A 114080-nucleotide genomic window follows, 5' to 3' on the forward strand; every position below is an offset into this window, starting at 1 on the left:
CAATCTCCTCGACCTGGTCGAAGCCGGCGTCACCCAGCCGATCGATTCCAAGGTCCTGAACGAGACGATACCGGCCAACCTGCGCGGCGCCGACAATCAATGGTATTCCTTGTCGCTGCGCGACCGCGTGGCCTATGTGGCGAAGGATCTCGACGTGAACGCCATTACGTACGAAGCCCTGGCCGACCCCAAATGGAAAGGCAAGGTCTGCATACGCTCGGGCCAGCATCCCTACAACACCGCGCTCATTGCTGCCATGATCGCCCATGACGGCGCCGAAGCCACCGAAGCGTGGCTGCGCAATGTCAAGAGCAATCTGGGCCGCAAGGCGGCCGGCGGCGACCGCGACGTGGCGCGCGACATTCTGGGCGGCATCTGCGATATCGGCATTGCCAACGCCTACTACGTGGGCCGCATGAAGAATGCCGAACCCGGCACCGACGCGCGCAAATGGGGCGATGCCATCAAAGTGGTCCGCCCGACCTTCGCCAACGAAAAAAGCCGCGGCACGCATGTTAATATTTCCGGCGCTTCCGTGGCCAAGCATGCCCCCAACAAGGAAAATGCCGTCAAGCTGCTTGAATACCTGGTATCGGACAAAGCGCAAAGCCTGTACGCCAATGCCAACTACGAATACCCGATCAAGAAAGGCATCAAGCTCGATCCCGTCGTAGCCAGCTTTGGCGAACTGGTGGTCGATCCCCTGCCGTTGACGGAGATCGCCAAGCATCGCAAGCAAGCCAGCGAGCTGGTGGACAAAGTTGGATTCAACAACTGACCCTCTCGCTCCAACCACTGAAACGCGGGCCCGCCGGCCCGCGTTTTCTCGACTTTTGCAGGAAAAGCCGCTGTTGCCTTCGCGTCGTCTCTTTTCATTTGAATCCGGTCTGGGTTGGCGTGTAGCGGCATTCCTGATCGCGCTGTGCGTGATTGCCCCCGTGGCCACGCTATGCTGGTACGCTTTGCAAGGCTCTCTGGACCACTGGGCGCATCTGCTGGATTTCGTTCTTCCCGTTGCCTTCCGCAACACCGCCCTGCTGCTCGTCGGGGTCGGCGTGCTGGTCGCCTGCCTGGGCGTGGGCAGCGCATGGCTGATCACCGCCTACGACTTTCCCACCCGCCGCACGCTTTCGTGGGCCCTGTTGCTGCCTCTGGCCGTACCCACATACATCGTGGCCTTCGCCTACCTGGATATCCTGCACCCCATCGGGCCGGTGCAGACCCTGCTGCGCGAACTGCTGGGCTACGACAGCCCCCGGCAGTTCCGCCTGCCCGACCTGCGCTCCTTGCCCGGCGCCATATTCCTGCTGGGTTTCGTGCTGTATCCCTACGTCTACCTCAGCACCCGCGTCATGTTCGCCACGCAGGCGGCCAGCCTGATCGAAGCCGCCCGGGTGCTCGGCTCCTCGAGCCGCAGCGCCTTTTTCCGCGTCGCCCTGCCATTGGCGCGCCCCGCCATCGCCGTGGGCGTCAGCCTGGCCTTGCTTGAAACGCTGAACGATATCGGCGCCTCCGAATTCCTGGGTGTGCAGACCCTGACCGTGTCGGTCTACACCACCTGGGTCACGCGCTCCGACCTGGCCGGCGCGGCCCAGATCGCCCTGGCCATGCTGGCCATCGTCGCGGCGCTCATACTCCTGGAGCGGCACGGCCGCCGCCGGCAGCGCTACGCCAGCACTCAGCGCGCGCGGGCCATACAGCCCCACAGGCTGCACGGGCCCAGCGCGGCCATGGCCTTCGTGCTGGGCTGGCTGCCCATCGTCATCGGCTTCGTCGCGCCCGCGCTGTACCTGCTGAACGAAACCGTCAAGCATTTCCATACTGTGGGAGCCGTCTCCGACCAGTTGCTGCTCAGCGGCTACAACACCGTGCGGATCGCGCTGATCGCCACCCTGGCCACGCTGGCTTGCGGGCTGGCCGTCGCCTGGGCCGCCCGGGCCATACGCCACGGCGCGCCATCCGGCCTGCCGAAACTATGCGCCCGCGTGGCGACATCGGGCTATGCCATCCCGGGCACCGTCCTGGCCATCGGCCTGCTCATGCCCATCATTCTCATCGACGGCGCGGCCTCGTGGGTATGGCAGGCGCTGGGCAACGCCGATCCCGGCCTGCTGCTGATGGGCACCAGCACCGCCCTGGTCTGCGCCTACGTCATCCGTTTCCTGGCCATTTCCATCGGCGGCATCGAGGCCGGACTGGCACGCATTCCCCCCTCCATGGAGCAGGCCGCCCGCCTGCTGGGCGAAACCGCCACAGGCACGCTGCGGCGCATACACCTGCCTTTGCTGCGGCCCGCGCTGGGAGCCGCGGCCTTGCTGGTCTTCGTCGACACCATGAAGGAACTGCCCGCGACCCTGCTGCTGCGGCCTGTCAATTTCGACACCCTGGCCACCTGGCTCTATGCCGAAGCGGCCCGGGGAACCTATGAAGAAGGCGCCGTGGCGGCCCTGGCCATCGTGCTGGCCGGCCTGCTGCCGGTAATCCTGCTGGCGCGCACCCAATTCAAATCAACTCACTGACCGCATGTCCGAACTGCTGAAACTGGATCGAATCTCCCTGGCCTACGATACGCCCGAAGGCTTGAACCCCGTCGTGCAGCATCTGTCCCTGGAACTCGAAGAAGGCTGCATAGGCTGCCTGTTGGGCGCCTCGGGTTGCGGCAAGACGACGGTGCTGCGAGCCATCGCCGGATTCGAGCCGCTCAGGGCGGGGTCGATCTCGCTGGGCCGGACCATGCTGTCCGGGTCCGGATGCCAGGTCGAGCCCGAGAACCGGCATGTGGGCATGATGTTCCAGGACTACGCCCTGTTTCCCCACCTCAGCGTCGAGAAGAACATCGGGTTCGGCCTGCGAAAGTGGGACAAGCAGCGCCGCCGGGATCGCGTGCGGGAACTGCTGTCATTGACGGGGCTCGAGGAATCCGGCCATCGCTATCCGCACGAACTGTCGGGCGGACAGCAGCAGCGCGTGGCCCTGGCCCGCGCGCTGGCGCCCGAGCCGGAACTTCTGCTGCTGGACGAGCCCTTCTCCAACCTGGATGTGGACACGCGCGAACGGCTGGCATTCGAGGTGCGCGACATTCTCAAGAAAACCGGCCATACGGCGCTGCTGGTCACCCACAACCAGGCCGAAGCCTTCGCCATCGCCGACCGGATAGGGATCATGCGGAACGGCGACATCGCCCAGTGGGACACGCCCTACAACCTTCATCACAAGCCGGCCAGCGCCTTCGTGTCCGACTTCATCAAGCGCGAGGCGCTGATGGCGCAGCGCGCGCAGGCCTATCTGCGCGGCGAGGCCGGCTGAGCTCCGCATGGCCGGAGGCCGGCTTCTTTGGTCGTCCTAGAATCGATACGTGTAGGTCAGTTGCAGCAGATCCAGCCCCTGGTTCGGCTCTTTCAATCCCGCATTTGAAAAGTGCGAGTAGCGCACGCCTATCCGGTGCGCGTCGTTGATCAGAACCCCCGCGCCGACATGATTTCCAAACTGGAAGGCGGAACCCAGGTCCCGGTCGGCGAAGTGCGTGCGGGTCAGGGCCGTCACGCCCACGCCGATCTCGGCATAGAAGACTTCCGTCGGCCACCAGCGCAGCATCGGCGTGGCGCTGAATTGCCACATTGAATCGGGCTGCCCGTTCTCGGCGTTCCAGTATGATACGCCCAGCTCGGCGCCGAGATCCAGGCGGCCCAGGGCGCCGGGTGAACTGCTCCACCACGTCGGTGTTTCGTACATGAGGCCTATCTTCCGATAATCGCTGTTGTATCCCAGCCGCAAGCTCCAGGCGCCAGCCGGTGCCTGCATGGGCGCGGGAGCGGCCGCAGTGGCCGCGCCGGACGGTTGCGCGCGCGCCGGCCCTCCGGCCAGGACACAGGCGGCGAAGGCGGCAATGCCCAGCATGCGGGAACAGCGGGAGAATACGATAGTGCCGGCGGGACGGATCATGGCGCTTCCTTTTCTTGTTTTGACTGCCCTGGGAAGCAAAATGTATGCCCAATGCGGGGCGCTATCTATCCTCCGTCTCGTTTAGGCCAAGTTCCGCGCATTTGCGCGTCAGCGTATTGCGGCCTATGCCCAGCCTCTGCGCGGCCTCCATGCGCCGGCCCCGACTGTAGTCCAGCGCGGTTTCCAGCAGTACGCGCTCGAAGTCGCGGGCCAGGGTCGCCATCACGGCCGGCTCATTGCGCAGCAATCGCGCCTGTGCCTCCTGCGCGAGCATGCCCAGCCACGCAGCGGGCCGCGCGACGGCGCCATCCGGCATGCGGGGGCCGTCGGAATTGCCCTGGAGGCCGTCCGATCCGGGATCGGCCGAATCCGAATCCGGCTGGCTCCCTTCCATCAACACCTCGGGCGGCAGGTCCTTGGCCTCGACCACCTGGCTGGACGACATCACCGTCAGCCATTGGCAGAAGTTTTCCAGTTGACGGATGTTGCCCGGATATCCGAAGGCGCTCAGCAAGCGCATGGCGTCCGGTCCTACGCGGCGCACCGGCACGCCCAGGTCCTTGGCGCTGTTCTGCATGAACAGCTGCACCAGGGCCGGTATGTCTTCCTTGCGCTCGCGCAGGGGCGGCAAACGCAGGCGTATCACGTTCAAGCGGTGAAAAAGGTCTTCGCGGAACCGGCCTTCGGCCACCCGCTGCTCCAGGGGCTGATGCGTTGCGGCTACGATGCGCACATCGGCATGGATGGCCTGCGAACCGCCCACCCGATAGAAGCTGCCCTCGGCCAGCACGCGCAGGAGACGGGTCTGGAGCTCGAAGGGCATATCGCCGATTTCGTCCAGGAACAGCGTGCCGTTGCGCGCCTCTTCGAAGCGCCCCCGGCGCTGCTGCGTGGCGCCCGTGAACGCACCGCGCTCGTGGCCGAACAATTCGGCCTCCAGCAAATCCTTGGGAATGGCCGCGGCGTTCAGGGCGACAAAGGGGCCGTCCGCGCGGGTGCTGTGCTCGTGCAGGGCGCGCGCGATGAGTTCCTTGCCGGTGCCCGATTCCCCGGTGATCAGCACCGTTACGCTGGAGGCGGCCAGGCGCCCTATGGCGCGAAAGACTTCCTGCATGGCCGGCGAGGACGACTGCAGCATGATCCGACCCGCGCCGGCCGGTTCGGCGCCCGCCTCTTCGCCGGCGGGTTCGCGGGGCCCCGCCTGCCCCGCGCGCTGCACCAGCGCCACGGCGGCATTGACATCGAAAGGCTTGGGCAGATAGTCGAACGCGCCCTTCTGGAAAGCGGCGACCGTGCTGTTCAGGTCGGTAAACGCCGTCATGATGATGACGGGCAGGCCGGGATGATCCTGCTTGATGCGATGCAGAAGGCTCAGGCCGTCCTGCCCGGGCATGCGCACGTCGGTCAACAGCACCGAAGGCAGTCCATGCTCCAGGGCTTCCAGGGCCTCGGCGGCCGAGGAAAAGCTCTGGGCCGGAATCGAAACCCGCGCCAGCGCTTTTTCAAGCACCCATCGTATGCTTTGGTCATCGTCGACTATCCATACCGGTTTCATCATTGCTCCAAAGGCAGGATCATGCGGAATTCGGTGCGGCCCGCCTGTGAATCGAACTCCACGATGCCGCCGTGCTGCTCGACGAAATCCTGCGCCAGGCTGAGGCCAAGGCCGGTTCCGCTGGCGCGGCCGGTGACCAGCGGGTGAAATATCTTGTCGTGCAAATGGAGGGGCACGCCCGGTCCGTTGTCGATGACGGATACGACGACGCCCAGCTTGGCCTGGTGCGCGGCCAGCAGCAATTGCCGCCCTATCCGCGTGCGCAAGACCAGGCGGGAAGACCGTACCGGAGGCGATTCAGTCAAGGCCTGCGCGGCATTGCGCACCATGTTGAGCAGCGCCTGCAGCAGGCGCTCGAAATCGCCGCTCAGGTCCGGTACGGACGCATCGTAGTCCCGGATGAACTCGATGGCGGGAAACTCCATTCCCACCAGGCGATACACCCGTTCGCAGATTTCGTGGATGTTGAACCTCGTCTTGCGCAGGGTTTCGCCTTGCGGCGCGATCAGGCGGTCGACCAGGCCGGCCAGGCGATCGGCCTCGGCAATGATGACCTGCGTATATTCATGCAGGGCGCCCGGACCCAGTTCGACGTCGAGCAGCTGCGCCGCGCCGCGTATGCCGCCCAGCGGGTTCTTGACTTCGTGGGCCAGGTTGCGCAGGGATTCCCGCTGCGCGGTCAGCTCCTTGCTGAGCTGCTGGTGGCGATCCAGCAGGATGTGGTGCTCGATGACGCGGACTTCCAGCAAGGCGGCCCAGGGCTGCCTGTGCAAGGGGACGATGGCCAGGCTGACCGCGACCTGGTCGCCCCGGCGGTCGATCACCAGGTCCTGGCGCAGTATTCCGAACTTGCCGCCGATGGCGTCGGGCAGCCGCTCGGCCAGGGCCGCATCCTCGCCGAACAGGGTATGCACCCGCTGCCCGGCCAGTTGCCTGCGCGAGATGCTGAACAGCTCTTCGGCCGCCGTATTGGCGTGCTCCACCCTGGCCTGCCCGTCCAGCAGCAGGACGGCGGTCGAGAGCAGATCGTAACTGGCTACGTCCATGATTCTTCCGGATTTTGCCAAGGGCGGCCACACGGCCGCCCTTCGCCCATTACAGGCTGTAATACATATCGAACTCGACCGGATGAGTCGTCATGCGCAGGCGCGTGATTTCGGCCATCTTCAGTTCAATATAGGCATCGAGCATGTCGTTGCTGAACACGCCGCCGCGGGTCAGGAATTCGCGATCGGCGTCCAGCGCGGCAACGGCTTCTTCCAGCGACGCGCACACCGTCGGGATCTTCGCGTCTTCCTCGGGAGGCAGATCGTACAGGTTCTTGTCGGCGGGATCGCCGGGGTGGATCTTGTTCTGCACGCCGTCCAGGCCGGCCATCATCAGGGCCGAGAAGGCCAGGTAGGGGTTGGCCAGGGGGTCCGGGAAGCGGGCCTCGACCCGGCGCGCCTTGGGGCTGCCGACATAAGGAATGCGTATGGACGCGGAACGGTTGCGGGCCGAATAAGCCAGCTTCACCGGCGCTTCGAAGTGAGGCACCAGGCGCTTGTACGAGTTGGTGCCCGGGTTGGTGATGGCGTTGAGCGCCTTGGCGTGCTTGATGATGCCGCCGATGTAGTACAGGGCGAATTCGGACAGGCCCGCATAGCCGTTGCCGGCGAACAGGTTCTGGCCGTCTTTCCAGATGGACTGGTGCACATGCATGCCCGAGCCATTGTCGCCGACGATGGGCTTGGGCATGAAGGTGGCCGTCTTGCCGTACACATGGGCCACGTTGCGTATGGTGTATTTCAGGATCTGGTTCCAGTCGGCGCGCTCGACGAGCGTGCTGAACTTGGTGCCGATCTCAAGCTGGCCCTGCCCGGCCACCTCGTGGTGGTGGACTTCGACCGGAACGCCCTGCTGCTCCAGCAGCAGGCACATTTCCGAACGCATGTCCTGAAAGCCGTCGATGGGCGAAACCGGCACATAGCCGCCCTTGACGCCCGGACGATGGCCCAGGTTGCCGCCTTCCAGGTCCAGGCCGCGCGACCAGGGAGCCTCTTCGGACTTGATCTTCACGAAGCAGCCCGACATGTCATCGTTCCAGGTGATTCCGTCGAAGACGAAGAATTCGGGTTCGGGACCGAAATAGGCCGTATCGCCCAGTCCGCTGGACTTCAGATAGGCCTCGGCGCGCTTGGCCAGCGAACGGGGGTCGCGGTCATAGCCTTTGAGATCCGAGGGTTCGACCACGTCGCAGGTCAGGTTGAGCGTGGCTTCCTCGCGGAAGGGATCCATGCGCGCCGAACCCGCATCGGGGATCAGGACCATGTCCGAGGCTTCGATGCCTTTCCATCCCGCTATCGAGGAGCCGTCGAAGGCGACGCCCGTTTCCAGCCTTTCTTCGTCGACCGAATGGGCGGGAACGGTCAGATGGTGCTCTTTGCCCAGCGTATCGGTAAAGCGGAAATCCACAAAGGCGACTTCGCGTTCTGCAATGAGCTTGACAACTTCTTCGGGGGTGGGCATAGGGATGGCTCCTGGACCAATGAAATCAGAAATAGGATAAAACAACCCACAATTAAGCAATTGGCATGCCAGTTTTCATCCGGATGGGAACAAGGCTGGCTGCCTGCCGGTCGGGGCATGGGGCGATTAATATTCCCCATTATGGGGCAATACGCACCTTTATGGTGCGAATTTTAGTGCAACAGGGCGAGGCGGCGATCAATCCAGAAACTCGGCCAGCAAGTCGTTGAGAAACTCCCAGCCGTGTGCGGTCGCCTTCAATCGGGAACGATCGGCCTCCAGCAAGCCTTTTGCAACCGCCCTCTCGATGGCGGGCTCGATCACCAGAATGGACTGTCCGGTGCGCTCGATGAAGCTCCCACGCTCCACGCCTTCTTTCAGGCGCAGGGCATTGAGCATGAACTCGAAGCCCAGGTCCTTCCATGGAAGCTCGCGGTCTTCGGCCAGATGGCTGCCGTCACGCCGGACAGCTTTCTCCATCCAGGACACTGGATTCTTCAAGCGGGCCTGGCGGACGATGCGGTCGTGAAAGGACAGTTTTCCATGAGCGCCCGGCCCGATGCCCAGGTAGTCGCCGAACTCCCAGTAGTTGAGGTTATGGCGGCAGTGCTGGCCCGGCCGCGCATAGGCCGACACCTCATAGCGTTCCCAGCCCCCCGTCCCGGTTTCGCGGGTGATCAGGTCCTGCATGGCGGCACCCAGGTCGTCATCGGGAAGAGCCGGCGGGTACTTTGCGAAAACCGTGTTCGGCTCCAGCGTCAGATGGTACAGAGACAGGTGTCCCGTCCCGAAAGACATGGCCTGGCGCAAATCGTCGGCACAGGCCTCCAGCGACTGGCCCGGCAACGCATACATGAGGTCCAGGTTCACGCGTGGCACCGCGTTCTGCGCAAACTCGATGGCGGCGCGCGCCTGGCGTGCGTCGTGAATGCGGCCCAGGGCCTTCAAGGCGCGGTCATCGAAGCTCTGTATTCCCAGGGAGATGCGGTTCACGCCGCTGGCCGCATAGTCGGCGAAACGGTCCGCTTCCGCCGTTCCGGGATTGGCTTCCAGGGTGACCTCGGCGTCGGGCAACAGGTTCAGGCAGGCACGGAACATGGCCAGCATCCGGTCCAGCGCGGCGGCCGACAGCAGGCTGGGCGTGCCGCCGCCGATGAATACCGAGATCACCTGCCGGCCCCAGATCAGCGGCAGCGCCTGCTCCAGGTCCGCCTGCAAGGCGTCAAGGTAGTCCTGCTCGGGCAGCTCCTTTTTCAACTCATGGGAATTGAAATCGCAATACGGGCACTTGCGCACGCACCAGGGCACGTGCACATACAGGGACAGCGGCGGCAGGCTGGAAAGTATGGTCCGTCCGCCGGGGCCTGCCGGAACCACGCCGGGTTTGCGGACCGCGGCGGACGGCGCGGAAGATGGAGCAGATTGCACGGAATGGATCCTGAAAAATCAGGCGGCCGCTTGCAGGCGGGCAAGCGGGCCGCGTATGGCCGGCCTCAAGGCCGGCGGCTGCGCAGGGCCAGAAGCAAGGCTTTGAGGGCTTGCGCGCGATGGCTAAGGGCGTTCTTCTGGTCGGGCGGCAACTCGGCGGCCGTCTTTCCCAGATCGGGCAGGTAAAAGTGCGGGTCGTAGCCGAAACCGTTGCCGCCGCGCGCCTGGTCGATGATGGCGCCGTTCCAGCTTCCCTCGGCAATGATGGGCCTGGGGTCGTCCGCGGAGTCGACGTAGACCAGCACAGCCACATAACAGGCCGAGCGGTCCTGGACCGGGGCGAGCTGGGCCAGCAGATGGCGATTGTTGGCGGCATCGGATTTCTCGCCTCCGGCCAGCGCCGCATAGCGCGCCGAGAAAACGCCGGGCGCGCCGCCCAGCGCATGCACGCACAAACCGGAATCGTCGGCCAGCGCCGGCAGGCCGGTCTGCCGGCTGGCGTGCCTGGCCTTGGCCAGCGCATTCTCGACAAAGGTGGCGTAAGGCTCTTCCGCTTCGGCCACGCCCAGGTCTCCCTGGGCCACCATGCTGATGTCGGCTTGCGCCAGAATGGCGGAGAACTCCTTGAGCTTGCCCGGATTATTGGAAGCCAGCACTACTTTATTCATGTTTCTGTCCTTCGGCGGCGTCCTGGACCAGCAGGGAAACCAGTTCCTTGGCGAACACCGGCAGTTTGTCGAACTGCCGCACACAGATGTGCAGCCGTCTCAAGGCCCACGAATCGTTCAGGGAAACGATCTTCAGGGGCATTTCCTTTACATAGCGGCGGGCGGCCGACTCGGGTATGACCCCTATGCCGACATGGGCGGCAATCATGCGGCAGGCGGCCTCGAAATTGCTGACCTCGACCCGGAAGCGCAGCACCCTGCCCAGGTCGTCGGCCGCCTGCAGCAAAAAGGCATGGATGGCGCTGGTCTCGTGCAGGCCGACGTAATCGTAGGTCAGCGTATCGTCGAAGTCGACGGCTTCACTGCCGGCCAGGGGATGGTCCCTGTGCGTCACCAGCACCAGGCGGTCGCTGCGGTAGGGAAGGAATTCGATGTTCTCGCCGCCGCCGGCCTGCGCGGTGATGCCGATGTCGGCCGACCCGTCCGCCACCGCCTTGACCACCAGGTAACTGAGCCTTTCGCGCAGCTCGACGTTCACGTCGCGGTGCGCGCCCAGGTAGGCGGCCAGGATGTTGGGCATGAATTCGTTCATGGCGGTGGTGTTGGCGCACACCCGGACCCGGCCCTTGACCCCGCTGGCGTATTCCTGGATGTCGCCGCGCAGGTGTTCCAGCTGGCGCAGCACGACGCGCGCATGCCGCACGAAGGCCTCGCCCGACGGGGTCAGGGTGACCCCCTGGCTGTTGCGGTAGAAAAGCGCGGTGCCCAGGTGGGCCTCAAGGTTCTTGACCCGGTTGCTGGCGGCCGGCAAGGACAGGAAGGAGCGCTCGGCGCCGCGGGTCATGCTTTGCGCGGTGGCGACGTTCACCATCAACTGCATATCCGTTAAATCAAAATGCATCGCCATGCGGACATTCTCTTCAAAATTGGCAAACCCCCGCTTAAGCAAGCAATAATTGGCAAGCCTGCGGCGTTCAGGCAAAGTAAGGGCTATCTATTGTAATAAACCCGGACATCCCCATCATGACGCAGGACACACCCGCCTTTCAGGACATACGCGACGCGATCCGCGACCTTTGCGCCCAGTTTCCGCCGGAATACTTCCGCAAGATAGACGACGAGCGCGGTTATCCCGAAGAATTCGTCAACACCCTGACCGAAGCGGGATGGCTGGCGGCGCTGATCCCCGAGGAATACGGCGGTTCAGGCCTGAGCCTGACCGAAGCTTCGGTCATCATGGAGGAAATCAACCGCAATGGCGGCAACTCCGGAGTATGCCACGGCCAGATGTACAACATGGGCACCTTGCTGCGTCATGGTTCGGCCGAACAGAAAAAAGCCTATCTGCCCCGCATCGCCAGCGGCGAACTGCGCCTGCAGTCCATGGGCGTGACCGAGCCCACGACCGGCACGGACACGACCAGAATCAAGACCATCGCCGTCAAGCAGGGCGACCGCTACGTCATCAACGGTCAGAAAGTCTGGATTTCCCGCATACAGCATTCCGACCTGATGATATTGCTGGCACGCACCACGCCGCTGGATCAGGTCAAGAAGAAATCCGAAGGCATGTCCATCTTCCTGGTCGACCTGCACCAGGCCATCGGGCACGGCATGGAGGTGCGCCCCATTCCCAATATGGTCAACCACGAAACCAACGAGCTCTTCTTCGACAATCTGGAAATCCCCGCCGAGAACCTGATCGGCGAGGAAGGCAAGGGCTTCAAATACATACTGGACGGGCTGAACGCGGAACGCACGCTGATTGCGGCGGAATGCATAGGCGACGGACACTGGTTCATCGACAAGGTCACGGCCTACGCAAAGGAACGCATCGTATTCAACCGCCCCATCGGGCAGAACCAGGGCGTGCAGTTTCCCATCGCCAGGGCGCACATCAATATCGAGGCCGCCAGCCTGATGCGCTTCGAAGCCTGCCGCCTGTACGACGCGCACAAGCCCTGCGGCGCACAGGCCAATATGGCCAAGCTGCTGGCCGCCGACGCATCGTGGGAGGCCGCCAACGCCTGCCTGCAATTCCATGGCGGCTTCGGCTTCGCCAACGAATACGACATCGAGCGCAAGTTCCGCGAGACAAGGCTCTACCAGGTCGCGCCCATTTCCACCAACCTGATTCTTTCCTATGTGGCCGAGCACGTCCTGGGCCTGCCACGATCCTTCTGACAGCCTCTTTTTGCACATAACACAGCGCATGTCCGACATGCCGGAGACGACCATGAATCATCCCAGCGCAGAGCTTGCCGAATTCGCCGTTCAACTGACGTACGACGACATCCCCGCCGATGTGCTGCGCCGCACCGAGGACCTGATGCTCGACTGCCTGGCATCGGTGCTTGCCGGCTCCAGCGCCCGTCCCGTACAAGCCATGGCCAAGCTGGCGGACACCATGGGGCCTGCCAGCGGCCCGTCTGAAAACATGGTGACGCGGAAAACGACCAGCCCCCTGTTCGCGGCCATGGTCAATGCGGCGGCGGCGCACATGGTGGAACAGGACGACGTCCACAATGGATCCGTGTTCCATCCGGCCACGGTCATCTTCCCGCCCGCCATCGCCGTGGCGCAGGCGCTGGGACGATCGGGCAGGGACCTGCTGGTCGCCTCGGTGGCCGGCTACGAAATCGGCATCCGCGTCGGTGAATTCCTGGGCCGCTCGCACTACAAGATTTTCCATACCACCGGCACCGCGGGCCCCTTGGCCGCGGCCGTGGCGGTGGGCAAGCTGCTCAACCTGGACAAGCAGCAGATGCTGCACGCCCTGGGGTCGGCCGGCACGCAATCCGCGGGCTTGTGGGAATTCCTGCGCGACGCCGCCGACTCCAAGCAGCTTCATACGTCCAAGGCCGCCGTCAATGGCCTGATCGCGGCCTATCTGGCGCACGATGGCTTCACGGGCGCACAGCGCATACTGGAAGGCCCGCAAGGCCTGGCAGCCGGCATGTCCACCGATGCGGATCCAGCCAGGCTGACCGACAGGCTGGGATCGCGCTGGACAGTGCTGGAGACCTCGTTCAAGTACCACGCCTCATGCCGCCATACCCACCCGGCCGCGGACGCGCTGCAACAGGTGCTCCGGTCGCGGCACATCAAGGCCAGCGACATTGCGTCGGTCGTCGCGCATGTGCATCAGGGCGCCATCGATGTCCTGGGGCCGGTCGTGGATCCCGCGACCGTGCATCAATCCAAGTTTTCCATGGGAACGGTACTGGGCCTGATCGCGCTTCACGATCGCGCGGGCCTGCCGGAATTCGACGCGGCGCTGGACGATCCCGCCGTCGCGGAATTCCGCGGGCGGGTCAGCATGGAGCTGGACAGCGAGGTCGACGCGGCCTATCCGGCGCAATGGATAGGCAAGGTGACGGTGCAAACCCGCGACGGGCGAAGTTTCTCCGCCCGTGTCGACGAACCCAAGGGCGATCCCGGCAATACGCTGTCGCGCGAAGAACTGGAAGACAAGGCGCTGCGCCTGGGCACCTACCGCAATGCCGCCAGCCCCGGCGAAGTGCAGGCGCTGATCCAGCGCATCTGGACCTTGGCCGATACCGAAATGGTGGGCCGCCTGGTCTGAACCCGCAACAAGCGGCGCTGGGCGGCTCCTAGCCGCCCAGCGCCTGCTTCTGCAAGCCGATCAATTCGGCAATGCCGTCTTGCGCCAGGTCCAGCAAAGTGTCCAGTTCGCTGCGCCGGAATGTCTGCCCTTCGGCGGTGCCCTGCACCTCAACGAAGTCTCCGGCGCCCGTCATGACGATATTCATGTCGGCGCCGCAGCCCGAATCCTCGATGTAATCCAGGTCCAGCACCGCCTGCCCGTTCACCAGCCCCACCGATACGGCGGCGACATGATCCCGCAAAGGGTTGACGGCGACCAGGCCCTGCCCCGCCAGCTTGCGGCTGGCGATCGCGGCGGCAACCCAGGCGCCCGTAATGCTGGCGCAACGGGTTCCGCCATCGGCCTGCAGCACGTCGCAATCCAGATGCAGGGTTCGTTCTCCCAGGGCGGTCAGGTCGAACACCGCGCGCAGGCTGCGTCCGATGAGGCGCTGGATTTCCTGGGTCCGGCCGCTTTGCTTGCCACGGGCCGCCTCGCGATCGGAGCGCGTATGCGTGGAGCGCGGCAGCATGCCGTACTCCGCGGTTACCCAGCCCTGCCCCCTGCCTTTCAGGAAGGGAGGCACCTTTTCCAGGACACTGGCGTTGCAAAGCACATGGGTATCCCCGGCCTTGACGAGGACGGAGCCTTCGGCATGCCGGGTATAGCCCACCTCCAGCGAGAACGGACGCAATTGGGCCGGCCGGCGCCCCGACGGACGGGAGGCGGAAGAGGAAGGCGGGCGGGATTCGGACAAGGAAGACTCCTACGGTTCAAGGGACAATACGGTGGATTCTCTCATGAAGCGCGGCCGGTGCGCGAAGGCGAGCCCGGAGCCGGCATACAATGGGGCCTTTCCAATCGCACACAGGACTTCGTTCATGATCCGTAGCATGACCGCCTTCGGCAGCGCACGCGCCGAATCCGAGCAAGGCAGCGTCACCGTCGAGTTTCGCAGCGTCAACAGCCGGTTTCTGGACGTCAACTTTCGCCTGCCGGAAGACCTGCGCATGGCCGAGGGACTGATCCGGGAACAACTGGGCCAGGCCGTCAAGCGCGGCAAAGTGGAAATCCGCGTCAACTACAACCGCGCTCCCGCGTCGGCTTCGGCCACGCTGGATGAACACTATCTCTCCATCGTCGCCGGCCAGTTGCAGGCCGCAAGGCGCATCGTTCCCGACGTCCCCGCCCCGCGGCTGTCCGAGCTGCTGTCCGGAGCCGGAAGCAGGGACGACAACGCCTTCGACCCGGAAATCTGGTTGGGAATGTGCTCGGAGGCCACCACCCACGCGCTCGACGAGCTGCAGGCCGCCCGCGAGCGCGAAGGCCGGCGGCTGGCCGACATGATGCTGGACTGCGCCCGCGACGTGGGCCTTATCGTTGAGCAGGTGGCGCAAGAGCTGCCCGGGCTGCTGGCCGAGCACCAGGAAAAAATCGCCACCAAGCTGCGCGACGCATTGATGGCGGCCAGCCCGGACGGCTTTGCGCAGATCAGCGGCACTGAACTGTCGGCGCGCATCGCGCAAGAGGCATCCCTGTTCTCCCTGCGCATCGACGTTGCCGAAGAGCTCTCTCGCCTGCGATCACATATCGCGGAACTTGAGCATTTGCTGCGCACCGGCCAGGCCGGCGGCAAGGACAAGAAGAACAGCGGCAGCGCCGGCAAGCGCCTGGACTTCCTGTTCCAGGAAATGAACCGCGAGGCCAATACCCTGGGATCCAAGGCCAGCGCGCTGAGCGTCACCCGCGCAGCCATCGACCTGAAGCTGCTGATCGAGCAGATGCGCGAACAGGCGCAGAACATCGAATAGCCCTCCCGGCCGTTGCTACTTCATCAAACGGCTTGAGGCCGGGGGTTCAGGGTTGAAAAGCCGCAAGCAGTGACTGGACCATTGCTTGCAACTGCGCCGCCGGATCCTGTTGTTCGGTATCGAGCACGACCAGCCGTCCACCCGCATCGGCGATGGCCTTCCGGATGGCGGCCGGGGGCTCGCGGTGATGCAGCACCACTTTCACGCCCAGCGCCTTGATTCGATCGCCGAAGCCGTCCAGCTCCGCGGCGCTCCATTCCTCATCGGGACGCGCATCGCGCAAGGCCATGTCCAGGTTCAGGCCGGCCACAAAATAATCCAGGCGGTCGGACAAGGACGCCACGGAGACGTCGTCCAGCAAGGCAAGCTTTGCCTCCGCTTCGGCCGACACCCTGACCAGCTCGCGCTTGAAAGCCGCCAGCTTGTCCTGCATCGCCGGCCTGGCGGCGGGAGCCAGCCGTTCCAGATCGGCCGCGATGATATCGGCCATGCGCCCCAGGTTGACGGGATTGAGCCATGGGTAGTCCCGCTCGTCCGAGTCCTCGCGCAGCGCGATGCCCGGCAAGGCGCCATCGACCGGCCGGGCCGCGTCGATTTCGACGATGCGGATGTTGTTGCGCCGAGCCAGGGGATACAGCGGATCGTCCGGCCAGATGGAGCGCAGGCCGATCACGGCATCGGCTCCCGAAGCCATGCGCGCCAGTTGCTTGGCGCCTCGCCCGGCGAAATAAGATGCCATGCGCGTAGGCGGCAGATTGGCGGGCGCGGCGCGCTCCAGGACAATGCCGCTGTCTTCGGTCAGTCTCTGCGTCAGGGCATGAACGACGGGATGCGCGGCCAGTACTTTGACGGAGGCTGCCGATGCGACGGCGTCGGGCATATTGGCGGACGCGGCCCGGGCGGATTGCGCCGGCGCCCCGCCGCACAGCAGGGCCATGCCCAAGGCCAGTGCAAGCGTGCGCGCCACAGCGCCCCGACGGAGTATGCCGTGAGACTTCAAGATGGATTCCCCCTCAATGATGGAACAAGGCCGCGCGCGATGGCAGCCAGCATGAACACGACGCCCGAGACCAGTATGATGGCCGCCCCGGAAGGCACGGGCAGGTCGAGCAGAATGGGCAGCAGTATGCCGGCCAGGGTGCTGAAGCTTGCTATCAGCACGGAAAGCCAGAAGAATCCACGCAGCGAGGAACTGAGCAAACGGGCGCAGGCGGCCGGTATCACCAGCAGCGCCCCGACCAGGATGGCCCCGATCACTTTGACGGATGCCACCGTCACGATGGTCACCAGCGCCACGAAGAGATAGTCCAGCGCCTTCACCCTCAGCTTGCGCACCGTGGCGAGCTGCGGATTGAAGCTGGCCAGCATCATGCGGTTGTAGTAAAGCAGGGCCACGGCCGCGGTCGCCAGCCCCACCACCGCCAGCACCGCCAGATCGGAGCTGTTGACCGTCAGCACAGAGCCGAACAGGACATTCTCAAGGATGTGGATATTGATGCGGCCGGCCAGCACCAGCAGCACGCTGGCCCCCAACGCAAGCGAGACCGACAGGAACACGCCGATGAGGGTATCGGGGGCCAGCCCCGTGCGATTACGCAGATAATTGAGCAGGATGCCGAAGAGCAGGCAATAGCCGAAGAGGCTGCCGTATGGGCCGGTATAGGGCTCGCCCAGCAGGATGCCGATCGCGACCCCGGTAAGCGCCGAATGGCCCACGGCCTCGGAGAAAAACGCAAAGCGCTTGACCACCACCAGCGTGCCCAGGCCGCCCAGGACCGGGCCGATGATCAAGCCGGCAAGCAAGGCATTGATAACGAAGCCGTAGGACAAGGCGGCGGGCAGATGGCCGGCCACGGCCCAGTCCTGTATGGCCTGGCGCAGCGAATCGATCAGCATCATGCGGCCGCCGCCTGTCCCTGCACCGCGGCCAGCCGCGGACGGGTGGAGAAAAGGTCCAGCAGACCCTGAGGCGTCAAAACCTCATCCGGTTCGCCGTCGAACAGCACCTGGCCATTCAGGCCGGTGACGCGATCGGCCAGTTCCCGCACGGCCTGAAGATCATGCTCCACCCAGAAGACGGTGACGCCTTGCGCGCGCCAATCGGCCAGCAGATTCTCGAAAACCCGCGCGCCGGCCTCATCGAGCGCGGCCATGGGCTCATCCAGCACCAACAGGGATGGCGCCGGCATCAATCCTTGCGCCAGGAGCACGCGCTGGCGCTCGCCGCCCGACAGCGCTCCCATGCGCCGGGCGCGCTTTTCGGCCATGCTAACCCGGTCGAGCGCCGCGTGGATATCCTTGATGCGGCGCGGCGATATGCCAAGAAATGCCGGACGGCGCTGGGTCATGGTGACCATGAAATCCGTCACCGTCATCGGCAGGCCCCGGTCGAACTCCAGGGCCTGGGGCACGTAGCCGATGGTTTGCGCGGCTTGAGGCCAATCCAGCGTCAAGCGTCCCTGATGCGGCATCTGCCCAAGCAGGGTCTTGATCAGCGAACTCTTGCCCGCGCCGTTAGGCCCCACCAGCGCATGCACGCTGCCCGCCGACACGGTGAAGGACACATCGCGCAGGATGTGCGTGCGCCCCAAGGCCAGGCCCACCTTGTCGAAAACGATGGAGGGGCCGCCCATGGTGAGCGGGCTGTCCGCGGCGGAGGATCCAGGCAAGAGCGTGTGCTCCGCCCTCATTGCACGCTCTCCTGGATGGCGCGCACGACGGTATCCAGGTTGCGGGCGGTTTCCGTCTCGAACTTCTCGGCCGAATACTCGCCATAGGAAATATGAGTCAAGGCATACAGCTTGACCCCGGTCTCGCGCTGTATGGTATCGACGTAGGCGGACGGAAAATCCATTTCCGAGAAAATCACTTTCACGTCCAGATCGCGCATCTGATCGATGGTGGTTTTCAACTGCGCGGGACTGGGCTCGATACCGTGGGCGGGCTCGACCACGGCGGTCACCTCCAGGCCGAACTCACGCAGCAGGTAATCATAAGCGCCGTGTATGGTCGCCACCCGAAAGTCGGCTGCCTTGGTTTGCGACAGCTTGGCCAACGCGGCGGCGCGCAATTTACGCAGCTTCTGCCCATAGGCCCGGGCGTTCTTCCGGTAAAGGTCGGCATTATCGGGATCGAGCCTGCCCAATTCGCGGGCGATGGTGTTGACCTGCGCTATGGAGGCCGTGACCGACAGGAAGGTATGAGGATTGACCACCTTGCCATCGTCGCCGGATCCTCCGCGCGCGGCCATGCCGGTGGCCGCCAGCAGCGGCACCTGCGCATTGGCCTCGATCAGCGGGATTTCCGGTTTGTCGCTGGCGGCAATCATGCGGTCCGCGAAATCGTCATGGCCGATGCCGTTGAGCACGATCACATCCAATTCGCCGATGCGCCTGATGTCTTCGGCTCGCGGCTCATATGCATGAGGATTGAAGCCCGCGGGAATCAGCGGCACGACCTGCGCCGCGTCGCCGACGATGTTGACGACATAGCTGTAATAGGGATGCAGCGTGACGCCGATCTTCAATGGAGCCGCTTGCGCCGCCACGGGCGCAAGGCCCATGGCCAGCAGGCCGGCCAGCGCCGCCCGGCGCAGCAGGCGCGGCAAAAGGATGCGGACAACGGAAAACAACTTGAACACGGACATGGGGTGATTCTCGATTGAACGGAGAGGCAAAGGGATTAGCGCTGCTGGCGCGTTACGCCCGCATCGAACTGCGCGGCGATTTTCCGCCAGCCGGCGGCCAGCAATTGGGCGTCATCCAGGCTGTCGGGGGCCTGCGCGCCAGCCTGGCGGTTCAGCCAGATATCGGATGCGGCCTCTTCGGCGCGCTGGGCGGCGTGCGCCTGCGAGCCTGCAAGCGCGTGGCGATGGCCCGCTTCCACGGATGAGGCATCGTCCCGGCGCGCAGGCGCCAGGCGCAGCAGCAGCGAACCGGCCACCTGCACATCGGCGCTCATGCCGAGATAGGCCTCGCCGCTTGGCCGCTCAATCCGTTGCCACCGATGCTCGCCGCGCCTGGCCGCCGTGGCGTCCTGTATGAACGGCGGCAAGCCGAACCCGGCCAACTCCGCGATCGACGGCTTGCCGCCCTGCTCGGCCGCCAGGTAGCCGATTTCATCGGCGGCCACTCGCAGATCGGCATAAAGGCCCTGCTCGGCGGCGCTCAGGTCGCGCCGCGCATCGAGCTGATCGGTCCGCGGCCCCGCTGCGACATCCGGCGCGGCATTGACCAAGATAAAGGCGCCCGCCAGAGACAGGATTGCGGCGCACACGACAAGCACGAGCAAGGTTTCATAGCCGGCTCCGGCCGGCTTGACCACCTGTACCGTCACGACTCGATCTCGGTGTAGTCGATTTCGACCACATGGCCCGGACCGGCATCGAACAGGATGTAGAACTCGCCCTGGGGCTTTTTGAAGGTCAATGTCGAATCCTCGCCCAGCTTGCCGGGCACGAGGATTTTCTCGTCGTAGGAAATCACGTCCAGGGTGACTCCCGGCGCATCGCTTCCATCGGAAAATCCGCCTTTGCACTGGACCGTGGTGTCGTCGGTGGCCTTGCACTCGGCGACGGGATTATGGGCCCAGGCCGTCGAGGCCAGCAGGCAGAGTCCCGCGGCCGTGGCGGCTCGCCGCCACGGAGCGGAAAAAAATGAACTGAACTGAAGCATCACTGCCCCCCTTTGCGTTGCGTCAACCATTGAATCGTTGTGGGCGAGGCCTTGGACAAGGGCATGCGCGCCTGATGCATCGAACCGTCCCAGCCTTCCAGGGTCAGCCATAAATCGGCATCCGGCGCGGTTTGCTCCGGAATCAGAACGCTGGCCATCTGCCGATAGGGGCTGCCGGAAAACAAGGCGCCCGCCGTGCGCAGGCTGCGCGGCTTGCCCACCCGCAGGTAGGCGGCCTTGATGCTTCCGATGCATTCCTTGCATTGCGCCAGCGTGAAGGCCTTTATGTGGCCTGCGGACCCATCGCGCCGCGGAGGCTCGATGCGCCACTCGGCCAGGCGCACGGACCACGGCCCCACCGCCAGCTCGCCCAGCTCGCGCTGGCCCAGGCCCCTCTCGCCGCCCGACAGCGCCAGATCATCGAAATACCTTGGCAGGTAGGCCAGCGGAAGAATCAACAGCAGCACGCTCAGGTAAAACCGCCAGCGCTTCCATTTCAAGGCCAGTACCGATACCGGACCGTTCTGTGTCATTGCTTTACTCATGCGTGCCTCCCGCCGTCAATCGCGTCATTGCCGCGGGCACAGGTTTGCCCGCGTTCGGCGCGGGATCGGCCTGAGTGCGCACCGATGCGCCGCGCTTGAGCAGGGCCGCCGTTTCCTTGACGGTGCGCTTGGTCCAGATCATCATGCCGCTGAACACCATCATGCTGAGCAACAATCCGAAAAAGCAATACACGAGCTTGAGCCAGGTGCCGGCGAAGTCCCCCGTATGCAGCGGACGCATGGATTCGGTGACCAGCTCCAGGCCGGACCGGTCGGAAACCCGCCTTGTGTTCTCCACAGCGCCCGTGTAGGGATTGATGCTCATGGATTCGAACAGCAAGGGGTAGCTGCCTCGCCCGCCCACGCCGATATGGCTGTAGGCGTTCGATGGCAGGCGGACAAACGAGGCTTCCAGATCGGGGAAGGTCTGCTGCGCGATCTGCGCCGCCCGGTCCATGCTGATCATGGGCGGCGGCGCGCCGGCGGCCACGGGCGGAATATCCTCGCGCGCGACCACCGGCGGCACGCCGGCGGTGGAGAAGGAAATTTGATTGTCGAACAATACCGCCTGAACCAGGAACCAGATGCTGGTCGCCGAAATGATGGCAATGAACGGAATCGACCATATACCCGCCAGCCGGTGGAAGTCTCCCCAGAAGATGCGGGCTCCCTGGTTCGTGCGCAGTCTTGGCTTCAGGAAGCCGCGCCAGAACCGCTTGTACACGACCAGGCCCGTCACCAGCGACGCGAGCATCGGAATGCCCAGGAATGCCACGATATACCAGCCCAGGCTGAAACCACTCGTAAAGGGGATCAGCAGCCAGCCGTGCAGCGCCCGCATGAACTGCTGGAAGCTGAATCCGGAACTGCTGCCTTGAATATGGCCCGTGTAGGGGTTGACGTACAAAGAGGCCGTCGTGGCGTCGGGGTAGCTGACACGCACCGCCAAGGCGAATTGAGACTTGACCGGCCGCGAAATCGATTGCACCACGGCATCGGGATGCTCGCGTTCGACCGCCTCCAATATGGCGTCATAGCCCAGCATCCGCGCCTGGGAAGAAGGTGCATTGGCACGCACGGCCGGATTGGCCAGCCAGACGATTTCCTGGCTGACCGTGGCTATCGTGCCGGTTAGGCATACGAAAAACACGAATATCCACAGCGGCAAGGCCAGCCAGCTATGGACCAGAAACCAGATTTTTGATTTCGAGGATTTCTTTACTTTGGACACGCTATTGCTACCCATTTTATGTGTTTCATGCGCTATCCCTGCTTGTGTCCGGGCAAACGCAGCACAAAAACGCGCCCCTTTACAAGTAAGACGTTTGAGTGCGCGAAATCCGTAATGGAATCTCGACTTAATTGAAACCAATTGTTTTTTTTGTTGGGTCCGCTTCAGCGCGAGCCAGTATTTACGGACCATACGAACGAGTTGGACGATGCCCCGCGAGTGGCAAAGCGCGCTCATTATTGCAAATGATTCGCTTTACGGCAAGGATGTCCAGCGGGTGAATCCGATGGAAACAGCGCGATGCCGCGGGATCAATCCACGCCCAATGCCATCTTCATGCTCAAGCGTCCGAAACGGGCAATGTCGCGTTGAATGAGCGACTGGAACTCCTGTGCCGTGCTGGTGGTGGTGTCATACCCCAGCGCCCGCAGGTCGGTCACCAATTTGGGTTTGCCCATGATGGCGGCGATCGCCGAATTGAGCCGTTCGATGACGGCCTCGGGCGTGCCCGCCGGTGCCAGTATCCCGTGCCACTGGTCCAGTTCGTAGCCGGGCAGGCCCTGTTCCGCCACGGTGGGCACATCAGGCAGCAGCGGCGAACGCCGGGGCGATGTCACAGCCAGCGCCCGCAAGGCCCCCGCATGGATCAGCGGCAAGGCGCCCGAGGCCGTCACGAAGCCGACATCCACGGTATGCGCCAGCAGGCCGGCCAGTGCGGGGCCGCAGCCCCGATACGGCACATGCAGCCAGGCGCCGCCCGTCCTGCCCATCAGCTGCTCGCCCGCCAAATGCTGCGGGGTGCCGTTGCCGCAACTGGCGTAGGAAAGCGGAATTTCCTGCTGGCCGCTGCGCCCTTCCAGGGCTTGCGGCAAGCTCTTCCAGGGAGAGTCGGCCGGCGTCACCAGCACCGAAGGCACGAAGGCGATGTTGATCACGCCCACCAGATCTTTATCGGGAGAAAACCCCAGGTTGCGATACACGCCGGGATTGATGGCATAACTGCTGTTGACCATCAATAAGGTATAGCCGTCGGGCCGGGATCGCGCCACCATCTGGGCGCCGATGTTGCCGCTGGCGCCGGCCCGGTTCTCCACCACCACGGGCTGGCCCAGGGCGGATTCCATATGCACCGCCAGGCGACGGGCCAGCATGTCGGTTCCGCCGCCCGGAGGAAAGGTCACGACCAGCACGATGGGGCGCGTGGGATAAGCGCCGTCCGCGGACGGAGCCGCCTCTTCGGCCCGCGCCGCGCCGGCAAGGAGCACGGCAGCCCACACGATGGCCGCCATGCGGGCCGGCAAGGATGCGCGGGGCCTAGACATGATCGACATCCAGGCCGATATCCAGGACGGGAGCGCTGTGGGTCAGCCAGCCCACGGCGATCAGGTCCACGCCCGTCGCCGCCACCGCGGGAGCGGTTTCAGGCGTAATGCGTCCAGACGCTTCGGTGACGGCGCGGCCCTGCGCCATCCGCACGGCGCGCTTCAGGGTTTCCAGCGGCATATTGTCCAGCAGCACCGCGTCCACGCCGACGTCCAGCCCCTGCTCCAGCTGATCCAGCGTATCGACCTCCAGCTCGATGCGCACCATATGCCCTATTCCCGCCCTGGCCCGCGCAACGGCCTCGCGCACGCCGCCGGCGACGGCAATGTGGTTGTCCTTGATGAGCACGGCATCGTCCAGGCCGAAACGATGGTTGCTGCCTCCTCCGACGCGGACGGCGTATTTCTGGACTGCCCGCAGGCCCGGCATGGTCTTGCGGGTGCAGGTGACGCGCGTGCCATAGGCGCTTATGGCATCGGCGATGGAGGCGGTGGCGCTGGCCACGCCGCTCAAATGGCACAGAAAATTCAAGGCGCTGCGTTCCGCGCCCAGGATGGCGCGCGCACTGCCTTGCACCGTGGCGATCAGGTCGCCCGGTTGCAGGCGCGCGCCGTCTTGGCGCCGCAGGCCCAGCTCCACGTCCGGATCCATAAGCTGGAAAGCCAGCTGCGCCAGGTCCATGCCCGCCAGCACGCCGGCCTGCCGGGCCACCAGGCGCATGCGGGCCCGGGCGTCCAGGGGAATGATGGCATCGGACGTCAGGTCGCCGGCGCGCCCCATATCTTCAAGCAGCGCACGCTTCACCAGGGGCTCCAGCATGATCTTCGGCAAGGGTGGAACCGCAAGCGGCGCGGCGCCGGGCGATTGCACATGGACAGCGGGTTCAGCGGCCGGGGCCAGTTCAATTATGCTCATATTGAGTATTAATAAGGTAAAAAAATCGGAGAAACCGTTGCCGCCCGGCGCAAGGAATCAAAACGCCTCCCTTCCCGGCAGCCATCCGGTTTCAGCTAATTATGCTCAAACCTAGCACAATTAAACGCGAAGCCGGCCCTGATTGCAATACTTTATTTCGACAAGGGCAGCTTGCTGCCCGCGATGGCCCGTTCCCGCATGACGTCGCCACGGAAACGGAAGAGCTTGGCCGGCCGGCCGGCCGCGCCGCATATCATCTCGCCCGTATCTTCGATAAGGGCCTGCTGTTCGATGAAGCGCCGGAAATTCTGCTTGTGCAGGCGCCGCCCGGCCAGGGCCTCGAATGCCAGCTGCAGTTGCAGGAGCGTGAACGCGGGCGGCATCAATTCGAACACGACGGGCCGATAGCGAATCTTGGCGCGCAGGCGTGCCATTGCCGTCGCCAGGATGCGGCGATGATCGTGCTGCATGGGTTCGCCGGGCAAAGGCGCCGCCGGCGCGGCCCCAAGGCGCCGCTCGGCCTCGGGCACCAGGCCCGCCTCGAAAAGCAGTTCATAGCGCTGCAAAACGAATTCTTCGTTCCATGAGGAGGCATCCCGCCCGAAAGTGTGATCCACGCGCTGGCGCCGCTGGCGCCTGGCCGATGTTCCCAACCCTTGGGCGCACCATTTGCGCAAGGCGGGCAAGACCTGCCGGTCTATTATTTCCGGACAGCCTTCGCGCCAGTCCTCCCAGGGGAAATAACGGTACCAGTCCTGCCATCCCACGGAATCGATGTCCAGGCTCTCCGATTCGCGCGTCAAGCCCAGGTAGCTGACCGAGATGATGCGCTGGCCCTGCCAATTGGCCCGGTCGCCGTCGGCGAAGGTGTAAAGCTGCTCGACATAGCCGATGGGGTGATGCGTCTGCGCCTCAACCCAGGCCCGCAGGCCTGCCTGCAAGGACCGGTGCGACGATTCGAAGGGCCCGGCCGGCAGCGCATGCGAACAGTCGCGCGTCAGCACGCGGGGCTCCCCGCCGCTTACCGCGACCAGCACCGCCACCAATTCGGCCGTTACGGCGTCATTGTTCTTCTTCATGTATCCACTCGCGCCATATGGCCACCAGCAAGGCCATCAGGACGGGACCGATGAACAGGCCCACGATGCCCATGGTCTTGACGCCGCCGACCAGGCCAAAGAAAGTCGGCAGGAAAGGCAGCTTGACGGGCCCGCCCACCAGGCGCGGGCGCAATGTCTTGTCGACGATGAACAATTCTATGGTGCCCCACAGGAACAGGCCCAGCCCGGCCATGGGGTGGCCCGATCCCACCAGGTAAAGCGAGACCAATGAAAACGAAAGCGGCGCGCCGCCGGGCACCAGGGCCATGAAGCCCGTGATCACCCCCAGCAATACGGGCGAGGATACGCCCGCCACCCAGTAGGCGATGCCCAGCACCACGCCCTCGCCTATCGCGATCAGGCCCATGCCGGTCACCGTGGAATTGATCGTGGCCGGGACCACGCGGGAAAAGCGGCGCCAGCGGCCCGGCAATATGCGCTCTCCCACGATATCCAGCTGGCCCAGGATGCGTGCGCCGTCCTTGTAGATGAAAAACAGGGTGATCAGCATGAAAACGACCGTCAGCAGCAATTGAAATACATTGCCCGTGGCCGAGAGCATCATGCGATAGATGTTGCCCAGGTGCTCGCCGCTGATCAGTTCGACGAAGGTTCCCAGCGCATGCGGTTCGCCCAGATAGGTCGTCCAGTATTCGGCGAGCCGCCCGCCCACCAGCGGCAGCGCAAGCATCCAGTCGGGCGTGGGCACGCCGTTGCGGTTGGCGGCCAGGGCCCAGGCGATGAAGCTGCTGGCCTCTTGAATGGCATAGCTCAATGCCAGCGACAGCGGCACGATGAGCACCAGTATGACGATAAGCAGGGCCAGCGTGGCCGCCAGCGCATTGCGGCCGCCGCAGCGGCGCAGCAGGCGCTGGTAGGGCCGCCAGCTTGCCAGGCAGATGATGAGCGCCGCCAGCACCGGCACCAGGAAGCCGCTGAGGAAATAGAGTCCGACCAGAATCAGCAGGACCAGCAACCACCGGGCGATCAGGAAGGCAGGCAATACAGGATGCATAGGGCGATGGGTCTTTTCAGGCTTGGATGGGAAGGGGTCCGGAAGACACGCGAGGTTTCGACGATATCACGGAACGCCGCCCGGACCTCAATTCGTGTCGGGCTTGCCATGCATGCACATCAGGGTTTGCTGCGCTATGGCCACCAGCTCCCGTCCCTTCGATGTGACGCCGAATACCTCTATCTGGCAGATCGTGAGGGTTCGGCCCGAGCGCAGCACCTTGCCCACCCCAAGCAGGTAGTCGCCTCGCGCTGGGGCGACGAGATTGACCTTGAATTCCACCGTCAGCACCGAACTGCCTTCCGGAAACAAAGTGAACCCGGCGTAGCCGCCCGCCGTGTCGGCCAGCGCGCTGCTGGCGCCGGCATGGAAAAAACCGTGCTGCTGCGTCAGCTCCTCGCGATAAGGCAGCGTCAGCCTGACCTCGCCTGGCTCTATGCTTTCGATGGAAACGCCCAGATGCCGCATCAGCCCCTGGCGCGCGAAGCTGTCGCGCACCCGCTTGCGCATCGCCATGAGGGCGCTGGACTCTTGCGTCTGTGGTTCGGTCATCTGCATGGCTCCCCGGTTCTGCCTGGCGACGAGGGTAGCAGAAATCGGGCTCGCGATGAAAGGCCTACTTCTTACTTCCAGGCGTCCAGGAAGGCCAGCAGGACCTTGGCCGAGTTGGCGGCGGCGATGTTCATGAAGGTATGCATCTCATTCGCGCCCTCGCCGCCGCCGGCCAGGTCGCTCAGCGAGCGAAAAGCGATGAACGGCACGTCATTGCTATAGGCCACCATCGCACAGGCGGCGCTTTCCATGTCCACCACGTTGGCATGAAAAGCGGCGAATACGTGTTCGCGCAGGGCGGCATTGTCAAGGAAGGCCGGCCCCGACACGCCATTGCCGCCGATAACGATACGGGGCTGGCGATTAAGGCATTCATGGGCGGCATCGCAGGCGCTCAGTTCGACATTGCGCAGGCCTTTGGCCATGTCGAGCAGCTCCGGATCGACATCGAACCAGAATTTCTTGTGTATTTTCGGCTCCGCGGCCGATTTCACCTTTACCGGACGCGTATACATCATGCCGAAATGCGGAAACCCGGTATCGCCCCGCTCTCCCAGGCTGAATACCCCCGGTGCCGTCTCGCGCGCCATCAGCACCTCCAGGTACTGCCCCCAGCGCTCCACCACGGTGACGTCGCCGATATGCAGCGACGGGTTGACGCCGCCGGCGATGCCGCTGAACACGATGTGGCTGACATTGAAGCGGTCCAGGGCCAGCTGCGTATTCATGGCGGCATTGACCATGCTGATGCCGCTCAGGAACAGCACGGCGGGCTTGCCTTGCAGCGTGCCCGTCGTGAACTCCACGCCATTGGCGGAATACTTCCGGGCGTGCTCCAGCTTGTCCAGCAACAGGACCAGTTCGGGCTCGAAGGCCGAGATCACCGCAATGCGGGGCGTGTCATCGAAACGCTCGGCGGCATGCGCTTGCGGCGCCCATAGAAGCACGGTCAGGAAAAGGACGGACAGCAAGCGTTGGCATAAGGAGTTCATGAAACGGCACCATGGCGAATAAACACGGAAGCCGGATCATGACATATTCAGGATCAGGATGCCCGGGATCCGGGCGTTCCCTCCTCCAGGCCGTCCCATCCGCCGCCTATCGCCCGGATCAGGTCCACCGCGGCATGGGCGCGCTGGCCGTCGAGCTGGACGGCGGTCCGCCGCTGCTGCAACACCATGCGATCGGCATCGATGACGTCCAGATAGCTGACCGACCCTTCGCGATACTGTATCTGCGCAAGCTCCGCCGCCCTGGCCGCCGACATCACCGCGTCATCCTGGACCTGCGATTGCTCGCCCAATATGCGCAGGCTGGACAGGCCGTCCTCCACTTCCCGGAAGGCGCTCAACACCGTCTGCCGATACCTGGCGACATCCTCCTCGTAGCGCGCGCGCGCCCTGTCCAGCCCGGCCTGGCGCTGGCCGCCGTCGAAAATCGGCAGGGACAGCATGGTTCCGACCAGCGGCCCCAACAGGAAGCTGCGGCTGGACCACTGGAACAGGTCTCCCAACTGGGACGATTCGTAGCCGAATGCGCCGGTTATGTTCAGGCGGGGAAAGAACGCCGCCTGAGCCGCGCCGATGCGCGCATTGGCGGCCGCCATGGCGCGTTCGGCGGCAGCGATATCGGGTCGGCGCTCGAGCAGGGACGATGGCAGGCCGGCGGGGATGCCCACCGCCACGCGTTGCAGCGGACGCGGCGCGATCGAAAACTCGGCCGGCGTCTTGCCCAGGAGAATCGCCAGCGCATGCTCCGCCGCGGCGCGCAGGCGCGCAACGCCCAGCGACTCGGACTGGGCCGAGGCCAGTTCGGACTTGGCCCGCGCCACATCCAGCTCGCTGATGTCGCCCTCGGCATAACGGCGCTGGACCAGGTCCAGGGTCTTGCCGCGCAATTGCACGGTGCCGCGGTACAGCTCCTGCTCGGCATCCAGCCGCCGGATCAGGAAATAGCCTTGCGCGACGTCGGCCTGCAAAGCCAGCTGCACGGAATGAAACAAGGCGGCGCTTTGCTGGGCATCCGCCGTGGCGGCATCGACGTCCGAGGCGATCCGGCCGAACAGATCGACCTCGTACGACAAGCCCGCTTGAGCGCGCCACAAGGTCGCGGGCGAGTTCGGCGCATCGGCCGGCAGGCCTTGAGCGGCGTTCGACGCCCGCTGCCGGGTGGGGCCGAAGCCGGCATCCAGCGTGGGGAAGAACTCCGACCGCGCGCCGCTTTGCAAGGCGCGCGCCTGAGTGACCCGGGCGGCGGCGGCCTTCAGGTCCTGGTTGGCCGCCAGAGCCTGCTCTTGCAAGGCATCGAGTTCGGGGTCGTTGAACACGGCCCACCACTTGCCTCGGGCGATATCATCGGAAGGCTGGGCCGCCTTCCAGCGCTGGGCGGCTTCGGGCGACAAGGCCGCCTCTTTGAAAGCCTTGGGCACGTCGGCCGCGGGACGCTGATATTTGGGCCCCACGGCGCAACCCGCCAGCAACAGCACCAGCGCGCCCATTGAAAGAGTAGAACGTATCGAAGTGATCATAACCATAATCCTTGGAACTTATTGTCCGGCGTGCCCGGCCAGCGTCGGCGCTTCATGCGCGGCGGCGGAGCGCAGGGGTCGGCCGCCCATCGAGCGCAACAGCACATAGAAGACCGGCGTCAGGAACAGGCCGAACAAGGTGACGCCCAGCATGCCGAAGAACACCGCGACCCCCATGGCGTGCCGCATCTCGGAGCCGGCTCCCGTCGACGTCACCAGGGGGACGACGCCCATGATGAATGCGATGGAGGTCATCAGTATGGGCCGCAGGCGCAGGCGGCTGGCCTCGATGGCCGCCTTGATGGGCGCGGCGCCCTGCAGTTCCAGCTCGCGGGCGAACTCCACGATCAGGATGGCGTTCTTGCAGGCCAGCCCCACCAGCACCATCAGGCCTATCTGCGTGAAGATATTGTTGTCGCCGCCCGTCAGCCAGACGCCCGCCAGCGCGGCCAGTATGCTCATGGGCACGATGAGAATCACGGCCAGCGGCAGGGTCAGGCTTTCGTACAGTGCGGCCAGCACCAGGAACACCAGCAGGACGCTGATGGGAAACACCCAGATGCCGGCGTTGCCCGCCAATATCTGCTGATAGGTCAGGTCGGTCCATTCGAACTTGATTCCGCGCGGCAAGGTGTCGGCGGCGATGCGCTCGGCGGCCGCCTGCGCCTGGTCCGACGAATAGCCCGGCGCCGGCCCGCTGTTGATGTCGGCGGCCGTATAGCCGTTGTAGCGTACGACCATCTCGGGCCCGTAGGTGGGCGTGACCTTTACCAGTGACGACAGCGGCACCATGTCGCCCCAGCGATTGCGGGTTTTCAATTGCAGGATGTCCTCGGGCTGTGAACGGAACGGGGCGTCGGCCTGCGCCCTTACCTGGTATACCCGTCCGAAACGATTGAAATCGTTGACGTACAGGGAGCCAAGATAGATCTGCATGGTGTCGAACACATCGGTGACCGGCACGCCCAGTTGCTTGGCCTTGACCCGGTCCAGGTCCACGTCCAGTTGCGGGACGTTGATCTGGAAGCTGGAGAATGCGGGCCCCAGCTCGGGCGCCTTGCGCGCCTCGGCCATGAAGGCCTGGGCGGCCGCATCCAGCGCGGCATAGCCGAGCGCGCCGCGATCCTCGATCTGCAGCTTGAAGCCCCCCACGGTGCCCAGGCCCATGACCGGCGGCGGCGGAAACACGGCGATGAAGGAATCCTTGATCGCGGCGTATTGCTGGTTGAGCGCGCCCGCTATGCCATTGGCCGACATCGCCTCACCCTTGCGCTCCTTGAACGGGTCCAGGGTGACGAACACGATGCCCGCGCTGGAACTGTTGGTGAAGCCGTTGATGGAGAGGCCCGGAAAGGCGATGGCGCTTTCCACCCCGGGCTGCTTCAGGGCGATGTCCGTCATGCGGCGTATCACCTCTTCCGTGCGATCCAGCGATGCCCCGTTGGGAAGCTGCGCAAAGCTGATCAGGTACTGCTTGTCCTGCGCGGGCACGAAGCCGCCGGGCACGATGTAGGAAATGGCCACGGTCAAGGCCAGCAGGACCGCGTACACGCCCATGGACGAGGCCTTGCGGCCGATGACACCCGACACGCCTGTTGCGTAGCGTTCGGAAGACCGGTTGAAGAAGCGGTTGAAGCGCTGGAAGAAGCCGCCCAGGTAGCGGTTCATGACCCGCGTCAGCCAGTCGGGCTTCTCGTGATGCCCCTTCAGGAGCAAGGCGGCCAGCGCCGGCGACAGCGTCAGGGAATTGAAGGCCGAGATGACGGTGGAGATGGCGATCGTCATCGCGAACTGCTTGAAGAACTGCCCGCTCAAGCCTGTCATGAAGGCCAGGGGAACGAAGACCGCCACCAGCGTCAGCGCAATGGCGACGATGGGTCCGCTGACCTCGCGCATGGCGCGATAGGTGGCCTCGCGCGGGGACAGGCCCTCGGCGATGTTGCGTTCCACATTCTCCACCACCACGATGGCGTCATCCACCACGATCCCTATAGCCAGGACCAGGCCGAAAAGGGACAAGGCATTGATCGTATAGCCGAAGGCCAGCATCAGCGCAAAGGTGCCCACGATGGACACGGGCACGGCCAGCAAGGGAATGATGGAGGCCCGCCAGGTCTGCAGGAACAGGATCACCACCAGCACGACCAGGGCAATCGCCTCCAGCAGGGTCACGACCACCGCCTTGATGCTGGAACGCACGAACTGGGTCGGATCGTAGGCAATGCGGCTTTCGACCGAAGAGGGAAAGTCGGCCGAGAGCTCCTTCATCACGGCGCGCACCTGGTCGGATACGGCCAGGGCATTGGCGCCCGGCGATTGCATGATGCCCATGCCGATGGCGGGCTTGTTGTCCAGCAGGGAGCGCAGGCCGTATTCCGACGCATCCAGTTCGATGCGCGCCACATCGCCCAGGCGCGTCACGCCGCCATCGGCCGAGGTCTTCAGCACGATATCGGCGAATTCTTCCTCGGTGCTCAGCCGGCCTTGCGCATTGACCGAAAGCTGCAGGGCGACATCGGACGAGGTAGGCGAGGCGCCGATCACGCCGGCCGCCACCTGCACGTTCTGCTCGCGTATGGCCGCCACCACATCGTTGGCCGTCAGGCCGCGCTCGGCGATTTTCTGGGGATTCAGCCACACTCTCATGGCGTAGTTGCCCGAGCCCCATATCTGGACCTCGCCCACGCCGGGTATCCGGGCCAGCCTGTCCTTGATGTTCAGGACCGCATAGTTGCGCAGATAGGTCATGTCGTAGCGGTCGTCCGGCGAGAGCAGGTGCACGACCATGGTCAGGGTGGGCGAGGTCTTCACCGTGGTCACGCCCAGCCTTTGCACATCTTCCGGCAAGCGCGGCAGGGCCTGCGATACCCGGTTCTGCACCAGTTGCTGAGCCTTGTCCGGGTCCATGCCCAGGTGGAAATTGATCGTCACCGCCAGATTGCCGTCGCTGTTCGCCTGCGACTGCATGTACAGCATGTTCTCCACGCCGTTGATCGACTCCTCCAGCGGCGCGGCCACCGTCTCGGCGATGACCTTGGGATTGGCGCCCGGGTACTGGGCGCGCACGACGACGGAGGGCGGAACCACCTCCGGATACTCCGAAATGGGCAGTTGGAAGACGGCCAGCCCTCCGGCCAGCAGTATTAGCACCGACAAGACGCCGGCGAAGATCGGGCGATCGATAAAAAATTTGGAAATATTCATGGAAATCCAGCGTTGTTCTCAGATCAGTTGACCGATGCGATGCGGCGGGCGGTGGATGCCGCGGCATCGGGCCCGGCCGCGACGCCGGTCGCCCGGGCCGGGTTTGGAGCAACAGGGTCTCCGGGCCGGATGCGCTGCAAGCCATTGACGACGATGCGCTCGCCCGCCTTCAATCCGGCTTCCACCACCCTGCCGCCCTGCCGGCTGGCGCCCAGCCGGACTTCGCGGTAGGCGGTTTTATTGCTGTCGTCGACCACGATCACGAAACGCTTGTTCTGGTCCGTTCCGATCGCCTTTTCGTCGATCAGCACGGCATCGCGCGGCTCTCCGCCGCCCAGGCGTATCCGCGCGTACAAGCCCGGCACCAGGGCGCCATCGGCATTGTCGAAGACGGCCCGCACGCGTATCGTCCCAGACGAGGTGTCCATGCGATTGTCGACCGACGCCAGCCGGCCCTCGCGCGGGTAGCCGTCCTCGTTGGCCAGGCCCAGGAACACCGGCGTATGCGCGGCCGTGTCCGCGGACCGGGCGGGGTTCACGAATTTCAGGAAGCTTTGCTCATCCACGTCGAAGGACGCATACAGGCGCGACACCGAGACCAGCGAAGTCAGGGCGGGAGAATTCGCGCCTGCGGTGACGACATTGCCCGCCGTGACTTCCGCGCGCGATACGCGGCCTGGAAACGGCGCCACGATGCGGGTATGCTCCAGGTCCAGCTCGGCCGACGCCAGCATGGCCTTCGCCGCCTGAAGATTCGCCGACGCCTCCCGCGAAGCATTGCGCTTTTCCTCGTAGTCGCGCTTGGCGATGGCATTGTCGGCCAGCAGGCGGCCGCCCCGCGACAGCTCGGACGCCGTGTAGGCGGCGCGGGCCTGAGCGGCCGCCAGGCGCGCCCTGGCCTGGTCGACCGCGGCCTGATAGGGCCGCGGATCGATGGTGAACAGCAGATCGCCACGCCGCATCAGGCTGCCGTCCTTGAAATGCACGGCCGTCAACGTGCCTGACACCAGCGGCCGGATTTCAACGCGGTCGATCGCTTCCAGACGGCCCGAGAATTCATGCCAGTCGGTGATGCTGCGGCTGGCGACGGTGGCCACGTCGACCGCGGCCGCCGGAGGTTCTCCGGCACTCGGGACGGCCCCGGCGTCCACCCTCAGGGCAATGATGCCCGCGGCCAGCAAAACGGCGGCAACAGCCGACATGGCGTAGCGCTTACGCAGTAAAAACATGGTCTTCCTTGGATAGATGAGTGGTTCTTCACATCAACGGCGGTACGGACACAGGAACAAGCTGTGTCCGTTTGAAAAACGCCGTATGAAAAACGGAAAGGTAGGAGTATTATTTATTCTTTGCGAAAACAGATAAATAATCATTTTTCGCGAACACTATTCGTTTTTTACAAACAATCGTTTTTTATCGACGGTCGCCCGCCCGTTTCCAGGGCGGCGCTCGCCGACTTTCCGGAATACGTCATGGATCGCTTTCAAGCCATGCAGGTCTTTACCCGCGTCGTCGATGCCAACAGCTTCACCCTGGCGGCGGACACGCTGGGGCTGCCCCGCGCCACCGTCACCACCACCATCCAGAATCTGGAGCGCATGCTGCAGGTCCGGCTGCTGAACCGGACCACCCGCCGCCTGAGCCTGACGCCCGACGGAGCGGCCTACTATGAACGCTGCGTGCGCATACTGGCCGACGTCGAAGACGCCGAATCGTCCTTCCACGACGTCACGCGGGGGCCGCGCGGCCGCCTGCGCATCGACGTCCCGCCCTCCATGGGCCGGCTGATCCTGATTCCCGCGCTCTGCGAATTCCATAAGCGCTATCCCGACATCGAGCTGGCCATAGGCATGAGCGACAGGCCGGTCGACATGGTGCAGGAAGCGGTCGATTGCGTGATACGGGTGGGCGAATTGCAGGATTCCTCCATGGTGGCCAAGCGCATCGGCACCTTCGAAAGCCTGACCTGCGCCGCGCCGTCCTACATCGAGCGCCACGGCATACCTAAGTCCATCGACCAGCTCGGGGACCACCAGGCCGTCCATTATTTTTCCAGCCGCAGCGGACGCGTCATAGACTGGAGCTTCATGGTCGATGGAAAACCGACCGACGTACAGGTGAAAGGCGTCGTTTCCGTCAACGACGCCGAAGCCTATGTCACCTGCGGCCTGAACGGATTCGGCCTTATCCAGCCCTCTCGCTACATGGTTGCGCCCCACCTGCAGTCGGGCGCCCTGGTCGAAGTGCTGTCCGACTTGAAGTCGCCGTCCATGCCCATTTCCGTGGCCTATCTGCAAAACCGCCACCTTTCCCCCAAGGTGCGCGTGTTCGTGGACTGGATCAGCGAGCTCTTCCAGCAATGCCCCTTGATGAGTGGCTGCGCGCCTCAGCATTTCAGCAAGGAATGCGCCTTTGCCGGCGAACGCAAGCCGGTGCGGAGCAATTCGCTGCATGAGCTGATCGCTCACCACAACGTGGCCGAAAGCGTGTTCTGACGACAAGGGAAGCGGCTGCCCGGCGGGCATGACGTTTGCTTCCTCGGGACCGGTGGAACGGGCAAGCGGGTGGACCGGCGCCCTCTCCGCCATCCTGAGGAGAACATATGAATGTCGCCATCGTCGGTACCGGTTATGTCGGCCTCGTTACGGGTGCATGCCTGGCCGAGGCAGGCCACTTCGTCACCTGCATCGATAACAATGCGGTAAAAATCGGGCAAATGCGGGAGGGAAATCTGCCCTTCCACGAACCGGGCCTGCAAGCCATCGTATTGGCGCAACTGCATGGCGGAAGACTGCGCTTTTCAACGGACCTGACCGGCGGAACGCAACAGGCGCAAGTCGTCATGCTGGCCATCGGCACGCCGTCCGCGGCCGACGGCTGCGCCAATGTCGACAGCCTTCTGCAATGCGCAAAGGCATTGGCGGACACGCTGGATCATTCCTGCGTGCTCGCAGTCAAATCGACCGCGCCCGTGGGCACCTGCGATCATGTGCAATCCTTCTTCGATGCGCGGCAGGCCTCCGTGCCGGACGCTCCACGCGTCGACGTGGCCTCGAATCCCGAGTTCCTCGCCGAGGGCCGTGCCGTCGACGATTTCAGAAATCCCGACCGCATAGTCATCGGCGCCGGGACGGCGCAGGCCGCGGCCACGCTGTCCAGCCTGTATGCTCCATTCGACCCGGACGGCCGGCGGCGGCTGTGCATGGATGTGCGTAGCGCGGAGTTCGCAAAATACGCCTGCAATGCCATGCTGGCTTCCAGGATATCGCTGGTGAACGAACTGGCCAATATCGCCGAGAAAATGCAGACGGACATGCGGTCCATCTGCAAGGTCCTTGCCACGGACCACCGCATCGGTCCCGACTTCCTGCGCCCGGGCGCCGGCTACGGGGGATCATGCCTGCCCAAGGACTTGCGCGCGCTCATCCGAACGGCGGAACAATGCCAGGAGCCGGCCCCCCTGCTCCGGGCTGTCGAAGAGGTCAACCAGCGCCAGGTCAGGCTGCTGTTCGACTCCATACAGCGGTATTTTGGCGGCAACCTTTGGGGGCGCCGCATTGCGGTATGGGGACTGGCGTTCAAGCCGGGGACGGACGATGTCCGCGAATCGCCCAGCCTGGCGCTGATACGCCTGTTGATCGACGCGGGGGCGGCCGTGCAGGCCTACGACCCGGTGGTCTGCGCTTCGATCCCCAAGCTGGCAAGCCGCCCGGGGCTGGAATTGAGCAGTTCCGCGGCGCAGGCCTGCCGGCACAGCGAAGTCCTGGTGGTGATGACGGAATGGCAGGAATTCGCCGAACCGGATTTTTCGGCACTGGCGGGCAGCCTGGAATCCGGAGCCGTTTTCGACGGACGCAACCTGTATCGTCCCGAGCAGTTGGCTCCCTTCCATCTGCAGCATTTCCGGGTTGGCCAGAAGGTCCGGGGCAATCCGCTTGCGCCGGGCCGCCGCGCGGCCACGCCCGTACATTCCTGCCCCTGACAAGCCGGCAAACCCGCCGCCCGCTTTCACAACCGGATCGGCTCATGGAGAACGACAATGCAGACAGACTGGGGATCTCTTTTCGAACTGACCTTGTCCCCTTGGGAACTCATCGTGCGGGGCACGATAACGTACTGGTTCATCTTCCTGCTGCTGCGGCTGGCCGGCCGCCGTGACTTCGGATCGGTGGGAATGGCCAATATCCTGCTCCTGGTGATGATCGCGGATGCGGCGCAGAACGGCATGGCGGGCGATTACGAGACCATCACGGAAGGCATGATCCTCATTGCCACCCTGGTGTTCTGGAGCGTGTTCGTGGACCGCCTGTGCTATTTCGTGCCTGCCGCGCGCGTCGTCCTGGAAGCCAGCCGCCTGTGCCTGGTCAAGGATGGGCAGATACAGCGCCGCGGAATGCGCCGCGAATACATAACCGAAGACGAACTCATGGCCGAGCTGCGCAAGAACGGCATCGACGATGTCAGGAAAGTCAGGCGCGCCTACATGGAGGAAGCGGGCGACATCAGTGTTCTGCCTTACCGGAAATGACGGGCGGCCGCGCCACGGCCAATACGGTCGCCAGCAGCTCGCGCGGGTCCACCGGCTTGGCCACATGCACCTGGAAGCCCGCCAGCAACGCGCGTAGCCTGTGTTCGCGCTCCGCATAGCCTGACAGCGCAATGGCCGGCAGGCGCTGCGCGAGCGATGATTTGCGTTGCGCCTCCATAGTCCTGATCTGCGCAATGACCTCGTAGCCATCCGGCTCGCCCAGTGAAATATCGCAGATCAGCGCATCGGGCCACTGCTCGGGCGGACGCTCCCGCAATGCCGACAACAGCGGCTGGCCGGAATCGAACAGTTCCACCCTGCTGCCCTGGTCCTGCAGGACCTCTCCCAGAAGCTGCCGGGCTTCGGCCTGATCGTCCGCAACGAATACCGTCAGGCCCTTCAGCCTGTCGCCGCCCGTCAGCTCCTTGGGCGCGGCGGGCGCCAGCGTGGCGACGGCCCGCAAAGGCAGGCGGATGGCAAACGTCATGCCGCCGCCGTCTTCCGAGGGCTGGACCTGCAGGCCGCCTCCCATCTGCTCCAGCATGCCGTTCACCCGCGTCGGGTCGAGCACCGGAACGGCAGGGGACTGCGCCGCCGCCCCTCCATCCTCTTCCACTGTTTCCTGCGGCAACAGGCGCCGGTCAGTCACGGCGACCATGGCATGGGGGCCGTCGCGTTCCACCCGCAGTTCAAGGCGCTCCGACGGCGGCGTGAAGGCAATGGCGTTCTCGCATACCTCGCACAGCACCTGCTGCAGGACGCTGGGGTCGCCGGTCACCCGCAGGGAATCGGCGCTGATCAGTGTATAGAGCACGATGCCCTTCTCGTCGATCTGCGGGCGCATGGCGTCCAGGACGCCCGCGACCAGCGTGGTCAGGTTGACCGGCTGGGCGCTCAACCGGGCTCCCGACTCGTCCAGCGCATTCTGCTGGCGCTGCAGATCCCACATTTGCGCGTAGGTGCCTTTGGCCCGCAACAACTGGGCATGCGTGCCGCGCTCCACGATACGGCCGTGGTCCATGACCAGGATGAGGTCGGCATCGATGATGGTGGACAGCCGGTGGGCGATGATCAGCGTGCTTCGGCCTTGCGCCAGCAATTCGAGTTCGGCCTGTATGGCCCGCTCCGTGCGCGTATCCAGGGCCGAGGTCGCCTCGTCGAACACCAGCAGCGGCGGATTCTTCAGCACCGCCCTTGCGATGGCGATGCGCTGGCGCTCCCCGCCCGAGAGCTTGACGCCGCGCTCGCCGACCAGCGTGTCGTACTGGGCCGGCAGGCTTTGGATCAGCTCATGGATGCGGGCGGCCCTGGCCGCCTCGATCACATCGGCCAGCGACGCTCCCTCGCGCCCATAGGCAATGTTGTAGGCTATCGTATTGTTGAACAGCAGCGAATCCTGAGGCACGACGCCTATCGCGGCGCGCAGGCTCTTCAGGCTGACCGCGCGCACGTCCTGGCCATCCACCGTCACGCTGCCGCTGTCCACGTCGTAGAAACGCAGAAGCAGCCTGGCCAGCGTGGACTTGCCCGAGCCGCTGCCTCCCACCACCGCCACCGTTGCCCCCGGTTCGATGCGGAAGTCGACCTCGTGCAAAATGCGTCGCCCCGGCTCGTAGGAAAAGTCGACCTGCTTGAAAACCACCTCGCCCTTGTCCAGCCGCAGCGGCGGCAGGGGCTGGCCCGGTTCCGTCTCTGGCGGATAGCGCAGCAGGTCGGACATGCGTTCGGCGTTGATCATGGCTTCGCGCGCCTGCCGGAACACCAGGCCCAGCGCGTTCAGGGGCAGGCATACCTGGATGATGTAGGCATTGACCAGCACCAGGTCGCCAACCGCCATCCTGCCGTCGACCACTTCCTGTCCGGCCAGGATCATGACGGCGGCCACACCCAGCGCGATGATGCCGCTCTGGCCCACATGCAGGACCGACAAGGCTTTCTGGTTGTCTATCCCGACGCCTATCCATTTTTTCATGGTATCGCGCAAACGCTGCGATTCGAAAGCTTCGCTGGTATAGAACTTGACCGTTTCATAATTCATCAGGCTGTCGACCAGATGGCCCGCGGCCGCCGAATCCAGATCGTTGAGCCGGCGCTGATACGGAGTGCGCTTCTCGGTGAACACGACCGTATAGATTCCGTAAACGATGAAGGTGACCGCGACGATGCCGGCAAATCCCAGCCTGTAGGCAAATATCATGATCAACACCACCGACACGATCTCGATCAGCGTTGGCAGGACGGTGAAAAGCGCGGTTCCCAGCAAAAAACCCACGCCGGCGGTACCGCGCTGCACATCGCGCGAGAACATGCCGGTCTGATGCCCGCCATGGAAGCGGACGCCCAGGCTGTGCAGATGGTCGAACATCCTGACAGTGAAATCGGCCACCGCCGTCTGGGTCACCCGGGCGAACACCATGTCGCGCAGCTCGGTGAACAGGCCCGAGGCAAAGCGCAGCAATGCATAGCCCAGCAGCAGGAACACCGGCAGCACCAGTTCACCCTGCCCGGGCTCCAGACTGTCCACGATGCCCTTCAAGGCAACGGGCACCAGCACCGCCAGAAGCTTGGCCGCAACCAGCAGTGCCAGCGCGGCGGCGGCTCGCCGGCGGAACCGCCACAGTACATGACCAACCGTCCTCAGCATCTCGCGGCGGGCGGAAGCCGCTGAAGCTCCGCTTTTGCCGGGCCCGCGCCCACTTCGATTATCCTGATCCGCGCTTTCCATCCATCCGGCCTTAGTCCATGATTGACGACGCCGCGAATGCGGCAATTAGCATGCCCGCAGGAAGGCCAGGAACCGCCTTTCGTCGGCACGCAGGCCGGCGGGAGTTTTCAGGCTGCTGCGCGGCGGAAGGGTCCCGGCCAGGTAGGCCTCGGTCACAGCGGGATGGATGTAGCAATCGCGGCATATCGCGGGGGTATTGCCCAGCATCTGCGCGGTGGCCTTGCAGGCCTCGGCCACCGCCGTTCTGTCGGGCGCCTCATTCTTGCTGCCGCGGTCCTGCAACTGGCTGAAGGCAAGCACCGACGCAGCCCATGTACGATAGTGCTTGGCGGTGAAGTCGCCGCCGCCCGCCTCTTTCAGATAAGCGTTGACGCAGCCGGAATCGATGCGCTGCGCGTCTCCCTGCGCGTCCCTGAACTGGAACAGCTCGTGCCCGGGAATTTCCATGCAGCGCCTTATCACACGCGCAATCCTGCGGTCATTGATGGTCACGTCATGGCGCACGCCGCTTTTGCCGCGAAACTGGAAGCGGATGCGGCTGCCCATGACCGAGGCGTGGCGGCGCCGCAAGGTCGTCAGGCCGAACGATTTATTGGTTTTGGCATATTCGCGGGTACCCACGCGGATCAGGGTCAGATCCAGAAGCCTGACCACCACGGCAGTGACCTTGCGGACCGTCAGGGCCTCCGATCTCATGTCCCGTTCGACGCGGCGGCGTATGCGCGGCAAAGCAGCGCCGAACTCCGCCAGCTGCCTGTACTTGTCCGCGTCCCGGATTTCCTTCCAATGCTCGTGATAGCGATATTGCTTCCGTCCTCGCGCATCGCGCGCGGTGGCCTGAATATGCCCTTTGGGGTCCGGGCATATCCAGACATCCTCGTAAGCCGGCGGGATGGCAAGCGCGTTGATTCTCTTCAGGACCCGCGCATCCCGTACCGCCCTGCCCTGCGCGTCCACATAGCGAAAGGCCTTGCCCGCCCGCTTGCGCGAGATTCCCGGATCCGTGTCGGCGGAGTAGACCAGATCCCGCCCGCCCGCAAGGGCCTGGGCAAGATCGGGTACATCGCTCATGGCTCAAGCGTCGGGCGGAATCAAGCCGCGACGGCGGTGGACGCCAGCTCCTGCTTCAAGGACTCCATTTCCTGCGCGAGTTCCTTCAGGTCGATTTTCTTGGAAATCACCTTTGGAAAGAGCTCGTCCTCTTCCTCGGTGACATGATGGTTCACGTACTCGCCCAGGACGGTGAATTTTGCGTCGTACAGGTCGTCGTCCGGACCCATGCCCTGCAACTGGGCAATAAGCTCCTTGGCCGAAGCATGCTCCACCAGGGCCTCGTCGAGCAGATCGCCGAAGGCTTCGGGATTCTGGTCCCTCAGGTAAGGATAGAACTTCTCTTCTTCGATCTTGGTATGTATGGTCAACTCCGTACAGGCCTCCTCCACCATCTTCTGCTTGGCGCCGGAGTCCTTCTCCTTTTCGAAATCCTTGAAAATTTTCTTGACCTTCTTGTGGTCGTCCAGCAATAGGCTCAAGGCCGCCTTCTGGGCCGCGGGAATTTCTGATTTGTTCATGCTCGCTCCTGTATGCAAAGCTGTGTTTCGACGTGGCCGGCTTCATTCTCGGCATGAGTCATACAGCAATTCCCATGCCACCCGGTGTTCAGCCGCGTTCGGGCTGCCGCGGAGGATGCGCCAAGGCGCGCGAGCCATGGCGGTTCGCATAGCACCAGGTAAACTCGGCGCCCAACAGGAAAACCTGGGCCGCGTAGTACACCCAGATCAGCACGACGATCAAGGAGCCGGTCGCAGTAAGCGACGATACGGTCGAGCTCTTGCCCAGATACAAGCCTATGCCGGCCTTGCCCACTTCGAACAGTACGGCCGTTACCGCTGCGCCCACCCATACGTCGCGCCAGGCGATGGCGGCCTGCGGCATGAATTTGTATATGGCGGCAAACAGGACCACCGTCATGCCCAGCGAAAAAGCCGCATTTGCCATCTGGAGCAGCACTTCCCATCCGGGAAAAAGGCCGCTGCTCCATTGCCCCAGGACGGCCAGCAAGGAACTGGCAATCAACGAAACCAGCAGCAGGAAGCCCAAGCCCAGCACCAGTCCGAAGGAAAGCAGCCGGGCCCGGAACATTTTCCACAGCCCCGCCTTCTTCTGCTTGCTGGGCACTTGCCATATCCGGTCCAGGGCGCTTTGCAGCTCGGCGAATACGCGGGTCGCCCCCACCGCCAGGATCACGACGCTGACCAGAGTGGCAAAAAACCCCTGGGTCGGCTTGTCGGCGCTTTTTATCAGGCTCTGTATGCCGGAAGCGCCCTCGGGCCCCACCAGGCCGCCCAACTGGCGGATGATTTCCCCCCGCACCGCGTCCTCTCCCCAGACGGAGCCCGCCACCGCGATCACGATGATCAGCAAAGGGGCGATCGAGAAGATCGTATAGAAGGCAAGCGCCGCCCCCAGGCTGGACGCGTAATCGTCCTTCCAGGCCAGGAAGGCGCTTTTCACGAGATCGAAGAAGTCCCTGATTCTCATTGTGTGCCGTCGCGCATGCCGCCCGCTTTCACGGTATCGCCCTGTCATGGCCCAGCGACGGCGCCTCCGGCACCGATGCCGCCCTTTGCTTGGCCAGGGCCTTCAGGCAATGGGCGATGCAGGCCGCTATGGCTTCGTCGAACCAGGGCTGCCCCCCGCTGACTCCGACGACGATGCCGTCAACGCAGGCGCTGCCCCATAAGCCGGTATCCGAGGCCGTGAGCAGATGGGGCGCCAGTTGCCGGACGAAATGCCCGTCGCGGCCCGTGCGCCAGGCGACGCGGGTCTTATCGCGCGCGAAACGCGCATAGTCGGCATCCCAGGCGGAGCGATCGCCCACGGCATGCTCATAGAGCACCGCGTGGTCGAAATCGCTGGTGCCTGGATCCAGCGCCGGGTCCATCACCACAATGTAAAGGAATCCGCTATCGCCTATCGTACGCTGCGCCAGGCCTTGCTCTATCATGGGCAAAACCAGCGCAACCGCCTCGCGGGCGGCCCTCTGGTCCGCAAAGAAGCTGCCCGCCGGCAATTGTTCTTTATCGTCGATCACGTTCGGGCCTCCTTCTACTCCGCCTTGTGGATTTCGGCATGCATCTGCTTGGCCATCTGCAGATGGCCCTGCAAGACAGGCAAGGTCTTGGATGCGAACGCCTTCACATCGCTGTCCGCGGCATTCTTCGAGGCATTGGTGAACAGGGCGACGGCTTCTTCATGGGCCATGACGCCGATATCCTGAGCATACTTCTTGTCGAATTCCGCGCCCTTGAGCTTGCCCAGCTCCGCCAGTTGGTCCTGCTGCTTCTGATTCAGGGATGCCGGCAGCTCCACGCCCTTGTCCTTGGCCAGGGCTTTCAGTTCCTCGTCGGCCTTGCCATGGTCGGCCAGCATTTTTTGCGCAAACGACTTTATCTGCGGCGATTGGGCGGATTTTTCAGCCAGGGCGCTGGCCTGCAGTTCCAGTTTCCCGGCCATCGCCGCCGAGGTCATGAAGGTGACGTCGGCTTTGCCGATGTCGGCGGCGAGCGCCGCTCCCGATAAGGCGCAAGCCGCCAGGGATAAGCAAAACGCATAAATGGAGAATGCACGCATGGGAGGCTCCTGAGGGTAAAGGGATTGCCGATGGCCCACACCAGCAAGCCCCGTGCCCCCGGCCCGTCCGCAGTCATCCCGGTCTTGCCAGGCGCTGGATGAGCGGCGCATGCCGGGGGTAAGCCGCCAGCAGGGTATCGGTGCAGGCCAGTTCGAATTCGCTGAACTCGAAGCCCGGGGCCACCGTGCAACCCACGAAGGCATAGCTGTCGGGGTCGGCCAGCTCGGCGCCGAACCAGCAGCCCGCCGGGACCACCGCCTGGAACGAGGAACCGGGCGATTGCAGCGCATTGCCCAGCCGGTGCGTCACTGATTTCCCGTCCGGCATCAATACATGGACGTCGAGCGGATGGCCGGCGTAAAAATGCCAGACTTCGTCCGAGGCGATGCGATGCCAGGCGGAGTAGGCGCCATTGTCGAGCAGGTAATAAATGGCCGTCGACGCCGAGCGCTGCGTCCCCGAAGCGCCGCGGGCGACCCGCTCATCGCTGCGATAGGTCTCGGCGTAATAGCCGCCCTCGGGATGCGGCGACAGCCCGAATTGCCGGATAAGGCGCTCCACCTGCGGATCGATCGTATCCATACGCTTGCTCCCGCAAGAATCATGAAACCGCAAATATACATAAACATCCCCGCATGGGCGTGCGGAATACCGACACCCCGCATCGTCCGGCAACACAAGACGCTCGTTATGGTGTTCAATACCGCTCATGAAGATAGAGCCCCAACCCTCCCGCGATGTTGAATCGCCCTATGCCTGGGCACGGCTTATCGTGTCGCTGATGCTGATGACCATCGGCGGAGCGGGCATGTATTCCGTAACGGTGGTGCTGCCGCAAATACAGGCGGAGTTCGGCATAAGCCGCTCGGACGCCTCGCTTCCCTACACCCTGACGATGATAGGCTTTGGCCTGGGAGGCATCCTGATGGGGCGCCTGTCGGACCGCTTCGGCGTGCTCGCCCCCATCGTGGTGGGCACCCTGGGCATCAGTTCGGGCTTCATGCTGGCCGGCTCGGCCGGCAGCATGTGGCAGTTCAACCTGGCGCAAGGCCTGCTGATCGGCCTGATGGGGACGGCGGCGAGCTTTGCGCCGCTGGTCGCCGACACCTCGCAGTGGTTCACGCGCCGGCGCGGCATCGCGCTGGCCATCTGCATGAGCGGCAATTACCTGGCCGGGGCCGTCTGGCCGCCCATCATGCAGCACTTCATCGACACCGTCGGCTGGCGGCAAACCTACCTGGGCATAGGCGTGTTCTGCCTGTTTTCCATGCTGCCCCTGGCGCTGGTCTACCGCCGCCGGCCGCCTTCCACGCCGGCCGCAACGGCCAATACCCATTCCCGCCCCCTGGCGCGCTTCGCCCAGGAAGCGGCCCGCTCCGATCCCGCCCGGCCGCTGGGCCTGTCGCCCGGCGCCCTGCAAGTGCTGCTGTGCATCGCCGGCGTGGCCTGCTGCGTGGCCATGGCCATGCCGCAAGTCCATATCGTGGCCTACTGCGGCGACCTGGGCTTCGGCGCGGCGCGCGGCGCCGAGATGCTGGCGCTCATGCTGGGGCTGGGCATCGTCAGCCGCCTGCTATCGGGGTGGATTTCGGATCATATAGGCGGCTTGCGCACCCTGCTCCTGGGTTCCGTGCTGCAGGGCGTCGCCCTGCTGATGTTCCTGTCCAGTAACGGCCTGGTGTCGCTGTACGTCATTTCGGGGCTGTTCGGCCTGTTTCAGGGCGGGATCGTCCCGGCCTATGCGCTGATCGTCCGCGAATACTTCACGCCCAAGGAAGCCGGGGCGCGCGTGGGCACCGTGCTGATGGCCACGCTTTTCGGCATGGCCCTGGGTGGCTGGATGTCGGGCGCCATCTACGACCTTAGCGGCTCCTACCATGCCGCCTTCATCAACGGCCTGGCATGGAATGCGCTGAACGTCAGCATCATCGGCTTCCTGCTGTACCGCGCCAGGCGCGGACCGGGGCCGGCGGGGCTTGCCGTGGGCGCATGATCGCCCGCGGCAAGCCGCTGGTCCGCCTGGCAGCCTAGTCGGGGAAGGACAGCGCGACGAAATCCACAAAGGCGCGCACGCGCGTCGAAAGCTGGTTTCTTTGCAGATAGGTGGCATAGATATCGGCATCGGGCGTCTGGTAATCGTGCAGCACCTGAACCAGGCGCCCGCTGTCCAGATAGCGCGAGATATCCCACTCGGCACGCATCAGGATGCCATGGCCGTCCAGGGCCCAGTTCACCGCCGTTTCGCCATCGTTGGTGCTGAGCGTGCCGTGAACCCGCACGACCTCGGTGGTCTTCTCGCCGCCCTGCTCCGTGGTCAGGCGCCAGACTCCGTACGCCTCGTCGCCCTGCTGTATGCCTATGCAGTTGTGTTTCTCGAGATCCTTTGGGCTGAGCGGGGCGGCATGGCGCGCCAGATAGGCGGGCGAGGCGCAAAGCAGCCTGCGGTTGGCCGCCAGGCGCCGGGCCATGATACGGCCGTCGGGCGGCTCTCCGAAGCGGATGCACACGTCGAAGGCGTCGCTGCTGAAGGCGGGCGGGTCGACCGACAGCTGCAACTGCACCTGCACGTCCGGATACTTGAGCATGAAGCGCGATACCAGGGGCGCGATATAGCTGCGGCCAAACCCCGGCGATGCATTCACGCGCAGCAGCCCCTTGGGCGCGGCGCCCGATCCAGCCAGCAATTGCTCCATGTCGTCGATTTCGGCCAGGATGCGGCGCGCGTGGGCCAGGTAGATTTCACCCTCGGGGGTGAGCCGCATGCGCCGGGTCGTGCGTATGACCAGCGGTATGCCCAGCCGCGCCTCCATGTGCGCGAGGCGCTTGCTGACCGCCGGCGTGGTGATGCCCAGGCTGCGCGCGGCCGCTCCCAGGCCTGCCGACGAGGCGAGCACAGAGAAGAAAGCCAGCTCGGAAGGATGCGTTCCGGATGTCATGCAAGCGTTTTGATTATTGAATACAGGTTAACAATGGATTCACCGGCAAGCGCTTATTTTGGCTCGAATTGCTCCTATAGTTCAAGCAAGGTCAAGCATTGCAAGAGGAGCACAGGATGAAAACATATCGCATCGCCACCATACCGGGCGACGGCATCGGCAAGGAAGTCATACCCGCGGGCCAGGAACTGCTGCAGGCACTGGCCGCGGCGGACCGCTCCTTCTCGTTCGAGTTCGAGAATTTCGATTGGGGCGGCGACTACTACCGCAAGCACGGCGTCATGATGCCGGAAGACGGGCTGGACGCCCTGCGCGGCAAGGACGCCATTCTTTTCGGCTCCGCCGGCGACCCGGATATCCCCGACCACATCACGCTGTGGGGCCTGCGCCTGAAAATTTGCCAGGGCTTCGACCAGTACGCCAACGTCCGTCCGACCCGCATTCTTCCAGGCATCGACGCGCCGCTCAAGCGCTGCGCCATCGAAGACCTGAACTGGGTCATCGTCCGCGAGAACTCGGAAGGCGAATACTCCGGCGTGGGCGGGCGCGTCCATCAGGGGCATCCCATCGAAGCCGCCACCGACGTTTCCATCATGACACGCGCCGGGGTGGAACGCATCCTGCGCTACGCCTTCCGGCTGGCCCAGTCGCGTCCCCGCAAGCTGCTTACCGTCATCACCAAGTCCAATGCGCAGCGCCATGCCATGGTCATGTGGGACGAGATCGCCAGGCAGGTGTCGGCGGAGTTTCCCGATGTCGCCTGGGACAAGGAACTGGTGGACGCCGCCACGGCCCGCATGGTGAACCGTCCCGCATCGATGGACACCATCGTGGCCACCAACCTGCACGCCGACATCCTGAGCGACCTGGCCGCCGCGCTGGCGGGCAGCCTGGGCATCGCGCCCACCGGCAACATCGACCCCGAACGGCGCTATCCGTCCATGTTCGAACCCATCCACGGATCGGCCTTCGACATCATGGGCAAGGGCCTGGCCAATCCCGTGGGCACATTCTGGTCGGTCGTCATGCTGCTGGAGCATCTGGGCGAAACTGCCGCGGCCGAACGCGTCATGCGCGCCCTGGAGCACATTACCTCCCGCCCCGAATTGCATACCGGCGATCTGGGCGGCAAGGCCACGACCGCGGACGTTACCCAGGCCATGTGCAGCCGGATCGCACAAGCCTGATCAGCAGCGGCACGAGACGGCGCCGCCCGGCGCCCGATAAAAACAAAGGAGAAGACAAGCATGAAACCAAGCCAGACAAACACCTTTAGAAAAAGAGCGGCCGGATTCTCGATGGCGGGGGCCGGCGCGCTGGCCGCGCTCGCCTTGTCGAGCTCTGTCGCCATGGCGCAAGCCTGGCCCGACAAGCCGGTCAGCCTGGTCGTGCCGTTCGCGGCGGGCGGCACCACCGACGTCCTGGCGCGCGCCCTGGGCGATCAATTGTCCAAGTCCCTGGGGCAGCCCGTGATTGTCGAGAACAAACCGGGAGCCGGCGCCACACTGGGCGCCGACATCGTCGCGCGTTCCAAGCCCGACGGCTATACGCTGCTGATGGGCGCGGTGCACCACACCATCGCCACCAGCGTCTATAAAAAGCTGTCCTACGATTTTCAGAAAAGCTTCGAGCCCATTACCACTGTCGCCCTGGTGCCCAACGTGCTGGTCATCAACGCCGCCAATACTCCGGCAAAAACGCCTGCGGAGCTGGTCGCTCTGGCCAGGAAATCGGCGACCAGCCTGGCTTATGGATCGAACGGCTACGGCACCTTGCAGCACCTGATCGGCACGCAGTTCGCCATGCAGAACGGCATCGAGCTGCTTCACGTGCCCTACAAGGGCAGCGGCCCGCTGACCACCGACCTGATCGGAGGCCAGGTGACCATGTCCTTCGACACGGTCACTCCCGTCCTGCCGCACATCCAGGCCGGCAAGCTGCGCGCCCTGGCCGTCACCACCGCCAAGCGCTCGTCCGTTCTGCCCGATACGCCGACACTGAACGAGTCGGGCATGCACGACTTCGACCTGGGCACCTGGTTCGGCGTGCTGGCGCCCGCGGGTACGCCGGCAAACATCCTGGACACGCTGAACACCGAAATGGTCAAGGTCATCAAGTCGGCCGACTTCCGCGAGAAGATGTCCAAGATCGGCGCCGAACCGATAGGCAACTCGCGCGCTGAAATGAGCCAGCAGATCGACAGCGACACCAAGCGTTTTGCCGAAGTCATCAAGAAGGCCAATATAACGGTCAATTGATCACGCTGCCCGGCCCTTGTGCCCTGCGCTGTTGCATCGGCCTGGCCGATCAAGCGGACGGGGCCGGCATCCGGATTCAGAAAACACAGGCCGCCGATCCGACGATCGCGCGGCCTGTTTTTACTGGATTCATGTACAGCGATTTCCACGAAATGGCGCAAATCTTGCAAACGACTTAAAAAAAACCTTAAAAGAATGTTGTAACTACCTAATATAAAGACATTTTTTCTGATATTATCTTTTCAATCAAAAATACGACTTCATGCCCGCCACATGTCTGCCGCCCGGAAAACATCATTGCGTCGCCTTTCATTATCGGCCCTGCTGCCCTTGTGCTTCGTGTTCGCCCTGAGCACGGCCGCCACACCCGTCCAGGCGCGCGCAGAAACGAAAAGCACCCAGGCACAGAAAGTCCAGGCCAAGAAAGCCGCCCCCAGGAAAACAAGCGCCAGGAAAGCCGCCAAGCGCAAGACGGCCAAGGTCGCCAGCGCCGGCAAGCCCCGAATCGTACGGCGCCAGAACCTGCGCCCCGCCAGCTATGCCCTTTCGGCGCAAGGCAGCCTGGCCGCGCCTCCGCAGGCCGGCGCATCCGAAGCGGAGCTGGATACGCGGCAGGCGGTGCTGCGTTCCGAAGTCGCCTTCGTGCAAGACCTGGAGAGCTCTCATGTGCTCTACGACAAGAACAGCGATGAAGTCCGTCCGATTGCATCCATCTCCAAGCTGATGACCGCGTTGGTGGTGGCCGAAGCCGGCTTGCCCATGGACGAGACATTGGAAATTTCCGATGCCGACGTCGACCGCCTGCGCCATTCGCGCTCGCGCCTGCGGGTCGGCACCCAGCTCAGCCGTGCCACCATGCTGCATCTGGCGCTCATGTCCTCCGAAAACCGCGCCGCCCACGCCCTGGGCCGCTATTATCCGGGCGGCATGCCCGCTTTTGTGCGCGCCATGAACGACAAGGCGCGCGCCCTGGGCATGCGCAAGACGCATTTCGTCGAACCCACCGGCCTGTCCAGCGACAACGTTTCCTCGCCGCGCGATCTCGTCAAGCTATTGCGCGCCGTCAGCAAGCAGCCGCTGATTCATCGCTATACCACCGACGACAGCTACCAGGTCGATGTCGGACGCGGTCGCCAGCTGGTCTACAACAACACCAATCGCCTGGTGAAGAATTCCGATTGGGACATCCAGATATCCAAGACCGGCTTCATCAACGAAGCCGGCGAGTGCCTGGTCATGCTGACCCGCATCGATAATCGCGACGTCGCCATTGTGCTGCTCAACTCCACGGGCCGCTACTCACGCATCGGCGATGCCGTGCGCATCCGCAATCTGGTTGAAAACAGCAGCAACGTAGCCATGCTGTAAGGTCGCTTCCCGACCATGTGCATTGCCTATCTGGCCATCTCCGCGGATCCGCAGTGGCCCTTGTTCATTGCGGCCAATCGCGACGAGTTCCATCAGCGACCCAGCCTGCCGGCCGCTCCCTGGCGCGACCGGCCCGACGTCATTGCCGGCATGGACTGCCTGGGCGGGGGAAGCTGGCTGGGCATCACCCGGCAAGGCCGGTTTGCCCTGTTGACCAATTATCGCGATCCATCCCGCTTCATGCCCGGCGCGCCGTCGCGCGGCGAACTGGTCAGCCGCTACCTGACGGGCGGCGAACCGCCCGCATCGTATGCGCGGCAGGTCCATGCGGCGGGATCCGACTACAACGGATTCAATCTGATCGCGGGCGACCTGGACGCCGCCTGCTATGTGGGCAACCGGGCCGGCCAGACCGCGCCCCAGCTCCTGCGGCCAGGGCGCTACATCGTATCCAACCATCTTCTGGACACGCCCTGGCCAAAGGCGGAACGCCTGCGGGCCGCGCTCGACTCCTTCCCGCTGAATAGGCTGGAGCAATCGCTGACGCCCATCTTCGAGATACTCAAGGACGGCACGCCCGCCCAGGACCACGTCCTGCCGAACACGGGCCTGACGCTGGAGCGCGAACGGCTGCTCAGCAGCCCTTTCATCGTGAGCCCCGACTACGGCACCCGCTGCTCCACGGTCATTGCCGTGCATGCCAGCGGACGTGTGCTCTTCAGCGAAGTGAGCTACGATGAATCAGGCCTGTCCACCCAACGGCACGACTGGCCTTTTTCCATTGTCTCAAGGAGTGCGCCATGAAAGTTTCCATCTTGGGCATCAGGCCGCCGAAAGCGGTCCTGAACATGGCTCTGGCGACGGCTGTGCTGCTGGCCAGCGGCCTGTACGCCCAGTCCCGCGCCGAGCTTCCCCAAACGCAGATACAGGGCGGCACCGAATACATCAGCGGAGGCTTCGGCCAGGATGAGTCCACCGCCTTGAAGCAGGCCATGAACCAGTGGCCTCTTGCCCTGACGTTTGCCAGCCAGGTTGATGGCAAGGCGGCCTATGCCGGCGAAGTGCAGGTGGTGATCCGCAACGCAAGCGATGCAACCGTCCTGAATGTCGCATCCGACGGCCCGTATTTCCTGGCCCGGCTGGACCCGGGCTCGTACCGTGTTTTCGTCACCTACGACAACCAGACGCAATCAAGGGAAATCACCATCGCTCCAACGGGAACGACTCGCGTGGTGTTCACCTGGAACAGGCCCGCCTCGGGTCCCGATTGACATGTCCTAATGCAAGGTCCTGCCCGGGGGGGGGTGCCGCCGCGGGCGCTTCGCCTTGTTCCTGCAGCGAGCCCAGGGCGTCCTCCCAGTTGCGCAAGGGAACGCAAGTCTGCAAGCGCACTATGGCCTGCTTGATCAGGGCGTCGTGCAATTCATGTCCTATCCTGGAGGCCACATCCAGGGTCGCATCGCCTTGCAGTTCGCCAAGACGGACCAGCGTGGATTCGACATCGTCGACCGAAACCTGCTGGTCGTTGGCGCCATGGAAAAAATGCAACATGGTGGTGGGAGGCGCCGAACTGGGCAGGGCCGCATACAGCCCCGAAAAGGCCAGAACACGGCCAGCCAGATCGGGCCGGGCGTGACTGGCCTCCAGCGCCATCGATGCGCCTTGGGAAAATCCGGCCAGGGCCGTCTGCTGCCCCGTCAAGCCATAGGCGGCCTGTATTTGCCGAACCTGCCCGATAAGGGCCGGCAAGGCCTGGGCGACGCGCTCGGCGTAATTGCTTTCCGACAGGTCGACCGGGTTTATCCAGTGATAGCCCGCTATCCCGTTCCAGCCCGCTGCGGATGCCTGGCTGCCGGCCTGAATGTTTTCAAATGCATAGGGAAGCACGACCATCGCGCGCGGGAAGGCCTGCTTGATGGCTTCGGCCAAGGGGAACAGTTGTCGGGGATCGGCCGACTCGCCATGCAAAAGCACAAAAAGCAATTCGGGCTTTCCTGTCTTGGGTATGAAAATAAAAGGATCCGGAAAGTCCGGCTGCTTCGCCATATCGTTACCTCCTGAAAGCCTGGTCTTGCTTGGCAATCCAAAAATTGTACGCTAGATGGAAAGCGCGTTCGATTAGAGTCCCGGCGTCTTTTACTGTATATTTATACAGTATCGAACATTTGGCACATGCCTCCATGCCTGGTTTTTCTTCGCAACGCCCGGAACACATTCATCCAGCCCTGTGGCGGGGAACCCAGCTTGCCCGCTCGCAGCGCCCCGTCGTTTCCACCGGCTTCGCCGCGCTGGATCGCGAGCTTCCGGGGCAGGGCTGGCCCCTGGGTTCGCTCATCGAGTTCCTGCCCAGCCGGCCCGGCATAGGCGAAATCCATTTGCTGCGGCCAGCCCTGGAGCATCTTTCATCCGAGCGCAGCGTGATCCTGGTGCACCCGCCTTACGAACCCCATTTCCATTGCTGGGTCGACTGGCGGCTTCAGGCGCGGCGCCTGCTATGGGTCAACCCCAAGACCCAGGGCGACGCCCTGTGGGCGGCCGAGCAAATCCTGAAACACAATGCCTGCGCCGCCCTGCTTTGCTGGGCCGGCGCTCCGCATCCGGCCGGCTTGCGCCGCCTGCATCTCGTGGCTCAGCAAAGCGACACGCTTTTCGTGCTGCTGCGTCCGCAAGCCCAGGCCATGCATGCCAGCGCCGCACCCCTGCGCCTGCGGCTGATGCCCGTCGCCCAGGGCATAGAAGCCTTCATTCTCAAGCGGCGCGGCCCTTCCTGCGACAAGCCCGTATCCATTGTCCTGAATCCCGCGCGCGGCACGGCGCCGCGCCCCGAACACCATGAACAGCACGCCTCTCTGGTTCAGCCTGTACCTGCCCACGCACAGCCTGGACGTCCACTTCCCGCGCTGGCCAGCTGAAGCGCGTCCCGCCGCGGTCCTGCTTCAGGACCGGGTCTGCGCCTGCACGCCGGCGGCCCAGGCCAAAGGCGTCAGGCCGGGCATGCGGTCCAGCACCGCGCTGGGATTGGCTCCCGACATCCTGCTGGCCCCCGACCAGGCGCAAGCACGGCACGATCATCTGCAGGAAATCGCCCTTTGCCTCTTGCAATACACGCCCAATGTGGCCTTTTTCGAAGAGAGCGCGCTGCTCCTCGAAGCCGGCGCAAGCCTGAGCCTGTTTCATGGCGCGCGCCGCCTGCACGCACGCATCCGGGCCAGCCTGGACAACATGGGCGTCCGGGCGCGCATCGGCATGGCGCCCACCGCTCTGGGCGCCTGGATGCTTGCCTGCCGCAGCCGGCCCAGTCCGCGCCGCGTCATAAGCCATAAGGCGCTGGCGCGCCGCCTCGACTGCCTGCCTTGTCACGCCCTGCCCGCCGCACGTCCTTTTGGCGACTGGCTGGACGGCATCGCATGCCGCAATCTGGCGCAATTGCGCGCATTGCCCCGCAAGGGGCTCCAGCAGCGCAGCAGCCCCCTGCTGCTGCAGGAACTGGATCAGGCCTACGGAGACGGACGTCAAAGCTTTCCCTGGTTCCAGGCGCCCGAGCGCTTCAATCAGCGATACGAACTGACCGAACACCTGGAGCATTGCAATGCCATTCTTGCGGTCGCGGGCCGCCTGATCGAACAGCTGTGCGGCTGGCTGCATGCCAGGCAACGCGCCGCCCGCGTGCTCGATCTGCGGCTGCATCACGAAAAAGGCCGCCACGCCAGAGCCCCCACCTGTATTGGGTTGCGCCTGTCCGAAGACGCCTGGCTGCCTGAAAATTTCATGGCCGTGCTCGACGAACAATTGCAATCGCTCAGTCTGGAAGCGCCCGTCATTTCGCTCGAGCTTTCCGTTACCCAGGCGCTTTCCCGGCCGGCGGCCAGCCTCAGCCTGTTTCCGGAACCCGAGCAATGGCTGCGCCAGGAGCACCGGATGCTGGACCTCCTGCAAGCCCGGCTGGGACGGGATCGCGTCCTGCACGCCTGCCCCAGCGCCGATTACCGCCCCGAACAGGCCAACCGCTGGCAGGCCGCCACCGCGCGGGACGGCGCGGCGCAGATGCCGCCGGCCTTGTCCGGGCAGGCCCGCCCGTTCTGGCTGCTGCCTCGGGCCGAAAGACTGGACATCCGCAATGACCGGCCCGTCTACAAGCGCAGCGGCCTGCGCCTGATTCTCGGGCCGGAACGCCTGGAAACCGGCTGGTGGGACGCCACCGGACACGAGCAGCGCGATTACTTCATCGCGCAGGACGAACTGGGCGCGCGCTACTGGGTCTACCAGCAGCGCGAGGGCGACGGCCCGGGCTGGTTCCTGCACGGTTTCTTCGGCTGAACCCGGCCTGCCGTTTCCCATGAAAGCCGCCGTTCTTCCCGACTATGCCGAACTGGACTGCCTGTCCAACTTCTCATTCCTGCAAGGCGCCTCGCATCCCGAGGAACTGGTCGAGCGCGCCGCGGAGCTGGGCTACGAAGCCCTGGCGCTCTGCGACGAATGTTCCCTGGCCGGCGTGGTGCGCGCCTGGACCGAGGCCAAAAAACAATCGATCAAACTGATCATCGGCAGCCGTTTCAAGGTGGACGGCATGGAAATCATCGTCCTGGCATGCAACAAAAAAGGCTATGGCGATCTGTCGGAATTGATCACCCTGGCCCGCAGGCGCAGCGAAAAAGGCCGCTACCGCTTAAGCCTGGACGACATCGCCTCGCCGCCATCCGGCTGCGAACACCTTAAGGACCTGCCCGACTGCCTGTGCATACTGAAGCCGGATTACGGCGCCGAAGCCGGCCTGGTGCGCGACCAGGCGACGCGGCTGCTGCGCGTTTTCGCCGGACGCCTCTGGATGGGACTGGGCCTGCTCCACCGGCATGCCGATGCCCTGCACCTGGCCACGCTGCAAGCAACGGCCCGCCGGCTATCGATCCGCCTGGTGGCCATCGGCCAGGTGGAAATGCACAGGCGTTCGCGCCAGCCCCTGCACGATACCCTGGCGGCCATACGCCTGAAGCAGGCCGTGCAGCACTGCGGCTACGATCTCAAGCCCAACGCGGAACATCATCTGCGCAGCCGTGTACGCCTGGCCAATGCCTATCCCGCTCATGCGCTGGAAGAAACCCGCGTCCTGGCCGGACTTTGCACATTCCGCCTGGACGAGATCCGCTATCAATATCCCCGGGAAATCGTGCCCGACGGCATGAGCCCTGCGGCCTACCTGCGCCAGGAGACCTACGCCGGCGCCCACCGGCGCTATCCCAAGGGCATACCCGGCTCCATCAAGAACCAGTTGGAAAGCGAGTTGCTCATTATTGCGGGGCTCGAGTACGAGCCGTATTTCCTGACCGTCTACGATATCGTCACATTCGCGCGGCAACGCAATATCCTGTGCCAGGGCCGCGGCTCGGCGGCGAACTCCGCCGTCTGCTATTGCCTGGGCATCACCGAAGTCGATCCCGAAAACGGCAATGCCCTGTTCGCCCGCTTCATCAGCCAGGCCCGCAGGGAACCGCCCGACATCGACGTGGACTTCGAGCATCAGCGCCGCGAAGAAGTCATTCAGTACATCTATGAAAAGTATGGGCGGCACAGGGCCGCGCTGACCGCCGTGGTCAGCGGCTATCGCACGCGCAGCGTACTGCGCGACACGGGCAAGGCGCTGGGCCTGGATCCCGCGCTGATCGACCGGGTCGCCAAGTCTTTCCACTACTGGGACGGCAAGCAGAATCTGCTGGAACGGATAGCCGAGCATGGCCTGCAGGGCGATTCGCGCATTGCCGGGCTGTGGGCCGGTCTGGCACAGGAACTGATGGGTTTTCCACGGCATTTGTCCCAGCATCCGGGTGGCTTCGTGATCGCGCGCGACAAGCTGTGCCGGCTGGTTCCCATCGAGAACGCCGCCATGCCTGATCGCAGCATCGTCCAGTGGGACAAGGACGACCTGGATGCCATGGGCTTGTTGAAGGTCGACATCCTGGCGCTGGGCATGCTGTCGGCGCTGCACCGCTGCCTTGACCTGGCCAGCCTCCGGCGGGGCCAACCCCTGCTCATGCAGGATATTCCGAACGATGACGAGCCCACCTACCGGATGATCCAGCAAGCCGATACGATAGGCGTGTTCCAGATCGAATCGCGTGCGCAGATGAGCATGCTGCCCCGCCTCAAGCCGGCCGTCTTCTACGACCTGGTGGTCCAGGTGGCCATCGTCCGGCCCGGCCCCATCCAGGGCGGAATGGTCCATCCCTACCTGCGGCGCCGGCAAGAACAGGAAGAGATCGAAAGCCCCACGCCCGCCATCACCAAGGTGCTGAAGCGCACGCTGGGCGTTCCCATCTTCCAGGAGCAAGCCATGCAGATCGCCATGGTGGCCGCCGATTTCACCGCCGACGAAGCCGACCAATTGCGACGCTCCATGGCCGCCTGGAAGCGCAAGGGAGGCATCGATCATTTCCGGCAGCGCCTGGTCGACGGCATGGTACGCAACGGTTGCGACGAAGAATTTGCCCTGCGCCTGTTCCAGCAACTGGAAGGCTTCGGCGAATACGGCTTCCCCGAAAGCCATGCGGCCAGTTTTGCCAAGCTGGCCTACATCAGCGCCTGGCTCAAGCGCCACGAGCCCGAGGCCTTTCTGGCCGCGCTGCTCAATTCGCAGCCCATGGGCTTTTACTCGCCCAGCCAATTGGTGCAGGATGCCAGACGCCACCACGTCAGTGTCCTGCCGGTGGCCATCGAAACAAGTTGCTGGGATGCAAGCCTGGAACCCGACGGCAAACGCCCGGCCGTGCGCCTCGGGCTGAACCAGGTCAAGGGCTTGTCCACGGAAGCCGCCCTGCGCATCGAGGCGGCTCGTCAGGCGCAGGCTTTTTGTTCGGTGCAGGATCTGGCCACCCGCGCGGGCTTGAGCCGCCACGAGATGGATGCCCTGGCCGCCGCCAATGCCCTGCAGGCGCTGAGCGGCCATCGGCGCCAGGCCCGCTGGCAGGCCGCAAGCCAGCCGCTCAAGGGCCTGCTGCACGATGCGCCCATCAACGAAGCCGTCCAGCCCCTGTTGCCCGCCCCCACCGAAGGCCAGGACATCGATGCCGACTATCGTTCCCTGGGCTTGACCCTGGGGCGCCATCCCGTGGCTTTGCTGCGGCCTGCCTTGCAAGCCCGCCGATTCGTGCAGGCGGCCGCATTGGCCGCAGACTATCCCGACCGGCGCCTGGCCCGGGCCTGCGGCATCGTGACCGGACGCCAACGCCCCCAGACGGCCAAGGGCACGGTGTTCGTCACACTCGAGGACGAAACGGGCAATGTCAATGTCATCGTCCATGCCGAATTGGCCCAGCGCCAGCGCGCCGCCCTGGTGCAATCCAGCCTGATGGGCGTCTACGGCATCTGGCAGCGCCATCAGGGCATCAGCCATCTGGTGGCCAGCCGGCTGGTCGATCTGAGCGACCTGCTGGGCTCCCTGCCCACTCGCAGCCGGGACTTCCATTAAAATGGACGCTTTGATCAGGATGCATCATGGGCAACACGCTAAAACAGCAATTGGCCGACAACGTAAAAACCGCCATGCGCGCCAAGGATTCCGCCCGGCTGGGCACCCTGCGTTTCCTGCAGGCCGCGATCAAGCAAAAAGAAGTCGACGACCGCCGCGACCTGGCCGATGCCGACATCACCGCCATCATCGAAAAGCAGGTCAAGCAGCGCCGCGAATCCATTGCCGCCTTCGAGCAGGCCGGACGCCTTGAAACCGCCGAACAGGAAAAGGCCGAACTGGCCGTCTTGCAGGAATTCCTGCCCAAGCAGGCCGAACCCGCGGAAATCGACGCCGCCATCGACGCCGCCATTGCCGAGGTGAACGGTCAGGGCGTGACGGGCGCGCCCGCCATGGGGAAGGTCATGGCCATGCTGAAGACGGCGCTGGCCGGCCGCGCCGACATGTCGGCGGTTTCCGCCCAGGTAAAAACACGCTTGATGTAAGGCGGCAAGGCGCCGCCCGCCGGGTTCAAGCCGGCGGCCCCCATCATGGGTGGGCGCCAAAGCGCAGCGGATACGGACTCAGCGGTAGACCACGCAAACCGAGGTGTCCATCATGATGGACTGGCGCATGGCGCTCAGGGCGCCCCGGTCCCAGGGCGAAGGCCCCCAGACGGTATGGGTGACCTGGGTATGCTTGGAATCGATGGCCTTGATGTCGGTGCGCGCGACCTCCAGCCCGCCCAGCGGACTGCGCACCGCAACGCTGCCCGTCTGCATGGCCGGATCGACCTGCGCATAGACGTCGTAGTGCTTGTTGCCGCGCAGGCATTCGTCGGCCTGGTTCTGGGCCCGAAGATAAACCGTTTGATAGCTGCGGGGAACCGTATAGGACACCGTGGGCGACTCGTCGCCGGGCTGTATGCCCCCAATGCAGCCCGCCAGCAGCGCCGCCGCCCCGATACTGATTAATTGCGCTTTCACCGTTCCTCCGTGCCTCCGCCCGCATCCAACTGAAAAGTTATCACGCCGCAAGCGGCAATTGGAATCTTTTTCTGTATTAGGAGCAGGCTTCTTTCTGCGGCGAAGCCGCGCCGGAAAGAAAGGGATAGTCGATATAGCCCTTCGGCCCGGCCGTGTAGAAGGTGCCCGGATCCCAGTCGTTGAGCGAAGCGCCGGCTTTCAGGCGCGCCACCAGGTCGGGATTGGCGATAAAGGCCTTGCCGAAGGCCACCGCGTCGGCCCGTCCCTGGGATACCATGCTCTGCGCCGTGGCAATGTCGTAATTCTCGTTGACGATGACCGGGCCGCCGAACTGGCCGCGTATCTCCGCGGTCAGGCTGTCCTCGCCCAGGGCTTCCCGCGTGAAGATGAAGGCGATGCCGCGCTGGCCCAGCGCGCGGGCCACATGGGAAAAGAGTTCGCGCGGATTGGAGTCCGACATGGAATGCGCATCGCCGCGCGGCGAAAGATGCACGCCCACGCGGCCCGCCCCCCATACGCCCACGCAGGCATCGACCACTTCCAGCAGCAGGCGCGCCCTGTTCTCGACGGAGCCGCCATACTCGTCATGCCGCTTGTTGACGCCGTCCTGAAGGAACTGGTCGATCAGGTAGCCATTGGCGGCGTGCACTTCCACGCCGTCGAAGCCGGCTTCACGGGCATTCTGGGCGGCCCGCGCGAAATCGTTGACGATGCCGGGAATTTCCTCGACATGGAGGGCGCGCGGCACCACGTAAGGGCGCTTGGGACGCAGCAGGCTGACATTGCCCTGGCAGGCGATGGCGCTGGGCGCCACGGGAATTTCGCCGTTCAGGAATTCGGGGTCGGAAACGCGGCCCACGTGCCAGAGCTGCAGGAAGATCTTCCCGCCCTTGCCGTGCACGGCCTGCGTGATTTTTTTCCATCCCTCGACCTGGGCACTGCTCCAGATGCCGGGGGTGCAGGGATATCCCACCCCTTGCGGAGACACCGAGGTGGCTTCCGACAGGATAAGGCCGGCGGTCGCCCGCTGACAATAATAGCTGCGCATCAAGTCGTTGGGCACGCGTCCATCCGATGCGCGATTCCGCGTGAGCGGAGCCATTACAATACGGTTGCTTAATGCCACAGCCCCCAGTTCAATGGGGTCGAACAAGCTAGTCATCGTCAATACTGCTACTCATCAAATCAAGGTTAACCCTGGCCAGTGTGCCTGAAAAGAACACGAACCGCCCACACAAGCACATGTCCACTAGGGTTTTTACCAGAATTTCCGCCATCCCCGCAATCCACTATCGTAATGCAAGCAATCGGCCGGGATGAAATCAAGGACGCACATGGGACAATTCGCCGTTATAGGCCTGGGCCGTTTCGGTTCAGCCTCCGCTCTCGAGCTCATAAAAATGGGCCATTCGGTCCTGGGGGTCGACACCGACGGTAAAGTCATCGACAAGTACGCCGATCAGTTGACGCACGCGGTCATCGCCGACGTCACCGACCGCGCCGCCCTCGAAGAACTGGGACTGGACAACTACGACGTGGTTCTGGTCGCCATAGGCGAAGCCATCCAGGCCAGCCTGCTGTGCATCGTCCATTTGAAGTCCCTGGGCATACAGACGATCTGGGTCAAAGCCACCTCGCATGCCCAGCATCTCATCCTGAGCAAGCTGGGCGTGGACCGCATCGTCCATCCCGAGGAAGAGATGGGCATACGCGTGGCCCAGGCGCTCAGCTACCCCATGGTCAACGACTACATTTCCATGGGCAACGGCGAGTTCGTCGTGGAAATAGACGTAAGCGAGCGCCTGGAAGGCGTGCCGCTGAACCAGGTGCTGCAAGGCGTGCCCGACAGCATCCACGTCCTGCTGGTCAAGCGCAAAACCCAGACATTCGTCCATCCGTCGGACGACTTCGCGCTGGAAGCCAAAGACACCCTGGTGCTGCTCGGGCAACTGAATGCCCTGAAGGCCATCGCGCCCAAGCTTGCCTGAGCCATGCGCAACTGGCTGCCGCTGCATACCTATACCTACCAGTCGTACGAGCGCATACGGCGCACCGGCCTGCTGCGCGCCAGCCCGCCCATCGTGCTGGCCGCGGGCTTCATGGCGCTGATCGCCGTGGGCACCCTCCTGCTTGCCCTGCCCATTGCGGGCCGCGAACCCATAAGCCTGTTCACGGCCTTTTTCATGGCAACCTCGGCCGTCACCGTCACCGGCCTGACCATCATCGACCCGGCCGTCTCCCTGACCCATTTCGGCCAGATCGTGCTCATCGGCCTGGTGCAGCTGGGGGGATTGGGCTTCGTCACCTTCGCCGTGGTGGCCGCCATCACCCTGGGCAAGAAAATGAGCCTGAAGCACCAGGCGCTGGCGCTTGAAGCCTTCAATCAGACCAGCGTCTCCAAGATCCGCCGCACGGCGTTTTCGGTTTTCAAGCTGTCGCTGGGCATAGAAGCCGCTGCGGCGGTCATCCTGGCCTTATGGTGGTGGCGCGACTACCCCTTGGCCACCGCGGCGTACCGGGCGGTGTTCCATGCCGTCGCGGCCTTCAACAACGCGGGCTTCTCGCTGTTTCCATCCAGCCTGGCCCTGTTCGTGGCCGACCCCGTCACCATCCTGACAATCAGCTTTTCCATCATTCTTGGCGGCATCGGCTTTTCAGTGCTGAGCGACGTCGGGCACAAGAAGCGCTGGACCACCCTGCTGCCCTACACCAAGGCCATACTGCTGGGCACGCTGGCCCTGAACCTGACCGGCTTCATCGCCATCTGGGCGCTGGAGTTCAACAACCCGGATACCCTTGGAAGCCTGTCGGTCCATGGCCAGGCGCTGGCCGCCTGGCTGCAAAGCGTGACCAGCCGCACCGCCGGCTTTGCCAGCATCGACGTCACCAAGCTGCACGACAGTTCCACTCTGGTGGTCATCCTGCTGATGTTCATAGGCGGCGGCTCGCTGAGCACCGCCAGCGGCATCAAGATAGGAACCTTCATCGTCCTGCTTGCCGCGGTCCATTCCTATATCTTCCATCGCAAGGAAGTCGTGCTGATGAAGCGTTCGGTATCGCCCGACACGGTCCAGAAAGCGCTTGCGCTGGTCCTGGTCACCTGCGTGCTGATCTTCACGGGCGTCCTGCTCCTGACCATACTCGAGCGCGCGCCCTTCATCAGCATCCTTTTCGAAGTGGTGTCGGCCGTCAGCACCACGGGACTGAGCCGGAACCTGACCCACACGCTGTCCGCGCCCAGCCAGTTCCTGCTGACCCTGCTCATGTTCGCCGGCCGGCTCGGCCCCTTGACTCTGGTATACAGCCTGGCCACGCAAAAGCGCAGCCGCGTGCGCTATCCGGAAACCGAATTCCAGGTGGGCTGACGCAAGGCGGAAGATCAGGGGACGGGCTGTCCCAGCTTGCGGGCAAAAATCGCCGCGCGCCCACGGTTGCTGACCTCCAGGCGCTCCAGGATGGAGCTGACATGGTGGCGCACCGTCCATTCGGATACATCCAGCTTGCGGGCGATCTCTTTATTGGTCAAGCCTTCTGCCAGCAACAGAAGCACCTCGGACTGGCGCAGGGTCAGCCCCAGGCGCATCAGGTCGGCGACATCGGGCAGGTCGCGCATGGGTTCGGGCGCGGCACCGTCCTGATCGGCGGCCGCGCTTCGCAGGCTCTGGATCAATTCCAGAACGGCATCGCGCTGGCCCAGCGCCGCCTCGATGCGCGAACCCGTCTGTCCGTCGTCCTGCTTGTCGTCGATCGCCACGAACCAATTGGCGGTAATGCCGCGCTCCTGCGTGGACACCACCATCAGGGGCTTGCCGGCGCCGGCGCTTGCCGGAGCCGCCGGGCGCGCGCCGAGCGACACATCGGCCATCGTCAGTTCGCTGGCGTCGCCCAGGCGCCGCTCGGCCAGGGAGACCAGCTCCTGCGGCTCAAGCGCCGTATAGAGTGTGGTGCAATCGTGCAGTTCGTTGATGATGTGTTCCAGCGCCTCGCGCACCCGGGGGTGATCGTCGGCAACAATAAGCAATTTTTTCTTGGGTACGGCCATGGGGATAAGCCTGCTGGGGCTGAAAGAAAGTGGTCCGGACGGGCAAAACCGTGTAATTCTTGGCTACAATCCAAAGCAATATAACAAGATTCCACGCCTGTCTTTACAGCTTACGCCCATTTCCGGAGCCGCCGCCATGTTGCAAGAGGATACGCAAGCCGACGCAAGCGTCCTGTACCGTTTTGCCGAACGCTTTCGCCAGGATCCCGGATTTCACCAGCGGGTGCAAAGCGACGCCCGTGCCGCGCTCAGCGAAATCGGCGTCCATGTGCCCGACGGCGTACGCGTCCGGTTTGCCCCCGACGCGGCCAGCGCCCTGAACATGGCGCTGGGCTCCACCCCGCCGGCGGCCCCGGCCGATGACGGCGTCCTGGACGACGCCTTGTTGCTGGAGGTCACCGGCGGCGCGGCCGTTCCTCCGTCCGGCGCGGACGACATCAGGCAGTTTCTCAAGCTGTTCAAGCTCAATATGGCATGAGCAGGCTGTTTCGCCCGGCCGCCCTCAACAAGATATCCAGCCCCGACCAGCTCGATCGGGTCCTTCAGGTCGTGCGCCCCGTTCATGGCGCAGGCATCGCGGCCATCGCGCTCATCGTCATCGGCGGCTTCATCTGGAGCATCCTGGCCACGGCGCCCGTCAAAGTGCAAGGCCAGGGCATACTGCTGTCCGCCGAAGGCGTGGCCGTCGTCAGCTCCCCCAACGAAGGCCGCGTGGAACAGATCCTCGTCCATCCCGGCGATACGGTCCGGGAGGGCCAGACCGTGGCCATACTGAAGCGCCCGGCCACACTGGACTCCATCACCGCCAAGAAGGCCGAGCTGCACGACACCCGCAGCCTGCTGCAAGAGCGGCAGGACGCCTATGCCCGGAACCAGCACATGCAGGACGAGCTGTTGCAGACCAAGCGCCGCGCCCTGGCCGAGCGCCTGGGGAAACTGCTGGAACAGCACAGGGTGCTGATCCAGCGGCGCAACAATGAAAACGCGCTGCTGAAGAAAGGCTACGTCACGTCCAGCAAGATCAACGAAACCGATACGCTGATCGCCGACATGGAAAACCGCATCGCCGCCGCCCGCAACGAGAGCACCGAACTTCTGGTGCGGCAGCGCGCCGACGAAACGCAGAAAACGCAGGAAATACGGGAAACCGGCCTGCGCGTGCAATCGCTCGAACGCGAACTGGACAATATGCAGCGCGAATACGAGCGCAGCCGCAGCGTAGTCGCCCCCGTCGCCGGCACGGCGGTCGAGCTCAGCGTCAATCCCGGCGACCTGGTCAGCACCGGCCAGATCATCATGCGGCTCTTGTCGGCCGATGCCGCCGGCCGCGATGGCGCGCTGCATGCCATCGTCTTCGTGCAGAACGAGGACGGCAAAAAAGTGAAGGAAGGCATGAACGCGCAAATCATGCCCTCCACCACCAAGCCGCAGAAAGACGGTTTCATACGCGGCACGGTGCTGACGGTGGCCAAGATTCCATCCAGCCGCGAAGGCATCATGCGCCGCCTGAAGAACACCACGCTGGTCGACAGCCTGCTCAAGACCGGAGCGCCGTTCGAGATCGAGCTCGCCCTGCGTGCCAATCCGGCCTCGCCCAGCGGCTACCTCTGGTCGTCCGGCAAGGGTCCCGACATGACGATAGACGTGGGCACCATCGCCAGCGCCAACATGGTGGTGGATCACCGCCGCGTCATCAGCCTGGCGCTGCCTTTCTTCGACCATGTATTCCGCTGGCTGGGAGTCCACTGATGAACGCCGCCCTCATGGATACGCTGCGGGCGCAAAAGAAAAACGGCTCGGCCGGCCCCGGCCAGACAAAGCGCCGCATCAGAACGCCCACCATCCTGCAGATGGAAGCGCTGGAGTGCGGCGCCGCGGCCCTGGCCATGGTGCTGGCCTACCATGGCCGCTGGACACCGCTGGAGGAGTTGCGGACTTTGTGCGGCGTATCGCGCGACGGCAGCAAGGCGCTCAACATACTCAAGGCGGCCCGCAGCCTGGGCATGGATGCCAAGGGCATGCGGCTGGAGCCGGCCGGCCTGGCCAATATCGCACTGCCGGCCATCTTGTTCGTCGACATGAACCACTTCGTCGTCCTGGAAGGAGTCGGCCCCGACGGCTTTCACCTGAACGATCCGGCGATCGGCCGGCGCAAGGTCAGCGCCGAGGACTTCGATGGCATGTTCAGCGGCATCGCCCTGGTTTTCAGCAGGACGGATGCCTTCAAGCCGGGCGGCGCTCCGCGCCGGATGCTGCCCGCCCTGTTCGACCTGGCGGGCGGTTCGCTCGGCGCGCTGGCGGTCGTCATGCTGGCCGGCGTACTGATGGTGGCCATCAGTCTGATCACGCCCGCCTTCAATCGCGTGTTCATCGACTATGTAATGATAGAAGAGCTGAAGTACTGGCTCACGCCCCTGCTGCTTTCCATGGCGGCCGCGGCCATCGTGCTCGCGCTTCTCACCTGGCTGCGCCTGCATCTGGTCATGCGCCTGCATGTCAAGCTGGGCCTGGTTCTGAGCGGCCGCCTGAGCTGGCATATATTGCGCCTGCCGGCCAGCTTTTTCGCGCAGCGCCACAGCGGCATGATCAGCGCCCGCCTGCCCCTGGCCGAGCAGATCGCGCAGCTTGCCTCGCAGCAGCTGGCGCAAATGGCCATCGGCATCACGACCCTGGTTTTCTTCACCGCCCTGATGCTGCAGTACCACGTGATCCTGACGCTGATCTGCATCGGCATGGCCAGCCTGAACGCGATCGTGTTCAGCTACCTGCAAAGGCGCTTGGGCGAGTCGTCGGAGAACATCGCCCTGCAATCGATCAAGATGGACGGCAAGGTCATGCAAGGGCTGCAAATGATCGAAACCCTGAAGGCCACGGGCGCCGACAATATCTTTTTTGCCAAATGGGCCGGACTGCAGGCGCTGTTCATCAATGCCCGGCAACGGGTCGCGCACATGCAGACCCTGGTTGCCTCATTGCCGGCCCTGACCGCCGCCCTGACCAGCGCCCTGGTGATTTCGCTGGGCGGCCTGTTCGTCATTGAAAACGAGCTGACCGTCGGAATGCTGGTTGCCTTCACGGCCATTCTCGCATCCTTCTCGGCTCCGGTGAACGAGCTCATGGCGCTTGCCGTCGCCCTGCGCGGCGCACAAGGCTCCCTGGCGCAAGTGGACGACACGCTGCGCCATCCCATCGCCGACGAGTTCGGCCCTGAAAGGTCCTTGCCGGCAAGCGGGAAACAGGCGCTGCGCCTGTCGGGCAGCGTAAGCCTGCACGATGTCTCCGTAGGCTATTCGCCGCTGGAACCCCCGCTCATCGAACACCTGGACCTGGACATGAAGCCGGGCAGCCGGGTGGCCCTGGTCGGCGGCTCGGGCAGCGGCAAGACGACCGTGGGCCGTTTGATCTCCGGCATGCTCGATCCATGGTCGGGCCGCATCCTGTTCGATGGAACGCCCTTGCCGGAACTGCCGCGCCCGCTGCTGCGCCATTCACTGTCCGTGGTCAACCAGGAGATCGTCCTGTTCGAAGGCACGGTGCGCGAGAATCTGACGCTGTGGGACGATTCCATGCCCATCGAACAGGTGGCGCAGGCCGCGAAGGACGCCATGATCCACGACCTCATCATGAGCCGGCGCGGCGCCTACGACAGCCATGTGGAGGAAGACGGACGCAACTTCAGCGGCGGACAGCGCCAGCGCCTGGAAATCGCCCGGGCCCTGGCGGGCAACCCCAGCGTGCTCATCATGGACGAAGCCACCAGCGCGCTGGACACCATCAGCGAAAAAGCCATCGTGGCCAATCTGCGCCGGCGCGGCTGCACCTGCATCATCATTGCGCACCGCCTGAGCACCATACGCGACTGCGACGAGATCATCGTGCTCGATCAGGGCAAGATACTGGAGCGCGGAACCCATGAACAACTGATGCAGCATGACGGTGCCTATCGTGCCCTTATCGAAAACTGAGCACGGCACCACGCCTTGCGGCCCCGCCTTGCGCAATTTGCTGGACACGGCCGGCGAACGCCGCATGGTCGCGGGCAACACGCCCTTCCTGCTGAACGATCCGGGCGCCGCATGGTGGCTGGAGCAAGGCCGCATCGAACTGTTCCTGGTCGAGACCGACAATGGCCGGGCTCACGGGGCCCGGCGGCATTTCACCTCGATCGAACCCGGCACGCTGCTGTTCGGCCTGGACGCCGCCGATTCGGCCCCGGCCGGCTTCAGCCTGCTGGCCGTGCCTCATGTAAACACAGAAGTCCGCCGCATCGATCGCGCGCAATTGGCGGCGCTGGGCATGCGTCCGGAACAGGCGCGGGACCTGGCCGCGCCGGTCGATCGATGGATAGAGGCGGTCTCGGAAGGCCTGGCGCGCTGGACTCTTCCCGGCGCTGTCATCCACCGCTCCGTTCAGGCGGGCGAAGCGTTTTCCGTCAAGGCCGGCGGCCGTGTCACCAGCGCCGGCGGCGTGCTGTGGCTGGCGCTTCCGCGCGCCACGACGCTGTTCCTGGGCACGCAAGACCTGCCGCCGGGGCCGGATCCCTGCCTGTTTCCGCTCACGCAGGCCAGTTGGCTGCATAGCGGCGTCGATTTGAGCCTGTCCGCCCTGGATAGCGCGCAGGCCATTGCGCAGGGCGGACTCTGGCAGGGCCTGGACGCCTTGCACGAGCTGCTGCTGCCCACCGCGGAATTGAACCTGCGGCTGGCCAACGTGGACGAGCACAATCGGCTGCGCCGGCGCGCGCAATCGGCGCAGCGCGACTGGCAGCATGGGCTGGATGGCTTGCAGGGAGTGCTTCAGGACAAGCGCACGCGGCACAACCCGCCCGCCGCGGGCGCCCCGCCGCTGGCCCTGGCGCTGGAAGCCATCGGCCGGCAAGAAGGATTCAAACCGCGCATGCCGGCGCGGCGCCGATACACCGACGATGGCGAAACACCCAGCCTGGAGGCGATCGCCCAGGCCAGCGGCCTGCGGATGCGGAAAGTCGCGCTGGAACCGGGCTGGGAACAGGCCGACACCCAGGCATTGCTGGCTTATGCCAATGACGATGGCCGGCCGCTGGCCGTCCTGCCCGCGGCCGGCGGCGCGCCGACCGTCTACGATCCCGTCCACCAGCAAACGCTGCACGGTCCGCAGGCGCTGGCGCTGCTATCGCCCGAAGGGGTCGTCTTTACCGCCCCGCTTCCCTTCCAGCCGCTGAACTGGGCCAGCCTGCCCCGCTTCACGATCGCCCGCGCCTGGCGCGACCTGCTGACCCTGGTGCTTTCGGCCCTGTGCGGCGGAATACTGGGCATGGCCGTTCCCATTGCCTCGGCCTATCTGATCGATACGGTCATTCCCGGGCACGACCGCAACCATCTGCTGCAAGTGGCCATCATACTGGCGGTGCTGGGCCTGGCCGGCTTCATCATGAACTATGTGGGAGGCATTGCATTCCTGCGCTTTCAGAACCGGGCGGGGCCGGCATTGCAGGCGGCCATCATCGACAGGCTCCTGCGCCTGCCCACGGGCTTCTTCCGCCGCTATTCCGCCGGAGACCTGGCTCTGCGCGCCAGCGCCATCACGCATATCGAGCAACTGATCTCGGGCAGCGCCGCCCAGGCCGTCATGGGCGGCGTCTTCGCCGTGTTCAGCTTCATCCTGCTGCTGTATTACGACTGGCGCCTGAGCTTGTGGGCCGCCCTGATCATCCTGGTCTACACCTGCGCCACGGTGGCGCTGATCTTTCTGCAATTGCGGCGCGAGCGGGATCTTGCCCGGCATGGCGGCGAACTGCAAAGCATGGTGCTGCAACAGGTCAGCGGCATTGCCAAGATACGGCTGTCCGCGTCCGAAGACCGGGCATTCACCCGTTGGGCGAAGCTGTTCGCCACCGCCGAGCGCCTGCGCGCTTCGGCCGCCGGCTACGGCAATCTCCAGGCCGCGCTGAACGGCCTGTTCGGGCTGGCCGCCCTTTTTGTTTTTTTCCTGGTGCTGGGCAAGTTCCGCAACGACGGCAATATGGACATGGTCGCAGTGGGCGGCTTCGCGGCCTTCCTGGCCGCATTCGGCAACTTCAACAGCAGCGTTACCCAAATGACGCAGACCCTGGGCGATCTCCTCGCGATACAGCCCTTGCTGGAGCGGGCCATGCCCATCTTGCAGGCCACGCCGGAAATCAGCGACGACAAGGAGGACCCGGGCAAGCTCTCCGGCGCTGTCGAGTTTACCCACATTGCCTTCCGCTACCAGCAAGGCGGCCCCCTGGTTCTGGACGACGTCTCGATCTCCGCCAGGCCCGGCGAGTTCATTGCCATCGTCGGCGCATCCGGCTGCGGAAAATCCACCCTGATACGCCTGCTGCTGGGCTTTGAAACGCCCGAGTCGGGCGGCATCCTGCTGGACGGGCAGGATATGCGCGAGCTGGATATCCTGGCGGTGCGCCAGCAGATGGGAGTGGTGTTGCAGAACAGTCGGCCCATGCCCGGCTCGCTGTTCGAAAACATCGTGGGCGTCTCCAGCGGCACGCTGGAACAGGCCTGGGATGCCGCCCGCCAGGTGGGCCTGGCCGAAGACATCGAAAACATGCCCATGGGCATGCACACCGTCGTGTCCGAAGGAGGCGGTTCGCTCTCCGGCGGGCAGGTGCAGCGCCTGATGATAGCCCGCGCCATTGTCGCCCAGCCCCGCATCCTGATCCTGGACGAGGCAACCAGCGCCCTGGACAATCGTACCCAGGCGGTCGTCACCGACAGCCTGGATCGCCTTTCGGCGACCCGCATCGTAGTGGCGCACCGACTGAGCACGATCACGCGGGCGAACCGCATCTACGTCATGGATGCCGGCCGCATCGTGGAAACCGGAACCTTCGATCAGCTGATGGGCATGAACGGATACTTCGTCCGGCTTGCCGCCGCCCAACTCGTATGATGCTTCACATGCCGACGCCATTTCCCTTCCTCCCGTCAACTCATGCCAAAGCCTCGATCAGGCTCGCGCGAAGGCTGCCGGCCGCCGTCGCGCTATGCGCCTGGCTGGCGGCATCCAGTCATGCACAAACGCTGCAGGAAGCCATGGCGCATGCCTACGGCAGCCACCCCGCACTCGGCGCGCAGCGGGCCAACGTCCGGGCCCTGGATCAAGACGTGGATTCCGCGCTGGCGGGCTGGCGCCCCACGGTGTCGGTCAGCACGGGAACAGGCCGCCATACCAATGCCTATGCGCTCAACGATGGCCCCAGGATCTCCTCGGACAGGAATCCGGCCGACCTGCGCGTCAGCGCCAGCCAGCCCCTGCTGAACTGGACCACGGGCCCGGCGGTGGACGCCGCCGAGGCGCGCGTCCGCCAAGGCCGGGCCGACTTGCTGGCCAGTGAACAGAATGTCCTGTTCGATGCCGCCTCGGCCTATTTGAACGTGCTTCAATACCGCAAGCTGCTGGCGCTGCACGAAGCCAATGAACGCAGCCTGGCCCGGCAAGTGGCCTATCGCAGCGAACATTTCCAGCGACGGCTGGGCACCCGCACGGAACTGGCCCAGGCACAGGCACGGCACGCCGCGGCGGTGGCGCAATTGAATCGGGTGCGGACGGAACTGGACTCCTACGGCAGCGCTTTCCTGCGCACCATAGGGATGCCGGCCGGACAGGATCTGGGCTTTCCGAACGGCCTGCCCACCTTGCCCGAAAACCTGGAACCCATCATTGCCAATGCCGCCTACAACATGCCGGCGGTGCGCAGCGCCTACTACGGCGCGCAGGCGGCGCGCGCCGACGCGCAAGCCGCGAAAGGCAGGCTGATGCCGTCCGTCAGCCTGGAGGCGTCAGGCGCCTGGACACGCAATCCCGAAGCCACCATGCGCAGCCAGCGCGACGCCTCGGTGCAGTTGACCCTGCGCATTCCCATTTATCAGGGCGGCGCTGAATGGGCCGGCGTGCGCGGCAGTAAACAACGCGAAATCCAGCAACAGGAGCAATTGCGCAATTCCAGGCTGCAGGCCCGCTACGATGCGTCGGATGCGTGGAACAAGCTGCAGGCCGCCCGCGCGGAGATCAAGGCCTTCGAGACCGCCATCGCCGCCAACAAAGTGGCCTACGAAGGCGTCAGCGAGCAGCATGCCGTCCTGGGCGAATTGACCCTCATCGAAGTGCTGAACGCGCAGCAGGAATTGTTCTTGTCGGAAGTGTCGCTGGTACAGGCCCGTACGCAGGCCGTGCTGTCGCACCTTCGCCTGCTGGCCGTCCAGGGCCGGCTGACCGCCGAAGGCCTGGGGCTGTCGGTGGCGGGGCATCCGGCCGCCGACATGCTTCAATAGGGCAACAGGTCGAGGGGGTCGATCTTGATGTCGAAGTAGAAAAGCCGGAGGGATATTTATCGCTTCCCTTCCGCTATCCACTGGATGCGGCGGAGCTGAGTGTTCGGCATAAAAACGCTCCTGCCCCCCGCGACGCCGGCCAGTTCCGCGTCCCCCACTTCGCTGGCGCTGGAATTGTCCAGCGACACCTGCAAGTAGCGATTCAGCTCGCCCGGATCGAGCGTAATGCCATGGCGCCCCGCACTGGCGGCGATGATGCGGGATGCCTCGGCCAGGGTCTGGACGTCGTACAGCTTAGTCAACAGGTCGGCATCCAGGGCAACCAGCTTTTGCAGTGCTTCGTAGGTGACAGATGAAATGCTCATGGTTCAATCCTTTTGGGGCTAAAAATCAGGTTTATCTGCGGCAATCGATTTTTGAAGGGCATCGAAATATTTGCCGCCAGCGACGGCAACACGACCGCAACGATTGAAGGCGTAGTCATGGCTTTAGCCTTTAATGCTTATTCTCCCGATGCCGATGATTCGAGAATAACGCTTCAGAAATGAATTCGAAAATGCCGCTGCCTCCCGCGACGCCGGCGAGCTCCGCATCGCTCAGTTCATCATCGCGGGAGCTGTCCAGCGATGCCTGCAAATATCGATTCAGCTCGGTCACGTCCAGCGTAATGCCGTGGCTTTTCGCGCTTGCTGCGATGATGCCGGATGCCGCGTCCAAGGTTCGGACGTGGCGCAGCTTTGCCAATAATTCGGAATCCAAGCCAACCAGCTTTTGCAGCGCTTCGTATGTAACAGGTGAAATACTCATGGTTCAATCCTTTCAGGGCTAAAAACCAGCGGGCTGATCGCCCAAGGCCTGGGACTATCAGTGGTGGCGAATCTGACGATGCAAGACTTCGAGAATGAGTTCCGGAAAACTTCTGCCTCCCGCGACGCCGGCGAGCTCCGCATCGCTCAGTTCATCATCGCCGGAGCTGTCCAGCGATGCCTGCAAATATCGATTCAGCTCGGTCACGTCCAGCGTAATGCCGTGGCTTTTCGCGCTTGCTGCAATGATGCCGGATGCCTCGTCCAGGGTTCGGACGCGGCGCAGCTTTGCCAATAATTCGGAATCCAAGCCAACCAGTTTTTGCAGCGCTTCGTATGTAACAGATGAAATACTCATGGTTCAATCCTTTCGGGGCTAAAAATCAGGTCTATCTGACGGCAATCGGTTTTTGAAAGCATCGAAATCAAAGAGGGTCAAACCCTGGCCGACTTCATCCGCTGGAAAATTTATGCCAGTATAGGCAGCCTTCCGGCCGGAAGGGTATAGCTCGGAAGAGCCATTCAAGGATTTGCCGCAAGCATTAAAATGCTTGGAAAATTTGTGCTAGAATCTCGTCTTTCGCTGATCTTGATTTGGTCGATCAGCGAAGCGACTAAAGGCGTGGGTACCGACAGGACCTTGGCGCCGATAGTTTCGGGGCGTAGCGCAGCCTGGTAGCGCACTTGCATGGGGTGCAAGGGGTCGCGAGTTCGAATCCCGCCGTCCCGACCAATTAAAAGGGCTTACAGATTTCGGTCTGTAAGCCCTTTTCCATTCTCGCGCTCATCATCACGACGTCCGGCCACCAGCGGCGCGCCTTTTCATGGCCGCGCCGCATGCGTTCACGGGCGACTCATCCGAACATCCTACCCCGCCCGGAGCCCTGCGGCGTAAGCCGTATGCCGCATTTTGCTGGCCGTCTTTCGTCTCTATGATCCCTTCCATCGAGCCTGTATCCAGACATTAAAAATCGTAGCAAGCGTGGGAAAGAACGCATGGGATTCCATCCCCGGCGCGGAAACCGACTCAGGCTGTTGCCGATAGAAGTTCGGATGCGCATAGAAAGGGAGCCAATGCATGCACCGTTCCAGCAAAACGACGGACGCCGTCTGTTTCTCGCCAAACGGACGACCATGAATACATCGATTCCTATCGCTTGCTTCAGCCTGACTCTTGCAAGCCTGTTGAGCAGTCCCGCATCGGCTGCGGTATCGCGCAGCGAATACGATGCCTTGATACGCGAGGCCCGCGCGGGCAACCACGAACCGGCGCTGATCATGCTGCGCCAGCATGGCATCGAGCACCCCATGGATCTGCGCGCGGCTTACGATCACATCCTCATTGCCAGCTGGGCCGGCAGAAACGAGGAAGCCGTCGGCGCCTACGAAGCCATTGTTCCCGCTCCCAATCGTCCGCCCGCCGATGTCCTGGCGGCCGTTGCCCGCGCCTACCGCGACACCCAGCGATGGGATCCCGCCCTGGAGCGCTATCGTGAAGGCCGCAAGCTGTTTCCGAAGCAATCCTCGTTCGCCGTCGGCGAGATCATGACCCTGGCCGATGCCGGACGCGCCGACGAGGCCATTGTCCTGGGCAAGGAACTGGCCGAGGAATTGCCCGAAGACGCCGACGCCCGCCTGGCGCTGAGCTATGCCTACAAAGTCCGCCCTTCCCCCTACCCCGTATTACAGGAGGCGGACCACGCCAGGACACTGGCCCCGCGCAAGGCCTATGTGACCAGGGAATACATAGACTCTTTGCAGCATGCGGGACTGGCGCATGCCGCCTTGACCATCGCCAGGGAGCACCCCGAACTCCTGGATGACGCAAAGATGCGCCAGCTGGAGGCCGACTACCTGGCGGAAACCACCCGCCTGGCTGCCATGCCATACCGGCTGGAATCGGAGCGGTACGCCAACGCCGACCGCGCCTTGGCCGAGTATGAGCGCCTCATTCCCGCATGGGAAACCCTGGGCCCTTCCGCAAGCGCGGACGTCAGGCGCTTGCGTATCGACCGCTTGCAGGCGCTGCATGCCCGATTGCGGATGCAGGATGTGGTGGACGGGTACGAGAGTCTGGTTGCGGAAGGCATAAGCGTGCCCCGCTATGTACTGAATGACGTCGCCGCTGCCTATCTATACCTGCGCCGGCCCGAAGAAGCCCAGGCCCTTTACCGTCAGGTCATGAATGACGAAGGCAGCCGGCGGGACAATCCCAGCGAACGGCTAAGCAATGAAACCGGCCTGTACTACTCTCTGGTCGAAAGCGAGCAGTTCGATGAAGCCGGGAATGTCATCCAGGCCGCGCGCGCCGGCCAGCCCACATGGCGCTACATCAAGGGCGTGCCCCAACGCGTTCCGAATGACCTGCACTTGTATTCGGAACAGACCGCTGCCCTGGGCCTCTTCTACGCGGACGACACGGCCGGCGCCGCGAAGCGATTGAGGGAATTGGTCGATCACGCGCCCAACAACGTCGGCCTGCGCACTTCACTGGCCAACGTCTATACCAGCCGCGGTTGGCCCAGGCGTGCGGAGCGGCAGCTCAAAGTCGCCGAGGCGCTGGAGCCGCAAGCCGTGGAGGTCGAAGCGGGCCAGGGAATCACCGCCCTGAGTCTGCAGGAATGGCGGCAGGCCGAGATTCTGGTGCAGGATCTGGAGACCCGGTTCCCCGAAGAGCTTTCCACACAAAACCTGCAGCGCGAATGGACACGGTACAACAAGGCCGAGTTGCGCATAGAAGCCCGTCGCGGCATCGCATCGGACAGCCCAGTCAGCGGCAACGGCGATTTCGGCATTGAAACCGTTTTGTATTCCGCGCCGCTGAACTACAACTGGCGGGCCTTCGGGGGCGCCGGCTATGCGAACGGCGACTTCGACGAGGGCAGCGGCAACTATCGATGGCTGCGCACCGGCGCGGAATGGCGGGGACGGGATCTGACCGCCGAACTGGAGGCCTCCACCCACAACTACGGCCATGGCATCAAGCCCGGCGCCCGCATGTCGGTCGCCTACGACCTGAACGACCAGTGGCAAGTGGGCGCATCGGCGGAGCTGCGGTCGCGCGAAACGCCGCTGCGCGCCTTGCGCAACGATATTTCCTCGAACTCGGCGGGGGTCTATGCAAGATGGCGCCAAAGCGATCATCGGGAATGGAGATTCTCGCTGGCACCCTCCCGCTTCAGCGACGGCAATCAGCGTTTGGCCGCCACCTTGACGGGCCGGGAGCGGATCTACACCCGCCCTCATCTGAAGGCCGACCTCATGATCAACATCGCCGCAACGCGCAATTCCCAAGAAGGCGGCCCCTACTTCAACCCCCGATCCGATCTTGAAGTGCTGCCCACGCTGAATCTGACCCATACCCTGTACCGCCGCTACGAAACGGTATGGGAGCAAACCTTCATTCTGGGCGTCGGCGCCTACAAGCAGCAGAACTTCGGCACCGGCGCGATTGCCGTCGCCGGCTATGGAATGCGCTATCGATACAACGATGTTTTCGATATCGGCGCCACGGTAATTGGCATCAACAGGCCCTACGACGGCGTGCGCGAGCGGGAACTGCGCTTCATGCTCGACATGTCATTCCGCTTTTAGAAAGAGACGCCATGCTTGCTCATATTTCCCGCATTCCATCGTTGGCGAGCCTGCTCTGCGCCTTGCTGCTGCTGAGCGGCTGCGCCAAGGACATACCCGCCTTTGTCCCTCCAAGCGAGCGTTCCGTGCACAACTTCCAGCAACCGTGGCAGGAGAACACGTTCCTGTCCCTCGCCTACCACGATGTGGAAGACACCGATCCCGATCAGACCTATGTCAGTGTGAGCACCGAACACCTGATCGAACAGTTCGCCTGGCTAAGGGAAAACGGCTATCAGCCTGTTACCGTGGATCAGATACTGGCGGCCAGCAAAGGCGGCAAGCCTCTGCCGCCAAGAGCCTTGCTGCTGACCTTCGACGATGGCTACCGGAGCTTCTATACCCGGGTATTTCCTCTGCTGAAGGCATACAACTGGCCTGCCGTGCTGGCTCCGGTCAGTTCCTGGATAGATACTCCCGAAGACCAGTCCGTGGACTTCGGAGGCAAGCCCACGGATCGCGAACGCTTTCTTACGTGGCGCCAGATACGCGAGGTGTCGCGCTCGGGCCTGGTCGAGATAGGCGCCCATACCGACGCGCTGCATTATGGGATCCTGGCCAACCCGCAGGGCAATCTGGAGCCGGCCGCCGCCTCGCGCGCCTACGACCCCGCCACCGACACGTATGAAACCGACGAAGCCTATCGAGCGCGTATCGCGGCCGATGTGGACCGTGTCACCGCAAAGATCCTCAAGGTAACGGGCAAGAAACCCCGTGTATGGGTATGGCCTTATGGCGAAGCCAGCGGCGACGCGCTGAAGATCGTCCAGTCCAAGGGCTATTCCATGGTCCTGACCCTGGATAGCGGCCTGGGCAAGGTGAACGATCTGTCCAACGTCCCGCGCGTGCTGGTCGCCAATGATCCCCAGCTGCAGAATTTCGCGCGCATCAGCATGGTCATGGAAAACAACACGGTCATGCGGGTTGCCCACGTCGACCTGGATTATGTGTACGACCCGGACCCGGAGCAGATGGAACGCAATCTGGGCGAGCTGGTCCAGCGCATCGCCGACATGCGGATAACCACGGTGTTCCTGCAGGCTTTTGCCGACCCCGAGGGCGATGGACTGGTCAAGTCGGTGTATTTCCCGAATCGCCACCTTCCCATGCGTGCCAACCTGTTCAACCGCGCCGCCTGGCAGTTGCGCAGCCGCGCCATGGTCGATGTGTACGCCTGGATGCCGGTGCTCAGCTTCGATCTGGACCCATCGCTGGCCCGTGTGACAAGCTGGGATCCCAAGCAGGGGACGGCCGCCGTCAACCCCGATCAGTACCGCCGGCTTTCCCCCTTCGACCCCAAGGCGCGCCGGCAGATCATCGATCTGTATGAAGACCTTGCGCGGCATGCCATCTTCGCCGGCATTCTCTTTCACGACGATGCCCTGCTCTCCGACTTCGAAGACGCCAGTCCGCAGGCCCTGGCAGCCTACCGGGAGGCCGGATTGCCCGGCAGCATTGAAGCCTTGCGCGCCGATCCCGACACCCTGCACAGATGGACGCGATTCAAGAGCCGCTATCTGGTCGATTTCACCAAAGTCCTTGCCGACCATGTGCGCGCCATCCGTGGCCCGCAAGTCAGGACGGCCCGCAATATCTACGCCCAGCCTGTGCTCCATCCCGAAAGCGAAGCCTGGTTCGCCCAGAACCTGGATGACTTTCTGGCCGCCTACGACTGGACGGCGCCCATGGCCATGCCCTGGATGGAAAACGTCCCTCACGATGGTGCGGACGCCTGGCTGGACAGCCTGGTCGATGCCGTTGCATCGCGGCCGGGGGCGCTGAACAAGACGGTCTTCGAAGTCCAGGGAAGAGACTGGCGGCCCTCCAAGAGCAATGGAGACTCCGGCCATGTCGACTCCGCCGTGATGGCCCACTGGATGAAGCGCCTGCAACTGCATGGCGCCCGCAGCTTCGGCTATTACCCGGACGATTTCACGCAGAATCAGCCCCGGCTGGATGTGATCCGGCCGGCCATCTCCAACGCCTGGTACCCCTTCCAATGATAGACCGATTGATCGCCTTTCTGGTGTTGTGCATCGTCCTGGGCGCGCCATTCGGCCTGACCCTGGTGCTGACCAGCGATGTATTGCTGAATTTCGTATTCTTCTACCCGCTGTTCATGTCGGGCATCTGGATGGCGGGCGGCCTGTACTTCTGGCTGCACTGGGAGCGCAAGTGGAACTGGCGCCCCTATCGCCCGCCGCAGTTTCCCGACCAGCCGCTGATCACCATCCTGATCCCCTGCTACAACGAGCAGGATCATGGCGAGCAGACCATACTGGCGGCCCTGGGGCAGGAGTATCCCAACATCGAAGTCATCGCCGTCAATGACGGCTCCACCGATGGCACGGCCGTGATGTTCGATAAGCTGACGGCCCTGCATCCCCGCTTGCGCGTCATCCACCTGGCCCAGAACCAGGGCAAGGCCATGGCATTGCGGATGGGCGCCATGGCGGCCCGCAGCGAATACCTGGTCTGCATCGACGGCGACGCCCTCCTGGATCCGGATGCCGTCAGCTATCTGGTTGCGCCGCTGATCAACAACCCGCGCGTCGGCGCCGTGACCGGCAACCCCCGGGTCCGCACGCGCTCCACGCTGATCGGCCGCATCCAGGTCGGCGAATTTTCCTCCATCATCGGCCTGATCAAACGCACACAGCGCGTCTACGGCCAGTTGTTCACCGTGTCCGGCGTCTGCACCGCCTTCCGGCGGAAGGCGCTGGACGAAGTGGACTACTGGAGCCTGGACATGATCACGGAAGACATCGACATCACCTGGAAGCTCCAACGCGCGCAATGGTCGGTCTTCTACGAGCCCCGGGCGCTGTGCTGGATACTCATGCCCGAGACCTTGCGAGGCCTGTGGAAGCAGCGTTTGCGCTGGGCCCAGGGCGGTGCCGAGGTCTTCCTGAAGAATCTGACGACCATCTGGAACTGGAAGTACCGCCGGCTCTGGCCGCTGATGTTCGAATTCTGCCTTTCGACGGGATGGGCCTTCGCCTTCGCCCTGTCGATCGCGCTATGGGTGCTGGGCCACATCGTCGTGCTGCCCCCCAACATACAGGTGTCGATACTCATGCCGCCGTCGTTCACCGGCATGGTGCTCGCCATGGTATGCCTGACGCAGTTCCTGGTCAGCGTACTGATAGACAGGCGCTACGAGCCCAAGCTGGCCCATGCCCTGTACTGGATCATCTGGTACCCCTTCGCCTACTGGATCATCAATCTTTTCACCACCCTCTTCAGTTTCCCCAAGGTCATGCTCCGCATCCGCCGCCAGCGCGCACGCTGGACCAGCCCGGACCGGGGCATAAAGGAGTTGACATGATCATCACCACGCAGCGCTCTCCCCTCGCATTGGCCATCGACACAGCCCTTACCGCGCTGGGATGGATAGGATTCTTCTATCTTTTCACCAAGGGCGTGATCGCCGTCATGGACGGCAATCACCACGGCCCGTCCGTTCCTTACATGGAACAGCTGTGGCCCACCGCCCGCAGCCTGACGGTCTACGCGCTGGTCGCCGCCTTCAATGCCGTGCTGGTCGTGTTGTGGGGCCGGTATCGCAAGCTTTTTTTCAGAACGCTGAATCGGAGAGAGGCTGCGGCCAAGATCGACGACGAAACCGTGGCCACGCATTTCCACCTATCCAGCAATCAGCTGCACGAGATACAGGACAGTCGCGTCACCGTCATCTACCACTCGAACGAAGGCGATATCGCGCATCTGGAGACGGATCAGCTGCGCATGCAGCCGGCCGGAAACAGCGCGGTGTACGACGCGGTCCGGGCGGCCTGAGCCTGGACCCGCGCCTTGTGCTGTACCGCCATTTGGCGGAGCACGGGCCAGGATGCCTAAGGAAAAAGGCCGAGGCCGGCTTACGACGTATGCCGCATGTTTGAAGGGCTCGCCGTCTCTATCATGTATTCATGCGGTCCGTTTCCATACGTTAGAAAAAAGAAGCAAACGATTCAAGGCGGGGAAGAAAGCCGGCGTAAGAATCCGGCAAAAAGATAGCGGCATCCTCATCGTAGTACGGCAAAGGCCCAGGGAGGAAATCCAGAATGCGCTTTTCCATGGTTTGGCTTATCTCGCTTGCCGCCGCGGCCTTCTGCCCGCTGGCCCGGGGACAGGACCTGCCGCCGGCCAAGGACACGCTGCCCCCGACCATGCTGGACGAGGGCCGGAAAGGAAAGAGCGTGTTCGACGACCCGTTGGGCGGTGTGGTGGTCAATCGCACCGTAACCGTGCTGGGCAACGACTTCTACCAGGACTTCACGGCGCTATGGCGTCAGAAAGACATCAGCAACAAATTTTCGATCTCCATATACGAACGGCCATCCGCCCGTTTCGGGAGCGAGATCTGGGTTCAATTCCGGCAAAAGAACATGTTCCATGTGTTCCTGCCCCCGGCACGGGCCAGGACCAGGCAGATCAGCGCGGCGGCCGTCGAGCTGGTCTACCAGAACATCGCCGACAGCGAAGCCGAACGCATCCTGGTCCGCAGCCCGGACCTGGGTCCCGAGGAGATGTAAATGAAAGGAGCAGACATGTCCATGAAAAATAAAATCCTGCTGCGAGGCGCGGCAGCCTGCTGCGCATGGATGCTGGCCGGACAGGCGGCAGCCACGGAGCTGGTGTATTACCCCTTCAACCCGTCCTTTGGCGGAAGCCCGCTGAACGGTTCGGTCTTGCTCAACTCCGCCCTGGCGACGAACCGCCACACCGATCCGGATGTCGGCCAGGATCAGTTCGGCATCGAGGAAAAGACGCCCTTGCAGGTTTTCAATGAAACCCTGGAGCGGTCGATACTCAGCCGCCTGGCGTCGGCCGCCAGCTCGCAGATCGTCGGCCCCGACGGGAAGTTCATACCGGGCACGCTGGATACCGGCAGCTTCACCATCAACATCGTCGACCTTGGCAACGGCTTCTTGTCCATCACCACCATAGACAAGCTGACCGGCGGCGTCACAACCTTCCAGGTAGGCCAATGACCATGCAAAAGAAGAAACAACCCCGGCCGGAAAGCGCTTCCCGCGGCTTGAAAGTCCTTTCCGCGGGCATGCTGAGCATGGCTCTGGGCGCCTGCGCCGTGCCGCACAAGCCGGCCGAAGTGGCTACACCCGCTCATCTGACCCCCGCCACGCCCTCCACACGCGACTTGGTGCAACTGCCGCCGCCCAAAGGAAAGGTCACCGTCGCGGTCTACGGCTTCCGGGATCAAACGGGACAGTACAAGCCCGCACCCGACAGCTCCTTCTCGACCTCCGTCACCCAGGGGGCCTCTTCGATGCTGGTCAAGGCGCTCAAGGATTCGGGCTGGTTCACGCCCGTGGAGCGGGAAAGCCTGCAGGAACTGCTGACCGAAAGACGCATCGTGCGGGCGCTGGACGGCTCGCAGGGCGAGGCCGCCCCGGCCATACACATACCGGCCCTGATGCCCGCCTCGGTGTTGATAGACGGCGGAATCGTCGCCTACGAAAGCAATGTGCGTACCGGCGGGCTGGGCGCGCGCTTCCTGGGCGTAGGGCTTTCCACGCAATACCGCATGGACCAGGTCACGGTCAGCCTGCGCAGCGTCGATATAAGGTCGGGCCGCGTCCTGCAGGCCGTGTCCACGACCAAGACCATCTTTTCATACGAAGTCCGGCCCAGTGTCTACAAATTCGTCAACTTCAAGGATCTGCTTGAAATCGAAGGCGGCGTGACCAACAACGAGCCGACTCAGCTTTGCGTCAAGGAAGCCATCGAGGCTGCCGTGATCCATCTTACCGTCCAGGGGCTGAAAGATAGGAACTGGCTGCTCAAGGATGAGAGCGACTGGAACTCGCCCATCATCCAGGCCTATCTGCGGGAAGGCAACACCTATGCCATCAATGTGGCCGATCTGCCGCCCGGAGGCGCCGCAGCCATCGAAGCCACTCCCCCGGTGACCGAACCCCCGCCGAACTAGCAGCAGGGTTGTATGGCGGGCCCGGAATGAAGACCGCCGGGCCCGCCAGTAGATCCAGGTCTTTATTTAGAGGAGAAAGCAATGAGCATCAAACTGTCTGTTATTGCCCTGGGTATCACGCTGGCCTATGGAGCGACCGCCGCCATGGCGGCCAACGTCGCCACCGTGGACCAGAACGGCACCCGCAACGATGCCGTCATCGAGCAGTGGTCGAACGAAAACGCCAGCGCAAGCATTACGTCCTACGGCAACTTCAACGATGGCTTCATCGAACAGGAACGCAACAATGTGGCCAATGCCACCATATCGGCTTTTGGCGACTTCAACGATGCGGTCATCAACCAGCACAACGTCAATAACGCCAACGCAACCATCTACCAGGCTGCCAACGCGGGCGACGCCACCATCAACCAAAGCGGCGGATGGAGCTACGGCCACCATCATCATCATTCCAGCGACGGCAACAACCAGTACGCGGTCATCAACCAGAACAGCGGCTGGGGCAACGTGGCCTGGGTTACCCAGACCGGCGACAACACCGACGCCATCATCAATCAAAGCGGCTACAAGAACCGCGCGGGTGTCGAGCAGGAAGGCGGCGGCAACCAGTACGTTACCGCACGCATCAACCAGAACGGGGCATTCAATGACGGCTATGTCCGCCAGGATGGCGCCAACCTGATGGCAACCATCAGCCAGACCGGCGCCAAGAACGATGCCATCATTCTGCAAAAAGGGTCGGGATACACGGCAACCGTGACGCAGGTGGGCTACGCCAACAACGCATACGTGAATCAGCGCTGACCATAGAAAAGCACTGGGACGCCCGCAGGCCGGCACGTGTTTGCCTGCGGGCGGTCGTGAGCGGAGCATGCCGCGCAACCATCAGAAAGGCCGAGTATGAACATAGATGCCGATATCCAGGTTTGGCTGGAAACCATGAACAGGAACCAGGCCGCGGTCATTGTTCCCTATGTGCAAAGCAAGCAGGACAAAACCCTGGCCTATGCCGTCAGGGCGGTCAAGGAGGGTCCGAATGGACGCTCCGTGCTGAGCCAGGGCGGCACGCTGCGTGTCCCGGCGAATGTTCCCACCGCACTGGGCCGGATGTCCTTGAGCTGGGGCAAGCAGGACGATTGCGGCATCGACCTGAAGCTCAGCGAAAACGGAGCGGCGCAGCGAAACTACCATTTCGCCTGCCCGGAATAGTATGTGGCCATTACAAGAATTTACCTTGACCAGCAATAACTTACGTTAATTTTCTAAGGTAAACATTTACTTGCAATCAGGATCGTGAGTTAATACCATATTGTGGACGATTGCGATCCATGACGACAAAATTGTTTCGCCACGTGCGAACCAGACAGTAGGCTAAGTAATATTCTGCGGGTGAACGCCGATATTGAACGCCCTGTAACGCTCAGGGCATGGCTTTTGTCTCTCCCGTCAGTCTCGCCACTGGGCAAAGCTCGCACCAAGCGAACCTCGAACCAGGGAAGAACAAAGCATGTCTCTCATTACCGTCATCGAACCCCACCCGTTGATCCGGCTGGGCATTCTGCAACTATTGTCCAATGTCGAGCCCGGGTGCTCGCTGAAAGGCGAAGATTATTCAAGCATCTTGCGCGACGCACCGGACGCCGCTGAATCCGATCTGGTGTTGCTTTCGGTTTTCTCCTTCGAGGAAGTGCAGAAACTGACGACGGCCACCGCCCGCGTCTTCTCGCCCAAGGCCATGCTGCTTTTATCCGACAGCAGCGACATGCCCCATACCGTGCAAGGCCTGCCTTCCTCCGTGGCCGGCTATGTGCCCAAGAACGCCCCGCCGGAGGTCCTGCAAGCCTCGGTCCGCCTGGTGCTGGCCGGCGGATCCTGCTTTCCGATGCGCTCAAACGTTGTCAACCCGCAACAATCACTGCTGACCCAGTTCGAGCCGGTCAACTGGCCCATCGACAATGAAAGAAAAACCCGGGCGGCCAACGCCAATCCCGAGTGCGAGATGCTGGGACTGACGCCCCGGCAATATGAAGTCCTGGTACTGCTGGCCCGGGGCTATCCCATGAAGACGGTCGGGCGCTATCTGAATATCTCGGTCGCGACCGCCAAGGCGCATACCGAGACCCTGTACCAGCGTCTGGACGTGCACAATCGCAACGCCGCCGTCTACGAAGCGGTCTCGCGGGGCGCCACGCTGGGATGGCCCTCCATCGGCGGCCCCCAGCAAGAAGCCGGCGCTTGAACTGTGCCGCCAGGCGGCCGCCCGCCGAAATGGGGCGGCTGCCGGCCGGCGCCTACAGCAGGCCCATTTGCAGGCGGGCCGGCTCGCTGATCATTTCGCGGCTCCAGGGCGGATCCCAGACCAGATCCACCTTGACCTCGTCGACGCCATGTATGGACAGCAGCTTGTTGCGCGCTTCGTCGGCGATCATGGTGCCCATGCCGCAGCCGGGCGCGGTAAGCGTCATCTGAACCTCGATGCGGAATTGCTCGTCCGCCGCGGGCATCACCTGGCAGCTGTAGACCAGCCCCAGATTGACGATATCGATGGGAATTTCCGGGTCGTAGCAGGTGGCCAGCAGGCTCCAGGCCGCGTCTTCGACCGCTTGCGCGGTGACCGGGCCGTCGTGCGTATGCACGGCCGCTTCGGTGGGCTCGAAACCCAGGGCATCGCCGTCGACGCCCTCGACCCGGTAAAGGTTGCCCTCGACCATGACCGTGTAGCTGCCGCCCAACTGCTGGGTGATGGTGGCCTCGCAGCCTTTTTCAATGGTGACCGGCGAGCCGTAAGGCACGGTGACTGCGGGGCAGTCGCGGCTTACGATCACGTCCTGGCGTGTATAACTCATGGTGTGCCTCTGTTCGCTTTATTCGGTGCGCGCCGTATCCCGGGCCTGCGTAATCGCGTTGTGCAGGGTATGCCAGGCCAGCGTGGCGCACTTCACCCTGGCGGGGAATTCGCGCACGCCCGACAGGACTTCCAGCTTGCCGAAATCCCGCTCTTCGGGCTGCGCTTCGGTCAGCATGGCGTGCATGTCGCGGAACAGGGCCTCGACCTCGCCCACAGGCTGCCCCTTGACGGCCTCGGTCATCAGCGAGGCCGATGCGGTGGAAATGGCGCAGCCATGGCCCACGAAACTGGCCTCCTGCACGATGCCGCCCTCGACCCGCGCATAGACGGTCAACTGGTCGCCGCATAGGGGGTTGTGTCCATCGGCCGTGTGGCTGGCGTCCGCCATGGCGTGAAAATTACGCGGGTGGCGGTTGTGATCGAAAATCACTTCCTGGTAAAGCTCGCGCAAATCGCTGTGATGATCGCTCATTGATGCCCTGTTCCAAACAATTTCTGTGCCTTGCGCAGCGCCGCGGCCAGGGCGGCTATGTCTTCCTGCGTATTGTAGAGCGCCAGCGACGCCCGCGCCGTGCCGGGGATGCCGAAGCGGGTCATCAGGGGCATGGCGCAATGATGACCCGCCCGTATGGCCACGCCTTCGGTATCCAGTATGGTGCCCAGGTCGTGGGGGTGGATGCCGTCGACCACGAAGGACAGGATGCCGGCCTTGCGCGCGGCGGTGCCGATCAGGCGCAGGCCGGGCAGGGAAAGCAATTCCTGCGTGCCCATCTCCAGCAGCGCATGCTCGTGCGCCGCAATGGCGTCCAGGCCGATATCGAGCACATAGCGTATGGCCGCGTCCAGGCCGACGACACCGGCGATGTTGGGCGTGCCCGCCTCGAAGCGCTGCGGCACGTCGGCATAGGTGCTGCGCTCGAAGCTGACGGTGTAGATCATGTCGCCGCCGCCTTGCCAGGGCGGCATGTCCTTGAGTATGTCGTAGCGCGCATACAGTGCGCCGATGCCGGTGGGACCGTACAGCTTGTGTCCCGAAAAGACATAGAAGTCGCAATCGAGGGCCTGCACGTCGACCGCCTGGTGGGCCACCGCCTGGGCGCCGTCGATCAGCACCTTGGCGCCGGCCTCGTGGGCCAGGCGGGTGATCTCGGCCACCGGATTGATGGTGCCCAGGGCATTGGACACATGGGCCACGCCCACCAGCTTCGTGCGCGCGCCGAGCATGGCGCGGTATTGATCCATGTCGAGCTCGCCGTTGTCGGTCACCGGCACGACGCGCAGGCGCGCGCCGGTCTGCTCGCACAGCAGCTGCCAGGGCACGATATTGGAATGATGCTCCATGCCGGTGATGAGGATCTCGTCGCCTTCCTTCAGCGCCGCCCTGGCCCAGCTATAGGCCACCAGGTTGATGGCTTCGGTCGTGCCCCGCGTAAAGACGATTTCCTGGCTGCGCGCCGCATTGAGCAAGCGCCGCACGCTCTCGCGCCCCTGTTCGTACAGGTCGGTGGCATGCTGCGACAGCCAATGCACGCCGCGATGGATGTTGGCGTTGGACTGTTCGTAGAAATCGCTTTCGGCCTGGATGACCGCCAGCGGTTTCTGAGTGGTGGCGCCGTTGTCCAGATAGGCCAGCCGGCGTCCCTTGACCGGACGCGCGAGGATGGGAAAGTCGGCGGCGCGATCCAGCAGTCCCGCCGCGCCGGCCATGCGTATCGGTGCGTTCATGTCAGAATTCCCCCAGTGCGGCGCCGCCGGGCACCAGCGCCCGTATGGCGGCGATGACCTTGCCGCGCAGCGCCTCGGGTTCGATGCGGTCGACCGACTGGGCCGCGAACGCATAGGTCAGCACATTGCGCGCATGCGCTTCGTCCAGGCCGCGCGAACGCAGGTAGAACATGCTGTCTTCATCCAGTTGGCCCACGGTGGCGCCGTGCGCGCACTTGACGTCGTCGGCGTAGATTTCCAGTTCGGGCCGCGCATCGGCCTTGGCCAGGCGCGACAGCAGAAGGCTGTCGGAGCGCTGCACGGCGTCGGTCTTGTCGGCGCCGGGCGCCACCAGAATGCGGCCGCCGAATACGCCCCGCGCCGTATCGCCCAGTATGCCCCGGTAGAACTCGCGGCTGACGCCATGCGGCTTGGCATGGTCGATCAGCGTGTGGTGGTCGACATGGCGGCGGCCATCCACGTAATACAGGCCGTTCAGCAGGGTCTCGCAATGATCGCCGGCAAAACTGGTGGAGATGTCGTGGCGCGCCAGGCGGGCGCCGAACGACATGGAATGCGAGTTGTAGACCGAGCCCTTGTCCTGTTCGACGCTGACGGCGCCCAGGTGGAATGCTTGCGGGTCTTCCTGTTGCAGCTTCAGATGGGTGACATGCGCGTCCGCCGCGAGCTTGGCCCGCGTTACCGCATTGGTCAGGCTGGCGCCGCTGCCCTGCCCCACGTAATGCTCCATGACGACGGCCCGCGCCGCCGCCTCGGCCACAATGAGGTTGCGCGGGAAGCTGGCCGCCTGCTGGCTGGCCGCAATGAACACGAGGTGCACGGGCTTGTCCAGCGCGACGCCGCGGGCTAGGCTGATGAAGGCGCCGTCGGCCGCCAGGGCGGTGTTCAATGCGGCGGTGCTGGCCCCTTCGAGCTCAGTGCCGAAAACGGCTTCGACCTGCTCGGGCACCTGATCCAGCGCTTCGGACAGCGACTGGACCCGGGCTCCCGACGGCAGGGTTCCGACGTCCGACAGCTCGGGCGCGTGGCAGCCGTCGATGAAGACCAGCCAATGGCCGGCATCGCTGCCGCGCAGTTCGCTGACCAGTTGGGCCGCCGACGGCTTGCCGGCGTCCAGGAAAGACTGCTGTTCCAGCGCGGCCAGCGACGTGTGGCGCCATGCCTCCTGGCGGGTGGTGGGCCAGCCTTCGGCGGCGAAGCGCTCGATGGCGCGCTGGCGCATTGCCGACAGCCAGGGCAGGCGGGAGCCGGCCGAATCGCGCGTACGATCCGCAAAACCGGTCACCCAGGATTGCACCGTGCTCATGCCGCAGCCCCTTTGCCATCGGCCAGATCCTTGACCCAGCCATAGCCGCGCTCTTCAAGTTCCAGCGCCAGTTCGTGCCCGCCGGAACGGACGATGCGCCCGCCCGCCAGCACGTGCACGAAATCGGGCACGATGTAGTCCAGCAGGCGTTGATAGTGGGTGATGACGATGAGGGCCCGATCCGGGGAGCGCAGGCGGTTCACGCCATCGGCCACGACCTTGAGCGCGTCGATGTCCAGGCCCGAATCAGTTTCGTCCAGGATGGCCAGCTTGGGTTCGAGCAGCGTCATTTGCAGCACTTCGTTGCGCTTTTTCTCGCCACCCGAGAAGCCTTCGTTCACGGAGCGATAAAGGAATTCCTCTTTCATGCCCACGGTCTTCATTTCGGCCTTGACCTTCTTGATGAAGTCCATGGCGTCCAGCTCGGGCAGGCCCTGGTGGCGCCGCGTGGCATTCACGGCCGCGCGCAGGAAATAGGCATTGGACACGCCCGGGATCTCGATGGGATATTGAAACGCCAGGAACAGCCCGGAACGGGCGCGCTCTTCGATGGGCATGGACAACAGGTCTTGTCCCTGCCATTGCACCGAACCGCTTTCCACCTTGTAGTCCTCGCGGCCGGCCAGCACTTGCGACAGCGTGCTTTTGCCGGAGCCGTTGGGGCCCATGATGGCGTGGACTTCGCCGGCTTTCACCTCGAGGTTCAAACCGCGCAGAATCGCCTTGTCTTCAACCGAGGCGTGCAAATCCTTGATGCTTAGCATTACTACTTCTCCTTAACCTACGCTGCCTTCCAGACTTACGCCGAGCAGGTTCTGAGCCTCGACTGCGAATTCCATGGGCAATTCCTTGAAAACTTCCTTGCAAAATCCGTTCACGATCATGGATACGGCGTCTTCCGCCGACAGGCCGCGCTGCATGGCATAGAACAGCTGGTCTTCGCCTATGCGCGACGCCGTCGCCTCGTGCTCGACGCTGGCCGTGGGGTTCTGCACCTCCATGGTCGGAAAGGTGTGCGCCGCGCACTTGCTGCCGATCAGCAATGAATCGCATTGCGTGTAGTTGCGCGCGTTCTCGGCCTTGGGCGTGATGCGCACCAGGCCGCGGTAGGCGTTGCTGCCGTGCCCCGCCGAAATCCCCTTGGAGATGATGGTGCTGCGGGTGTTGCGGCCCATGTGGATCATCTTGGTGCCGGTATCGGCCTGCTGCCGGTGATTGCTGAGCGCCACGGAATAGAACTCGCCGACGGAATCGTCGCCGCGCAGGACGACGCTGGGATACTTCCAGGTGATGGCCGAACCGGTCTCGACCTGGGTCCACGAAATGCGCGAACGCGCCCCGCGACAGTCGCCGCGCTTGGTCACGAAGTTATAGATGCCGCCCACGCCGTCCTTGTCGCCGGGATACCAGTTCTGGACCGTGGAATACTTGATCTTGGCGTCGTCCAGCGCCACCAGCTCCACCACGGCCGCATGCAGCTGGTTTTCGTCGCGCATGGGCGCCGTACAGCCTTCCAGGTAGCTGACCGAGGCGCCTTCCTCGGCGATGATCAGCGTGCGCTCGAACTGCCCGGTGTCTTGCGCATTGATGCGGAAGTAGGTGGACAGCTCCATGGGACATCGCACCCCTTTCGGGATGAAGACGAAGGACCCGTCGGAGAACACCGCGGAATTCAGCGCGGCATAGAAGTTGTCGCCCGGCGGAACCACCGTGCCCAGGTACTTGCGGACCAGGTCCGGGTGTTCCTTGACGGCTTCCGAGAACGAACAGAAGATGACGCCGACTTCGGCCAGCTGCTTGCGGAAGGTGGTGGCCACCGACACCGAGTCGAACACGGCATCGACCGCCACGCCGGCCAGCCGGGCGCGCTCGTGCAGCGGAACGCCCAGCTTCTCGTAGGTGCGCAGCAATTCGGGGTCGACTTCGTCCAGGCTCTTGGGGCCGTCCTTCTTGCTTTTGGGCGCGGAGTAATAGCTGATGTCCTGGAAATCGATGGCCGGGAAGCTGACCTTGGCCCACTCGGGAAGATCCATGGTCAGCCAGTGGCGGTAAGCCGCCAGGCGCCATTCCAGCATGAATTCCGGTTCGCCCTTCTTGGACGAAAGCAGCCGTATGGTGTCTTCGGACAAGCCTTTGGGTATGGTCACCGATTCGATCTCGGTCACGAAGCCGGCCGAGTATTCGCGATCGAGGAAGGACTCGATGGCGTCGTCGCCTCGGGGGGTAACGCCGGGTTCGACTCGGGGTGTAACCCCCGGTTCAGTCACAGAATTCATTTATGGATACTCCATGTCGTGGGACGTGCCGCTTGGGTCCTGGCTTTCGACTCGGGCACCGGCTGCGCATTCAGGGGAAATTCAATGGGGGTCGGACGCACCATGTCGGCCACGCTGACGTCTTCGAGCGTGCGCCGCACGATGGCGTTGATGCGCTGCCAGTTCGTGCGGATGTGGCAGCCGGCTTCGACCGTGCAGGCGCCAGGCGTGGCGGTGCATTCGGTCAGCCCGAAAGGCTGTTCTTCAAGAGCGTCTATAATCTGGGCGACACTGATCTGGCTGGCGGGCCGCCCAAGGGTATAGCCGCCGCGAGCGCCACGGCTGCTCTTGACCAGTTCGTGCTGGCCCAGCAGCTTCAGTATCTTGCTGACCGTGGGCTGGCCCAGGCCCAGCGTGGCGGCCAGGTCGGCCGCGCTGAACACACGGTCCGGACAGCCGGCCATATGGGTCAGCAACAGCGTCCCGTAATCTATAATCTTGCTGATACGCAGCACCTGCGCCTCCGAATCACTTCATTAGCCATATAGTACTGCTTTGGTACTATATCAGTCAAGCCGGTTCGTCCTCCACACCCGCCTGCTGCAGCATCCACATCTGCGCATAGCGTCCGCCGCGCAGCAGCAGTTCGCGGTGCGAGCCTCTCTCCAGCACCCGGCCCTGATCCAGAACGATGATTTCGTCCGCATCCACGATGGTGGACAGGCGGTGGGCGATGATCAGCGTGGTCCTGTCGCGCGCGATCAGACTGAGCTCTTCCTGGATCGCCCTTTCGGTACGGGTGTCCAGGGCGCTGGTCGCCTCGTCCAGGATGAGGATGGGCGGGTTCTTCAGCAAGGTCCGGGCAATGGCCACCCGCTGTTTCTCGCCGCCGGAAAGCTTCAGGCCGCGCTCGCCGACCTGCGTCTGATAGCCCTCCGGCAGGGCCATGACGAAATCATGAATGCTGGCGGCTCGGGCGGCCTGCACGATTTCGTCATGGCTGGCCGTCGGGTTGCCATAGGCGATGTTGTACAGGATGCTGTCGTTGAACAGCACGGTGTCCTGGGGCACGATGCCTATGTGCTGGCGCAGGCTGGCCTGCGTCAGATCGCGGATGTCTACGCCATTGATCCGGACGGCGCCGGCATCGACGTCATAGAAGCGGAACATCAGGCGCGACAGCGTCGATTTTCCCGCCCCCGACGATCCCACCACGGCCAGCGTCCGTCCCGCCGGTATCGTGAAATCCACGTCGAACAGTATCTGGCGATTGGGTTCATAGCCGAAGTTCACCTTGTCGAACTCAATGCTCGCCTGAGTCGCTTTCAGCTTGCGCGCATCGGGCCTGTCCGCCACCTCCTCGCCCTGCTCCATCAGGCTGAACATGCGCTCCATATCGGCCAGCGCGTGCTTGATTTCCCGATACACAAAGCCCAGGAAATTCAAGGGCGCATACAGCTGCGTCAGATAGGCAGACACCAGCACCACGTCGCCCACCGTCATGGTCTGGCTGACCACGCCCTGGGCCGACAGCCAGAGCAGCAAGGTAATGCCGAGGGTGATGATGAAGCCCTGCCCCATGTTCAGGAAATTCAGCGACACCTGGTTCTTCACCGCCGAGTCCACCCATTTGCCCAGATTGCGATCGTAGCGGTCGATCTCGTAACCTTCGTTGCCGAAATACTTGACGGTCTCGTAATTGAGCAAGGCGTCGATGGCCTTGCTGTTGGCCTTGCTGTCCAGGTCGTTCATGCTGCGCCGGTACACCATGCGCTTCTCGGTCACCAGCAGGGTAAAGGCGACATAGGCGGCAATGGTGCCTATCGTCACGACCGCGAACATGAAGTCGTAGCGCCACAGCAGGATCGCCGCGACCATGCCGATCTCGAGCAGCGTCGGCAATATGTTGAACACCATGAAGTTCAGCAGAAAGCCGATGCCCTTGGTGCCGCGCTCGATGTCACGGCTCAGCCCGCCCGTCTGCCGCTGCATGTGAAAGCGCAGCGACAACGCGAACAAATGCCTGAACAGCCGGGTGGCAATGCGCCGTATCGAGCCTTGCGTGACGCGCGCGAACAAGGCATCGCGCAGTTCGCCGAACACGCTGCTGGCCAGGCGGGCGAAACCATAGCCCAGCAAGGCGGCCACCGGCAGGGCCATCAGCGTGGCCGGTACGCTGAGCTGGTCCACCACCTCTTTCAGGTACAGGGGCAGCACGACGCCGGCGACCTTGGCCGCCACCAGACAGGCCAGCGCGGCAATGACGCGCCACTTGAATTGCCAGACAAAGGGCAAAAGCGATCTGATGGTCTGAATATCGTTGCGGCGGCTGGGGGCCGGGCCCCTGTGGGTGAATCTCATGAAGTCGCGGTGGAAGTGGCGGCGTCCGACATTGTACGTCGCGCTAGGCCCCTGGCACGCTGCCGCGCCGCTCCTGAAGCAGCTCATAAAAGGCTCGCGCCGCGCTGGACAGGCTTTTTTCGCTGCGGCGTATCAGGTAGAGCGAGCGCTTCAGGCGGCTCTTGCCCGCCAGCGGAATCACCGCGATATCCGGATGCCGGAACTGGAACAGCGTCATGGAGGGCACCAGGCTGACGCCCAGCCCCGCCGCCACCAGGCCCGTCACGGTGGCCAGGTGATCGACCTCCAGAAAGGTGTTCAGCCCCCCGAACACCGTGTTGCGCGACAGGCTCTGGCGGATGCTGCTGCCCTTGCCCAGCTGGATGATCGAGCTGCCCTTGAGCTCGCGCAGATGCACGGCCGCGCGTCCCGCCAGCGGATGATCGTTGCGGCACACCAGGTGGAAATAGTCTTCGCACAGCGGCTCGGCGGACAGGCCCGCCATATCGCGCCCCTTGGCCGCCACAGCCATGTCGGCCGAACCCCGGCGGACCATGTCCAGGCACGGCTCCAGCAAGGCGTCATGCAGCTGCAGCTCCACCCCGGGATAGCGCTCCAGGAACTGCGCATAGATGCCGGGCAGCCAGCCCGCCGCCAGCGAAGGCAGCGCCGCGACCGCGACCCGCCCTTTGCGCTTGGCGACGTGATCGTGGATGTCTTGCATGACGCCATCCAGATCGTTCAAGAGCCGCAAGGCCGACTCGTTGAACAGCCGCCCCTCGGGCGTCAGCTCGACCCGGCGCGTCGTACGGTCGAACAGGCGGGCGCCGGCGGCATCCTCCAGCGCCTTGATCAGGGCGCTGAACGCGGGCTGCGTGGTATGGCAGCGCTCAGCCGCTTTGGTGAAGTGGCGCTCCTGGGCCAGCGCGACGAAGGCGCGCAGTTGGCGGGATGATAAATTCATAAAAATATTGGATCAATAAATAATATATTTCTATTTTACTTATCAATATGCGAATTCTATAGTACAGCGGCACATACACGACAGGCATGGAAGGGCATGGAGACGACACCGCTGACCATAGGTTGCGCCACAGGATTTTCGGGTGACCGCAGCGACGGCGTTCGCCCGGTGGTCGATACCCTGATCCGCGGCGGCGGCCAGGCCCTGATATTCGAGACACTGGCCGAACGCACGCTGGCGCTGTCGCAACTGGCCAAGAACAGCGACCCCGAATTGGGCTACGAACCGTTGCTGGCCGAACTGCTGCGGCCGGCGCTGGCCGACTGCCTGCGGCACAAGATACGGATAGTCAGCAACTTCGGCGCGGCCAATCCCCCCGCCGCCGCCCGGCGCATCAAGCGTCTGGCGCAAGAGCTGGCCGTGCGCGCGCCGCGCATCGCCGTACTGTCGGGCGATCAATTGAACCGCCCCGAACAGCTGGCCTACCTGCGCGAGCGGCTGGGGCCCGGCTTCGACCAGCTCGACATCGTCAGCGTGAACGCCTACCAGGGTGCGGTGGAAATCGCCCAGGCCCTGCAAGCCGAAGCCGACATCGTGGTGGCGGGGCGGGTGGCCGATCCCTCGCTGGTGCTGGGGCCCGCGCTGGCGCATTTCGGCTGGCGGCACGACGATTGGCACCGGCTGGGCTGCGCCACCATGGCGGGCCATTTGCTGGAATGCGGCACGCAGGTCAGCGGCGGCTACTTCGCCATTCCCGGTCTCAAAGAGATCCCGGACATGGACAATCTGGGCTTTCCAATTGCCCGCATCGACGACTCGGGCGAGTTCTCGGTCGGCAAGGCGGCGGGCACCGGCGGCGCCGTCACGCTGCAGACCGTCAAAGAGCAACTGCTGTACGAGGTGCACGACCCCGCGGCCTACCTGACGCCCGACGTCGTCGCCGACATCAGCCGCGTGCGCGTCGCGCAGAACGGGCCTGACCGGGTCGACGTGCGCGGCGTCACCGGCCATCCCCGGCCCGCCACCTTGAAGGTCAATATCTGCTATCGCGGCGGCTGGCTGGCCGAGGCGGAGATCTCCTACGCCGGCATCCAGGCCGAGGCGCGCGCCCGCCTGGCTGCGGATATCGTCAAGAAACGCATAGGCGGGCAGTTGAAGCTGCGCATCGACCTGATCGGCGCCGTCAGCATTTTCGGCGACGACGAAGGCCGCTACCTGGGCAGCCAGGCCGCCGGCCAGGCCAGGGACGTGCGCCTGCGCATTGCCGCCGCCCATCCCGATAAAGAGACCGCCGCGCGCGTCCTGCGTGAAGTCACCGCGCTGTATACCTGCGGCCCGGCGGGCGGCGGCGGCGTGCGCACCGCCCTGCGGCCCCGCCTGAACAGCCTGTCCAGCGCCCTGCCCCGGGACCTGGCGCCGGCAAGCTGGACCTTCATGGATGAATAAGCCCATGCCCGCCACCGACAACACCGTCATCGTTCCCCTGTACCGCCTTGCGCATAGCCGGACAGGCGACAAGGGGGACATCTCCAACATCAGCGTGATCGCCTGGAGGCCGGAACTGTTTCCGATACTGGAAGCGCAGCTTACCGAACAGGCGCTGGAAGAATGGTTTGAATTCCGTCGGCCCCGGCGCGTGCGGCGCTACCTCATCGCATCCATAGACGCCATGAATTTCGTGCTGGAGGGCATTCTGGACGGAGGCGTGAACGATGCCTTGAACCTGGATACCCACGGCAAAGCATTGTCCTTCTACCTGCTGGATTTCCCCATCCGGGTCGACAGCGGCCTGGCCGCCACCCTGCCCGACATCCACCCCTGACCCAACCAACCCAAGGAGACAAGCCATGAATCCAGGTCATATCAAGAAAAACCTGTTGGCCGCAACCCTGTGCCTGTGCCTGCCGCTGGCGGCGCTTGCACAAGACTATCCCAGCAAATCCATCACCTTCGTCGTGCCTTTCGGACCCGGAAGCGCCACCGATCAGCTTGCGCGCGCCATCGGCCAGGGCATCACCGAACAGACGAAACAAGTGGTCGTCATCGAGAACAAGCCCGGGGCCAGCGCCATGATAGGCGCCAGCGAAGTGGCGCGCGCCGAGCCCGACGGCTACAAGGTCCTGATCACCACCAACACCTCGCAATCGGCCAATCCGCATCTTTACAAGAAGCTCAATTACGACCCCGTCAAGGATTTCGAACCGGTCACGCTGCTGGGCACCGGCGGGCAGATCATGGTGGTCAACCCCAAGTCGCCCGCCAAAACCGTGGGCGACTTCATCAAGCTGGCCAGGGAGAACCCCGAAAAACTCAGCTTCGGCAGCGGCAGCTCCAGCAGCCGGGTCGCGGGCGAACTGTTCCAGCAGATGGCCGACGTAAAGCTTCTGCATGTGCCCTATAAAAGCAATCCCCTGGTCATCACCGACCTGCTGGGCGGACAGATCGACATGATGATGGCCGACATGGCCACCGGCCTGCCCCAGGTCAAGGCCGACAAGCTGCGCGCCCTGGGCGTGACCATGGCCCAGCCGTCGGCGCTGGCGCCCAACATACCCACGATTGCAAGCGCGGGCGTGCCGGGCTACGAAATGGGCTACTGGTTCGGCGCCTATGTGCCGGCCAACACGCCGTCCGCCGTGGTGTCAACATTGCATGATCTGCTGGTCAATGCCACCACGCGCAGCGCCGCCGTCCAGTTCTACGAGCAGACCGGCACCAAGCCCGTGACCTCCACCCCCGCCGAACTGGCCGATTTCCAGAAAAAGGAAACGGAAAAATGGGGCGCCATCATCAAGAAGGCGGGCATCCAGCCCTCATAAGCCCGCGTGCTCCGGCCCGCCGCCCGCCGGATCGGCGGGCGGTATCGCCATCCGGGTCAACTCCTGTTACGCCTGCGGACGCGTCCTGGAACCATTGCCCGCTGGAACACCTAATACAATAACGTGCCCGGGAGCGCAGGCGGCGGATAGTTCGACTGTTTCCATCGCCCCGCCCGCGGATGAACCGGAGAATGTATGGCTGTTCCACCCTTCGACTACGAAGCCGCCTTGCTGTCCTGCGCGGCCGGCGACCAGAACGCTTTCCAGAGCCTGTATCGGCGCGAAGCGCCGCACATGCTGGCGCTGGGCCTGAAAATGCTCGGCCAGCGCGCCGGCGCGGAAGATCTGGTGCAAGACGCATTTACCCTGATATGGAAGAACGCGGCCGGCTACGACCCGGCCATGGGCGGCGCACGCGCCTGGATGTACAGCATCGCGCGCTACCGCGCCCTGGGCCGCTTGCGCCAGGCCGGCCGCCCGCGCTTTGGCGACGATTCATGGGCCGATGCCCTGCCGGAGAACGCGGCGCTTGCCAGGGCCGGAACCGACAGCGTGGCCGGCGCGGTGGCATCCATGGACGAGTCGCGCCGCAAACCCCTGCTGATGGCCTTCTACAAGGGTTACAGCTACGAGCAGATAGCGGCCCGCCTCGATATCCCGCCTGAACAGGCACGGCGGCATACGCAGGACGCCCTGAAATCCTTGCGGGAGCGGCAGCCGGCATGACAAGCAAGGACCAAGGCATACTGATCGCCGAATACACGCTGGGCCTGTTGAATCCGCAAGAAATGGCGCAGGCGCATGCCCTGCTGGGCCGGGACGCGGACGCGGCCGCGCAGGCCCTGGCCTGGGAGCAAGGCTTCCTGGAATTGACCGATTTGCTGGCGCCGGTGGATCCGTCCCCCCTGCTGCTGACCAAGATACAGACCAGCCTGGGGCATGACACCACGCCGGGGCCTTCCAGCCTTTACCGCAAGCCGGCGCACAACCCGCCCGGCGAATCCCTGGCGCGCGCCCCCGCCCCGGCGGCGCCCAGGAAAAGGAAAGTCCAGCCCGAGCCCGAACGGGTACGCAGCGAACCCACGCTGTCGGCCGCCCAGGGCCTGCCCGACGCCGGCGCCCCGGGCCCGGCCGCAACGGCTGCCGCGGCTTCCACGCCATCCCTGCCCTCCGGCGGCCTCTCCCCCGCTGGGGCTCATGCCGGGTCCGGCCCGGCCTCGCCGGCCGGGAGCACCGCCACGGCTTCCCCTCCCCGCCCCGCTGGGGTCGCCGGCTCCACTGCGCCCAGGGCGGCGGCGGATTCCGCAAGAACCGCGCCCCGTGAAAAACGGGCCCGCGGCAATATCTGGATATGGCGCGCCGCCAGCCTGGTTTTCGCCGCCATTGCGCTGGCCCTGGGGCTGATGCCGGCCAAGCCGGTGCCACCGGCCATCAAGGTCGTCGAAGTGGCGCCCACCCAAGCCGCCATACTGCAGGCGCCGGGCCAAAGCTCAACGCCCGGCTGGGTCGTCACCGTCGACCCGCAGCAGAATGTGCTGCTGGACCCTCAGGTGCGTAGCGACATCCCCGCCGACGCCTCGGTGCAACTGTGGACGCACAACAGGAATATTCCGCAGCCGCGATCGCTGGGCCTGATCGACCCCAACAAGCCGGTCACCGTTCCGGCCACCCTGATGGGGGGAGTCAGCCCCGACCAGATTTTCGAGATGACGCTGGAACCGGCCGGAGGCTCGCCCACGGCGGCGCCAACCGGCCCGGTCCTGTTCATCGGACGCATCGTCACGTTCGGAAAAAAGCGGCCGCCGCCCACGAGCCCGGCGGCGGGTCCGGCCGTCCAGCCTCCGGCGAATTCCTAGCGCCCGCGGCCCGGGATCACACCAGGCTCAGCAAAGCACCACGTTCACCGCCAAGCCGCCCCGTGACGTTTCCTTGTACTTGCTGCGCATGTCCGCGCCGGTCTGGCGCATGGTTTCGATGACGGCATCCAGCGAAACATGATGCTGGCCATCGCCCTGCAGGGCCAGCCTGGCCGCGTTGATGGCCTTGACCGCGCCCATGGCGTTGCGTTCGATGCAAGGGATCTGCACCAGGCCGCCTATGGGATCGCAGGTCAGGCCCAGGTTGTGTTCCATGCCGATCTCGGCCGCATTCTCGACCTGTTGCGGCGTGCCGCCAAGGACTGCCGCAAGCCCCGCCGCCGCCATGGAACAGGCCACGCCGACCTCTCCCTGGCATCCGACCTCGGCGCCCGAGATCGAGGCATTCTCCTTGTACAGAAAGCCTATCGCCGCCGCCGTCATCAGGAAGTCGACACGGCCGTCGTCGGAATGCCCGGGGACGAAGGTCTGGTAATACCGCAGCACCGCCGGCAGCAGCCCCGCGGCGCCGTTGGTGGGCGCGGTGACCACCCGTCCGCTGGCGGCATTCTCCTCGTTGACGGCCATCGCAAAAAGGTTCACCCAGTCCATGGCGTGCAAGACGTCTTCCCGGGCGGCGTCGCGCTTCAGTTCGCGGTACAGGGCAGGCGCGCGGCGGCGCACCTTCAGGCCTCCCGGCAGCAACTGATCGGCCTGGTCGTTATCCAGGCCGCAGCCGCGATCGATACAGGCATTCATGACATCCGCGATATGCAGCACGCCCTGCCGGACCTGTCCGGCAGGCGCCAGCACCGATTCATTGGCCATCATCAACTGCGCCACGGACAGGCCTGTCCGCGCACAGAGCTCCAGCAGTTGTCCCCCGGTCGAAAACGGATGGGGCATGGGCTCGTGCTGCGGCACGGACTCGTCGGTTTCTTGTGAATCCAGCGCCCGGATGAAGCCTCCGCCTATGGACACATAGCGTTCGGCGATCACCAGTTCTCCGGCCTGATCGAAGGCCTGGAAGCGCATGCCATTGGGATGCTCGGCCATGGGCCGGATCCGGTACGAGAAGGCCTTGTCCGGGTCGAAGGCGATATCGTGCGATCCCCACAGGCGCAAGCGCTTGCTCGCCTGGACCTGCTCCATCAGCCGGGGGATATTGGCCGGCACCACCGTGTCGGGCGCCTCGCCCATCAGGCCCAGCGTGATGCCCATGTCGGTGCCGTGGCCCCGGCCCGTCTCCGCCAGCGAGCCGTACAGATCCACGGACACGGCCGCCACGCGGGGCAGCAGCTCGCGGCTCAGCAGCGTGCGCGCGAAATTGCGCGCGGCCCGCATGGGCCCCACCGTATGCGAGCTGGATGGGCCTATGCCTATCTTGAAAATATCAAACACCGAGAGCGTCATGATGAAGGACCTGTAGTTCCTGCTCTGTAAAACCCGCGGCAAGCCGCGCCTCTATGTTGAAAGGCCCCCGCAGGCGGGGGGCGCGGTATTGCGCCGCCAGCCGTTTGAACTGATCGACGGGATCCAGCCCCTGCCGGGCGCATTCATGACGATACCAGGTGTTTCCCAAGGCGACGTGGCCGACCTCGTCGCGCAGGATGATATCGATGATGGCCGCGCCTTCGTGGTCGCCCGCCTCGGCAAGCTTGCTTCGCACCAGCGGCGACGCATCCAGGCCGCGCGCCTCCAGCGTGCGCGGCACCAAGGCGAGCCGCGCCAGCAGGCTGCCGCGCGTGCGCTCGGCCATTTCCCACAGCCCGTCGTGCGCGGGCATGTCGCCATACGCGTGGCCCAGGGATTCCAGGTGCCGCCGCAACATGCCGAAGTGCAAGGCCTCTTCACGAGCCACCCGCGCCCAACCGCGGTAAAAGGCATCGGGCATGCCCGGAAACCGCCACAGGATATCCAGCGCGAGGTTGATGGCGTTGAACTCGATATGGGCCAGCGAATGGATCAGGGCGGCACGCCCCTGAGGCGAATTCATGGAGCGCCGCTTCACCTTCTGTGGAGGCACCAGTTCAGGCCGTCCGGGGCGTCCGGGTATGCCCTGGGGTTCGGGAAAAAGGGTGTCGGGATCGACCGGAAGATCGGCCGACAGCATGCCGGCGGCGGCCGCCTTCTCGGCCGGCTCATTCAGCAGCAGGGCCGCCAGCGCCCTGGAACGCAAGGAATCGGAAGTCATGCGGCGATTTTATCGCCACACCCGATGAATCTAAAGCTCTCCCGGCGAACTCCACTGCAGGGAGCCCTGCAAAGAGGTAATGGAGTCCAGCGGCGCGGCCTTGCGGAAGTCCGATGGCGACATGCCGACGTGGCCATGAAAGGCATTCGAAAAGTTGGCGGCGCTGGAAAAACCCAGCTCCAGCGCAATGGCCTGTATGTCCAGCGAGGTCTGCATCAGCAGGCGCTGCGCCCTGCGCATGCGCTCTTCCCGCAGGAACTGGGTGACGGTCAGGCCCAGCGACTGGCGGAACAGCTGGGATACGCGCTTCTTGCTCACTCCAAGGGCTTGAGCAAGCTCGTCCATATGCGGCGGCTGCGCCAGCCGGGTGGACAAGAAATGCTTGGCCTTCAGCATCAGGTGCTGGTCGACGGACTCATCGGTCTCGGGAGTGGGTGGCGCAACAGACATAAGGGGCAGGCATCAAAAAAACAGGCCTGAATCGACCCGCATCCAAAATGAGTACCCATTACGGTAAATTCACCGCCCGGATTTGTCCAAGGATTTAGCCCCGCATTAACGATATTTGACGTTGCGAAATAAATTGTGGGACTTCAGGAGAGTTCGAACTGGCCGTTTTCGCCGGCATCCGCGCCCGTCTTGTCGAGCGCCTCGGCCAGCATGGTGCGAACGGCGCTCAGGTCGTTGCGCAAGGCCTGCAATTCGGTGCCCGAAAGGCGCACCGCGGCGTCCTGGTCGTGCGGGACATCGTGCAGGTCGCCCAGGCGGTTGCGCGCCCCGCTGATGGTGAAACCCTGTTCGTAGAGCAGGTCGCGTATGCGGCGGATGAGCAGGACTTCGTGGTGCTGGTAATAGCGCCGGTTGCCGCGGCGCTTCACCGGCTTGAGCTGCGTGAACTCCTGTTCCCAGTAGCGCAGCACATGGGGCTTGACGCAACACAGATCGCTGACCTCGCCTATGGTGAAGTAGCGCTTGGCGGGGATGGGAGGCAGTGTGACAGGATTATCGCTAGTGCTCATGGACGGATTCTATGCCGGTTAAAAGACAAGGTTTTCCTATTCTGCAGCGGTGGCCGGCTTGCCGGCGAATTCGACGACGCTTTTCAGCTTCTGGCTGGCATGGAAGGTGACCACCCGGCGCGCCGCGATGGGAATCACTTCGCCGGTCTTGGGATTGCGTCCGGGCCGGGGCGGTTTGTCGCGCACCTGGAAATTGCCGAAACCCGACAGCTTGACCTCGACGCCGCGCGCCAGAGAGTCGCGTATCTCTTCGAAAAAGGTATCGACGATGTCTTTGGCTTCACGCTTGTTCAGGCCGACGCGGTCGAACAGCAATTCGGCGAGTTCGGCCTTGGTCAGAGTGCGATCGGGATTCGTCATGTCTTTACTCCTTAAGCGCGCTGGCGCACTCCGTGAGCGCTCACCAGCGCCTCCAGCAAGCGGGCGAGGCATTGTTCCACCGTGGCATCGTCAAGCGTGGCTTCGCGGTCTTGCAGCCAGAAACGGAAGGCCATGCTCTTCTCCGCGGCTTGCGCCGATTTGTCGCGCCACACATCGAACAGTTTAATGTCCTTGACGATGCCAAGAGTAGCATTAGATTGAACCGTTTGCGCAAGTGTAGCCAACAAATCCCCATACGATACATCGGGGCCCGCCCAGACCGCCAGATCGCGTATCACGATGGGCTGGCGGGACAGCTCGGCCGGCGCAGGCAGCTGGATCGTGGAAATGGCCGAGACGTCCAGTTCGAAGACCACCGGCGCCTGCGACAGGTCGGATTGCTGGGCCCAGCGCGGATGAAGCTCGCCCAGCCATCCAATGGCCCGGCCGTCCAGCTCCAGGCGCGCGCTGCGCCCGGGATGCAGCGCCGGATGCCCGGCCGCCACGCACACCAGCTTGCGGGCCTGCTCGCCCAGCAAGGCTTCCACATCTTTCTTCACGTCGTAGAAGTCCACCTGACGCAGAGGCGTGCCCCATTGCTCTTCCTGCGCGGGGCCCCAGGCGGCGCCCGCCAGGCGCTGCGGCTGATGCACGCCGGCGACTTCGAGGGGGCCGTCGGCCACCGACGCATCGCGCGAGAAAACCCGTCCCAGTTCGAAAACACGCACACGGCTCTGCTTGCGGTTGGCATTGTGCACGATATTGGCCAGCAGCCCGCCGATCAGGCTGGAGCGCATCACCGCCAGCTGGCTGGCAATGGGATTGAGCAGCCGGATGGGATCGGCGTTGCCGGCCAGGTCGCGCTCCCAGGCTTCCTCGACAAAGGCGAAATTGATGACCTCCTGGTAGTCCAGGCTGGCCATGCGGGCGCGCAAGGCATGCGGTCCGCGCAGGGTTTCCGGATCGACGCGCATTTTCGCGGGCGCCCGCGGAGGCAGGTCGGGAATACGTTCGAAGCCGTATACCCGTGCCACCTCTTCGATAAGATCTTCCTCGATGAACAGGTCGAAGCGGTAGGAAGGAGGCGCCACGGTAAAGACATCGTCCTTGACGGTGAACGACAGGCCCAGGCGGGTGAAGATTTCCTCGACCTCCTGGCGCGCCACGGGCACGCCCAGGACCCGGTGGCATCGATCCAGCCTCATGTCCACGGACTTGCGCTCGGGCAGCTGGACGACCTGATCGTCCAGCGGTCCGGCCTGTCCGCCGCAGATATCAATGATCAGGCGGGTCATGCGTTCCAGATGCTCGGTGACGGACTGGAAGTCCACGCCCCGCTCGAAACGGTGGCTGGCCTCGGAGCTGAACTTGTAGCGCCGTGCGCGGCCCATGATGGCCTCCGGCCACCAGAAAGCACCTTCCAGGAAGATGTCGGTGGTGTCCAGGGTGACCGCCGTGGCCTCCCCGCCCATGATGCCGGCCAGGCTTTCGACCACGTCACCAGCCACGATGACGCCCACGTCGGGCTCCAGCTGCACGGTCTGGCCGTTCAGCAGTTCCAGCTGTTCGCCGGACTTGGCCCAGCGCACGGTCAGGCCGCCCTGTATGCGCTTCAGGTCGAACACATGGGTAGGCCGGCCCAGCTCAAGCATGACGTAGTTCGAGATATCGACCAGGGCCGAGATGGGACGCTGGCCCGCGCGCTCCAGCCGGTCCTTCATCCACGACGGGGTCTGCGCCCTGGCATTCACCCCGCGTATGACACGGCCGGCGAAGCGGCCGCAAAGATCGGGCGCCTCGACCTTGACGGCAAGGCGATCTTCCAGCGTGACGGGCACAGGCTCGTACCCGGGCAGGTTCAGCGGGGCGCCGGTCAGCGCCGATACTTCACGGGCCACCCCCAGGATGGACAGGCAGTCGGCGCGATTGGGCGTGAGCTTGAGCGTGAACAAGGTATCGTCCAGATCAAGTGCCTCGCGCAGCGATGCGCCCACGGGGGCATCGCCATCGAGCTCCAGCAAGCCGGCATGGTCTTGCGACAGGCCCAGTTCGCGCGCCGAGCAAAGCATGCCGGCCGACTCGATGCCCCGCATCTTGGCGGCGCCTATCTTCATGCCGCCGGGCAGTTGAGCGCCGATACGGGCCAGCGGCACCTTCAGCCCCGCCGCCGCATTGGGCGCGCCGCAGACGATCTGCAACAGGGCGCCCGACCCGTCGTCGACCTGGCAGACGCGCAGTTTGTCGGCATTGGGATGCGCTTCGATTCCGACGATATGCGCCACCACAACGCCGCTGAACGGAGGCGCGGCCGGCGCAGTCTCTTCGACTTCCAGGCCCGCCATGGTCAGCCGATGCGACAAGGCATCGGTATCCAGGTCGGGATTGACAAACGCGCGTAGCCAGGACTCGGGAAATTGCATAATGTACTCGTCGGATTCGTGTTGCGACTAAGCAGGCCCCCGCCGGTTCCGACGGCGCCCGCGCTTCTAAATAAGGTTCAGCGGTTGAACTGGCGCAGGAAGCGCAAGTCGCCTTCAAAGAACTGGCGCAGATCGTTGACGCCGTAACGCAGCATGGTCAGGCGCTCCAGCCCGGAGCCGAAGGCGAAGCCGATGTAGCGCTCAGGATCCAGCCCGAAATTGCGCACCACTTCCGGATGCACCTGGCCCGAGCCGGAGATTTCCAGCCAGCGTCCCTGGTTGGGGCCCGAGGTGAACATCATGTCGATTTCGGCAGACGGCTCGGTGAAGGGGAAGAAGGAGGGGCGGAAACGCACCGACAGGTCGTCGGTTTCAAAAAACGCCCGCAGGAAGTCGGTATACACGCCCTTCAGGTCGGCGAAGGAAATGTCTTCGGCGATCCACAGGCCTTCGACCTGGTGGAACATGGGGGAATGAGTGGCGTCGCTGTCGACGCGATAGGTGCGCCCGGGGGCAATGACCTTGATGGGCGGCTTGTGCATGCGGGCATAGCGCACCTGCATGGGGCTGGTGTGCGTGCGCAGCAGCAAAGGCAGCCCCTTGTCGTCGTGCATATCGACGTAGAAAGTATCCTGCATGGAACGCGCGGGATGGTTCTCCGGGTTGTTCAGGGCGGTGAAGTTGGTCCAGTCGTTTTCGATTTCCGGGCCGTCGGCCACATCGAAGCCGATGGAGCGGAAAATGGCCTCGACACGCTGCCAGGTCTGGATGACCGGATGGATGCCGCCAAAGGCGCGGCCCCGTCCGGGCAGGCTGACGTCGATGGTCTCGGCGGCCAGGCGCTTGTCCAGTTCCGCCTGCGCCATCTGGGCGCGCCTATCGTTCAGCAGGCCTTCGACCTGCTGCTTCAACTGATTGATGCGAGCCCCTTCGGCCTTCTTCTGCTCGGGGTCCAACTGGGCCAGGCCCTTGAGCAAGGCGGTCAACGCGCCCTGCTTGCCCAGAAATTTCGCCTTGGCGTTTTCAAGTGCCGCGGCGTCGCTGGCCTGGGCAAACTGTTCTTTGGCCTGTGCGAGCAGGTCGTCAACCGGAGGAGTCATAGTGTCGCTTTTCCAAATACAAACGGAGCCCAAAAGAGCCCCGTTTGCAGCAGTACAGAATCGGATTCGATCAAGCAGCCAAAGCGGATTTGGCCTGGGCAACCACGGCTGCGAAGCCGGCTTTATCGTTTACGGCCATGTCGGCCAGTACCTTGCGATCCAGTTCAATCGAGGCTTTCTTCGTACCGGCGATGAACACGCTGTACGACACACCCAGCTCGCGGCAGGCCGCGTTGATGCGGGTGATCCACAAAGCGCGGAAGGTGCGCTTCTTGTTGCGGCGATCGCGGTAGGCATATTGCCCCGCCTTCATTACCGCCTGTTTGGCGATACGGAATACATTACCGCGGCGACCGCGATAACCTTTTGCTGCTTTGATAACTTTTTTGTGACGGGCACGGGCAGTAACGCCGCGTTTTACGCGTGGCATGGTAGATCTCCGGTAATCAAGCGAAAGGCATCATTGCCTTGACCGAGGCGACGTCTGCGTCGTGCACCGCGGCAGAACCGCGCAGCTGGCGCTTGTTCTTAGTTGTTTTCTTGGTGAGGATGTGGCGCTTGAACGCCTGGCCTCGCTTGATAGACCCGCTACCGCGAACCTTAAAGCGCTTCGCAGCGCCTTTCTTGGTTTTCATCTTAGGCATGATGTAACTCTGTTATTAAATTATGAACGCAGGTGGCACCCAAGCCAGCCAAAACTCTTGGCTGCACAACACCGGTTGCGCTTGCAAAACCCACTATCCACTTCTGTTTCCATTCCTGGCGGCCCTAAGAGGCATTTTCATGCGCCCCTTTTATTGGCATCCATTCCTGGCGTAGTCCCATGGCTCCCAGGTGATTTCTCCAAGGAACCAGGAAAAGCCCTTGATTATATGATGAATTCCCCACATTTGTCTAACACGGCCAACGCATGCCGGCACGAAGGGCGACAGCCGCCCGGCCCGGCCGCCGGGCGGCTGTCGTCCGAAGAAGGCGGCGCCCCGCCGCCCGGTGCGCGCCCCTTCTTAAAAAGCCTTGGAAAGCATCAGAACCGCTGCCGAGCGCCCCAGGTATTTCCCCTTGGCGCTGGTATAGACGTTTCGGTCGGCATTCGTGTCCACATAAGCCAACGTTGCCGTATAGCCCCCTTCCCACTCCTTCTTGAGCGCCACCGACCAGTCCGTGTATGAGCCGTCCTCCAGGTTCCGGACTTTCTGGTAGCCCACGTGGGCGTTCAGGGCCAATCCCCACACGCCGGTGGGGAAGCTGCCGGAAAGATCGTAATACTGGCTGTTCCTGGAATCGGGAACGCCGAACAGATTGGTGAATGAATGGGAATACTTGAAGCTTACCGGTCCGTAGCTCAATCCCAGATAGCCTTCCGTCGTGTCCGGCTTGGTGAATCCGGACGGGTAGCTGCCTGGATAATAGTAATGCAGCACGCCCACATCGACGGACAGATCGCCCCAGATGTTCCGCGTATACCCGGCATAGAAGTCCATTTCGACCGACGACGACACGTCGGGGTCGGCATCGGACAGCCAGCTTATGCTGGAGTTCCAGTTCCCTATATAGAAGCCGCTGGCATGCTTCAGGTCGAATCCGCCCTGTATCGCCGGCTTGTTGTTGCTTTGCATCAGGCCACGATAACGATACTGGCTGGCCAGCGAGACATTGGCGCCGAGCGTGAAATCGGACGACGCCGGCGAGGCGCCGGCCTGGGGTTCTGCGGAAGCTTGCGCGTGCGCATTGACACTCGCCAGCAGGCCCAGCGTGACGAGCGATAGCGCAAGAGAGGAACGAGCCATGAACTACTCCTTGGAATGACACTGATGAACAGCGGATCAATGCTTCCAAACGCAAAACCCATGCCAGATTTTCCAGGCGGCCTTCCCCATGGGCAGGGGCCGCCCTCTTCTTTCCACCGTCCCATCCGGATGCATTGCAATGAGACAAAACGTGTCCGATTCGGTGCGGATGCGCTAACATCGTGCCCACCCGCCCTACCGACCGGTCGGAGCAGAATTAAAATATTGTTTCATTTTGTAATTATCTATATACTAATCTTGACCCAAAAACATGCTGAAAACCCAGGAGCAAGCAGCCATGAACATCAAGCGTAGGGATTTCGTCAAGGGCTGCGCGGCAGCCTCGGCCTGTATGGTGTTGCTGCCTGGCATCGCCAGCGCCGCAAAAGGCCAGAACGCAAATAACACACAGGCCTCAAGTGCCGACATCGAAAAATCGATCAAGGCGGGCTTTGGCGGCGGCTTTTCGGTACGGGGGCATTCCCGGTCAAACGGACTGACCTACGCCAATATCGAACATTCCGGAAACCGTTACGCAGTCGCCTCCGCAGATTTGCTGGACTGGAAAATCGTCAGCTCCCTTTAAGGAAAACAAGCCGTGTCCGACACCATCAAGAGCATACGCATACATCCCGGCATTGGCATCGCCCGCCTCGGAGACAGCGATGAGTTTTACATTGGCCCCGAAGCGCCCGGAATCGTAGTCGATCCGGGCGGTAGCGGCGGCCCCGGGCCAAACGGCGGAACCTACCGCGACAGCGGGGCACGGCTGAAACGCCAGGCGCAACGGTACCGGGTATATGCCTACGACGCCAACGACAAGGTCGTCGCCGAACTCACGTCGGATTCAAGCCTGGTGCAATCGCTACGCTGGCGGGTCCACGTCAGAAACATGAAAGCGGCCAATTACGCATTTCAGGGCGCATATCTGTTTGACCCCGATCAACTGCGCAACCCGTCCATACAACCCGGCAAGAAACCGTCCGAGCGCGATCAACTCATCATCGATCCCGGCGTGCATACGATCGCTTCCGGGCAGACCGAACCGGTTGTCATGAAGGGCGATGTTTTCACCGGCATTGAAAAAGGTTCGCTGCCAGGCGAGTTGCGTTTCGAGGGCTTCACGCCCAAAGACCCTTCGAAAGAAGTTGAAGTCACTTACCAAGCCGCCAAAGACATCGAACTGGGGCAGTTGCGCCTCGACTCCAAAGATCGCCTGCTGTTCGTTCCCGCGCCCGGAAAAGGCGAATGCGTCACCACCCCCAAGGTGGTGTTGTCCAATCCCAGCGAATTCGTCAACCCTCCGAACGGCCCCGACAACGGTAAAAACCCCTTAACCAACCAGTTTGCCTATTTCAACATTCCAGGCTGGTGGGACGATACCTGTGGCGGCGAAATCGACGTCACGGTCACGCTTAAAGACGGTACGGTCCTGAGCACTCGCGACAACGTGAAATCCGCGACGGACGAAGGCACACGAAACCCTCGAGCCGGAGCATGGATCGTTACCGCGCCACCGAAGTTTGCGCCTCACATGTACCACGTGGTGTCCATCCTGGATCGCGTCTACGAGGCCTTTCCCGAGGCCTATCCCCACACCGGGCAAAAAACGAATTTCTACCGCGATGTCTATCCAGTCTTCGCCCATGCGGTCAACTACGGCTGGGTCAGCCCCGAGGCGGCCGGCGTCGCGCCCGAAACAAAGAACCGCGCCCATGGCCCGGGACAGCCGGGCAACCTGCTCCTCCCCCAGTACATGGAGTTGCTGGCCAATCCAAGCGAACAATACAAACCCATACGGCAAAGAATCTACAGCCTGATGCGGCACGTTCCCGGAAAAAGCGGGAAGCTGGTCGATACCCTGCTCCCCGCTCCGCCGCAACGGCCTACCAGCTGGAAGAACGAAGAGTTCCAACGCACTGAAAACGCCTCCCAGATGCCCAAGCTGTGGGGCACGGCGGGCAAGCCCTTGCAGAATCAGCAACTGGGCAACAATTTCCCCGATCAGTTCCTGAGCCTGACCGACTGGCAACTGAAGCATCTAAAGAACTGGGCGGACGGAAACTTTGAGGTCGGCACTCTGCAAGATCCCGTGCCCCTCGAGAAACTGCCCTTGGCCGAACAGCCGCATGCCCTCGATAGTTCCGCTCTCCAACCGACCATAGGCGGAGGTTTTCACCCGGGCATAGAATTCCCCTACTTGATCATCTATCGCGAATATTTCGCCGAGGCGTTTCGCGTGGGCAAAGACAACGAGCCTGGCGCGATCTCCGCCTATATGTCCAGCCCCTGGCAGGGTGACTTCTGGTCGTGTAACGTGGCGTGGTGGCCCACGCAAAGACCGGATGTCGTTTTCGAGTACGATCAGAAGACCCAGACCAGAACCTATAAAGAATGGTTCCGCGGATACGATGCCGACGGCGAACCGCTCTCGTCCACCGATGGCTACCACCAAATGGCCTTTGCGTGGCCGAAGCTGGGTATGGTGCTTCCAATCAAGGCCGAGGACGGCAGCTTCGTGAAAAGCCAGGGTGCAACCGTATTCGTCGAACAAGAGCGCGACCCGGCACTGAACCGCCCACCCGCCAAGGGAAAATAACTCGTGCCGCCGACCGGGCAGGACTTGGCCGAGACAACATGGGATGTGGTTATCGTCGGCGCCGGGCCGGCGGGCGCGGCAACCGCGATTACGCTGGCCAAGTTCGGCCAGCGGGTGCTGTTGCTGGAAGAGCGGACCTCCCCCAGCTTCAAGCTGGGGGAATCGCTGCCACCGACCTCCATCGGCCTGGTCAAGCATTTCCTGGGCGAGCTCGACGGCCCTGAACAGAACCTTCCCGGCCTGTTCAGAACCGCCGGCAATGTCTCGCTCTGGGCAAGCGAACAGGCCGACATCGCGGACTTTTTCTTCACACTGACCGGCTTCGGCTTGTGCGTCGAACGGTTGGCTTTCGATGAAGCGCTGCGATCGAAGGCGGCCTCCGCCGGCGCAGCCCTGCTCAAGGGTGTCCGCTTTGAATCCTGCATGCGGCTCACTGACCCCTTGTTCAATTGGCAGCTGACGCTGCGTTCAGAAAAGCAGTCCGAGCGGCATCGCGCGCGTTACCTGGTCGACTGTTCCGGTCGGCGGGCCGTCGTGGCCAGGGCGCTGGGCATCCCGCTCGTCCCCAACGATGACCGCTTGTTCGCCTATGCGCAATGGTTTTCCTGCGCCGGCGAAGACGATGACCGCTATACCCGGGTTGAGGCCGCTCCGCAGGGCTGGTGGTATAGCAACCGCTTGCCAGGCGCCGAAAACAAGGAAACCAGGCGGTTGGTGGTCTTGCACTCCGACAAAGATCTGCCCGCAGCAAAAATGGCCGCGCGCCGGCAAGGCTTCGACCAGTTGCTGGATGACTCGATGCATATCGCACCCTTGCTCAAGGCCAGAGGCTATCAAGCTTCCGGAGAAATCCGGGGTGCGCCGGCCAATAGCCAACGACTGCGCGACTTCGTCGGTGATGCCTGGATGGCGGTGGGCGATGCGGCGCAAGCCTATGACCCGCTATCCTCACAAGGTATGGACAAGGCGCTCAGGACGGGCAGCCACGCAGGACACATGATCCATTACGCACTCACGGATCTTGCCCAGGGCGCAGCAGCACTGGATGGCGGCAATACATACATCCAGCAGTACGATGAGCAGCAGCGCCAGCTTTGGCACGCATACCTGAAGCAACGGGACTTCTACTATCAAGCTCAGCCCCGTTGGTCCGATCAGCCGTTCTGGCAGCGTCGGCGTCACGCCGACACCCCCCGCGCGGCGGACCCTCGCAAGATCAGCCAATTTCACTAAAGGCCTGCAACGTCAGCCCCAGGGCTGCCGATACTGTATGGCCTCGGCGATGTGCAGCGCGCCGATGCCGTCCTGGTCCGCCATGTCCGCCAACGTACGGGCCACGCGCAGACTGCGGTGCATGACCCGCGCCGACCAGCTCCAGCGCTCCATGGCCTGGGCCAGCAGTTGCCTGCCCTCGCCGTCCAGCGGACAGAAGCGCGGGATGTCATCGGCCCCCAGCCGGGCGTTGGTGGTTTTCTGGCGCCGCCACTGCCGGGCCCGGCATCTCAGCACCCGCATGCGAACCGGCCCGGAAGCCTCGCCCTCGGGAAGATCGATCCATCCCGGCTCCGCCGCCGGCAAGGCTATTTGCAGGTCCACCCTGTCCAGCAAGGGGCCCGACAGCTTGCCCCGATAGGCCTCGATCATGTCGGGCGTACAGCGGCAGTTCTTTCTTTTATGCCCCAGCCAGCCGCAGGGACAGGGATTCATGGCGGCCACCAGCTGGAATGCCGCCGGAAACGTCAGGGTGCGGGAGGAACGGGCTATGGACACGCAGCCGGTTTCCAGCGGCTCGCGCAGCGACTCGAGCACGCGGCGCTGGAACTCGGGCAATTCGTCCAGGAACAGCACACCGTGATGGGCCAGGCTGATTTCCCCCGGCCGGGGGTGGGCGCCGCCGCCCACCAGCGCCGGCACCGAAGCCGTGTGATGAGGAGACCTGAACGGAGGAAGATCGGAGCAGGCCTGTTCGCGGCCGCTCAGTCCGGCCAGCGCCGCGACCTCCAGCGCCTGTTCGGGATCCAGCGGCGGAAGCAAGCCGGGCAGGCGCTGCGCCAGCATGCTTTTGCCGGTACCCGGCGGCCCCGACATCAACAGGCTGTGGCCGCCCGCCGCCGCGATCTCCAGCGCCCGGCGTGCGAGGAATTGGCCACGCACGTCGGACAGGCAGGGAACGGCGCTTGCCGCCACGGCTTGCGGCGCCGGGACGGCGATGGGCAAGGGCCGGCTGCCGGAGAAATGGTCCACAGCATCCGTCAGGCTGGCCACGGCCAGCACGGTCAGGCCGGGGACTCTTGCGGCCACCTCGGCCGAATCGGGCGGCAGCACCAGGATGGCGTCCCGACCGCCGCGCGCCACGGCCAACGCGATGGCCAGCGGCGCGCTGACCGAAACAATGGCGCCGGTCAGGGAGAGTTCGCCGGCAAACACATGGTTCTGGACGTCGGGCTGGCTGCCGCCCGCTGCATCGGGCTGGACCTGCCCCGAAGCCAGAAGGACGCCCAGCGCGATGGGCAGGTCGTAGCGTCCGGACTCTTTGGGCAGATCGGCCGGCGCCAGATTGACCGTGATGCGGCCGGCGGGGAACTCAAAACCGCTGCTGACAATGGCCGAACGCACCCGCTCGCGGCTTTCTCGCACCCCCGCGTCGGGCAGGCCGACCACATGGAATGCCGGCAGGCCATGCCCGACATGGACTTCAACGCGCACCGCATAAGCCTGAAGGCCGCATAGCGCCCGGCTTGCCAAGACCGCTAGAGACATGAAGCACCCCGCCAAGTTTCCATCAGCCACCAGTATGGCGTTGGAATATGTGCAGGGAAGACCCCGGGGATGGATTGATCGCAGGCGGCTACTACCCGGACGCATCCACCGTAGCGTGGCTTATTGCGCGATGCGCCGCGGCGCTTGAGTTGTGCTACGGCGTGGCGGCGGTGGCCGCCACAGCCCTCCGGCCGGCAGTCACTTGCTCGATCACGTCCAGCCAATCCGCAATGTATCGATCCATGCCGAAGCGTCGCATCGCGGTCCGGCGCCCCGCCTCGCCCCAGCGACGTGCAAGCTCCGGATCGGCTATCAACTGCCGCATGACATCGACGATCAAGTCCTTGTCGGTATGCACAAAACCGTTTTCGCCATTGACGATGACGGTGGGCAGCTCTGTTGCCGCAACGCCCACTACCGGCATGCCGATCAGCATGGCCTCCACCAGCGCCAGGCCCAGGCTGGTGTACCGGATAGGCGTGTAGAAAAACCGATAGTGCGCCATCGCCGCGGCGACACTCAGATTGGAGACTTCGCCCAGGCCGCCCATCTGTTCGCTCTGCATGCCGATCAGATCCAGCGGAACGCGCTGACGGCTCCAGGCGAATAGATCCGCTCCCATGCGCCGCCCCCGTCCGGGCAAGCCGTTGATCACCGTGATGCCCGCCGCCCGCTCGCCGGTGTATGAGACCTTGGGATCAACGGGCACGCCATGTTCAATCACACGCGTCGGCATATCGCCCGCATCCCAATTAAGGGCGTTGTAATGCGTCACATGCACCAGCACACCGCAATCATGCCGGAAGCAATGCACGGTATCCACCGGGTAGGGACGCGGTGGATCGTGTTCAATATAAATGCTGGGCAGAGCCCGCTGCGCAGCGGTAAGAAGCAGCGGCGCGTCTTCTTCGTAGGCGGCTCTGGACTGATAGATAACGCAGTCGAATTCCTGCGTGGCAATTTCCTCGGCCGGGATTTCCGTGATGTTCCCGCCCCAGGGAATTTTGTTGCCCAGCGGCGAATAACCCGGCATGCCATCACGGCGCACGGGAATCACGAAATCGTGAGGCACCTGCGACAAGGCATACAGATAATTCCCGTGAACATGCCAGGTCAGGATGCGCAGCCTGCTGGGCAATTCTCGATCAATGATGTCCACCGTCTCCTCCAGGTTGAATGGGCCCAACCGGAAGGGCAAGCAAGTTTTATACCGGGCGGGCCGGCTTGCATGGATTGATCGCAGGCGGCTGCCGGCCCGCCCGGCCGTCCGCCGCCTAGACCGGACCGGTGGTGGAACCCGCCTGCAAGGGGGTGTCGGGCCGGCCTTCCAGCGCCTGGACCCTGGACTCCAGGGCGGCGATCCGCGTCATTGCCTTTTCCAGGAGCTGCGCCTGGACGTCGAACTCTTCGCGGGTGATCAAATCCATACGGGCAAAGGTTTGCGCCATCATGGCCTTGACGTTGCGTTCGATGTCGGCGGCCGGGCTCTTGGCGATGAGCTCGGACATGTTTTTCTGGAAGTCTTCAAACCAATCGCTGCGGTTGATCATGGCATTCTCCGTGGACGTCAGTCTCTAGTGTAATAAAAAAACGAGCCCCTGAAGGCTCGTTTCGCCGCTGCCGCGCCGCAAGCGGCACAGCGTGTCGGGCCACCAAATGCTTAAGGCTTGGCTTCAGTGGACGGCGTGGCGGCCGCGCCGCCGTTGGCCTGGTTGTTGCCGACCGAATCCTGGATGGTCTTGTCGGCCTTGGCCGCCCCTTCCCTGATGGCGTCGCCCATCTGGCTGGCCTTCTCGGCGGCGCTATCCTTCAACTCGACGGCCTTGTCCGAAATGGTGTTGGCCGCCTGCTTGGCTGATTCCTTGATCGTGCTGCCTTCGCTTGAAGAGGGAGCGGGGGTGGGCGCATCGCTGGGCGACGTACCTGGCGTGGGCTCCGGAGTGGGAGCGGGAGCGGGCTCGGGAGCGGGAGCGGGCTCGGGAGCCGGAGCCGGTTCGGGGGCCGGCATGGGCGCGGGCGCCGGAGCCGGAGCCTCCGCGCCCGGTGCGCCGTCCGCCGGAGGGGTTGCATCCTCGCCCTTGGAGCATGCGGCTAGCAGACTCATCGAGGCAACCATAGCGATAAGGGCTAGATGTGTGCGAGTCTTTTCCATGATATTCCTCTCTTGTGCAGCGTCGCGGGCATTCTTTGGCTGGCATCGGTGCGACTGACGATCCAGCAGCGAGCTTGTTACAACTGGCTTGGTAACAATTCTAGCCACAGAACACACGCAGGCAGCGAACCTAGTGTAATTCCTGATTTCAATAATATTTTTTATTCCTTTCTTTTTTCATGGGAATACCTTTTGCTCCGGGGGCTTACGCTTTTCGGCCCCGGCGCATGGTTCGAACATAAAGATACAAAGCCTCCACGTGGCCGATGTTTTGTTACAGATTTGTGCGCCTTATTCCTCTTGTGCCACATTGGTGCGCCGGCCGTCAGGGCGCACCAGCATGGCGAAAATCGGCACCAGCCGACAGTCCTCAC

109 protein-coding genes and 1 tRNA gene (1 of these 110 running past the window's edge) are annotated in these 114080 nt (G+C 63.7%); 46 read left to right on the plus strand and 64 right to left on the minus strand.

All coding sequences use genetic code 11. The annotated features are described in order from the left end of the window. The 3 genes from OEG81_RS09385 to OEG81_RS09395 all read left to right on the plus strand — a co-directional run. A protein-coding gene (locus OEG81_RS09385; RefSeq protein ID WP_264128970.1) for a Fe(3+) ABC transporter substrate-binding protein crosses the window boundary here: on the plus strand, positions 1-778 show its 3' portion. It extends 269 nt beyond the left edge of the window; the window shows 778 of its 1047 coding nt (coding positions 270-1047); its start codon lies off the left edge, out of view; it ends in the stop codon at positions 776-778. A 73-nt stretch (positions 779-851) separates the two neighbouring features. Then, positions 852-2519, plus strand: coding sequence for an ABC transporter permease (locus tag OEG81_RS09390; RefSeq protein WP_264128971.1), 1668 nt, complete (start codon positions 852-854; stop codon positions 2517-2519). Positions 2520-2523: 4 nt separating this feature from the next. Next, on the plus strand, positions 2524-3306 hold the full coding sequence (locus tag OEG81_RS09395) for an ABC transporter ATP-binding protein (protein ID WP_264128972.1): 783 nt from the start codon (positions 2524-2526) through the stop codon (positions 3304-3306). Positions 3307-3342: 36 nt separating this feature from the next. On the opposite strand, the gene OEG81_RS09400 is transcribed toward OEG81_RS09395, so the two are convergent. From OEG81_RS09400 to OEG81_RS09430, 7 genes are all read right to left on the minus strand, one after another. Further along, entirely contained in the window at positions 3343-3942 is a 600-nt protein-coding gene (locus OEG81_RS09400; protein WP_264128973.1) for an acyloxyacyl hydrolase, read from the minus strand. 61 nt (positions 3943-4003) lie between these two features. Beyond that, a complete protein-coding gene (gene ntrC / locus OEG81_RS09405) occupies positions 4004-5500 on the minus strand; it encodes a nitrogen regulation protein NR(I) (protein WP_264128974.1) in 1497 nt (498 codons plus the stop codon). Beyond that, positions 5497-6543, minus strand: coding sequence for a nitrogen regulation protein NR(II) (glnL, locus tag OEG81_RS09410; RefSeq protein ID WP_264128975.1), 1047 nt, complete (start codon positions 6541-6543; stop codon positions 5497-5499). Before glnL ends, ntrC begins: the two co-directional genes overlap by 4 nt. A gap of 49 nt (positions 6544-6592) precedes the next feature. Then, on the minus strand, positions 6593-8005 hold the full coding sequence (glnA, locus tag OEG81_RS09415) for a type I glutamate--ammonia ligase (RefSeq protein ID WP_264128976.1): 1413 nt from the start codon (positions 8003-8005) through the stop codon (positions 6593-6595). Between the two features lie 198 nt (positions 8006-8203). Next, positions 8204-9382, minus strand: a complete 1179-nt coding sequence (hemW, locus tag OEG81_RS09420; RefSeq protein ID WP_264132551.1) for a radical SAM family heme chaperone HemW — start codon at positions 9380-9382, stop codon at positions 8204-8206. Between the two features lie 116 nt (positions 9383-9498). Next, positions 9499-10101, minus strand: a complete 603-nt coding sequence (gene rdgB, locus OEG81_RS09425; RefSeq protein ID WP_264128977.1) for an RdgB/HAM1 family non-canonical purine NTP pyrophosphatase — start codon at positions 10099-10101, stop codon at positions 9499-9501. Then, complete coding sequence (locus tag OEG81_RS09430) at positions 10094-11008, minus strand: LysR substrate-binding domain-containing protein (RefSeq protein WP_264128978.1); 915 nt, start codon at positions 11006-11008, stop codon at positions 10094-10096. The genes rdgB and OEG81_RS09430 overlap by 8 nt, the downstream gene beginning before the upstream one ends. Before the next feature lie 116 nt (positions 11009-11124). Between OEG81_RS09430 and OEG81_RS09435 the strand changes: the two genes are divergently transcribed. Together OEG81_RS09435 and OEG81_RS09440 are read left to right on the plus strand one after the other, a co-directional pair. Beyond that, positions 11125-12285 (plus strand): acyl-CoA dehydrogenase family protein, encoded by a 1161-nt coding sequence (locus OEG81_RS09435; RefSeq protein WP_264128979.1) that lies wholly within the window; start codon positions 11125-11127, stop codon positions 12283-12285. A gap of 52 nt (positions 12286-12337) precedes the next feature. Beyond that, a complete protein-coding gene (locus tag OEG81_RS09440) occupies positions 12338-13687 on the plus strand; it encodes an MmgE/PrpD family protein (protein WP_412034052.1) in 1350 nt (449 codons plus the stop codon). Between the two features lie 28 nt (positions 13688-13715). On the opposite strand, the gene rph is transcribed toward OEG81_RS09440, so the two are convergent. Next, positions 13716-14465 (minus strand): ribonuclease PH, encoded by a 750-nt coding sequence (gene rph, locus OEG81_RS09445; protein WP_264128981.1) that lies wholly within the window; start codon positions 14463-14465, stop codon positions 13716-13718. Between the two features lie 124 nt (positions 14466-14589). Between rph and OEG81_RS09450 the strand changes: the two genes are divergently transcribed. After that, complete coding sequence (locus tag OEG81_RS09450) at positions 14590-15519, plus strand: YicC/YloC family endoribonuclease (protein ID WP_264128982.1); 930 nt, start codon at positions 14590-14592, stop codon at positions 15517-15519. 46 nt (positions 15520-15565) lie between these two features. On the opposite strand, the gene OEG81_RS09455 is transcribed toward OEG81_RS09450, so the two are convergent. From OEG81_RS09455 to OEG81_RS09535, 17 genes are all read right to left on the minus strand, one after another. Continuing rightward, positions 15566-16519, minus strand: a complete 954-nt coding sequence (locus tag OEG81_RS09455) for a metal ABC transporter solute-binding protein, Zn/Mn family (protein ID WP_264128983.1) — start codon at positions 16517-16519, stop codon at positions 15566-15568. Then, positions 16516-17415, minus strand: coding sequence for a metal ABC transporter permease (locus OEG81_RS09460; RefSeq protein WP_412034137.1), 900 nt, complete (start codon positions 17413-17415; stop codon positions 16516-16518). Before OEG81_RS09460 ends, OEG81_RS09455 begins: the two co-directional genes overlap by 4 nt. After that, the gene (locus OEG81_RS09465; protein ID WP_264128985.1) at positions 17415-18209 is read right to left on the minus strand and encodes a metal ABC transporter ATP-binding protein; all 795 of its coding nucleotides are present in this window, start codon (positions 18207-18209) and stop codon (positions 17415-17417) included. The genes OEG81_RS09460 and OEG81_RS09465 overlap by 1 nt, the downstream gene beginning before the upstream one ends. Beyond that, positions 18206-19165 carry a metal ABC transporter solute-binding protein, Zn/Mn family gene (locus OEG81_RS09470; protein WP_264128986.1) on the minus strand — a complete coding sequence of 320 codons (960 nt, stop codon included), beginning with the start codon at positions 19163-19165 and terminating at the stop codon, positions 18206-18208. Before OEG81_RS09470 ends, OEG81_RS09465 begins: the two co-directional genes overlap by 4 nt. A gap of 35 nt (positions 19166-19200) precedes the next feature. Beyond that, entirely contained in the window at positions 19201-19854 is a 654-nt protein-coding gene (locus OEG81_RS09475) for a DUF6162 family protein (protein ID WP_264128987.1), read from the minus strand. Then, the gene (locus OEG81_RS09480) at positions 19851-20192 is read right to left on the minus strand and encodes a hypothetical protein (protein ID WP_264128988.1); all 342 of its coding nucleotides are present in this window, start codon (positions 20190-20192) and stop codon (positions 19851-19853) included. Before OEG81_RS09480 ends, OEG81_RS09475 begins: the two co-directional genes overlap by 4 nt. Beyond that, positions 20192-20725, minus strand: coding sequence for a thiamine pyrophosphate-binding protein (locus OEG81_RS09485; RefSeq protein ID WP_264128989.1), 534 nt, complete (start codon positions 20723-20725; stop codon positions 20192-20194). The genes OEG81_RS09480 and OEG81_RS09485 overlap by 1 nt, the downstream gene beginning before the upstream one ends. A gap of 4 nt (positions 20726-20729) precedes the next feature. Then, positions 20730-21983: a PepSY-associated TM helix domain-containing protein gene (locus OEG81_RS09490; RefSeq protein ID WP_264128990.1), complete on the minus strand. Its 1254-nt coding sequence runs from the start codon at positions 21981-21983 to the stop codon at positions 20730-20732. Between the two features lie 296 nt (positions 21984-22279). After that, positions 22280-23290 (minus strand): tripartite tricarboxylate transporter substrate binding protein, encoded by a 1011-nt coding sequence (locus OEG81_RS09495; protein ID WP_264128991.1) that lies wholly within the window; start codon positions 23288-23290, stop codon positions 22280-22282. After that, positions 23283-24110 carry a carboxylating nicotinate-nucleotide diphosphorylase gene (gene nadC / locus OEG81_RS09500; RefSeq protein WP_264132552.1) on the minus strand — a complete coding sequence of 276 codons (828 nt, stop codon included), beginning with the start codon at positions 24108-24110 and terminating at the stop codon, positions 23283-23285. Before nadC ends, OEG81_RS09495 begins: the two co-directional genes overlap by 8 nt. 248 nt (positions 24111-24358) lie before the next feature. Beyond that, positions 24359-25285 (minus strand): NUDIX hydrolase, encoded by a 927-nt coding sequence (locus OEG81_RS09505; protein WP_264128992.1) that lies wholly within the window; start codon positions 25283-25285, stop codon positions 24359-24361. After that, positions 25269-26321 (minus strand): AI-2E family transporter, encoded by a 1053-nt coding sequence (locus tag OEG81_RS09510; RefSeq protein WP_264128993.1) that lies wholly within the window; start codon positions 26319-26321, stop codon positions 25269-25271. The genes OEG81_RS09505 and OEG81_RS09510 overlap by 17 nt, the downstream gene beginning before the upstream one ends. Before the next feature lie 87 nt (positions 26322-26408). Then, positions 26409-26873: a PaaI family thioesterase gene (locus OEG81_RS09515; RefSeq protein WP_264128994.1), complete on the minus strand. Its 465-nt coding sequence runs from the start codon at positions 26871-26873 to the stop codon at positions 26409-26411. Between the two features lie 71 nt (positions 26874-26944). Next, positions 26945-27865, minus strand: coding sequence for a 5'-methylthioadenosine/S-adenosylhomocysteine nucleosidase (locus OEG81_RS09520; protein WP_264128995.1), 921 nt, complete (start codon positions 27863-27865; stop codon positions 26945-26947). 53 nt (positions 27866-27918) lie between these two features. Continuing rightward, complete coding sequence (locus OEG81_RS09525; RefSeq protein WP_317135344.1) at positions 27919-29400, minus strand: efflux transporter outer membrane subunit; 1482 nt, start codon at positions 29398-29400, stop codon at positions 27919-27921. An 18-nt stretch (positions 29401-29418) separates the two neighbouring features. Next, entirely contained in the window at positions 29419-32604 is a 3186-nt protein-coding gene (locus tag OEG81_RS09530) for an efflux RND transporter permease subunit (RefSeq protein WP_264128997.1), read from the minus strand. Positions 32605-32627: 23 nt separating this feature from the next. Continuing rightward, positions 32628-33833 (minus strand): efflux RND transporter periplasmic adaptor subunit, encoded by a 1206-nt coding sequence (locus tag OEG81_RS09535; protein ID WP_264128998.1) that lies wholly within the window; start codon positions 33831-33833, stop codon positions 32628-32630. Positions 33834-34076: 243 nt separating this feature from the next. Here OEG81_RS09535 and OEG81_RS09540 point away from each other — a divergent pair, with 243 nt between their 5' ends. From OEG81_RS09540 to OEG81_RS09550, 3 genes are all read left to right on the plus strand, one after another. Continuing rightward, entirely contained in the window at positions 34077-35099 is a 1023-nt protein-coding gene (locus OEG81_RS09540; protein ID WP_264128999.1) for a LysR family transcriptional regulator, read from the plus strand. Between the two features lie 107 nt (positions 35100-35206). Then, positions 35207-36586 carry a UDP-glucose dehydrogenase family protein gene (locus tag OEG81_RS09545; RefSeq protein ID WP_264129000.1) on the plus strand — a complete coding sequence of 460 codons (1380 nt, stop codon included), beginning with the start codon at positions 35207-35209 and terminating at the stop codon, positions 36584-36586. A gap of 57 nt (positions 36587-36643) precedes the next feature. After that, complete coding sequence (locus OEG81_RS09550) at positions 36644-37132, plus strand: DUF421 domain-containing protein (RefSeq protein WP_264129001.1); 489 nt, start codon at positions 36644-36646, stop codon at positions 37130-37132. Here the strand turns inward: OEG81_RS09550 and OEG81_RS09555 are convergent. The 7 genes from OEG81_RS09555 to OEG81_RS09585 form a co-directional block, all read right to left on the minus strand. Next, the gene (locus OEG81_RS09555; RefSeq protein ID WP_264129002.1) at positions 37107-39776 is read right to left on the minus strand and encodes an ATP-binding cassette domain-containing protein; all 2670 of its coding nucleotides are present in this window, start codon (positions 39774-39776) and stop codon (positions 37107-37109) included. The genes OEG81_RS09550 and OEG81_RS09555 overlap by 26 nt on opposite strands. A 126-nt stretch (positions 39777-39902) precedes the next feature. Continuing rightward, positions 39903-40928 (minus strand): DNA topoisomerase IB, encoded by a 1026-nt coding sequence (locus tag OEG81_RS09560; RefSeq protein WP_264129003.1) that lies wholly within the window; start codon positions 40926-40928, stop codon positions 39903-39905. Positions 40929-40948: 20 nt separating this feature from the next. Continuing rightward, entirely contained in the window at positions 40949-41428 is a 480-nt protein-coding gene (locus OEG81_RS09565) for a hemerythrin domain-containing protein (protein ID WP_264129004.1), read from the minus strand. 88 nt (positions 41429-41516) lie between these two features. Next, positions 41517-42398 carry a YihY/virulence factor BrkB family protein gene (locus OEG81_RS09570; RefSeq protein WP_264129005.1) on the minus strand — a complete coding sequence of 294 codons (882 nt, stop codon included), beginning with the start codon at positions 42396-42398 and terminating at the stop codon, positions 41517-41519. A gap of 28 nt (positions 42399-42426) precedes the next feature. Then, positions 42427-42951, minus strand: coding sequence for a hypothetical protein (locus tag OEG81_RS09575; RefSeq protein WP_264129006.1), 525 nt, complete (start codon positions 42949-42951; stop codon positions 42427-42429). Positions 42952-42965: 14 nt separating this feature from the next. Continuing rightward, positions 42966-43490 carry a DUF4142 domain-containing protein gene (locus tag OEG81_RS09580; RefSeq protein ID WP_264129007.1) on the minus strand — a complete coding sequence of 175 codons (525 nt, stop codon included), beginning with the start codon at positions 43488-43490 and terminating at the stop codon, positions 42966-42968. A 73-nt stretch (positions 43491-43563) separates the two neighbouring features. After that, entirely contained in the window at positions 43564-44073 is a 510-nt protein-coding gene (locus tag OEG81_RS09585; protein ID WP_264129008.1) for a cupin domain-containing protein, read from the minus strand. A gap of 127 nt (positions 44074-44200) precedes the next feature. Here OEG81_RS09585 and OEG81_RS09590 point away from each other — a divergent pair, with 127 nt between their 5' ends. After that, a complete protein-coding gene (locus OEG81_RS09590; protein WP_264129009.1) occupies positions 44201-45484 on the plus strand; it encodes an MFS transporter in 1284 nt (427 codons plus the stop codon). Positions 45485-45518: 34 nt separating this feature from the next. On the opposite strand, the gene OEG81_RS09595 is transcribed toward OEG81_RS09590, so the two are convergent. Continuing rightward, positions 45519-46427 carry a LysR substrate-binding domain-containing protein gene (locus OEG81_RS09595; RefSeq protein ID WP_264129010.1) on the minus strand — a complete coding sequence of 303 codons (909 nt, stop codon included), beginning with the start codon at positions 46425-46427 and terminating at the stop codon, positions 45519-45521. Between the two features lie 116 nt (positions 46428-46543). Between OEG81_RS09595 and OEG81_RS09600 the strand changes: the two genes are divergently transcribed. The 6 genes from OEG81_RS09600 to OEG81_RS09625 all read left to right on the plus strand — a co-directional run bounded on the left by OEG81_RS09600 (position 46544) and on the right by OEG81_RS09625 (position 51324). Next, positions 46544-47614: a tartrate dehydrogenase gene (locus OEG81_RS09600; protein WP_264129011.1), complete on the plus strand. Its 1071-nt coding sequence runs from the start codon at positions 46544-46546 to the stop codon at positions 47612-47614. A 111-nt stretch (positions 47615-47725) separates the two neighbouring features. Further along, positions 47726-48685, plus strand: a complete 960-nt coding sequence (locus tag OEG81_RS09605) for a Bug family tripartite tricarboxylate transporter substrate binding protein (protein ID WP_264132553.1) — start codon at positions 47726-47728, stop codon at positions 48683-48685. Further along, complete coding sequence (locus OEG81_RS09610) at positions 48682-48864, plus strand: hypothetical protein (protein WP_264129012.1); 183 nt, start codon at positions 48682-48684, stop codon at positions 48862-48864. The genes OEG81_RS09605 and OEG81_RS09610 overlap by 4 nt, the downstream gene beginning before the upstream one ends. 118 nt (positions 48865-48982) lie before the next feature. Further along, positions 48983-50053: a D-alanyl-D-alanine endopeptidase gene (gene pbpG, locus OEG81_RS09615; RefSeq protein WP_264129013.1), complete on the plus strand. Its 1071-nt coding sequence runs from the start codon at positions 48983-48985 to the stop codon at positions 50051-50053. Between the two features lie 15 nt (positions 50054-50068). After that, positions 50069-50857, plus strand: a complete 789-nt coding sequence (locus tag OEG81_RS09620) for an NRDE family protein (protein WP_264129014.1) — start codon at positions 50069-50071, stop codon at positions 50855-50857. After that, a complete protein-coding gene (locus OEG81_RS09625) occupies positions 50854-51324 on the plus strand; it encodes a carboxypeptidase-like regulatory domain-containing protein (RefSeq protein ID WP_264129015.1) in 471 nt (156 codons plus the stop codon). Before OEG81_RS09620 ends, OEG81_RS09625 begins: the two co-directional genes overlap by 4 nt. Here OEG81_RS09625 and ypfH read toward each other — a convergent pair. Continuing rightward, positions 51290-52099 (minus strand): esterase, encoded by an 810-nt coding sequence (gene ypfH, locus OEG81_RS09630; protein WP_264129016.1) that lies wholly within the window; start codon positions 52097-52099, stop codon positions 51290-51292. The genes OEG81_RS09625 and ypfH overlap by 35 nt on opposite strands. Before the next feature lie 134 nt (positions 52100-52233). On the opposite strand from ypfH, the gene imuA reads away from it, so the two are divergent. From imuA to OEG81_RS09650, 4 genes are read left to right on the plus strand one after another with little or no spacing between them, the layout of a single operon-like run. Further along, complete coding sequence (gene imuA / locus OEG81_RS09635) at positions 52234-52965, plus strand: translesion DNA synthesis-associated protein ImuA (protein WP_264129017.1); 732 nt, start codon at positions 52234-52236, stop codon at positions 52963-52965. Beyond that, positions 52886-54370: a Y-family DNA polymerase gene (locus tag OEG81_RS09640; RefSeq protein WP_264129018.1), complete on the plus strand. Its 1485-nt coding sequence runs from the start codon at positions 52886-52888 to the stop codon at positions 54368-54370. The genes imuA and OEG81_RS09640 overlap by 80 nt, the downstream gene beginning before the upstream one ends. Positions 54371-54389: 19 nt before the next feature. Beyond that, positions 54390-57512, plus strand: coding sequence for an error-prone DNA polymerase (locus OEG81_RS09645; protein WP_264129019.1), 3123 nt, complete (start codon positions 54390-54392; stop codon positions 57510-57512). 26 nt (positions 57513-57538) lie between these two features. Beyond that, positions 57539-57997, plus strand: coding sequence for a GatB/YqeY domain-containing protein (locus OEG81_RS09650; RefSeq protein ID WP_412034053.1), 459 nt, complete (start codon positions 57539-57541; stop codon positions 57995-57997). A 78-nt stretch (positions 57998-58075) separates the two neighbouring features. On the opposite strand, the gene OEG81_RS09655 is transcribed toward OEG81_RS09650, so the two are convergent. After that, positions 58076-58477 (minus strand): BPTD_2524 family lipoprotein, encoded by a 402-nt coding sequence (locus OEG81_RS09655; RefSeq protein WP_264129021.1) that lies wholly within the window; start codon positions 58475-58477, stop codon positions 58076-58078. Between the two features lie 76 nt (positions 58478-58553). Continuing rightward, positions 58554-59639, minus strand: coding sequence for an alkene reductase (locus OEG81_RS09660; RefSeq protein WP_264129022.1), 1086 nt, complete (start codon positions 59637-59639; stop codon positions 58554-58556). A 172-nt stretch (positions 59640-59811) separates the two neighbouring features. On the opposite strand from OEG81_RS09660, the gene OEG81_RS09665 reads away from it, so the two are divergent. Then, complete coding sequence (locus OEG81_RS09665) at positions 59812-60465, plus strand: potassium channel family protein (protein WP_264129023.1); 654 nt, start codon at positions 59812-59814, stop codon at positions 60463-60465. Positions 60466-60468: 3 nt separating this feature from the next. Further along, the gene (locus OEG81_RS09670; protein WP_264129024.1) at positions 60469-61842 is read left to right on the plus strand and encodes a TrkH family potassium uptake protein; all 1374 of its coding nucleotides are present in this window, start codon (positions 60469-60471) and stop codon (positions 61840-61842) included. 14 nt (positions 61843-61856) lie between these two features. On the opposite strand, the gene OEG81_RS09675 is transcribed toward OEG81_RS09670, so the two are convergent. Then, complete coding sequence (locus tag OEG81_RS09675) at positions 61857-62519, minus strand: helix-turn-helix transcriptional regulator (RefSeq protein WP_264129025.1); 663 nt, start codon at positions 62517-62519, stop codon at positions 61857-61859. Between the two features lie 136 nt (positions 62520-62655). Here OEG81_RS09675 and OEG81_RS09680 point away from each other — a divergent pair, with 136 nt between their 5' ends. From OEG81_RS09680 to OEG81_RS09700, 5 genes are read left to right on the plus strand one after another with little or no spacing between them, the layout of a single operon-like run. Beyond that, complete coding sequence (locus OEG81_RS09680) at positions 62656-62997, plus strand: hypothetical protein (protein ID WP_264129026.1); 342 nt, start codon at positions 62656-62658, stop codon at positions 62995-62997. Continuing rightward, positions 62994-64268, plus strand: coding sequence for an NHLP bacteriocin system secretion protein (locus tag OEG81_RS09685; protein ID WP_264129027.1), 1275 nt, complete (start codon positions 62994-62996; stop codon positions 64266-64268). The genes OEG81_RS09680 and OEG81_RS09685 overlap by 4 nt, the downstream gene beginning before the upstream one ends. Next, positions 64268-66484, plus strand: a complete 2217-nt coding sequence (locus OEG81_RS09690; protein ID WP_264129028.1) for an NHLP family bacteriocin export ABC transporter peptidase/permease/ATPase subunit — start codon at positions 64268-64270, stop codon at positions 66482-66484. Before OEG81_RS09685 ends, OEG81_RS09690 begins: the two co-directional genes overlap by 1 nt. After that, the gene (locus tag OEG81_RS09695) at positions 66450-69428 is read left to right on the plus strand and encodes an NHLP bacteriocin export ABC transporter permease/ATPase subunit (protein ID WP_264129029.1); all 2979 of its coding nucleotides are present in this window, start codon (positions 66450-66452) and stop codon (positions 69426-69428) included. The genes OEG81_RS09690 and OEG81_RS09695 overlap by 35 nt, the downstream gene beginning before the upstream one ends. Before the next feature lie 8 nt (positions 69429-69436). Beyond that, positions 69437-70810 carry a TolC family outer membrane protein gene (locus tag OEG81_RS09700; RefSeq protein WP_264129030.1) on the plus strand — a complete coding sequence of 458 codons (1374 nt, stop codon included), beginning with the start codon at positions 69437-69439 and terminating at the stop codon, positions 70808-70810. 56 nt (positions 70811-70866) lie between these two features. On the opposite strand, the gene OEG81_RS09705 is transcribed toward OEG81_RS09700, so the two are convergent. From OEG81_RS09705 to OEG81_RS09720, 4 genes are read right to left on the minus strand one after another with little or no spacing between them, the layout of a single operon-like run. After that, a complete protein-coding gene (locus OEG81_RS09705; RefSeq protein WP_264129031.1) occupies positions 70867-71175 on the minus strand; it encodes a hypothetical protein in 309 nt (102 codons plus the stop codon). Continuing rightward, the gene (locus tag OEG81_RS09710) at positions 71172-71294 is read right to left on the minus strand and encodes a hypothetical protein (protein WP_264129032.1); all 123 of its coding nucleotides are present in this window, start codon (positions 71292-71294) and stop codon (positions 71172-71174) included. Before OEG81_RS09710 ends, OEG81_RS09705 begins: the two co-directional genes overlap by 4 nt. 11 nt (positions 71295-71305) lie before the next feature. After that, the gene (locus OEG81_RS09715; protein ID WP_264129033.1) at positions 71306-71617 is read right to left on the minus strand and encodes a hypothetical protein; all 312 of its coding nucleotides are present in this window, start codon (positions 71615-71617) and stop codon (positions 71306-71308) included. A 57-nt stretch (positions 71618-71674) separates the two neighbouring features. After that, positions 71675-71974: a hypothetical protein gene (locus OEG81_RS09720; protein WP_264129034.1), complete on the minus strand. Its 300-nt coding sequence runs from the start codon at positions 71972-71974 to the stop codon at positions 71675-71677. 298 nt (positions 71975-72272) lie between these two features. Between OEG81_RS09720 and OEG81_RS09725 the strand changes: the two genes are divergently transcribed. From OEG81_RS09725 to OEG81_RS09775, 11 genes are all read left to right on the plus strand, one after another. Next, a tRNA-Pro gene (locus OEG81_RS09725) sits at positions 72273-72349 on the plus strand. Between the two features lie 401 nt (positions 72350-72750). Further along, positions 72751-75210, plus strand: a complete 2460-nt coding sequence (pgaA, locus tag OEG81_RS09730; RefSeq protein WP_264129035.1) for a poly-beta-1,6 N-acetyl-D-glucosamine export porin PgaA — start codon at positions 72751-72753, stop codon at positions 75208-75210. 11 nt (positions 75211-75221) lie between these two features. Continuing rightward, positions 75222-77252, plus strand: a complete 2031-nt coding sequence (pgaB, locus tag OEG81_RS09735) for a poly-beta-1,6-N-acetyl-D-glucosamine N-deacetylase PgaB (RefSeq protein ID WP_264129036.1) — start codon at positions 75222-75224, stop codon at positions 77250-77252. After that, positions 77249-78577, plus strand: a complete 1329-nt coding sequence (pgaC, locus tag OEG81_RS09740; protein WP_264129037.1) for a poly-beta-1,6-N-acetyl-D-glucosamine synthase — start codon at positions 77249-77251, stop codon at positions 78575-78577. The genes pgaB and pgaC overlap by 4 nt, the downstream gene beginning before the upstream one ends. Beyond that, positions 78574-79047, plus strand: a complete 474-nt coding sequence (gene pgaD / locus OEG81_RS09745; protein WP_264129038.1) for a poly-beta-1,6-N-acetyl-D-glucosamine biosynthesis protein PgaD — start codon at positions 78574-78576, stop codon at positions 79045-79047. The genes pgaC and pgaD overlap by 4 nt, the downstream gene beginning before the upstream one ends. Before the next feature lie 266 nt (positions 79048-79313). Then, positions 79314-79784, plus strand: coding sequence for a curli production assembly/transport protein CsgE (locus OEG81_RS09750; protein ID WP_264129039.1), 471 nt, complete (start codon positions 79314-79316; stop codon positions 79782-79784). Between the two features lie 21 nt (positions 79785-79805). After that, complete coding sequence (locus OEG81_RS09755; RefSeq protein ID WP_264129040.1) at positions 79806-80243, plus strand: curli assembly protein CsgF; 438 nt, start codon at positions 79806-79808, stop codon at positions 80241-80243. A 2-nt stretch (positions 80244-80245) separates the two neighbouring features. Further along, the gene (locus OEG81_RS09760; protein WP_264129041.1) at positions 80246-81202 is read left to right on the plus strand and encodes a CsgG/HfaB family protein; all 957 of its coding nucleotides are present in this window, start codon (positions 80246-80248) and stop codon (positions 81200-81202) included. A gap of 81 nt (positions 81203-81283) precedes the next feature. Beyond that, entirely contained in the window at positions 81284-82006 is a 723-nt protein-coding gene (locus tag OEG81_RS09765) for a hypothetical protein (protein WP_264129042.1), read from the plus strand. 96 nt (positions 82007-82102) lie between these two features. Beyond that, the gene (csgH, locus tag OEG81_RS09770; RefSeq protein WP_264129043.1) at positions 82103-82411 is read left to right on the plus strand and encodes a curli-like amyloid fiber formation chaperone CsgH; all 309 of its coding nucleotides are present in this window, start codon (positions 82103-82105) and stop codon (positions 82409-82411) included. A 298-nt stretch (positions 82412-82709) separates the two neighbouring features. After that, a complete protein-coding gene (locus OEG81_RS09775) occupies positions 82710-83441 on the plus strand; it encodes a response regulator transcription factor (protein ID WP_264129044.1) in 732 nt (243 codons plus the stop codon). A 52-nt stretch (positions 83442-83493) separates the two neighbouring features. On the opposite strand, the gene sufT is transcribed toward OEG81_RS09775, so the two are convergent. The 9 genes from sufT to OEG81_RS09820 are packed head-to-tail and all read right to left on the minus strand — an operon-like array spanning position 83494 to position 92640. Next, positions 83494-84048 carry a putative Fe-S cluster assembly protein SufT gene (gene sufT / locus OEG81_RS09780; protein ID WP_264129045.1) on the minus strand — a complete coding sequence of 185 codons (555 nt, stop codon included), beginning with the start codon at positions 84046-84048 and terminating at the stop codon, positions 83494-83496. Between the two features lie 18 nt (positions 84049-84066). Beyond that, the gene (sufU, locus tag OEG81_RS09785) at positions 84067-84522 is read right to left on the minus strand and encodes a Fe-S cluster assembly sulfur transfer protein SufU (RefSeq protein WP_264129046.1); all 456 of its coding nucleotides are present in this window, start codon (positions 84520-84522) and stop codon (positions 84067-84069) included. Next, positions 84519-85775: a cysteine desulfurase gene (locus tag OEG81_RS09790; RefSeq protein WP_264129047.1), complete on the minus strand. Its 1257-nt coding sequence runs from the start codon at positions 85773-85775 to the stop codon at positions 84519-84521. Before OEG81_RS09790 ends, sufU begins: the two co-directional genes overlap by 4 nt. 1 nt (position 85776) lies before the next feature. Continuing rightward, positions 85777-87081 (minus strand): Fe-S cluster assembly protein SufD, encoded by a 1305-nt coding sequence (gene sufD / locus OEG81_RS09795; RefSeq protein ID WP_264129048.1) that lies wholly within the window; start codon positions 87079-87081, stop codon positions 85777-85779. Beyond that, a complete protein-coding gene (gene sufC / locus OEG81_RS09800; RefSeq protein ID WP_264129049.1) occupies positions 87078-87845 on the minus strand; it encodes a Fe-S cluster assembly ATPase SufC in 768 nt (255 codons plus the stop codon). Before sufC ends, sufD begins: the two co-directional genes overlap by 4 nt. Positions 87846-87857: 12 nt before the next feature. Further along, the gene (gene sufB, locus OEG81_RS09805; RefSeq protein ID WP_264129050.1) at positions 87858-89357 is read right to left on the minus strand and encodes a Fe-S cluster assembly protein SufB; all 1500 of its coding nucleotides are present in this window, start codon (positions 89355-89357) and stop codon (positions 87858-87860) included. Beyond that, positions 89354-89851, minus strand: a complete 498-nt coding sequence (locus OEG81_RS09810; protein WP_264129051.1) for an SUF system Fe-S cluster assembly regulator — start codon at positions 89849-89851, stop codon at positions 89354-89356. The genes sufB and OEG81_RS09810 overlap by 4 nt, the downstream gene beginning before the upstream one ends. A gap of 55 nt (positions 89852-89906) precedes the next feature. Beyond that, positions 89907-91697, minus strand: a complete 1791-nt coding sequence (locus OEG81_RS09815; protein ID WP_264129052.1) for an ABCB family ABC transporter ATP-binding protein/permease — start codon at positions 91695-91697, stop codon at positions 89907-89909. 43 nt (positions 91698-91740) lie between these two features. After that, positions 91741-92640 carry a LysR family transcriptional regulator gene (locus OEG81_RS09820; RefSeq protein ID WP_264129053.1) on the minus strand — a complete coding sequence of 300 codons (900 nt, stop codon included), beginning with the start codon at positions 92638-92640 and terminating at the stop codon, positions 91741-91743. Positions 92641-92736: 96 nt separating this feature from the next. Here OEG81_RS09820 and OEG81_RS09825 point away from each other — a divergent pair, with 96 nt between their 5' ends. From OEG81_RS09825 to OEG81_RS09845, 5 genes are all read left to right on the plus strand, one after another. Further along, entirely contained in the window at positions 92737-94086 is a 1350-nt protein-coding gene (locus OEG81_RS09825) for an acyclic terpene utilization AtuA family protein (protein ID WP_264129054.1), read from the plus strand. Further along, the gene (locus OEG81_RS09830) at positions 94079-94462 is read left to right on the plus strand and encodes a hypothetical protein (protein ID WP_264129055.1); all 384 of its coding nucleotides are present in this window, start codon (positions 94079-94081) and stop codon (positions 94460-94462) included. Before OEG81_RS09825 ends, OEG81_RS09830 begins: the two co-directional genes overlap by 8 nt. 25 nt (positions 94463-94487) lie before the next feature. Next, positions 94488-95459, plus strand: coding sequence for a Bug family tripartite tricarboxylate transporter substrate binding protein (locus OEG81_RS09835; RefSeq protein ID WP_264129056.1), 972 nt, complete (start codon positions 94488-94490; stop codon positions 95457-95459). A 195-nt stretch (positions 95460-95654) separates the two neighbouring features. Further along, a complete protein-coding gene (locus OEG81_RS09840) occupies positions 95655-96185 on the plus strand; it encodes a sigma-70 family RNA polymerase sigma factor (protein WP_264129057.1) in 531 nt (176 codons plus the stop codon). Next, positions 96182-97315 carry an anti-sigma factor domain-containing protein gene (locus tag OEG81_RS09845; RefSeq protein ID WP_264129058.1) on the plus strand — a complete coding sequence of 378 codons (1134 nt, stop codon included), beginning with the start codon at positions 96182-96184 and terminating at the stop codon, positions 97313-97315. Before OEG81_RS09840 ends, OEG81_RS09845 begins: the two co-directional genes overlap by 4 nt. A gap of 27 nt (positions 97316-97342) precedes the next feature. Here OEG81_RS09845 and OEG81_RS09850 read toward each other — a convergent pair whose 3' ends face one another. The 10 genes from OEG81_RS09850 to OEG81_RS09895 all read right to left on the minus strand — a co-directional run bounded on the left by OEG81_RS09850 (position 97343) and on the right by OEG81_RS09895 (position 106195). After that, the gene (locus tag OEG81_RS09850; RefSeq protein WP_264129059.1) at positions 97343-98728 is read right to left on the minus strand and encodes an L-serine ammonia-lyase; all 1386 of its coding nucleotides are present in this window, start codon (positions 98726-98728) and stop codon (positions 97343-97345) included. Continuing rightward, positions 98709-99509 carry a ferritin-like domain-containing protein gene (locus OEG81_RS09855; RefSeq protein ID WP_264129060.1) on the minus strand — a complete coding sequence of 267 codons (801 nt, stop codon included), beginning with the start codon at positions 99507-99509 and terminating at the stop codon, positions 98709-98711. Before OEG81_RS09855 ends, OEG81_RS09850 begins: the two co-directional genes overlap by 20 nt. A 30-nt stretch (positions 99510-99539) precedes the next feature. Continuing rightward, positions 99540-99959: a helix-turn-helix domain-containing protein gene (locus OEG81_RS09860; protein ID WP_264129061.1), complete on the minus strand. Its 420-nt coding sequence runs from the start codon at positions 99957-99959 to the stop codon at positions 99540-99542. 143 nt (positions 99960-100102) lie between these two features. Further along, positions 100103-100528, minus strand: a complete 426-nt coding sequence (locus OEG81_RS09865; RefSeq protein WP_264129062.1) for a MerR family transcriptional regulator — start codon at positions 100526-100528, stop codon at positions 100103-100105. 36 nt (positions 100529-100564) lie between these two features. Beyond that, a complete protein-coding gene (locus OEG81_RS09870; RefSeq protein ID WP_264129063.1) occupies positions 100565-100888 on the minus strand; it encodes an integration host factor subunit alpha in 324 nt (107 codons plus the stop codon). A gap of 11 nt (positions 100889-100899) precedes the next feature. Beyond that, complete coding sequence (gene pheT / locus OEG81_RS09875; RefSeq protein ID WP_264129064.1) at positions 100900-103308, minus strand: phenylalanine--tRNA ligase subunit beta; 2409 nt, start codon at positions 103306-103308, stop codon at positions 100900-100902. 77 nt (positions 103309-103385) lie between these two features. Then, positions 103386-104408, minus strand: coding sequence for a phenylalanine--tRNA ligase subunit alpha (gene pheS, locus OEG81_RS09880; RefSeq protein ID WP_264129065.1), 1023 nt, complete (start codon positions 104406-104408; stop codon positions 103386-103388). A 70-nt stretch (positions 104409-104478) separates the two neighbouring features. After that, positions 104479-104838 (minus strand): 50S ribosomal protein L20, encoded by a 360-nt coding sequence (gene rplT / locus OEG81_RS09885; RefSeq protein ID WP_128354339.1) that lies wholly within the window; start codon positions 104836-104838, stop codon positions 104479-104481. Between the two features lie 16 nt (positions 104839-104854). Then, the gene (gene rpmI, locus OEG81_RS09890; RefSeq protein ID WP_264129066.1) at positions 104855-105052 is read right to left on the minus strand and encodes a 50S ribosomal protein L35; all 198 of its coding nucleotides are present in this window, start codon (positions 105050-105052) and stop codon (positions 104855-104857) included. A gap of 360 nt (positions 105053-105412) precedes the next feature. After that, the gene (locus OEG81_RS09895; protein WP_264129067.1) at positions 105413-106195 is read right to left on the minus strand and encodes a TorF family putative porin; all 783 of its coding nucleotides are present in this window, start codon (positions 106193-106195) and stop codon (positions 105413-105415) included. Between the two features lie 298 nt (positions 106196-106493). Between OEG81_RS09895 and OEG81_RS09900 the strand changes: the two genes are divergently transcribed. The 3 genes from OEG81_RS09900 to OEG81_RS09910 are packed head-to-tail and all read left to right on the plus strand — an operon-like array spanning position 106494 to position 110027. Beyond that, positions 106494-106781, plus strand: a complete 288-nt coding sequence (locus tag OEG81_RS09900) for a twin-arginine translocation signal domain-containing protein (RefSeq protein WP_264129068.1) — start codon at positions 106494-106496, stop codon at positions 106779-106781. A 12-nt stretch (positions 106782-106793) separates the two neighbouring features. Further along, on the plus strand, positions 106794-108794 hold the full coding sequence (locus OEG81_RS09905; protein ID WP_264129069.1) for a LodA/GoxA family CTQ-dependent oxidase: 2001 nt from the start codon (positions 106794-106796) through the stop codon (positions 108792-108794). A gap of 3 nt (positions 108795-108797) precedes the next feature. Beyond that, positions 108798-110027 (plus strand): NAD(P)/FAD-dependent oxidoreductase, encoded by a 1230-nt coding sequence (locus OEG81_RS09910; protein ID WP_264129070.1) that lies wholly within the window; start codon positions 108798-108800, stop codon positions 110025-110027. Between the two features lie 12 nt (positions 110028-110039). Here the strand turns inward: OEG81_RS09910 and OEG81_RS09915 are convergent, their stop codons facing one another. The 4 genes from OEG81_RS09915 to OEG81_RS09930 all read right to left on the minus strand — a co-directional run bounded on the left by OEG81_RS09915 (position 110040) and on the right by OEG81_RS09930 (position 113658). After that, entirely contained in the window at positions 110040-111554 is a 1515-nt protein-coding gene (locus OEG81_RS09915) for a YifB family Mg chelatase-like AAA ATPase (RefSeq protein WP_264129071.1), read from the minus strand. Between the two features lie 154 nt (positions 111555-111708). Further along, positions 111709-112704, minus strand: coding sequence for a glycosyltransferase (locus tag OEG81_RS09920; protein WP_412034138.1), 996 nt, complete (start codon positions 112702-112704; stop codon positions 111709-111711). A 124-nt stretch (positions 112705-112828) separates the two neighbouring features. Then, entirely contained in the window at positions 112829-113104 is a 276-nt protein-coding gene (locus tag OEG81_RS09925) for an accessory factor UbiK family protein (RefSeq protein ID WP_264129073.1), read from the minus strand. A 110-nt stretch (positions 113105-113214) separates the two neighbouring features. Beyond that, on the minus strand, positions 113215-113658 hold the full coding sequence (locus OEG81_RS09930; RefSeq protein WP_264129074.1) for a hypothetical protein: 444 nt from the start codon (positions 113656-113658) through the stop codon (positions 113215-113217). Positions 113659-114080: the final 422 nt, after the last annotated feature.

The sequence above is a fragment of the Pollutimonas sp. M17 genome (assembly GCF_025836975.1).
Lineage (GTDB): Bacteria > Pseudomonadota > Gammaproteobacteria > Burkholderiales > Burkholderiaceae_B.

Excerpts from the sequence above, each read along its gene's own strand:
- OEG81_RS09395 (WP_264128972.1), top strand. The coding sequence starts at position 2,524 with ATGTCCGAACTGCTGAAACTGGATCGAATCTCCCTGGCCTACGATACG.
- OEG81_RS09400 (WP_264128973.1), bottom strand. The coding sequence starts at position 3,942 with ATGATCCGTCCCGCCGGCACTATCGTATTCTCCCGCTGTTCCCGCATG.
- ntrC (WP_264128974.1), bottom strand. The coding sequence starts at position 5,500 with ATGATGAAACCGGTATGGATAGTCGACGATGACCAAAGCATACGATGG.
- glnL (WP_264128975.1), bottom strand. The coding sequence starts at position 6,543 with ATGGACGTAGCCAGTTACGATCTGCTCTCGACCGCCGTCCTGCTGCTG.
- glnA (WP_264128976.1), bottom strand. The coding sequence starts at position 8,005 with ATGCCCACCCCCGAAGAAGTTGTCAAGCTCATTGCAGAACGCGAAGTC.
- rdgB (WP_264128977.1), bottom strand. The coding sequence starts at position 10,101 with ATGAATAAAGTAGTGCTGGCTTCCAATAATCCGGGCAAGCTCAAGGAG.
- OEG81_RS09430 (WP_264128978.1), bottom strand. The coding sequence starts at position 11,008 with ATGGCGATGCATTTTGATTTAACGGATATGCAGTTGATGGTGAACGTC.
- OEG81_RS09435 (WP_264128979.1), top strand. The coding sequence starts at position 11,125 with ATGACGCAGGACACACCCGCCTTTCAGGACATACGCGACGCGATCCGC.
- OEG81_RS09440 (WP_412034052.1), top strand. The coding sequence starts at position 12,338 with ATGAATCATCCCAGCGCAGAGCTTGCCGAATTCGCCGTTCAACTGACG.
- OEG81_RS09450 (WP_264128982.1), top strand. The coding sequence starts at position 14,590 with ATGATCCGTAGCATGACCGCCTTCGGCAGCGCACGCGCCGAATCCGAG.
- OEG81_RS09460 (WP_412034137.1), bottom strand. The coding sequence starts at position 17,415 with ATGCTGATCGATTCGCTGCGCCAGGCCATACAGGACTGGGCCGTGGCC.
- OEG81_RS09465 (WP_264128985.1), bottom strand. The coding sequence starts at position 18,209 with ATGAGGGCGGAGCACACGCTCTTGCCTGGATCCTCCGCCGCGGACAGC.
- OEG81_RS09470 (WP_264128986.1), bottom strand. The coding sequence starts at position 19,165 with ATGTCCGTGTTCAAGTTGTTTTCCGTTGTCCGCATCCTTTTGCCGCGC.
- OEG81_RS09480 (WP_264128988.1), bottom strand. The coding sequence starts at position 20,192 with ATGCTTCAGTTCAGTTCATTTTTTTCCGCTCCGTGGCGGCGAGCCGCC.
- OEG81_RS09485 (WP_264128989.1), bottom strand. The coding sequence starts at position 20,725 with ATGACACAGAACGGTCCGGTATCGGTACTGGCCTTGAAATGGAAGCGC.
- OEG81_RS09490 (WP_264128990.1), bottom strand. The coding sequence starts at position 21,983 with ATGGGTAGCAATAGCGTGTCCAAAGTAAAGAAATCCTCGAAATCAAAA.
- OEG81_RS09495 (WP_264128991.1), bottom strand. The coding sequence starts at position 23,290 with ATGTCTAGGCCCCGCGCATCCTTGCCGGCCCGCATGGCGGCCATCGTG.
- nadC (WP_264132552.1), bottom strand. The coding sequence starts at position 24,110 with ATGCTGGAGCCCCTGGTGAAGCGTGCGCTGCTTGAAGATATGGGGCGC.
- OEG81_RS09505 (WP_264128992.1), bottom strand. The coding sequence starts at position 25,285 with ATGAAGAAGAACAATGACGCCGTAACGGCCGAATTGGTGGCGGTGCTG.
- OEG81_RS09510 (WP_264128993.1), bottom strand. The coding sequence starts at position 26,321 with ATGCATCCTGTATTGCCTGCCTTCCTGATCGCCCGGTGGTTGCTGGTC.
- OEG81_RS09515 (WP_264128994.1), bottom strand. The coding sequence starts at position 26,873 with ATGACCGAACCACAGACGCAAGAGTCCAGCGCCCTCATGGCGATGCGC.
- OEG81_RS09520 (WP_264128995.1), bottom strand. The coding sequence starts at position 27,865 with ATGAACTCCTTATGCCAACGCTTGCTGTCCGTCCTTTTCCTGACCGTG.
- OEG81_RS09525 (WP_317135344.1), bottom strand. The coding sequence starts at position 29,400 with ATGATCACTTCGATACGTTCTACTCTTTCAATGGGCGCGCTGGTGCTG.
- OEG81_RS09530 (WP_264128997.1), bottom strand. The coding sequence starts at position 32,604 with ATGAATATTTCCAAATTTTTTATCGATCGCCCGATCTTCGCCGGCGTC.
- OEG81_RS09535 (WP_264128998.1), bottom strand. The coding sequence starts at position 33,833 with ATGTTTTTACTGCGTAAGCGCTACGCCATGTCGGCTGTTGCCGCCGTT.
- OEG81_RS09540 (WP_264128999.1), top strand. The coding sequence starts at position 34,077 with ATGGATCGCTTTCAAGCCATGCAGGTCTTTACCCGCGTCGTCGATGCC.
- OEG81_RS09545 (WP_264129000.1), top strand. The coding sequence starts at position 35,207 with ATGAATGTCGCCATCGTCGGTACCGGTTATGTCGGCCTCGTTACGGGT.
- OEG81_RS09550 (WP_264129001.1), top strand. The coding sequence starts at position 36,644 with ATGCAGACAGACTGGGGATCTCTTTTCGAACTGACCTTGTCCCCTTGG.
- OEG81_RS09555 (WP_264129002.1), bottom strand. The coding sequence starts at position 39,776 with ATGCTGAGGACGGTTGGTCATGTACTGTGGCGGTTCCGCCGGCGAGCC.
- OEG81_RS09560 (WP_264129003.1), bottom strand. The coding sequence starts at position 40,928 with ATGAGCGATGTACCCGATCTTGCCCAGGCCCTTGCGGGCGGGCGGGAT.
- OEG81_RS09565 (WP_264129004.1), bottom strand. The coding sequence starts at position 41,428 with ATGAACAAATCAGAAATTCCCGCGGCCCAGAAGGCGGCCTTGAGCCTA.
- OEG81_RS09570 (WP_264129005.1), bottom strand. The coding sequence starts at position 42,398 with ATGAGAATCAGGGACTTCTTCGATCTCGTGAAAAGCGCCTTCCTGGCC.
- OEG81_RS09580 (WP_264129007.1), bottom strand. The coding sequence starts at position 43,490 with ATGCGTGCATTCTCCATTTATGCGTTTTGCTTATCCCTGGCGGCTTGC.
- OEG81_RS09585 (WP_264129008.1), bottom strand. The coding sequence starts at position 44,073 with ATGGATACGATCGATCCGCAGGTGGAGCGCCTTATCCGGCAATTCGGG.
- OEG81_RS09590 (WP_264129009.1), top strand. The coding sequence starts at position 44,201 with ATGAAGATAGAGCCCCAACCCTCCCGCGATGTTGAATCGCCCTATGCC.
- OEG81_RS09595 (WP_264129010.1), bottom strand. The coding sequence starts at position 46,427 with ATGACATCCGGAACGCATCCTTCCGAGCTGGCTTTCTTCTCTGTGCTC.
- OEG81_RS09600 (WP_264129011.1), top strand. The coding sequence starts at position 46,544 with ATGAAAACATATCGCATCGCCACCATACCGGGCGACGGCATCGGCAAG.
- OEG81_RS09605 (WP_264132553.1), top strand. The coding sequence starts at position 47,726 with ATGGCGGGGGCCGGCGCGCTGGCCGCGCTCGCCTTGTCGAGCTCTGTC.
- OEG81_RS09620 (WP_264129014.1), top strand. The coding sequence starts at position 50,069 with ATGTGCATTGCCTATCTGGCCATCTCCGCGGATCCGCAGTGGCCCTTG.
- OEG81_RS09625 (WP_264129015.1), top strand. The coding sequence starts at position 50,854 with ATGAAAGTTTCCATCTTGGGCATCAGGCCGCCGAAAGCGGTCCTGAAC.
- ypfH (WP_264129016.1), bottom strand. The coding sequence starts at position 52,099 with ATGGCGAAGCAGCCGGACTTTCCGGATCCTTTTATTTTCATACCCAAG.
- imuA (WP_264129017.1), top strand. The coding sequence starts at position 52,234 with ATGCCTGGTTTTTCTTCGCAACGCCCGGAACACATTCATCCAGCCCTG.
- OEG81_RS09640 (WP_264129018.1), top strand. The coding sequence starts at position 52,886 with ATGAACAGCACGCCTCTCTGGTTCAGCCTGTACCTGCCCACGCACAGC.
- OEG81_RS09645 (WP_264129019.1), top strand. The coding sequence starts at position 54,390 with ATGAAAGCCGCCGTTCTTCCCGACTATGCCGAACTGGACTGCCTGTCC.
- OEG81_RS09650 (WP_412034053.1), top strand. The coding sequence starts at position 57,539 with ATGGGCAACACGCTAAAACAGCAATTGGCCGACAACGTAAAAACCGCC.
- OEG81_RS09660 (WP_264129022.1), bottom strand. The coding sequence starts at position 59,639 with ATGACTAGCTTGTTCGACCCCATTGAACTGGGGGCTGTGGCATTAAGC.
- OEG81_RS09665 (WP_264129023.1), top strand. The coding sequence starts at position 59,812 with ATGGGACAATTCGCCGTTATAGGCCTGGGCCGTTTCGGTTCAGCCTCC.
- OEG81_RS09670 (WP_264129024.1), top strand. The coding sequence starts at position 60,469 with ATGCGCAACTGGCTGCCGCTGCATACCTATACCTACCAGTCGTACGAG.
- OEG81_RS09675 (WP_264129025.1), bottom strand. The coding sequence starts at position 62,519 with ATGGCCGTACCCAAGAAAAAATTGCTTATTGTTGCCGACGATCACCCC.
- OEG81_RS09680 (WP_264129026.1), top strand. The coding sequence starts at position 62,656 with ATGTTGCAAGAGGATACGCAAGCCGACGCAAGCGTCCTGTACCGTTTT.
- OEG81_RS09685 (WP_264129027.1), top strand. The coding sequence starts at position 62,994 with ATGAGCAGGCTGTTTCGCCCGGCCGCCCTCAACAAGATATCCAGCCCC.
- OEG81_RS09690 (WP_264129028.1), top strand. The coding sequence starts at position 64,268 with ATGAACGCCGCCCTCATGGATACGCTGCGGGCGCAAAAGAAAAACGGC.
- OEG81_RS09695 (WP_264129029.1), top strand. The coding sequence starts at position 66,450 with ATGACGGTGCCTATCGTGCCCTTATCGAAAACTGAGCACGGCACCACG.
- OEG81_RS09700 (WP_264129030.1), top strand. The coding sequence starts at position 69,437 with ATGCCGACGCCATTTCCCTTCCTCCCGTCAACTCATGCCAAAGCCTCG.
- OEG81_RS09705 (WP_264129031.1), bottom strand. The coding sequence starts at position 71,175 with ATGAGCATTTCATCTGTCACCTACGAAGCACTGCAAAAGCTGGTTGCC.
- OEG81_RS09710 (WP_264129032.1), bottom strand. The coding sequence starts at position 71,294 with ATGACTACGCCTTCAATCGTTGCGGTCGTGTTGCCGTCGCTGGCGGCA.
- OEG81_RS09715 (WP_264129033.1), bottom strand. The coding sequence starts at position 71,617 with ATGAGTATTTCACCTGTTACATACGAAGCGCTGCAAAAGCTGGTTGGC.
- OEG81_RS09720 (WP_264129034.1), bottom strand. The coding sequence starts at position 71,974 with ATGAGTATTTCATCTGTTACATACGAAGCGCTGCAAAAACTGGTTGGC.
- pgaA (WP_264129035.1), top strand. The coding sequence starts at position 72,751 with ATGAATACATCGATTCCTATCGCTTGCTTCAGCCTGACTCTTGCAAGC.
- pgaB (WP_264129036.1), top strand. The coding sequence starts at position 75,222 with ATGCTTGCTCATATTTCCCGCATTCCATCGTTGGCGAGCCTGCTCTGC.
- pgaC (WP_264129037.1), top strand. The coding sequence starts at position 77,249 with ATGATAGACCGATTGATCGCCTTTCTGGTGTTGTGCATCGTCCTGGGC.
- pgaD (WP_264129038.1), top strand. The coding sequence starts at position 78,574 with ATGATCATCACCACGCAGCGCTCTCCCCTCGCATTGGCCATCGACACA.
- OEG81_RS09750 (WP_264129039.1), top strand. The coding sequence starts at position 79,314 with ATGCGCTTTTCCATGGTTTGGCTTATCTCGCTTGCCGCCGCGGCCTTC.
- OEG81_RS09755 (WP_264129040.1), top strand. The coding sequence starts at position 79,806 with ATGAAAAATAAAATCCTGCTGCGAGGCGCGGCAGCCTGCTGCGCATGG.
- OEG81_RS09760 (WP_264129041.1), top strand. The coding sequence starts at position 80,246 with ATGCAAAAGAAGAAACAACCCCGGCCGGAAAGCGCTTCCCGCGGCTTG.
- OEG81_RS09765 (WP_264129042.1), top strand. The coding sequence starts at position 81,284 with ATGAGCATCAAACTGTCTGTTATTGCCCTGGGTATCACGCTGGCCTAT.
- csgH (WP_264129043.1), top strand. The coding sequence starts at position 82,103 with ATGAACATAGATGCCGATATCCAGGTTTGGCTGGAAACCATGAACAGG.
- OEG81_RS09775 (WP_264129044.1), top strand. The coding sequence starts at position 82,710 with ATGTCTCTCATTACCGTCATCGAACCCCACCCGTTGATCCGGCTGGGC.
- sufT (WP_264129045.1), bottom strand. The coding sequence starts at position 84,048 with ATGAGTTATACACGCCAGGACGTGATCGTAAGCCGCGACTGCCCCGCA.
- sufU (WP_264129046.1), bottom strand. The coding sequence starts at position 84,522 with ATGAGCGATCATCACAGCGATTTGCGCGAGCTTTACCAGGAAGTGATT.
- OEG81_RS09790 (WP_264129047.1), bottom strand. The coding sequence starts at position 85,775 with ATGAACGCACCGATACGCATGGCCGGCGCGGCGGGACTGCTGGATCGC.
- sufD (WP_264129048.1), bottom strand. The coding sequence starts at position 87,081 with ATGAGCACGGTGCAATCCTGGGTGACCGGTTTTGCGGATCGTACGCGC.
- sufC (WP_264129049.1), bottom strand. The coding sequence starts at position 87,845 with ATGCTAAGCATCAAGGATTTGCACGCCTCGGTTGAAGACAAGGCGATT.
- sufB (WP_264129050.1), bottom strand. The coding sequence starts at position 89,357 with ATGAATTCTGTGACTGAACCGGGGGTTACACCCCGAGTCGAACCCGGC.
- OEG81_RS09815 (WP_264129052.1), bottom strand. The coding sequence starts at position 91,697 with ATGAGATTCACCCACAGGGGCCCGGCCCCCAGCCGCCGCAACGATATT.
- OEG81_RS09820 (WP_264129053.1), bottom strand. The coding sequence starts at position 92,640 with ATGAATTTATCATCCCGCCAACTGCGCGCCTTCGTCGCGCTGGCCCAG.
- OEG81_RS09825 (WP_264129054.1), top strand. The coding sequence starts at position 92,737 with ATGGAGACGACACCGCTGACCATAGGTTGCGCCACAGGATTTTCGGGT.
- OEG81_RS09830 (WP_264129055.1), top strand. The coding sequence starts at position 94,079 with ATGAATAAGCCCATGCCCGCCACCGACAACACCGTCATCGTTCCCCTG.
- OEG81_RS09835 (WP_264129056.1), top strand. The coding sequence starts at position 94,488 with ATGAATCCAGGTCATATCAAGAAAAACCTGTTGGCCGCAACCCTGTGC.
- OEG81_RS09840 (WP_264129057.1), top strand. The coding sequence starts at position 95,655 with ATGGCTGTTCCACCCTTCGACTACGAAGCCGCCTTGCTGTCCTGCGCG.
- OEG81_RS09845 (WP_264129058.1), top strand. The coding sequence starts at position 96,182 with ATGACAAGCAAGGACCAAGGCATACTGATCGCCGAATACACGCTGGGC.
- OEG81_RS09850 (WP_264129059.1), bottom strand. The coding sequence starts at position 98,728 with ATGACGCTCTCGGTGTTTGATATTTTCAAGATAGGCATAGGCCCATCC.
- OEG81_RS09855 (WP_264129060.1), bottom strand. The coding sequence starts at position 99,509 with ATGACTTCCGATTCCTTGCGTTCCAGGGCGCTGGCGGCCCTGCTGCTG.
- OEG81_RS09860 (WP_264129061.1), bottom strand. The coding sequence starts at position 99,959 with ATGTCTGTTGCGCCACCCACTCCCGAGACCGATGAGTCCGTCGACCAG.
- OEG81_RS09865 (WP_264129062.1), bottom strand. The coding sequence starts at position 100,528 with ATGAGCACTAGCGATAATCCTGTCACACTGCCTCCCATCCCCGCCAAG.
- OEG81_RS09870 (WP_264129063.1), bottom strand. The coding sequence starts at position 100,888 with ATGACGAATCCCGATCGCACTCTGACCAAGGCCGAACTCGCCGAATTG.
- pheT (WP_264129064.1), bottom strand. The coding sequence starts at position 103,308 with ATGCAATTTCCCGAGTCCTGGCTACGCGCGTTTGTCAATCCCGACCTG.
- pheS (WP_264129065.1), bottom strand. The coding sequence starts at position 104,408 with ATGACTCCTCCGGTTGACGACCTGCTCGCACAGGCCAAAGAACAGTTT.
- rplT (WP_128354339.1), bottom strand. The coding sequence starts at position 104,838 with ATGCCACGCGTAAAACGCGGCGTTACTGCCCGTGCCCGTCACAAAAAA.
- rpmI (WP_264129066.1), bottom strand. The coding sequence starts at position 105,052 with ATGCCTAAGATGAAAACCAAGAAAGGCGCTGCGAAGCGCTTTAAGGTT.
- OEG81_RS09895 (WP_264129067.1), bottom strand. The coding sequence starts at position 106,195 with ATGGCTCGTTCCTCTCTTGCGCTATCGCTCGTCACGCTGGGCCTGCTG.
- OEG81_RS09900 (WP_264129068.1), top strand. The coding sequence starts at position 106,494 with ATGAACATCAAGCGTAGGGATTTCGTCAAGGGCTGCGCGGCAGCCTCG.
- OEG81_RS09915 (WP_264129071.1), bottom strand. The coding sequence starts at position 111,554 with ATGTCTCTAGCGGTCTTGGCAAGCCGGGCGCTATGCGGCCTTCAGGCT.
- OEG81_RS09925 (WP_264129073.1), bottom strand. The coding sequence starts at position 113,104 with ATGATCAACCGCAGCGATTGGTTTGAAGACTTCCAGAAAAACATGTCC.
- OEG81_RS09930 (WP_264129074.1), bottom strand. The coding sequence starts at position 113,658 with ATGAGTCTGCTAGCCGCATGCTCCAAGGGCGAGGATGCAACCCCTCCG.